The organism is Acidovorax sp. A1169, from assembly GCF_030704685.1.
Classification (GTDB): domain Bacteria; phylum Pseudomonadota; class Gammaproteobacteria; order Burkholderiales; family Burkholderiaceae_C; genus Acidovorax.
On the sequence record NZ_JAUZDX010000007.1, the window covers coordinates 166832 to 277524 of the forward strand.

Here is a 110693-nt window from a genome sequence, read left to right on the forward strand (position 1 = left end):
TTGCGGCTGCCCACCAGCACGGCCGGGAACGGCAGGGGCTGGCGCGCAATGGGCGACCAACCCGGCAGATAGCCTGCGATGTCCTCCCGCTCCACATCGCCCGGCGCCACCAGCAGCGCACCCTTCACGCGGTGCGTGTGGGACGAGTGCGCAGACCACCAGGCGGTGAGGATGCAGCCCAGGCTGTGCGCCACCAGCACCACGGGGCCGGGGGCATCGACGACGGTTTCTTCGAGCCGCGCCGTCCAGTCGCCGCGCAGCGGGCGCATCCAGTCGTGCTGCTCCACGCGCGCAAAGCCATGCTGCGCCTCCCAGCGGCTTTGCCAGTGGGCGGGGCCGGAGCTCTGCCAGCCGGGCAGCACAAGGACGGTATCGGGGGTCGAATTCATACTATGAATTTGATAGCAAACGATAGATGTTCGATCAGACAACGGCGGGCTTCTTGCCCAGCGCCTTCATGCTCTGCACACGCTCGACCATCTCTTGTGCGAACTCGATGAAGGCCTGGCTGCCCTTGGCCAGCGGGTCGAACACCACACCGGGCAGGCCGTAGCTCGGGGCCTCGGCCAAGCGCACGTTGCGCGGGATCACGGTGTTGAACACCTTGTCGCCGAAGTGGTCCTTGAGCTGTTCGCTCACCTGTTGCTGCAGGGTGATGCGCGGATCGAACATCACGCGCAGCAGGCCGATGATCTGCAGGTCGGCATTGAGGTTGGCATGCACCTGCTTGATGGTGTTGACCAGGTCGGTCAAGCCTTCGAGCGCGAAGTACTCGCACTGCATGGGCACGACCACGCCATGGGCCGAGCACAGGCCGTTCAAGGTGAGCATGGACAGCGAGGGTGGGCAGTCGATGAGCACGAAGTCGTAGTCCGCATCCACTTCGGCCAGCGCGGCCTTGAGGCGTTTTTCGCGATGCTCCAGTGCCACCAGCTCGACCTCGGCACCGGCCAGTTCGCGGTTGGCGCCCAGCACGTGGTAGCCGCATTTCTCGGAGAGCACCGCCGCCTCTCGCACCGAGGCGGATTCGAGCAGCACGTCGTACACCGTGAGGTCGAGCTTGCGCTTGTCCAGGTTCGAACCCATGGTGGCATTGCCCTGCGGGTCCAGGTCCACCATCAGCACGCGCTGGCCGATCTTCGCCAGGCCGGCCGCCAGGTTGACGGTGGTGGTGGTCTTGCCGACGCCACCCTTCTGGTTCGCAATGCAAAAAATCTGGGCCATGGGGTGGATGCCTTGTTTACTTCGAAATGGCCAGCTTGATGCCGAAGCCGATCAGGAACACGCCGGCGACTTTTTCGAGCACGCGGCCGATGGTGGGGTTGGCGCGCATGCGCTCTGCCAGATGGTGGGTGAGCAGCACGGCAATGAGGCCGTAGACAAAGGTCAGGGCCGCCACGGTGGCCGCCATCACGCCGAAGGTGAGCAGGCCCTGGTGGTGGGCCGGGTCGACGAACAGTGGGAAGAACGCCATGTAGAACACGATGGCCTTGGGGTTGAGCAAGGTGATCAGCGCAGCCTGCTTGAAGTAGTGGCGCGGCTCGATGTTCAGGATGGGCTGGGCACCGGGCTTGGCCGTGAGCATCTTGAAACCCAGCCAGGCCAGGTAGGCGGCGCCGAGCCACTGCACGGCATGGAAGGCGGTGGGGTAGGTGGACAGCAGGGCAGCCACGCCGGCCACCGCCATCCACATCAGCACCTGGTCGCCAGCGATCACGCCCATGGTGGCGGCCAGGCCGCCGCGGATACCGCCCTTGCTGGTGGAGGTGATCAAGGCCAGATTGCCCGGGCCGGGGATCGCCAGGAACAGCACGATGGCGGCCACGAAGGCGCCGTAATCCGCAATGCCAAACATGAGAACCCCCAGGGAAAGACGAGCCGCGAGCGGGCGAATACTGCGGCTGCAACAAACGACCAGCGAGCGGCGAGTTTACGCGACCCGTGCGCGCAGCCCCGCCCTTTTTACCAACAGCGGGTCACGCCGGGCGCATCCAGACGATGCAACGCTCGGCCTCCAGGCCCGGCACGGCGAGTGGTTCCACGTGAAACACCTGCACGCTGGCGGGCAAGGCGGCGATCTCCTCTGCGGGGTGCTTGCCCTTCATGGCCAGCCAGACGCTGTGCGCGCCCAGTGCCTGGCGCGACCAGGTGGTGAAATCCACCAGCGAGGCGAAGGCCCGGCTGGTCACCACGTCGAAGGGGCCGTCCAGGCTCTCGACCCGGGCATGCACACCACGCAGGTTGGGCAGCTTGAGCGATACCGCCACCTGCTGGATGAAGGCGGCCTTCTTGGCCACCGTGTCCACGCAGCTCACATCCACTTCAGGGCAGCAGACGGCGATCACCACGCCCGGCAGGCCGGCACCGGCACCCACGTCGAGCAGGCGGGCACCCTGCCCTGGCGGCAAGGCCGCCTGCGCGAGGGCGCGGCGCAGCGGTGGCACCGCCGCCAGGCTGTCCAGCAGGTGGTGGGTCAGCATCTCCTTGGGGTCGCGCACAGCCGTGAGGTTGTAGACCTTGGTCCATTTCTGGATCAGGTCCAGGTAACTCAGCAGGGCATCGGCCTGCGCATCGGTGAGCTGTACGCCCAGTTGCTCGGCGGCCGACAGCAGCGTGGGGCGGAAGGCCGCCGTGGTGGCGGAAGGGGTGTTCATGACCATCTCTCGGTATCCGTTGTTCGTAGGCAGTGCCCTGGGCAGTGGCGCTTTCACACGGTGGTTTCACGTGGAACCACCGCGCCACGCCTGCCATCAGGAGCCGGCGCTGTTCCAGCAGTTGGCTGGCTGGTCCTTGGTCTGCACCCAGTAGCGGGTGCCTTGGCCCAGGGTCGTATTCGTGGTGCGCATGCCCTGCAGGCCGCCGCTGTTCAGGCCATCCAGCACATCGGCCATGCGCCAGCCGCTGCCCAACTCCTTTTCGCACCGGGCCGAAGCCAGGGCTGCGGAGGTCAGGATCGCGCCCATGACGGGTTGGGTGGGTGCCAGCATGCCGCCGGTCCAACCGGCATAGATGGCATCTGCGGCCCCTGCAGGTCTGGCGGCCGTGCCAGGCTGGATGCACAGCACGGGCAGTACCACGCGGCACGAGGTGTCGCCCTGCTGGTGGTTACAAGGGTGGTCGTCCTTCAGGGGCCGGTCCGTCGCGCGGGGCTCCCCTGCACAGCCCAGGCGGGCGATCTCGGCAGGCACCATGGCATCGTCCGCCACCACCGCAAAGGTGAGACCGTGGCCGATACCCGAGTTGGCAGCCGCTGGCGCCGCAGCCGTGGGCACCGCCCCGGAAGCCACCACCTGTGCCGGGCGAGCAGGAACAGGGGCACCGCCCGACAGCACCGCACCTTCCTTGCCGGCTTGCGCCTCGGCACGTTTGTCGCGCTCGTGCTTCATCCACAGGGGGATGGCCAGCAGCAGCACCAGTACCGCCACCACGGCCATGGCGCGCACCATCAACAGGTCGCCCCGCTGGCGCGCGCGTGCCACCACCCTGCCCTTGCCGTCTCCCAAGCCCACGGGCCGCTCAGTGCGCTGTGGTTTCTGCATGGGCACGTGCGCCAGCAATACCACGGAAGGCACCCTTCTTGAGGTGCACCATGAGCAGCGAAATCGTCGCAGGCGTGATGCCCGAGATGCGCGAGGCCAGGCCCAGCGTTTCGGGGCGGTGGCGGGTCAGGATCTGGCGTGCCTCGATGGAGAGAGCCGACACCTGCAGGTAGTCCAGGTCGTCCGGCAGCTTGAGGTTCTCGTAGTGGGCGGCACGCTCCACTTCGTCCTTCTGGCGGTCGATGTAGCCGGAATACTTGGCGGCAATCTCCAATTGCTCGATCACCGGCTCCGCCAACGAACCCAGTGTTTCACGTGAAACCTCGGTGGATGCGTACTTGCCACCGTCCATGCCCACCAGTGCAGCGTAGCCCACATCGGGTCGACGCAACAACTCGAACAGGTTGTACTCGTGCTCGATACTCTTGCCCAGCACCCGCTCGGATTCGGCTGCAGGCAAGCTGCGTGGGTTCACCCAGGTGGCCTTGAGGCGTTCTGTTTCACGTGAAACAGCGTCGCGCTTGCGGCTGAAAGCGTCCCAGCGGGCATCGTCTACCAGGCCCAGCTTGCGGCCCATCTCAGTCAGGCGCAGGTCGGCATTGTCCTCGCGCAGCTGCAGGCGGAACTCGGCCCGGCTGGTGAACATGCGGTAGGGCTCGTTCACCCCCTTGGTGATCAGGTCGTCCACCAGCACGCCCAGGTAAGCCTCGTCGCGGCCCGGCAGCCAGGGTGCATCGCCCCGGCACTGCAACGCCGCATTGACGCCAGCGAACAGTCCCTGGGCCGCCGCCTCTTCGTAGCCCGTGGTGCCGTTGATCTGGCCTGCGAAGAACAGGCCCTCGATCTGGCGGGTCTCGAAGCTGCTCTTGAGCGAGCGCGGGTCGAAGTAGTCGTACTCGATGGCATAGCCCGGGCGCAGGATGTGCGCGTTCTCCAGCCCCGGCATGCTGCGCACCAGTTGGTACTGGATGTCGAACGGCAGGCTGGTGCTGATGCCGTTGGGGTAGAACTCGTGCGTGGTCAGGCCTTCGGGCTCCAGAAAGATCTGGTGGCTGTCTTTGTCGGCAAAGCGGTTGATCTTGTCTTCCACGCTCGGGCAGTAACGCGGGCCCACGCCCTCGATCTTGCCGGTGAACATGGGGCTGCGGTCAAAGCCGCTGCGGATGATCTCGTGCGTGCGCTCGTTGGTGTGCGTCACCCAGCACGGCATCTGGCGCGGGTGCATAGCCGCATTGCCCATGAAGCTGAACACCGGCACCGTGCCCTCGTTCACGCCGCCCGGCATGCCGTCGCCGGGCTGCTCCGCGCACTTGGAAAAGTCGATGCTGCGCCCATCCAGGCGCGGCGGCGTACCGGTCTTCAGGCGCCCCTGGGGCAGCTTGAGTTCCTTGAGGCGCGCCGACAGCGACACGGCCGGTGGGTCCCCTGCCCGGCCGGCGGCATAGTTGTTCAGGCCCACATGGATCTTGCCGTCGAGGAAGGTGCCTGCCGTGAGCACCACCGTGCGCGAACGGAAGCGGATGCCCACCTGCGTGACCGCGCCCACCACCCGGTCGCCCTCCATCATCAGGTCGTCCACCGCCTGCTGGAACAGCCACAGGTTGGGCTGGTTCTCCAGCATGCGGCGGATGGCGGCCTTGTACAGAATGCGGTCGGCCTGCGCGCGGGTGGCACGCACAGCCGGGCCCTTGGAGCTGTTGAGGATACGGAACTGGATACCGCCCTCGTCCGTGGCCAGTGCCATAGCGCCGCCCAGGGCATCGACCTCCTTGACCAGGTGGCCCTTGCCGATGCCACCGATGCTGGGGTTGCAGCTCATCTGCCCCAGCGTCTCGATGTTGTGCGTGAGCAGCAGCGTCTTGCTGCCCATGCGGGCGGCCGCCAGCGCGGCCTCGGTGCCGGCATGGCCACCGCCGACGACGATCACATCAAATTCCTGGGGGTACAACATGGGAGCGCTCCGGGGCCTGTGGGGCCCGATAATCAAAAATCCCGGTACGACGCATGGAGGCGGGCCCCGCCTGGGCCTGCCGTGCATACCGGCCCCGCCCGGGCGCAGGGGTGCAAACCTGCACCCTGCCCCGGCGGGCAACCCGGGATTTTCCCACTTTGCGCCCACCGTGTCTGCCCACAGCCCTCTGACCCACTTTCTCACCCGACTGGTGGGCGATCCGCCCGTACCGGTGGCAGCGTGGTGGGCGAGTTCCCGGCCTGTCGACTTCGACAAGGGCCAGCCCCTGCTGCGCGCTGGAGAACCGTGGCACCACCTGTGGTGGGTGGAGCGCGGCGCCCTGCGCCTGTACCTCGTGGACCGAGACGGAGCGGAAGCCAACAAGAACTTCTTTCTCGACGGCGCGCTGTTCTGGCCGATCACGCCCAGCCTGCGACAACAGCCAGCAATGTTCCACGTGGAACCCTTGGAGGACAGCCGGGTGTGGGCACTGCCCATGCCCGAACCGGGCGTGGCCGCCCCCAGCGATGGCTGGGCGCCCTGGGCAGCACTCGAGCACCGGGTTCTGTGCGCCCTGCTCGACGGCAAGATGCAGCGCGAGCAGGAGTTCCTGCAACTGGGGGCGCGCGAGCGCTATGCCCGGCTGCTGGCCCAGCACCCCGACTGGCCCGCGCGCATCGCCCTGCGGCACCTGGCCTCGTACCTCGGTGTCACCGATGTCACGCTCTCGCGCGTGCGCAGCGAGATGGGCCTTATCAAAAGTTAAGGCGACAAGCCATCGCCGTGTGCACAGTGGGCTCCATGCCTCCCCATACCCACCCTTCCCACCTCCACTCCGCCATCACCGTGGCTCCCCACTTCCTGGCGGTCGTCTGGCTCGGCCTCATGGCCGGTTTCTTCGGCACCTACAGCGGCAATGTGAACCTGGCCATGTTGCAGATGGATGGCGCGACCTACGCCACCGTGCAGTCGGCCCTGAACCGCAACGTGCGCCACAGCCTGTTCTTTGCGCTGTTCTTCGGCCCGCCCGTCTGGTGTGCTCTGGCCCTGGTCACCGGCTCGGCTCGGCGCCGCGAAGCCTGGTGGCCCGCGCTGGCCGCCGTGCTGCTGGCCTATCTGCTGGGCATCGTCTTCTTCACGCAGCAGGTGAACCTGCCGCTCAATGCGACCACCGAGGCCTGGAACCCGCAGGTGCTGCCTGCCGACTGGGCCCAGGTGCGCGCGCGCTGGAACGCGGCCAACCTCTGGCGCGCCCTGCTCAGCCTGGCGGCCTTCGTGGCGGCCCTGGCCACGCTGGTGTGGCGGCTGGCGCCGCCGCGCGCGGACGGCTCGCCAGGTGGATAGCCCCGCGCTTGCAGGAATCCTGCCCTTGCCCTGTGCTCCAATCCAGCCATGCACAAGAACTCGCTCCTCGTCTTCGCCGGCAGCACGCGCCAGCAATCGTTCAACCGGCGCCTGGCCCAGGCCACGGCCGCCATTGCCCGCGATGCGGGTGCCGAGGTCACGCTGCTGGAGCTGTCGGACTTCGACATCCCCATGTACAACGCCGACCTCGAAGCCCAGGGCACGCCGCCCGACGTGGTGCGGCTCAAGCAGATACTGTGGGAGCACCCCGCCTGGATCATTTGCTCGCCCGAGTACAACGGCAGCTACACGGCCCTGCTCAAGAACACCATCGACTGGGCATCGAGCCCCGTGGGCGGCAACCCGGAATGGCAGGACGGCACCAAACCCTTCCGCGGCAAGGTGGTGGGCATGCTCAGCGCCTCTAACGGCGGCCTGGGTGGCCTGCGCTCGCAAAGCCACCTGGCACCGCTGCTGATCAACCTGGAATGCTGGCTCGCGCCCAAGGCCTTTGCCCTGGGCCAGGCCAGCACGGCTTTCGACGAGGTCGGTGCCCTGGTGCAACCGGCCCACCGCGAGCGCGTGCGTGCCGTGGTCGACCAGGTGCTGTGGGCCTCCGCCCGCCTGAATGCCGTCTAAGCTATCAAAACAATAGCAACTGCGATGCAGTGCCGATCCGGCTGCGGCGCCTGCTGCACCGCACCGTCCATCAGCTCCCCGATCCCCGGCATGCCCGAGGGCAAGCCGGCGGGCGTGCGCTGCGTCCAGCTCGGGGATGACGCGCGCTGCCTCATTTTTGGGCACCCTGCACGCCCTGCCGTCTGCAGCGGCCTGCAGCCCTCGGCCGAGATGTGCGCCGACAGCACAACAGCGGCCATGGCCTTCCTGACCCGGCTCGAAGACCTCACCCGCCCCTCGGCCTGATCAGTCTTCCTCTTCGTCGTCCTTGTCCGCCTCGGGAGGCAGGTCCAGCGCCACCCGGGTCTCGAACTTGGAGCAGTTCATCGCGAAGGTGCTTTTGAAGTTGCGCACGTTGTTGTTCGACGAAAGCACCTCGCGCGTGAATGCGTGGTAACGCTCCATCGACGCCGAGTTGATGATCAGCAGGAAGTCGAACTCGCCCGACACCTCGTAGCAGGCCATCACATCGTCCTGCGCCGCCATCTTGGCCTCGAAGTTGCGCAGCAGTGCATCGTTCTGCTTGTCCAGCTCCACCGACACGAACACCGTGAGCGGGCGCCCCACGCGCTGGCGGTTCACCACCCCCACCTGGCCCAGCAAAACGCCGGCTGCGCGCAGGATGGCAATGCGCCGCTGGCAGGTGGCAGGCGAGCTGTTGACCTTGCGCGCCATCACACGCAAAGGCTGCGAGGCGTCTTCCTGCAGCAGGTTGAGGATCTGGATGTCCAGGCGGTCGAGGTTCATGGCTTGTTCACGGTAGCAACGAATGATGGGACAAACACATCACTTTTCGCTTCATTTTGAGACACTGGACTGATTGAACGCTTGATCGCGGTGAATTTGACCGGGCAGGTCGCCCAACAATGCGTGGGAACCGTCCGACAAATGAGACCGCATTGCCACGGCACCCACCGCCGCCTATTTCGCCAAGCATGTGCTGCTGCAGGGCGGCGTGGGGGGCCTGGCCGCTGGCGTCGTCGGCCATTTCTGGGAGCGCGATGGCGCCATCGCCTGCCGGCCCGCCCGCGCCACAGGCAGCGTGGATTCGGTGATGGCGGGCCTGGCCAGCGGCGCGGTCGGCGACATGCCCATTCTGAGCGGCGACTCGGGTGCCGCCGCCCCCGGCGTCTACCAAGCCATCACAGGCCACAGCCCGGCCAGCGTGCTGCAGGCGCAGTCCTTCTGGATGGCACGCCCGTTGCACGGATGACAATAAATGAACCCACGACCCCAGGACCCCCCGATGACCCCTTCCGCCCTTGATTTCGACGCACCCGAAGTGCGCCGCCTGCGCGACGACCTGGCACTGGCCTTGCGCGCTGCGGCCCACCACGGCCTGTCCGAAGGCGTGTGCAACCATTTCAGCGTCGAGCTGCCCGACCGCTCCGGCCGCTTCCTGCTCAATCCGCGCGGCCTGATGTGGAGCGAAGTCCAGGCCGCTGACATCGTGCTCATCGATGAACAGGGCCAGCGCCTGGCCGGACGCCACGAGGTGGAACCCACCGCCATGTTCATCCATGCCGCGATCCACCGCATCTGCAAGAAGGCCTGCGTGCTGCACACCCACATGCCCTATGCCACGGCGCTCACGCTCACCACCGACCGCTGCCTGGACACCACGCTGTCGCAGAACGCCATGCGCTTCCATGGCCGCACCGCAGCGGACGCGCACTACAACGGCTTCGCGCTCGACGTGCGCGAGGGCGAACGCATCGCCGGCGTGCTGCAGGCGGCGGACATCGGCTTCCTCGGCAACCACGGCGTGGTCGTCTGCGGCGACCGCATCGACTACGCCTACGATGACCTGTACTACCTGGAGCGCGCTTGCATGGCCCAGGTGCTCGCCCAGTCCACCGGCCGCCCCCTGGCCCCGGCCAGCGCCGCGTTGGCGCAGCACGTGGGCGAGCAGTCGATGGGCGAACGCCTGCAGTCCGCGCTGTTCTTCGAGGCGCTGCGCAGGACGCTTTGAGCATTTTTGCGGGTCCGGGCTGTCACACAGCGGACCCCTGGCACGTCTGGTTATCGACCAGACTACGCTTGGAGACGCGCCATGACCACCACCCTGCCCCCGGCCTACCGGGCCGATGACACCTTCACCGCCCTGCGCCCGCGCCTGTTCGGCATCGCCTACCGCATGCTCGGCGTGCGCGCCGATGCCGAGGACGTGCTGCAGGATGCCTGGCTGCGCTGGAGCCACGCGGACACCAGCACCCTGCAGTCGGCCGAGGCCTGGCTGGTCACCGTGGTCACGCGCCTGTCCATCGACCGGCTGCGCACCGCCAAGGCCGAGCGCGAGGCCTATGTGGGCTGGTGGCTGCCCGAACCCCTGGTCGAGTCGCTCGACGAGCGCACGCCCGAAGCTGCAGCGGAGCTGGCGGGCGAGCTCTCGGTCGCCTTCCTGTACGTGCTCGAACGCCTGGGCCCCGAGGAACGCGCCGCCTTCCTGCTGCGCCAGGTGTTCGACTACGACTACCCCGAGATCGCCGCCCAGCTGGGCAAGACCGAGGCCGCCTGCCGGCAGATGGTGCACCGCGCCAGCGAGCGCGTGCAGCAGGCGCGCACCCGCTTCGAGGTGCCGCGGGGCGTGCACCACCAGTTGCTTGAGCGCTTCATCGCCGCCGCCCACAGCGGCCAGCGCGATGCCATAGAGGCCCTGCTGTCCGAAGACGCCATGCTCATCGGCGACGGCGGTGGCAAGGTGCAGTCCTTCCCGCACCCGCTGGTGGGCGCCTTCCGCATCGCCAACCTGTTCTGGGCCCAGTGGCGGCGCATGGCCGAACAGGTGGTCTACCGGCCGGTGCTGATCAATGGCGAGCCAGGCCTGCTGCGCTACATCGGCGGCCGGCTCGAATCGGCCCAGGCCATCGTCACCGATGGCGAGCGAATCGTCGCCATCTACGCGATCCGCAACCCGGACAAGCTGCAGGGAATCCCGCTCGCATTGGCCTGAAGAATTTTTCCGGCCGGGCTGTCACAACGCGCTTGTCCGGCCCGTCTTGAAGGGTATGGAGGGCCGCAAAAACGATGCAAAGCCTTCCACGAAGCATGTTCATCCCTTCATCATCAACGAGGAGTTTTTCACCATGTCCCAGCACACCGCCCGCCTGCCCTACCACCAGCTCGCAAACAGGGCCTTCATGGGCCTCGTGAACCTGTCCGAAACCGTCAAGAAGGGCAGCATCGGCGCCCGTCTGGCCGAACTCGTCTTCCTGCGCGTCTCGCAGATCAACGGCTGCGCCTACTGCATGGACATGCACTGGAGCTACCTGGTCAAGGACGGCATGGACCCACGCCACCTCAACGCCGTGGCCGGCTGGCGCGAGGCGCCCTTCTTCAGCGAGCGCGAGCGCGCCGCCTTGCGCTGGGCCGAGATCATCACCGCCACGCCCCACAGCGATGCCAGCGACGATGAGTTCGCCCTGCTCAAGGCGCAGTTCAACGATACCGAGATCGCCGAGCTGGGCTTTGCCATCGGCGTCATCAACGCCTGGAACCTGATCAACGCAGGCATGCGCGCCCCCATCCCGGCCCAGGCCGGCTGAACGCGCGCGTTTTCCCGCCCTGAACCCAGGTCGGCGACAATACGGGGCCGGCCGGTGTGGTGCGGCCCGGATCCTGATGCGCGCCCTGCCTCGGACCCCAGCGAGCCCCCTGGCGCAAAGGACCGGCATGCCGATCGCCCCGCAGGAGCTGGTGGCCCAACTGGACCCCCTGGTCTCCGATCCCCGCCGGCTGGCCGCAGTCCACAGCATCGCGCTGCTGGACAGCCCTGCCGAGGAGACCTTCGACGCCATGAGCCGCCTGGCCGTGAGCCTGGTGGGCGCCCCCGCGAGCTTCCTGTCCATCGTCGACGCCGAACGCGACTTCTACAAGAGCGCGCACGGCTTTCCCGAGACACTGGCCTCGGCACGGGAAATCCATGGCCGAACCTTCTGCCACTATGCCATTGCCAGCACCGACCCGCTGGTGATCGAGGACACTTATGCCGACCCCCTCTGGCGTGCCGTGCCCACGGTCGAGAGCCTGGGTGTGCGCGCCTACGTGGGCGTGCCGCTCATCGTCCATGGCCAGCCCATCGGCAGCTTCTGCGTCATCGACAACCATCCGCGCAGCTGGACCGAGACCGAGATCGAGACCCTGGTGCAACTCGCCAAGGCCGCCGCGCGCGAGATCCAGCTGCGCAGCGCGCTCAAGGAGTCCGAGGCCAATGCCGAACGCGCCCATGCACTGGCCAAGGCCAACGAAGAGTTGCTGGCCGTGGTGGCGCACGACCTGCGCTCGCCGCTGCAGGTGATGGGCCTGAACACCACGGTGCTCGCCCGCGCAGGCCATGCCCCCTCGCTGCCGGCGATCCGCCGCATCGAAGGCGCCATCACCTCCATGAAACGCCTGGTGGACGACCTGCTCTCCACCCATGCCGTGGACAGCCGCGAGCGCACCCTGTGCGAGACCATTGCGCCGGCCCGGCTGCTGGCCGATGCGGCAGACGCCATGGGCATGGTGGCCGAGCGCGCCGGCATCCACCTGCACCTGGTGCCCGGGCAGTCCGGCGAGGTCTTCGTGGACTACGCCCAGCTGCTGCGCGTGCTGTGCAACCTGATCGGCAACTGCGTCAAGTACTGCCCGGCGGGCAGCACCGTCTCCCTCAGCGCGACCGAGACCGCCGACAGCATCGTCATCCGCGTCACCGACGACGGCCCCGGCATGGGCGAGGCCGAGCAATCCTGCGCCTTCGAGCGCGGCTGGCAGGGCAGCGCCGGCGTGGCCGGCCAGGACGGCGCAGGCCTGGGCCTGTGGATCGTGCGCACCCTGGTCGAGCAGAACCAGGGCCGCGTCGCGCTGCACAGCGCACCCGGCCAGGGCACCGAGGTCGCCGTGCGCCTGCCGCGCCACCGCAGCTGAGCCCGCCTGCGCTAGTGCGGCCGAAGCATCTGTTGCGACATCTGCTGAGACAGCGCCGCAGCGCTACCCGCCGCCAACGTGAGACCCAGCGCACCGTGCCCCAAGTTCAGGTACACATTGCTGTTGCGCCAGCGCCCGACGATGGGCACCGAGGTCGGTGTCGCAGGCCGCAGGCCCGCCCACACCACCGGGTCGTCGAGTGCGCACAGGCCCGGGTAGGTCTGTGCCACCGCGTCCACCATCGCCTGCACGCGCGCGGGCGCCACCGACAGGCCCGTGGCCCCCACCTCGGCCATCGCCGCCACGCGCAGGCGCCCGCCCAGTGGCGCGAACACCGTCTTGCGCGCGAGGTCCGTCACGCTGGCACGCGGCCGGTGCACACCCGCGCGGAACGGCACCGTGATGCTGTAGCCCTTGATGGGCTCGATCGGCAGGCGCAGGCCCAGCGCGGTTGCCAGGGCCGGTGCACGCGGGCCGCAGGCCAGCACGAAGGCGTCGGCCGCGATGTCGCCGGCACCGGTCTGCAAAGCCACCACGCGCGTACCCTCGCGCACGAATCCCTGCGCCTGCACACCCAAGTGACAGCGTGCCGCCCATGCGTCGCACGCTGGCCGCCAGGTCCAGGCACAGGCGGTGCGGGTCTCCCACACATTCGTCGTGCGTCCACACGCCGCCGGCGAACTGCAGTGCCATGGCGCCGCGCAGCGCGGGCTCCCTGTCCAGGCATTCCCGCATGCCCAGCACCTCCTGCCGGCAGCCCATGCCGGCCTGCAGGCGCACCTGGCGCTCCTGCTGGCGCAGCGATGCGGCCGTGGGGCACAGCACCAGCTTGCCGTTCTCGGCAAAGCCGAAGTCCCAGCGCTCGTCCTGCATCCACTGCGCCAGGGTGGCGCGGCTGGCCTGCGCCAGCTGCAGCAGCTGCGCCGTGCAGGCACGCAGGAACTGCAGCCCCCAGGCCCACTGCCGCCAGTCCCAGCGTGGATGAAAGCGCACGGCCGACCCGCGCGCAAGCAGCAGCCCCGGCAGCGCCGGCAGCGTGGCCGGCGAGGCAAAGGGCTCCACGTAGCTGTAGCTCAGCTGAGCGCCGTTGGCGTAGCTCGTGGCCAGGCCCGGCGCGTGCGCGGCATCGATCAACTGCACCTCGCAGCCCTGGCGCGCGAGCTGGTAGGCGGTAGCGCATCCGATGATGCCCGCGCCGATGACACAGACCTTCATCGCCGCAGCTCCCCACCATGGAGCACGCGCTCAACCGCCAGCTGCGCCACCGCCACGTCGGCCAGGCCGATGCCCACCGACTTGAAGACGGTGATGGCCGGGCCGGCCGGACGCCAGGGTGCCTCGCCGGCATAGAGTTCGGGCAGGTCCACGAAGGGTGCATGGCTGCTGCGCCCCTGCCACAGCACGATCTCGCCGGCCTCGGCCAGGCTCTGCGGCTTCCACTCCACGATGATGCGGCCCGCCCGATCCATGGCGGTGTCATCCAGCTCGCGCCCCTTGGGCGTGCTGGTGCCGATGGCCGAGACGAAGGCGCCCGGTGCCAGCCATGCACCGTCGAACACCGGCGTGGCCGAGCGCGTCGCGGTGACCACGATGTCGGCGCCGCGCACCGCCGCTTCGGGCGTGGTGAAGGCCACGCGGCTGCCCGTGCGCGCGGCCAGGGCCTGGACCCAGACCGCATCACCGGCCGGGTCCACCAGCGCGATTTCCTCGAAATCGAACCACCCGCACAGGGCATCGGCTTGCGCCCGCCCCTGCAGCCCGGTGCCGAACAGCGCCAGCTTGCGCGGGCGCAGTGCCGCGGCCTTGGACGCCACCAGCGTGGTGATGGCCGCCGTGCGCAGCCGTGTGAGCTCGTTGCCGTCGAGCACGGCCAGCGGTTGATTGCTTTGTAGGTCGAACAGCACGATGGAGAAGCTGAACTGCCCACGCACCGTGGGGTAGACCTTGACCCCGGCAACGGCCCGGTCAGCCCAGACGGCACCCATGGTGCTCAGCCGCAGGTCACGGCAGTCGGTGCGCTGGCGCCGGTGCACCGCCGCGCCGCCAGCGGCCAGGCTGGCGAAGGCCTCGCCGAGCACCGCGGCAACGCAGCGGTAGTCGAGGGCCTCGGCCACCTGCCGATCGCTGATGAAGGGAATGCTGCTGCTCATGGAAACACCTCAGGAAGGGAAAGAACGAAAAAAGGGATTCAGGGAATGCCGTACTTGTTGGGGTAGCGGATGTTTTCGCGCATGTGCGCGCTCATCGGTATGCGCAGCGTGGCCGTGTCGAACCACTTGCGGTACAGCGCCGCCAGCTCGCCCGAGTGCATGAGGCCCAGCACCGTGCGGTCCACGATCTCGCGCAGCGGCGCGTCGTCCTTGGGCAGCATGAAGGCGTAGGGCTCCACCGTGAGGTGCCGGCCGGTCACGTGCAGGCTGTCGCGCACGGGCGATGCGGCGATCAGCCCATACAGCAGCACGTCGTCCTGCGCAAAGGCATCCACCAGGCCCTGCTCCACCAGGCGCACGCCCTCGGCGTCGGTGGCCACCACGGTCACGGCGATCTCCTGCTCGCGCTGCGCGCGCTGCACCGTCTCCTGAGCGGTCGTGCCGTTACTCACCGCGATGCGCCGCCGCCACAGGCTGGGCTCGCCGTCGAGCTGCACCGACTGGCGTGCCAGGAAGCGCACGCCCGTGGTGAACAGCGTGTGCGAGAAGTCCACCTCCTTTTGCCGGCCCACGGTGTTGGTGTTGCCCCCGCACTCGATGTCGATGCTGCCGGCCTTGAGCAGCGGAATGCGCTGCGCCGCCTCCAGCGGCCGAAAGTCCACGCGCAGATCGGGGCGGGCGAGCGCCTTGCGGATGCCGTCCACCACCTTGCGGCACACGTCGATCGAATAGCCCACCGTGTTGCCGGCCGCATCGCGGAAGGCGAAGGTGCCGGGCGTGGGGATGTAGCCCACATGCACCGTACCGCTGCGCGCGATGCGCGCCAGCGCCCCGTCCCTGCCCTGCGCCTGGCACGCCAGGCCCAGCAAGGACAGGGCAGCGAAAACCGCCAGGGACTTCAACAGCAGGGTGATAGGCATGGATCGCTCCTTCGGGAAAAAGCCGCCCCCCGCCGTGCACAGGGCGCGGACGACAGGCAAAGGGACGGGAGAGGCGCCGAGCTAACTCAGCCCCGGCGGTACGGCCAGGTGCCAGTGCGTGGCACGCTCGAAGGCATGGCCCACGCGCAAGGCCGTGGCCTCATCGAACGGCCGGCCGATGAGCTGCAACGACACAGGCAGCCCCAAGCCCGTGAAGCCCGCTGGCACGGCCACCGCGCACAGGTCCAGCAGGTTCACGAAGCGGCCGAAGCGTGACAGCGGCGTGGTCAGTTCGTCCACCTCGGTGAGCGGTATCGCGGCGATGGCATTGGTCGGAAAGGCGCATACCTCCACGCCATCCATCGCCGCCAGCATGTCGGCCTTGGCCCGCTCGCGCGCCTTGAGCAGATGGAGGTACTGGGCCGCACCGATGTCGCGCCCGAGCAGGATGCGCCGGCGCACATGCGGGTCGAACTCCAGCCCCTCCTGCTCGAACAGATCGCCCAGGTTCGCATAGCCCTCGGCACTCATCAGGCTGCCGGCCACGCGCATGGATTCAGCGCAGCTTTGCGGCAGCGCCCGCTCCACGCGCTGCATGCCCAGGCCTTCGAGCACCTGCACCGCCGTGTCGTAGGCGGCCAGCACCTCGGCGTCCACGTCCACGCGCTCGGCCTCGGGCAGCGTCCAAACCCGCATGCCGGCCACGCCGCGCGCTGCATCGAGCTGCGGCAGCACCGCGCGTGCAGGCACCGGCAGCGACACGGCATCACGCGGGTCGGCGCCCGAGAGCACGTCGAGCAAAATGGCGCTGTCGCGCACCGTGCGCGTGAGCGGGCCCACCGTGTCGTGCGTGGGGCACAGCTCGATCAGCCCATGGCGGCTGATCAGCCCGCGCGTGGTCTTCAGGCCCACCACCCCGCACAGGCCCGCCGGTATGCGCACCGAGCCGCCTGTGTCGGTGCCGATGCTGGCCGAGCAAAGCCCGGCCGCCAGCGCCACGGCCGAGCCGCTGCTGCTGCCGCCGGGCGTGCGATGGGTGCCAAGGTCCCAGGGGTTCCAGGGCGTGCCCATCGCGGCATTCGTACCCCAGCCGCCAAAAGCGAACTCCACCGTGTGCGTCTTGCCGATGACCACCGCGCCGGCCGCGCGCAGGCGCTCCACCACCGCAGCACTGATCGCCGAGGTGCGCGGCGGCCGCGCCCTGGAGCCGGCCGCGATGGGCTTGCCGTGCACCTCGAACAGGTCCTTCACGGCCACCGTCACGCCGTGCAGCGGCCCCAGGCGCACGCCGGCGCGCGCCATCTGGTCCAGGCCGCGCGCACTGGCACGGGCCTCGTCGGCATACACGTCGGTGAAAGCGTGCAGCTGCCCGTCGTGGCGCGCAATGCGTGCCAGCTGCGCCTCCAGCAGCGCCTCGCTGGACAGCTCTCCGCGCTGGATGGCGCTGGCCAGCTGTTCCAGCGGCGCATAGGTCATGGATGTCATGGGGTCCTTCGGGGTGTTCATGCCGCGCCCACCGTACGGCGCCCATGAGCCAGGCGGCGTTCCAGCAGCCGCGAGAGCATGGACAAGGGAAAGGCGATGGCGAAATACAGCAGCCCCACCAGGATGAAGATGTGCAGCGGCAGGAAGTACTCGCTGGACATGGCCTTGGCCGTGAGCATCAGCTCGTTGGTGGCGATCAGCGCGCACAGCGAGCTGTCCTTGAGCAGCGCGACGTAGCTGTTGAGCAGCGGCGGCAGCATCACCCGCAGGGCTTGCGGCAGCGTGACGTGCAGGAACACCTGGCGCGGCGTGAGCCCCGCGGCCAGCCCCGCCTCGCGCTGCCCGCTGTGCACGGATTTCAGGCCGCCGCGCAGCACCTCGGCCACGTAGGCCGAGCCGTGCACCCCCAGGCCAATGGCCCCCGCCCAGTAGCCCGACAGCGTGATGCCGGCCGCCGGCAGCGCGAAGTAGATGGCCAGCAGCAACGCCAGCAGCGGCACCGCACGCAGCAGCTGGATGAAGCCGTTGGCCCCGTGGCGCAGCAGCGCCACGTCGCTGCGCAGCATCCACACCAGCAAGGCGCCCAGCAACAGCGCAATGGCGAAACCGATGGCCGAGAGCTCGGCCGTGACGCACGCCGCCTGCGCCAGGCGCGGCCACCATTCGGCCAGGTACTCGGCATAGGTCGCAAGAAAAGCGTTCATCGCGCACCCCCTGCCGTGCGGCGTTCCAGCCGCGCAAAGGCCCAGCTGATGGGCAGCACCATGGCTGCATACAGCAGCATGGCGGTCAGGTAGATCAGCGGCGTCTCGAAGGTCGAGGTGACCAGGTTGCGCGCGTAGAACATGACCTCGGGCGCCGCGATGGCCGAGGCGATGGACGTGTCCTTGACCAGCTGGCTCGCGTAGTTGCCCAGCGAGGGCAAGGTCACACGCAGCATCTGCGGCAGCAGCACGCTGCGCAGCGCCTGGGCCGGGGTCAGCCCCACGGCCAGCGCAGCCTCGCGCTGGCCGGCATGCAGGCAGCGCAGACCGGCCGCGAACACCTCGCACAGAACCGCCGCGCCCACCAGGCCCAGGCCGATCACTGCGGCCGTGAGCGGCGACAGCCGCACGCCCACCGAGGCCAGCCCGAAGTACAGCACGAACAGGTGCGCCAGCGCCGGCACGTTGCGCATCCATTCCACATAGGCCGCAATGGTCAGCTGCAGCAGGCGCTGGCGCACGAAGACCACCGCCAACGCCAGCAGCAGGCCCAGGCTGGCTGCCAGCAGGCCGGCGCCCAGGGCCACCTGCGCCGCCGTGAGTGCGCCGCGCGCCAGCGTGGAGACGATGAGGGTGAGGGTGTCGATGCCCGGCATGCTCATGCCCCCAGCCCGGCCTCGGCACCCACCTGGCCCAGGAAGCTGCGCGTGCGCTCCATGCGCGGCTGATTGATCACCTGCGCGGCGGGACCCTCCTCCACGATGTGCCCGCCGTCCATGAAGATCACGCGGTCGGCCACGTCGCGCGCGAAGCGGATCTCGTGCGTCACCAGAATCATCGAGCGGCCCTCCTCGGCCAGCTCGCGGATGACGCCCAGCACCTCGCCCACCAGCTCCGGGTCGAGCGCCGAGGTGGGCTCGTCGAACAGGATCAGCCGGGGTTTCTGCGCCAGTGTGCGCGCAATGGCCACGCGCTGCTGCTGCCCGCCCGAGAGCTGCTCGGGGTAGGCGTCGGCCTTGTGGCGCAGGTGCACCTTGTCCAGCATCTCCTCGGCCAGCGCATGGGCCTCGTCGCGCCGCATGCCCGCGGCCTTGATGGACGCCAGCGCCACGTTGTCGCGCACGGTGAGGTGCGGCCACAGGTAGAACAGCTGGAACACCATGCCGATCTCGCGGCGCTGCGGCGCCATCTCGGTGTCGGTCATGAAGCGCCAGCCGCCCTTGCGGTCGGGCACCTGGCCGATGCGCTTCGATTCGAGCAGCACCTCGCCGGCCTGCGGCTTTTCCAGGAAGTTCAGGCAGCGCAGGCAGGTCGACTTGCCCGAGCCGCTGGGCCCGATCAGCGACAGCGTCTCACCCTTTTGCAGGTCGAAGGAAATGCCCTTGAGCACCTCGGCCGGGCCGTAGCTCTTCCCGAGGCCGCTGACTTGAAGCAGGGGATGGTTCACATGGTTCTCCAGACAAAACTGCGGGTGCCGCGGCACGGTCCTTGCAGCCGCACCCCTCGATACCCAATGCCTCCATGCTAGGAATACCGACCCTCTGTTCATTGCAGGCGGTCGCCGCTATATTGAACGTATGCGACATGCAGGGAAAACCCGATGCCCCGACCCAAAGCCCCCCCCGATGCCCTCTCTGACGAGATTGGTGCAGCCACGCACCAGGCCAGTGCACAGAACGCAGGCGACATTGGTGCACTGATCGGCCGGCTCGACGCCTCACCGCAGACGGCGGCCACGCGCAAGCGGCCCGCCAGCGCATCGGCCACCGAGCTGCGCGTGGGCATCCTGCTGTGGCCGCAGTTCCCGCTGCTGTCGCTGGCCGGGCTGTGCGATGGCCTGCGCCACGCGGCCGACGTGGGTGACCAGAGCCGGCAGATACGCTGCTCGTGGACCATCCTCGGCGTGCCGGGGCAATCGGTGCAGGCCAGCTGCGGCGTGGCCGTTCCGGTGCAGGAGTCGCTCTCGTCCGAATGCGACTACGACTACATCGCCGTCATCGGCGGGCTGCTGCCCGCCATCCCCACCGCGAGCCCGCGCTACCAGGCCTTCCTGCACTTCGCTGCCTCGCTGGGCAAGCCGCTGATCGGCATCTGCACGGGCACCTTCGCACTCGCGCAGGCGGGCCTCATGGCTGGGCGCCGGGCCTGCGTGCACCCCTACCATGTGGAGGACTGGAAGGCCGCCTTCCCGGCCCTCAGCTACAGCACGGACTGCCATTACGTGTTCGACGGCGACCGCATCAGCTGCGCGGGCGGCATCTCCATCGTGGAGCTCACGGCCGAGCTGGTGCGCCTGCATTGCGGGCCCGACCGCGCGGCCAAGGTCATCCACCAGATGACAGTGAACCCGGCCGCCAGCAGCACCCACGTGGCGCGCCGCCATGCCCTGGGCTATGGCACGGCCGACCACGACAAGCTGCGCCAGGCCATCGTGCTGATGGAAAAAAACATCGGCACGCCGCTGGAGATCGCGGTCATCGCGCGGCTGGTGGATTCGAGCAGCCGCCAGCTCGAACGCGTCTTCCTGGCCGAAACGCGCACCACCCCCTCGGAGTTCTACCGCAACGCGCGGCTCAAGTACGCGCGCTGGATGCTCACCAGCACCGACCTGCCCATCATCACCATTGCCTACGAGTGCGGCTTCTCGGACGCATCGCACTTCATCCGGCACTTCCAGCAGCTGTACGGCATGCCCCCGGGGCGCATGCGCAAGGCGCTTCAGGCCGGAACCGTGGAGGCCTGAAGCTGCGGCTGCGCGCGCACCGGCGCGGCGCGCTGCAGGGGGCCACCGTCGCCAGCGGTGCCTTCTTCGCCATGAAAGCGCGCCACCACCGCCACCAGCCGGCCCGACTGGGCGTGCAGCGCCTCCGACGCGCCACGCGCCTGCCCCACCAGCGCCGCGTTGTGCTGCGTGAACTGGTCGATGCGCGAAAGCACCTCGGTGAGCTGGCGCACGCCTGCATGCTGCTCGGTGCTGGCGGTCTGCACGGCGGCCATGAGCGCGGCGAAGGCGTTGACCGCCCCGATCACGCCGGCCGTCTGCGCGCTTGCGCGCTCCACCATGGCGCGGCAGGCGGCGATCTGTTCGTTCGACTGCGCGATGAGCTGGCGGATCTCCCGCGCCGACGTGGCCGAATGCAGCGCCAGGCTGCGCACCTCGCTGGCCACCACCGCGAAGCCTCGGCCCTGCCCGCCCGCGCGCGCCGCCTCCACCGCCGCGTTGAGCGCCAGGATGTTGGTCTGGAAGGCGATGCCATCGATCACCGCCGTGGTTTCGGCGATGCGCGCGCCGTGGCCAGCCACGGCCAGCATGCTCTGCATGGCGCCGTCGACGATGGCCTGGCCCTCGTGCGCCACGCTGCGCGCCGAAGTGGCCAGGGAGTGCGCATCGCGCACCGACTGCTGCGTGTGTCCCATGGTCGCGGCGAACTGCTCCAGCGCCGCGGCCGCCTGCTGCAGCTCGGCCGACTGCATCTCGGTGCGCTGCGACAGGTTGCCCGCCTCGTCGACCAGGCTGCGGCTTTGCAGCGCCACGTCCGCCGAGGCGCTGCGTACCTGCTGCACCGTGTCGGCCAGGCCCGCCACCATGGCGCGCAATGAGGCGATCACCGATCCCTCGGGGGCCACGGCACCCTGCAGGGGTACGGTCAGTTCGCCGCCAGCCACCCGGGCCATGGCCTGCGCCACCGCCGCGGGCTCCGCTCCCAGGCGGCGCGTGAGCGTGCGCACCAGCACCACCGCCACAGCGCAGCCCACCAGCAGCACCAGCGCGAGCGAGACCGCCATGCGCACCAGCATGGCATGCAGCGCGTCGATGGAGGCGGCCGCCGACTGCTCCACCTGCCGCGCCTGGCCCTCGCGCAGCTGCGCCAGTGCCTGCAGATAGGTCGCTTGCGACTGGCGCAGCGCCCCGGTGAGCATGCCGCGCGCCGGGCCGCGCGCACCGCCTTGCAGATGCGCCAGGAACTGGTCGCGGTCCTGCCGGAAGCGCGTGGCCGCCTGGCCCATGCGCGCCAGCAACTCGCGTGCGGCCGGCTCCGCCACGGCAGCCTGCAGCGCGTCCATGTGCCGGTCGATGCGCTGCTGCGCGGCGTCGATGCGTTCGATCTCGGCCAGCAGGTCCTCCTGCATCTCCACCAGCACCGCATCGCGCAGCGCACGCGACACGGCGCCCACCTCCAGCGACACCTCGTAGGCCGCGCTCCACATCGGCAGGCGCTCGCTGGTGATCGATGCGAACTGCGCATTCGCGGCCAGCCCCGCATGCAACGCAAGCGCCATCGCCATGGCCAGCAGCGCGCCGATGGCGGAAAAGCCCAGGATCAACAACGCGCGAATCGACAGCCCGCGCCCGGCCCGTTCAAGAAGTGCCATGGTGGAGAAGGATGAAAAAAGAAAGAAAAGAGGGGTGAACGAACAAGCCGCATGCGTGCGCAGGGCAGGCATGCGGCTCTTCGGCGATGCAGGCGTTCAGGAGATCACTTGCAGGAAGGCAGCTTCCAGTCGGCCGGGCGGTCCACCCCGGCGCGCGCGTTCTGGCCCACGGGGAGGTACCAGACGTCCTGCACCAGGCCGTAGGTCTTGCCGATCTTGCGCAGGTCGCAGGTCTGCCAGAGCTTGGCGATCTCGGTGTTGACCGCCTTGACCAGCTCGGGGTTGTCCTTGTTCAGGCCGAACACCACCTGGCCCAGGCCGGTGAGCAGCGGGTAGTCTGGCGAGGCATCGCTGAACGCATTGAACTTCACCTTCCACTGCGGGTTCTGCGAGATCGCGTACTGCATCACCGGCGGGTCGCCGATCACCGCGTCGATGCGGCCTGCCAGCAAGTCGCGCACGGCCGCGTCCGAGGTGTCGTACAGCGCCAGCTGCAGGCCGCTGATCTTGCGCAGCTCGGGGATGAACGAGAAGCCGGTGATGGTGCCGACCTTCTTGCCCTCCAGGTCCTTCAACTTGCTCCAGTCGGTCTTGTCCGACTGGGTGATGCCGTTCTTGAAGTAGTGGATGGGATCGCTCAGCGCCATGATCTTGGAGCGTTGCTCCGTCCAACCCATGGTGCCGGCCATCACGTCCACGCGCTTCGATTGCACCGAGGCGATGGTGCCCGACCACTCCATCAGCGCCGGCTTGACCTTGAGCTGCAGCGCCTGGGCGATGCGCTGCAGGATCTCGCCGTCGTAGCCGACCATCTTGCCGTCCTGGTAGCCCGTGCCCGGCATATCGCCCGAGAAGGCGATGGTGAAGCCCCCCTTGTCCACGGTCTCCAGGGCATGGGCCGACAGCCCCAGGGCAGACAGCCAGGTGGCGGCCGCGAACGAGGCCAGCAGCCTCGCGATTTTCAATGTTGGCATGGTGGTGATCTCCAGAAGTCCGGTGGTGGTTCCCTCCCATCGGGCGATGGGGTAAATCGACTGTAGGGACGCCTGCCGCGCGGCGATTGGAGGTGCGCACGGCGAAATGGAATGCCCGCGACATTGCGGGAATGCCCCAGGAAACAGGTCCGTTGTGTAGCCTGTCGGACAGTCCAAGGGCTGCAGGCGGCCTACAGTGGGCCTTCCGATACCCACAACTCCAGGAGACACCACCCCATGATCGCCATCCCCTCCCTGCAAGAAAGCGTCAGCCCCGAAGAATGGCAGCTGCGCTGCGACCTGGCCGCCTGCTACCGCCTGGTGGCGCTGTACGGCTGGAGCGACCTGGTGTTCACCCACATCAGCGCCAAGCTGCCCGAGTCGGTGTCGGGCCCCGAGCACCAGTTCCTGATCAACCCCTACGGCCTGATGTTCGACGAGATCACCGCGTCGAGCCTGATCAAGGTGGACATGCAGTGCAACAAGCTACACGACTCGCCCTTCCCGGTGAACCCGGCCGGCTTCGTGATCCACAGCGCCGTGCACGAGGCCCGGGCCGATGCGCAGTGCGTGCTGCACACCCACACGCGCGCCGGCGTGGCCGTGAGCGCGCAGAAATGCGGCGTGCTGCCCATCAGCCAGCAGAGCACCTTCGTGCTGGCTTCGCTGGCCTACCACGGCTACGAGGGCGTGGCCTTTCGCGATGAGGAAAAGCCGCGACTGCAGGCCGACCTGGGCGAGGCCAACTTCCTCATGCTGCGCAACCACGGCCTGCTCACCGTGGGCAAGTCGATTGCCGACGCCTTCCTGTCGATGTACACCTTCGAGAACACCTGCCGCATCCAGATCGACGCCCAGGCCGGCGGCGAGCTCAACCCGGTGGACCCGCAGATCGTGAGCGGCGTGGCCCAGGCCATGCGCGTGCAGACCGGCGGCCTGGGCGGCGCCTTCGTCTGGCCGTCACTGTTGCGCAAGGCACAGCGCGACGCACCTGGTTACGACAGCTGACACTTGCCCCGGGCAATCCGGGCGGCTTTACCGCCCGGGTCATGCAAAAAGCCGGGTCAGCGCATAGGATCGGGGGTTCCCGCCGTATCCAACCCAGAGGACCCACAATGAAACTCTACTACTCTCCTGGCGCCTGCTCCCTGTCCCCACACATCGCACTGCATGAAGCGGGCCTGGCGTTCACGCCTGTGCTGGCCAGCACCAAGAGCCACAAGCTGCAGGACGGCACCGACTACTACACCATCAACCCGTTGGGCTACGTGCCCCTGCTCGAGCTGGACGATGGCACGCGCCTGCGCGAAGGCCCGGCCATCCTGCAGTACATCGCCGACCAGGTGCCCCTGAAGATGCTGGCACCCCAGAACGGCTCGCTGCAGCGCTACCGCCTGCAGGAATGGCTGACCTTCATCGGCACCGAGATCCACAAGGGTTTCAGCCCCCTGTTCAACCCCGCCACGCCCGAGGAATACAAGACCATCGCACGCGAGAAGCTGCTGCAGCGCCTGCAGTGGGTGGACAGCCAGCTGGCCGACAAGCAGTACGTGATGGGCGATCAGTTCACCGTGGCCGACGGCTACCTGTTCACCGTGACCAACTGGGCCAAGCCGACCAACCTGGACATCTCGGCCTTCACCCACCTGGCCGCCTACCGCGAGCGCGTGGCCGCACGCCCTGCCGTGCAGGAAGCCATGAAGGCCGAAGGCCTGCTCAAGTAAGCAGCGCCGCGCGGCAGGGAGGCTGCGGGTGCGTCATGCAGCCAGCGGCTTCTGCCGCGAGGCCACCAGCGCACCCACCCACAGCGCACAGGCCGAGAACACCAGCCCGCGCGCCAGGCCGCCGGGGCCATCGGCGATCCAGCCCACCACCGTGGGCCCGACGATCTGGCCGGCCGCGAAGACGATGGTGAAGGCGCTGATGCCGCTGGCCCACAGCGCCTGCGGCAGGTTGTGCCGCACCAGGGCCGTGGTGGAGGCCACCACCGACAGGAACACTGCCCCGAACATGAGGCCCGAGGCCAGCACCACCGGCCAGGCCGAAGTCAGCGCCGGCAGCACCGTGGCCACGCCCAGCAGGCCGTTGAGCAGGGCCAGCGCTTGCCCGCCACGGCTGCGGTCCAGCAGGCCCGCCCAGATGCGCGAGGACAGCACCACCGCCAGCCCCAGCAGCGCATAGAACCAGGTCACCGCCGTGCCGCTGGCGCCCTGCTCGCGCAGCAGCGCCACCACGAAGGTCATGTAGCCGATGTAGCCCACGCCGAACAGGCCATAGCCGAGCAGCGCCGGTGCAAAGGGCGCCCAGCGCATGCCACTGGTTGCAGGCTGCGCGGACGCTACGACAGCCGGTGCCGCCAGGGCCTGCAGCGCCCGCGCCGGCCACAGCAGCACCACCGTGGCTGCCACGCAGGCCAGTGCCAGCGCCCACCAGGCCCAGGCCCAGGGGTGCGGGCCCGGAGCCGCAGCCAGCACGGCCGGCACCAGCACCGCCGACAGGCTGATGCCCCAGCCCGTGCCGCCGTAGTACAGGCCCAGCAGCAGGCCGCTGCGCCCCGGCTGCTGCGCACCCAGCCGCGCCGCGAGCAGGCCGCCGCAGACGAAGACCAGCGCGCTCGCCACACCGGCCAGCAGGCGCTGCACCAGCAGCGGCACGGCGTCCACGAAAAAGCCGCACAGCCCCATGAACACCGTGGCCAGCACGGACCCCGCCACGAGCAAGGTGCCGGGTGAAAAGCGGCGCAGCAACATCGGCGTGGCCAGGGCGCCCAGCAGGTAGCCCAGCGCGTTCACGGTGTTCATGGCCCCGGCCAGCGTGTAGGACCAGGAGAGGTCCTCGCGCATCGGCGGCAGCAGCAGCGCGTAGGCAAAGCGCGTGATGCCCAGCGAGACGGCCGCCCCCATCGACAGAGCCACCGCCAGCCACAGGCCGTTGCGCAGCAGGGCGGAGGAAGGCACGGGAACGTCATGGCTCATGGCGGCCATTGTGCAGGGCCAGGGCCCGTGGCGCTGTCGCCGGCGGTTCCCCGCGCGAAGCCTCCCGAGCCTTGCGGTAACACAAATCCCTTGCCCTGTGTTGCGCCAGCCCACTGCAGCCTTTGCCGAATGCGAATACGCTTGTCCGTTATTTCCGGTCCTTGCGACCTCCGCACGAACGAAAGCTCCGCTCCATGTCCACAGCCTCTCTTTTCGATCCCATCCAGGTCGGTGACCTGCATTTGGCCAACCGCATCGCCATGGCACCGCTCACGCGCAACCGCGCACCCAACGCCGTGCCGGCCGAGATCACCGCCACCTATTACGCGCAGCGCGCCAGCGCCGGCCTGCTGATCACCGAGGCCACGGCCATCAGCCACCAGGGCCAGGGCTACGCCGACGTGCCCGGCCTGTACGGCACCGAGCAGCTCGATGCCTGGAAGAAGGTCACCACCGCCGTGCACGAGGCCGGCGGCAAGATCGTGACCCAGCTGTGGCACGTGGGCCGCATCTCGCACAACGACCTGCAGCCCGATGGCGGCGCACCCGTGGCACCCTCGGCCCTCATCGCCAAGGCCAAGACCTACCTGATCGACCGCGAGACCGGCAAGGGCAGCTTCGCCCCCACCTCGCAGCCGCGCGCGCTCGATGCCTCGGAGCTGCCCGGCATCGTGCACACCTACGCGGCCGCCGCCCGCAACGCGGTGGAGACCGCCGGCTTCGACGGCGTGGAGATCCACGGCGCCAACGGCTACCTGCTCGACCAGTTCCTCAAGACCGGTGCCAACCAGCGCACCGACGACTACGGCGGCAGCATCGAGAACCGCGCCCGCCTGCTGCTCGAAGCCACGCGCGCCGCCGTGGACGCCGTGGGTGGCGGCAAGGTCGGCATTCGCCTGTCGCCCGTCACGCCTGCCAACGACATCGTGGACGAAGACCCGCAGCCCCTGTTCGACTACGTGATCCGCCAACTCGCCCAGCTGCGCCTGGCCTACATCCACGTGATCGAAGGCGCCACCGGCGGCCCGCGCGAACTGCCCGACCGCCCCTTCGACTACGCCGCCCTCAAGACGGCCTACCGCGAAGCCGGCGGCAAGGGCGCCTGGATGGTCAACAACGCCTACGACGCCGGCCTGGCCGAGAAGGTGGTGGCTGACGGCACGGCCGACATCGTGGCCTTCGGCAAGCTCTACATCGCCAACCCCGACCTGGTCGAGCGCCTGCGCACCAAGGCCCCGCTCAACGCCTGGGACCAGAGCACCTTCTACGGCGGTGGCGAAAAGGGCTATACCGACTACCCAACGCTGGCCGAAGCAACAGCGAAGTAATTGGCTCAGGGCCTAACCTAGTCCGATGGGGTTGGGGGCCCGCATCACGATGCGGGTGAACAAGCGGTCATAGGCCCCGTCGCGGGCCGAGCCCTGCACCAGGGGATTGGCGTTGGTGGCAAACGCAGCGTCCACCGCCGCCCAGTCCTGCGCATCCAGGTGCGCCTGCGCTGCGGGCAGCACCACGGTCTCTTCGATCCGCATGTGCTCCAGGTAGAAGGCCACATAGCGCTGCAGGGCCTCCTCGAACGCGCTGCGCCGCGTGTCCCCCAAAAGCTCCCAGGCCAGCAGCAGGTGCTGCAGCTCGCGCACCGCAGCTTCGCCGCCCGCGTGCTCTCGCTCGAGCTGCGCGATGGCTGCCGCCGCCTCGGGCGCACGCTCGGCCACGCGCGGAAACAGCCACTGCGTTTCCTTGGGGTGGTGCTGGCGCTCGGGAAACTCGTCGATGTAGAACAGCATCGCGCGCATCACGTCGAAGAACGCGGCCGGCGCGTCGGCCGGCCCCCGGTCCAGCATCAGTTGCAGCGAGCGCAGCACCGCTGCCAGCGAGGCGTGTTCGTCGCGAATGGTCCGCACACTGGCATGGGGCATGGCTTTGCTCCTGAAGATTACATTGCTCCAAGGGTGCCATGCCAGTGTCCGGACCGACCTGACGCAGGTCAATGAAAGCCCCATGAAAAAAGCCCCGCTCGCCGAAGCGTGCGGGGCCTTGCCTTGGGGCCGAAGACGGCGTGGCGTCAGCGAGCCAGCAACTGGCGCGAGCCCGTTGGTGCACGCAGCGATGCATGCTGCTGGGGCTGGGCCACGGGGCCGCCGCTGTGGCCGCCATGGCCGCTGTGGGCCATCGACTCGTCGAGCTGGAACTGCTGCACCACTTCCGACAGGCGCGCCGCCTGCTCGCGCAGCGACTCGGCCGCTGCGGCAGACTCTTCCACCAGCGCAGCGTTCTGCTGCGTCATGCGGTCGATCTCGCCCACCGACTGGTTCACCTGGCCGATGCCGGCCGACTGCTCGGTCGCCGCAGCGGTGATCTCTCCGATGATGTCGCCCACGCGTTGCACGCTGGCCACGATCTCCTTCATGGCCGTGCCCGCGTCTTCCACATGGCGCACACCGCCGTCCACGGCGGTCACGCTGTTGCTGATCAGCGCCTTGATGTCGCTGGCCGCGGCGGCCGAACGCTGGGCCAGGCTGCGCACTTCGCTGGCCACCACGGCAAAGCCGCGGCCCTGCTCACCCGCACGGGCAGCTTCCACCGCGGCGTTCAGCGCCAGGATGTTGGTCTGGAACGCGATCGAGTCGATCAGGCCGATGATGTCGCCGATCTTGCGGCTCGATGCCGAGATCTCCTGCATGCTGGCCACGGCCTGCTGCACCACCGAGCCGCCACGCGTGGCGGTGCTTGAGGCCGATGCCGCCAGCTGATTGGCCATCTGCGAGGACGATGCCGTCTGCTGCACGGTGGAGGTCAGTTGCGACAGCGAGGCCACGGCCTCCTGCGCGTTGCTGGCCGTCTGCTCGGTGCGCTGCGACAGGTCCTGGTTGCCCGTGGCGATCTCCTGGCTGGCCGTGGCGATGTTGCCGCTGGCGTCGCGCACCTGCGCCACCAGAGAACCCAGGCCCTGCTGCATGTCGCGCAGCGCACGCTGCAGGTCGGCCACTTCATCCTTGCCGTCGGCCACGATGGGCTGCGACAGGTCACCCCCGGCAATCGCCTGTGCCATGCGGCGCGCAGCGGCCAGCGGGTTGCAGATGGACTGCATGTTCAGCAGCGTGAGCGGCACCACCACCACCACCGTGATCAGCACGGCCAGCGCGAACAGCAACTTGGTCTGCGCCGTGACGCTGCTCTGCTGCTCCACGGCCTTGGCCACATCGGCGCGCAGCACCTCATCGAGCTGCACCATGAGCTTGTCGGCCTGGTCGAACTCGGCCACGGCCTTGCCGCTCATGCGGTTGGCGATGGTGGCCGTGTCGTAGCCACCCGCCTCCAGCTGGCGCGCCACATGGGCGAACTGCTCGCGGTAGCTGTCCAGGCGCTTGATGATGTCGCGTACCACGGGGTTGTCGCTGTCCTCGGGTCCGTCGAGGAACTTGGTGGCGATCTTCTTGGCCTTCTCCTGGCTGGCCAGCCACTTGGCCTGTGCCACCTTCACGACCTCGGGCTTCTCGTAGCCGATGATCATGTCCTTCTCGAGCTGGCGGATGGTGCCCATCTCGCCGCGCAGCTCGGCCATGTACCCCACTTCGACGAAGGAGTTGGCCATGAAGTCCTCGCTGAGATCGGCGATGCGGAACATGCCCAGCATGCCGGCCCCCCCCAGAAGCCCCAGCAGACCCAGCACCACACCAATGGCCCCCAGCATGCGGAATCGAATGGTGAACTGCCGCATGAGCGCGAAAAGATTCATGATCTGTCGTCCTTCAATATTTGTACCTGTGCCGGACTGCAGGGAATCTCTGCCAAGCAGATCATCCCCCACCCCCGTGTCCGCCGGTATGCAACAAAACGTTGCAGTTTGCCAGACAACGGTGACCACGCGCCATACGTGTTTATCACATGCGCCAACGTTTCAACAGCAGGGCATTCGCCATCACGCTTACAGAACTGAGCGCCATGGCCGCCCCCGCCACCACCGGGCTCAGGTAACCGAGCGCGGCCAAGGGGATGCCGGCCACGTTGTACGCAAAGGCCCAGAACAGGTTCTGGCGAATCTTCATCACCGTGCGGTGCGATATGTCCAGCGCGGCAGCCACCAGCAACGGGTCGCCACGCATCAGCGTGATGCCCGCCGCATGCATGGCCACATCGGTGCCATTGCCCATGGCCATGCCCACGTCGGCAGCGGCCAGGGCCGGCGCATCGTTCACGCCATCGCCCACCATGGCCACCACATGGCCGCCCTGTTGCAATGCGGCCACACGCAGGGCCTTGTCACCGGGCAGCACCTCGGCCATCACCTCGCCCGCCTCGGGGTCCAGGCCCAAACGGTGCGCCATGGCCTCGGCCGCCCCCAGGTTGTCGCCCGACACCATCACCGTGCGAATGCCCCGGGCCTTGAGCGCAGCCAGCGCCTCGCGCGCACCCAGCTTGGGCTCGTCGCCAAAGGCCAGCAATGCGCGCAATGCCAGGCCCTGTACCATACGCTCGGCCACTGCCGACACCGTGGCGCCCTCGGTCTGCAATGCCTGCGCGCGCACAGCCAACGCGCCCATGTCCACGCCCAGTTCCTGCATCCAGCGCAGGCTGCCCACCAAGTAGCTGGCGCCCTGCACCACACCCTCGGTACCCCGGCCCGGCACGGCGCGCACGGCACCGGGGGACTGCAGGGCCAGTTTCCGCTCCTGGGCCGCACGCACCACGGCGCGCGCCAGGGGGTGTTCGCTGCCGCTCTGCACGGCGGCCACTGCCGCCAGCACGGCGCCTTCGTCCACGCCGGCCACCACCTCGAAGGCCGTGAGCCGGGGCTGCCCCACCGTCAGCGTGCCGGTCTTGTCGAAGGCCACCGTGTCCACCAGGTGCGCGCGCTCCAGCGCCTGCGCATCCTTGATCAAAATGCCGTTCTTCGCAGCCACCCCCGTGCCCGCCATGATGGCGGCCGGCGTCGCCAGGCCCAGCGCACAGGGGCATGCGATCACCAGCACCGCCACGGCATGGATCAGCGCCGCCTCCATGCCGGCACCGGCCCACAGCCAGCCCAGCAGGGTGGCCAGGGCAATGGCCAGCACCACCGGCACGAATACGGCCGAGACCTTGTCCACCAGGCGCTGCAGCGGCGCCTTGGCGGCCTGCGCGTCCTCCACCAGGCGGATGATGTGCGACAGCACCGTCTCGGCGCCCACGGCCGTCACCGCCATCACGATGCGCCCGTCACCATTGATCGAGCCGCCCGTGAGCGGCGCGCCCACGTCGCGCGCCACGGGCAGGGGTTCACCGGTCAGCATGGACTCGTCCACCTGGGTGTGGCCTTCGTGCACCGTGCCGTCCACCGGGATGCGCTCGCCCGGGCGCACCACCAGCCGGTCGCCCACCAGCACTTCGGCCACGGGCACGTCCACCTCGCCGGCCTTGCCCAGCAGGTGCACCACGTCGGGCCGCAGCGCGTGCAGCGCACGGATGGCGGTGGTGGTCTGGCGCTTGGCCCGTGCCTCCAGCCACTTGCCCAGCAGCACCAGCGTGACCACCACGGCCGAAGCCTCGAAGTACAGGTGCGGCGCATGGCCAGCGTGGGCCGTGGCCCACAGCCACACCGACAGGCCCCAGCCCGCGCTGGTGCCCAGCGCCACCAGCAGGTCCATGTTGCCCGTCAGCGCCTTCAGCGCATGCCAGCCGGCCTTGTAAAAGCGCGCACCCAGGATGAACTGCACCGGCGTGGCCAGTGCGAACTGCAGCCAGGCGGGCAGCATCCAGTCCTGGCCGAAAAGGTCACCCAGCATGGGCAGCACCAGCGGTGCCGACAGCGCCAGGCCCACGCCCACGGGCAGAAAGCCAGCCCAGGGCGACAGGTCTTCGGCTGCATCGGCCTGGTCCTTCGCCAGCGGCTCGTAGCCCGCATTGCGCACGGCGCGACGCAGTTGCGCCTCCAACGCAGCGGCATCGCTGCCGGCGGGCGCCGCCATGCCGATGCGAGCGGACTCCGTGGCCAGGTTGACGGAGGCATCCTGCACCCCCGGCACCTTGCGCAGCGCACGTTCCACGCGGCCCACGCAGCTGGCGCAGGTCATGCCGCCGATGCCCAGGTCGAACTGTTGCAAGGGCTCAAGGGCCCGGTCAGGGGTGGTGTCGTTGGTCATGGGGGGTACCTTACAGCTTGCCATGGTGTCAAGGTCAAGCCCTTGCCCCAGATCAAGTCGGCGCCTTGTCCGATACGGCGGCGTGGCCGCCGGTGGTCGAATTTTGTGCATGACAAGCCCCACACCCCCACGGGCGCGCACCGGCCAGGCCCCCGAGCCGCTGGACCGCGCCGCATTCCGCGAACGCTTCCTGCTCGACTACCAGGACCCGCGCTTTGCCGACGAGGCCGGCGACGCACTGGACCGCATCGAGGCCATCGCCTGGCGCAACTACGACGACAACCGCAAGGCGCCGCGCACACGCAAGGCCGGGCCCGGCTATGCCGACCCGGACTACGACCTGTCGGTCGACTGGCTGGAGGCCAAGGAGCGCATCGACGCAGCGCGTGCGCGCTGGGCCGACCCGGCCAGCCCCTCGCGCGTGCTGCTGGTCTGCGGCTCGGCACGCAACGACGGCACCTGCCCCGGCGAGATCTCCAAGAGCTGGCGCATGCTGAACATGGCGCGCGACGTGCTGGCCGCCGAGCACATCGAGGTCGACCTGCTCGACCTGAGCCGCGTCACCTCCGACTACGGGCGCCACATCCACCCCTGCAAGGGCTGCGTCTCCACGGCCATGCCGCTGTGCCACTTTCCGTGCAGCTGCTACCCCAACCATGCCATGCGCCAGACGGGCGACTGGATGAACGAGATCTACGAACGCTGGACCGCCGCGCACGGCGTGATGATCATCACCCCCGTGTACTGGTACCAGGCGCCGAGCCCGCTCAAGCTCATGATCGACCGCCTGGTCTGCGCCGACGGCGGCAACCCCGACCCCACCAGCACCCACGGCAAAAAGTCCGCCGAGGCCAAGGCGCTGGAGCTGGCAGGCTGGGGCTACCCCAAGCACCTGGAGGGCCGCGCCTACGCCCTGGCCGTGCATGGCGATGTGGCCGGCATCGAGATGACGCGCCGCGGCCTGTCGGACTGGCTCGACTGGATGGGCTTCATCGACGCCGGCCCCGCCGCACGCCTGGACCGCTACATCGGCTACTACGAAAGCTATGCCCAGAGCCACGAGGTGCTGGACCGCGACAGCGCCATGCAGGCCGAGATCCGCGGCGCCGCCCAGGCCCTGGCGGTGGCGGTGGGCGAGCTGCGCGCGGGCACTCTCTCGCGCCCCGATGCCGGCGTACGCCGCGCCCGGCCGAAGTAGGCAGTCCCTCTTCAAGGTTTTGCAGCAGGGCTTGACCTTGCCACCATGTGAAGGTTTACGCTCCAGGCTGTTCAATGCAATCAGCCAATCAGCAAGGAGTCTTCACATGCAGCCATCCACCACCACCAGCCATGAATTCCAGGTCCAGGGCATGACCTGCGGCCATTGCGAGCGCGCCGTGACCCAGGCCGTGCAGAGCGTGGACCCAGCCGCCAACGTGCGCATCGACCGTGCCAGCGGCAGCGTGCATGTGGAGCACAGCAGCGCCGACCGCGCAGCGCTGGCCGCGGCCATCGCCGAAGAAGGCTACGCCGTCGCGGCATGAGCAAGACCGACTGGCCCGTGCCCATCGGCGAGGCCGCGCGCCGCGCCGGGGTTTCGGCGCGCATGGTGCGCCACTACGAATCGCTGGGCCTGGTGGCCGGCGTGGCGCGCACCGACAGCGGCTACCGCCAGTACACCGCGGCCGACGTGCATGGCCTGCGCTTCATCCGCCGCGCACGCGACCTGGGCTTTTCGATGGACGAGATCGCCGGCCTGCTCGCCCTGTGGCAGGACCGCAGCCGCGCCAGCAGCCAGGTCAAGCGCATCGCCCAGGCCCACATCGAGGACCTGAACGAGCGCATCGCCGCCATGCAGGCCATGCAGCGCAGCCTGCAGACGCTGGTGTCGTGCTGCCATGGGGATGACCGGCCGGATTGCCCGATCCTCGACGACATGGCGGGGGAGCCAGCTCCCCACAAACATTAAGCGCGTTTGTGCGGCGCCGCTGCAGCCGGCGCCGCCCTGCGCACCCGCTTGGCAGGCGCCTTGGCCACCACCGCCCCATCGGCACGCCGCAGCACCCCCTGGCACAGCGTTGCTATGCACTGCTCGGCCACCTGCTCGGCCGTGTACTCGCCGCCGGGCTGGTACCAGCGACCGATCCAGCTGAGCGCCCCGGCGATCACGAAGGCTGTCATCTTCGGGTCGCAAGGCTGCAGCGAGCCCTCCTGCACACCCTCGGCCACCAGGCGGCGGAACTCCCGGTCGATGGCGGATTTGTGGCGGCGCAGTTCGGCGCGGCTCTCGGGAGGCAGTTGCTCGTCGCCCACGCGGATCAGGCATTTGCCGAAGTCCATGGTCACGATGCGCGCATACACCTGCATGCAGGTCATGAGCTGGTCGATGGCCTTGCCGCCCGCCGCGCGCGAGGCGTCTATGCCCTCGAGCATCATTTCCAGGCCCTTGCTCACGCACTGCAGCAGGATCTCGTCCTTGTTCTTCACGTAGTAGTACAGCGTGGGCTTGGTCACGTTCAGCCGCGCGGCGATGTCGTCGAGCGAGGTGGCGTGAAAGCCGCGTTCGTTGAACAGCTGCGCGGCTGCCTGCAGCACGGCATTGCGCTTGGCCTCGCGCTGCTGTTCGCGGTGGGACGCGGGCGCCCAGGGCGACGCAGGCGGGCGGTCCGCACTGCGGGGGGGCGACACGGTGGGGCTGGGCATGGCGGGCTGGTTCCTCGGGAAAGTACGGATGCTGGTTTGGCGCCGGGCCTTCCAGAATCTACTCGTGAGTAAACAGTTTACGCACAAGTAGAAAATTTCTGCAGGCCCGCAGGCATTTTCTGGTCAGCACAAACCCGCATTAGAAAGCCAATGGAGACACACCCACCCGGCAATCCCCCCGCCAGCGCGCCGCCCCTGCTGCAGGTCGATGGCGTCACGCTGGCCTTCGGCGGGGTCAAGGCGCTCACCAGCGTGGGCTTTGGCGTGCAGGCTGGCTCCATCACCGCCGTCATCGGGCCCAACGGTGCGGGCAAGACCTCGCTGTTCAACACCATCTCGGGCTTCTACCGCCCGGGCAGCGGCGCCATCCGCTTCAAGGGCCAGGACATCACGCGCGTGCCGGCCCCGCAGCGCGCCCGCCTGGGCCTGGGGCGGAGCTTTCAGAACATCGCACTGTTTCGCGGCATGACGGTGCTCGACAACATCAAGCTCGGGCGCCATGCGCACCTCAAGACCAACGTGCTCGACGCGCTGCTGTACATCGGCCGCGCACGGCGCGAAGAGGCCGCCCTGCGCGCCGACATCGAGGAGCGCATCATCGACTTCCTGGAGATCGACCACATCCGCCACGCGCCGGTCTCGGCCCTGCCCTACGGCCTGCAAAAGCGCGTGGAGATGGCCCGCGCCCTGGCCATGCAGCCCGAGATCCTGATGCTCGACGAGCCCGTGGCCGGCATGAACCGCGAGGAGACCGAGGACATGGCGCGCTTCATCCTCGACGTGCGGGCCGAATGGGGCGTCACCGTGCTCATGGTCGAGCACGACATGGGCATGGTCATGGACCTGTCGGACCACGTGGTGGTGCTGAACTTCGGCCAGGTCATCGCCCAGGGCACGCCGGGTGAGGTGCAGGCCAACCCCGAGGTCGTTCGCGCCTACCTGGGCTCGGGTGACGTAGGCGACCTGCGGGCCCGGCTGCATGCCGGCGCTGCGACGCCGCTGCAAGGGGTCGCATGATGGATTGGGCCTACCTGTTCGAAATCAGCCTCACCGGCATCTCCGGTGGCGGCCTGTACGCGCTGGCGGCACTGGCCTTCGTGATGGTCTACAAGGCCACGCGCGTGGTGAACATCGCCATCGGCGAGATGCTCATGGTCGGCGCCTACCTGTTCTTCACCTTTGCGGCCACCTTCGCGCTGCCGCTGTGGCTGGCCATCCCCGCGGCGGTGCTAGGCTCGGGCCTCTTGGGCGCGGTGATCGAGCGCACCATGATCCGACCGCTGCTGGGCGAGCCACCGATCTCCGTCTTCATGGTCACCGTGGGCCTCGCCTCGGTGCTCGTAGGCCTGGTGGAGATGATCTGGACGGCCGACCAGCGCCGCCTGCCCGAGTTCATGCCGACCAAGCCGATCATGATCGGCGAGGCCTTCCTCGCGCCCAAGGTGTTCTGGGGTGCGGTGATCGCGGTGGTCTTCATCGCGGCCGTGCTGCTGGTGTTCCGCTTCTGGCGCGGCGGCGTGGCCCTGCGCGCCACGGCCAGCGACCAGGCCGCCGCCTACTCGGTGGGCATCAACGTGCCGCGCGTGTTCTCGCTGGCCTGGGTGGTCTCGGCCATGATCGCCGCAGTCTCCGGGATCATCGTCGGCTCCATCGGCGGCATCTCGTCAAGCATGGGCGTGTTTGGCCTGTCGGTGCTGGTGGTGGTCATCGTCGGCGGGCTCGACAGCGTGCTCGGCGCCCTCATCGGCGGCCTGCTCATCGGCCTCATCGAGGCCCTGGCCGGCGCCTACCTGGGCGGCGAATACAAGCTCCTGGCCACTTTCATCGTGCTGGTCGCGATGCTTCTCGTTCGCCCGTACGGCCTGTTCGGCACGCACGAAATCGAACGCCTATAAGGTACGCCATGCGCATCGGAACCCTCAAGGAATCCTACGTTGCAGACGCAGCGCTGTTCGACTCGCGCACGCAGAAGGTCTGGCTCGCCGTGGCCGCCGCGCTGCTGCTGCTCTTCCCCTTCATGGCCAGCGACTACTGGCTCTACCTGGCCTGCCTGGTCAGCATCAACGTCGCCAGCGCCACGGGGCTCAACATCCTCACGGGCTACACGGGTCTCGTGAGCCTGGGGCAGGCGGCCTTCATGGGCCTGGGGGCCTACACCGTGGCCGTGCTGGAGACGCGCGTGGGCACGCCCTTCCTCGTGAACCTGCTGGCCGGCGGCTTGGTGGCCATGCTGGGCGGCATCGTCGTGGGCATCCCCTCGCTGCGCGTCAAGGGCCTGTACCTGGCCATCGCCACCATCGCCGCATCGTTCATCGCGCACTTCATCTTCGCCAACTGGAAGTTCACGGGCGGCACCGGGGGACTGAGCGTGCCGCCCGCCAAGCTGTTCGGCCTTCCGCTCGATACCTCGTTCCGCCTGTACTGGGTGATCGTGCCCGTCACCGTGCTCATGCTGCTGGGCGCAGCCAACCTGTTTCGCACGCGCGTGGGCCGCGCCTTCATCGCCATCCGCGACCGCGACATCTCGGCCGAGGTGCTGGGCATACCGCTGCTGCGCTACAAGCTGCTGTCGTTCGGGCTGTCCTCGTTCTATGCGGGCGTGGCCGGTGGCCTGTGGGCCTACTTCTTTCGCGTGGTCACACCCGAGAGCTTTCCGCTGCTCATGTCCATCTTCTTCCTGGCCGCCATCATCGTTGGCGGCATGGGCTCCATCCTGGGCGGCATCCTGGGCGCAGTGTTCATGACCATGGTGCCCGAACTGCTCAAGCTGGTCGTCAACCTGCTGCCCGGCGGCAACGAGCTCACGGTGTTTCTTTCGCCCGTGCGCACCGTCATCTTCGGGCTGCTGATCATCGGCTTCCTCGTCTTCGAGCCCCATGGCCTGGCCGAAGTGTGGCGGCGCATCCGCCGTTTCTTCCATCTCTGGCCTTTCAGAAACTAAACCACCAGGAGACACGCATGCACAAGACCCCCACCTCCCCACGCCGCCGCTCGCTGCTCGCCGCCGCAGGCGCCGCCGCGCTGGCACACCCTCTGTCGGTGCTCGCGCAATCGGGCGAAGACATCGTCATCGGCGGCTCCATCCCGCTCACCGGCGTGTTCGCGTTTGCGGGTGTGGGCATCAACGCCGGCATCGGCGACTACGTGAAGATGGTCAACGACGCGGGTGGCATCAAGGGCCGCAAGCTCAAGTACGTGCCCGAGGACACGGGCTACAAGGTCGACGTCTCGGTGGCGGCCTACAAGAAGATCACCAGCCAGAACAAGGTGAATCTCTACTACGGCGACTCCACCGGCTTTGCCAAGACCATCAACCCCGAGCTCGACCGCGCGGGCAGCACGCTGATGGCCGGCGCGTCCTTCGCGTCCGAACTCAACGACCCCGCCAAGTACCCCCACCAGTTCCTCGTGGGCCCCGACTACACGGAGATGTTCGGCATCCTGCTCAAGCACATCGCCAAGGAAAAGCCCGGTGCCAAGGTGGCCTTCGTGTACTCGGACTCCGAATTCGGCCGCGACCCCATCGACAAGAGCGAGGCCGCTGCCAAGGCGCTGGGCCTGTCCGTGCCCGTCAAGATCATGACGCCCGCCGGCAGCGTGGACGTGTCGGGCGAGGTCATCAAGCTGCGCCGCGCCGCGCCCGACTACACCATCTTCCACGGCTACATCCTGGCCCCCATCCCCGAGTTCATCACCCAGGGCAAGCAGCAGGGCATGACCAGCAAGTGGATGGGCACCTTCTGGACCATGGACAGCTCCACCGTGATGAAGATGGGCGAGGCCGCCGACGGCTTCATGGGCGTGATGCCCTACCGCTACTACTACGACACCGAGAAGGCGCCCATGCTGGAGAAGATCCGCGCGCTGCGCCCCGAGTACCAGAGCACGGCCTACATCCAGGGCTTCCTCGCCGCCATGCTGTTCACCGAATCGGCCAAACGCTGCCTGGATGCAGGCAAACCGCTCGACGGCAAGAACCTCAAGGCTGCGCTCAACAGCATCAAGGACTTCGACACCGGCGGCCTGATCGGCGTGCCGATCACCATCAGCGGCAACTCCATCCCTGTGGGCCGCGTGTACCGCGCGGACATGAAGGCACAAAAAATGGTCGCCGCTTCCGACTGGATCAAGCTCTGACCTTGCCCGCCATGACCCAGCCCGCCGCGACGGACCACGTCCTCGAAGTCAACAACATCGAGGTCATCTACAACAAGGTGGTGCAGGCCCTGCGCGGCCTGTCGCTGTCCGTGCCGCGCGGGCAGATCGTGGCGCTGCTGGGCAGCAACGGCGCGGGCAAGTCCACCACGCTCAAGGCGGTGTCGGGCCTGCTGGCGCTGGAGGATGGTGAAGTGCAGGGCGGCAGCATCCGCTTCAACGGCCAGCCCACGGCCCACCTGGCGCCGCAGCAACTGGTGCGCAACGGGCTCTCCCACGTCATGGAGGGCCGCCGCGTATTCGAGGACCTCACCGTGGAGGAGAACCTCGTGGCCGCCACCTATGCACTCACGGGCCGCAAGGATGCGAAGCCCGATTTCGACAGCGTCTACAGCTACTTCCCGCGCCTGCACGAGCGCCGCAAGGGCCTGGCCGGCTACCTCTCGGGTGGCGAGCAGCAGATGCTGGCCATCGGCCGCGCGCTGATCGCCCAGCCCCAGCTGATCCTGCTTGACGAACCCTCGCTGGGCCTGTCGCCGAAGCTGGTGGAAGACATCTTCACCATCATCGCGCGCATCAATGCCGAGCGCGGCACCTCCATGCTGCTGGTCGAGCAGAACGCCACCGTGGCGCTGGCCGTGGCGCACCAAGGCTACATCATGGAGAACGGCAAGATCGTGATCGACGGCACGGCCGAGCGCCTGGCCAGCGACCCCGACGTGCGCGAGTTCTACCTCGGCATGGGTGGCGGTGGCGAAGCGAAGAGCTTCAAGGACATCAAGCACTACAAGCGCCGCAAAAGATGGCTGTCATGAACCTCCCCGAACTCACCCTGCCCCAGATGCTGCGCGAGCGCGCGCGCACCGAGCCGGGCCGCGTGGCCATCCGGCAAAAGGACTTCGGCATCTGGAAGCCCTTCACCTGGGCCCGCTACTACCAGCGCGCCTGCCACTTCGGCCTGGGGCTGCGCGCGCTCGGGCTGCCGGCGGGCGGCCATGTGGGCGTGATCTCGGAGAACCGCACGGAGTGGGTGCTGTGCCAGATGGGCGCGGGCCTGGTCGGTGCGGTCACGGTGGGCGTCTACCCCACCAGCCCCACCAACGAGGTGGCCTATGTGGTCGGCCATGCCGACATCGAGATCATGGTCTGCGAAGACCAGGAGCAGACCGACAAGCTGCTCGCCGCCCTGCCCGATCTGCCGCGCCTGAAAAAGATCATCGTCATGGAGACCAAGGGCCTGCGCAGCTTCGCACCCGAGGTGCGCGCGCTGATCGCCACCTTCGCCGAGGTCGAGGCACTGGGCGCCGCCTCGGGGTCGCAGGCGCCGGTGGACGAGGCACTCGCGCGCCAGACGCTCGACGACGTGGGCCTGATGATCTACACCTCGGGCTCCACCGGCAAGCCCAAGGGCGCGATGATCAGCTACCGCAACATCCGCGGCGTGGTGCCCGGCATCGTCGATCGGCTGCAGCTCGATGCGGACACCACGCACCTGTCCTACCTGCCGCTGTGCCACGTGGCCGAGCAGATGCTCACCAGCTTCGTGCCGGTGTACATCGGCTCACAGGTGAACTTCGGCGAGTCCATCCGCACCGTGCAAGAGGACCTGCGCGAGGTAGCGCCCACCATGTTCCTCGGCGTGCCGCGCATCTGGGAGAAGATGCACGCCGCCATCCACATCAAGCTGCAGGAGACCGGGGGCCTGCGCCGCCGGCTGTTCCACCGTGCCATGGCCGCCTGCCAGACCCTGGCCGAGAAACCGCGCAGCACCTGGAGCCTGGGCGAGCGCCTGGCCTTCGCCGCCAGCTACTGGCTGGTGTTCCGCGCGCTGCAGAACTTCATCGGCCTGCGCGAGGCGCGCGTGGCGCTCACCGGGGCCGCACCCATCCCGCCCGATGTGGTGCGCTTCTTTCGCGTGCTCGGCCTGCCGCTGGTGGAGGTCTATGGCCTGACCGAATCCACCGGCATGGTCACGGGCCACCGGCTGGACCAGGTGGTGGTCGGCACCGTGGGCGTCCCCATCCTGGGCGTGGAGCACCGCATTGCCGACAACGGCGAGCTGCAGCTGCGCGGCGACATGGTGTTCGCGGGCTACTACAAGAACCCCGAGGCCACGGCCACGAGCATCGTCGACGGCTGGCTGCACACTGGCGACGTGGTGCGTGAAGAGCGCGGCCAGTTGAAGATCGTGGACCGGCTCAAGGACATCATGATCACTGCGGGTGGCAAGAACCTCACGCCGTCCGAGATCGAGAACACCATGAAGGGCAGCCCCTTCATCAAGGAATGCATCATCGTCGCCGAGGGCCGCAAGTTCGTGGGTGCGCTGGTGATGATCGACTACGAGACCGTGGGCAAGTGGGCCGAGGCCCGGCGCCTGGCGTTCACGCATTTCCGCTCGCTGGTGGAGGCACCCGAGGTGCGCGAACTCATCGACACCGAGATCCGCCGCGGCAACGAGCGCCTGGCCCAGGTCTCGCAGATCCGCCAGTTCCACCTGCTCACCAAGGAGCTGGACCACGACGACGGCGAGGTCACCGCAACCATGAAGGTGCGCCGCTCCAGCATCTACAAGACCTACGCCGCGGAGATCGAAGCGCTGTACCGCTGAGGAACCGACATGACCGACGACACCGAGGCTGCGCCTCCTCCCCTGCTGCACGAGCGCCAGGGCGCCATCGCCACGCTGTGCTTCAACCGGCCCGCTGCGCTCAACGCCATCGACGTGCCCATGGCCCAGGCCTTCCTGGCCGCCGTGCAGGCCATTGCGGCAGACGCCAGCGTGCGTGCCGTGGTGCTGCGTGGCAACGGCAAGGGCTTCATGGCCGGCGGCGATCTGGCCACCCTGCGCGCCGACCCGGTGCAGGGTGCGATGGACCTGCTAGAACCGCTGCACGCCGGCCTGGCCCTGCTGGCGCAGATCGATGCGCCCGTGATCGCCCAGGTACACGGCGTGGCCGCGGGCGCCGGCCTGTCGATGCTGCTGCAGGCCGACTATGTGCTCATGGCCGAGGGCACGCGATTGAACCTGGCCTACATCAACCTGGGCACCAGTTGCGACGTGGGCGCCTCGTGGGCCCTGCCGCGCATGGTGGGCCTGCGCCAGGCGCTGGAGATCGCGCTGCTCGGCGATGCCTTCACGGCCGAGGACGCGCTGCGCCTGGACCTGGTCAACCGCGTGGTGCCCATGGCCGAACTCGATGCCGCCACCACCGCCCTGGCCGCGCGCCTGGCCGCGGGCCCCACGGTGGCCTATGGCGCAATGAAACGCCTCATGCGCCAGTCGCTGGAGCGCAGCCTGCCCGAGCAACTGGCGGCCGAGCAACAGGCCTTCGCCCACTGCGCCGCCACCGGCGACTTCCGCGAGGGCATCGAGGCGTTCTACGCACGCCGGCCCGCCCAGTTCAACGGGCGCTGAATTCCCTCTCTTCTCCTTCGACACATTCCCTATGAGCAGCCTCCAAGACGTCTACGTCCTCTCCACCGCGCGCACCGCCATCGGCACCTTTGGCGGCAGCCTCAAGGACGTGCCCAACACCGAGCTGGCAACCACCGCCGTGAAGGCCGCCATCGCGCGCAGCGGCCTACCGGCCGATGCCATCGGCCATGTGGTGATGGGGAACGTGATCCCCACCGACACCAAGGACGCTTACCTGGCGCGCGTGGCCGCCATCGACGCCGGCTGCCCCATCGAGACACCGGCCTTCAACGTCAACCGCCTGTGCGGCTCGGGCCTGCAGGCCATCATCTCGGCAGCCCAGGCCATCGGCTATGGCGACTGCGACATCGCCATCGGCGGCGGTAGCGAATCCATGAGCCGCGGCCCCTACTTCGACACCGCAGCGCGCTACGGCGCGCGCATGGGCGACGCCAAGAGCATCGACTACATGCTGGGCATCCTGCACGACCCCTGGCAGAAGATGCACATGGGCATCACCGCCGAGAACGTGGCCGAGCGCTACCGCATCGGCCGCGAGGCACAGGATCAGTTGGCCGTGCAGAGCCAGCAGCGCGCGGCGCATGCCATCGCGGCCGGCTACTTCCGCGAGCAGATCGTGCCTGTGGAGATCACCACGCGCAAGGGCACGGTGGTCTTCGATACCGACGAGCATGTGCGCGCCAACACCACCCTGGAGGTGCTGGCCGGCATGAAGCCCGCATTCAAGAAGGATGGCCTGGTCACCGCCGGCAATGCCTCGGGCATCAACGACGGCGCAGCCGCCGTGGTACTGGCCTCGGGCGCGCGCGTGTCGGCCCTGGGCCTCAAGCCCCTGGCCCGCCTGGTCGGCTACGCCCATGCGGGCGTGGAGCCGGCCTACATGGGCATTGGCCCGGTGCCCGCCACACAGAAGGTCCTGCAGCGCACCGGCCTCACGGTGCAGGACATGGACGTGATCGAGGCCAACGAGGCCTTCGCCGCCCAGGCCTGCGCCGTGATCCAGGAGCTGGGCCTGGACCCGTCCAAGGTCAACCCCAACGGCTCGGGCATTTCGCTCGGCCACCCGGTGGGCGCCACGGGCGCCATCATCACCACCAAAGCCATTGCCGAGCTGCACCGCACGGGCGGCCGCTATGCGCTGGTCACCATGTGCATCGGCGGCGGCCAGGGCATCGCAGCGATCTTCGAACGGGTGTGATCCGCCCCGCCGCCTGCTGCCGGGCGCATTGCTGAACGCCGCGCAGCAATGCATGGCCATTGGCCATCAATCAGCGCCGCCATGTTTCTACGCTTGGAGACTTCTTCCTCCTTGCGGAAAAACATCCCGTGCTGCCTTTCATCGTTGTCTCGTCCCCTACCCGCTGGGGTACACCATGACCTGGGTCGCCCTGGGTCTCTTCGCCGGTCTGGTGCTGGGCAGCTACGACTTTCTCACCAAGCTCGCGCTGCGCGACAAGGGCGTGCTCGAAGTGGTGCTGCTGTCCTCCGTGCTGGGCGCGCTCGTGTGGGCGCTGTTCTTGCTCGCGCCACCTGCGGCATCGCAGGCGCTGCAGCCCTGGGGCCTCTCTCCGGCACCCCTGTCCTGGCGCGAACAGGCCTTGGTGCTTCCCAAGTCGCTGATGATGGTCGTCACCTGGGTGCTGTCGTACTACGCAGTCAAGGCTCTGCCGCTGTCGATCTCGGCCGGCGTGCGCGCGTCGGGCCCGCTGTGGACGGCGGCGGGCGCCATCGTGCTGCTCGGCGAGCAGCTCACCGGGTGGCAGTGGCTGGGCCTGGCGGTGTCCATGCTGTCCTACCATCTGTTCGCGCGCATCGGCAGCCGCGAGGGCATCCGCTTTCACCGCGACGGCTAGGTGCTGTGCATGCTGGCGGCCGTGCAGGCCTGGTCGGCGCTGCAGCGTGGCCTGATCGCACTGGCCCTGCTGCCCTGGGTGGGGCGCAGCGTTTCGCTGCGCGGCCTGTTCACGCGCCACTGGGCCGTGCCCGCGGTCGCGCTGGCCTATCTGGCGGCAGAATATCTCTACCTCGCTGCTGTGCAGACCGAGGGGGCCATGATCTCGGTGATCGCCGTGCTGCGCCGCAGCAACCTGGTCATGGTGTTCGCGCTCGGTGCCCTGTTCCTGCGGGAGCGCTTCATTGCCCAGAAGTCGCTGGCCATCGCCGGCGTGCTGGCCGGCATCGTGCTCACGCTGGCGGGCTGACCGGCGCCAGGCTGCGGATCCAGGCCATCACCTGCTGTCCCTGCGGCGTGATGGCCATGCGCTCCGAGGCGAGCAGGTAGTACGACTGCTGCGCGGGCAGAGCCACCTCGCCCAGGCGCACCAGCGCACCGCTGGCCAGCAGGTCCTGCACCAGCGAGCGCCGGCCCAGCGCAATGCCCTGCAGGCCCAGCGCCGCATCGAGCACGAAGCCCGTGTCCGTGAACGCCATGCCCTGCTGGCGCGATGCCGGCACGCGGATACCCGCCTTGTCCAGCCAGGGCTTCCAGGCCTGGCGCGTGTGCGCGAGCAGCACCGCCTTGCGGAACGCGGCCGTGCCGGCCGGCACGCCCAGGCGCTCCAGGTAGGCCGGCGCCGCCACCGGGAACCACTCGTCGCCCATGAGTTTTTCGCAGTGGTAGGCGGCCGGTCGGGTACGCGCAAAGCGCACGGCAATGTCGGCATCGCCCCGGTCCACATCCACCGTGTCGATAGAGGGGTGGATCTCCACGCCCCACCCCGGCGGCTGTGCACCCAGGCGCGACAGGGCCAGCACCAGGCGCCAGCGCGCGAACGAGGGCAAGGCGCTGATGCGCACCACCGGCAATTGCCCAGGATCGCCTGCGCCGAAGATCTGCTGCAGCTGGTGCAGCGGCTCCTTGAGTTGCTGGTGCAGGTGCGCCCCCTCGGCCGTGGGCGCCACGGCGCGCGTGCTGCGCACGAACAGCGGCTGCGCGAGCAACCGCTCCAGTTCGCGGATGCGGTGGCTCACCGTGCTGTGCGACAGGTGCAACTCCTCGGCTGCCTTGCTGAAGCTGCACAGCCGCGCCACCGCATCGAAGGCCAGGATCAGGTGGATGGGCGGAATGGCTTTCATAGACCGCAGGGAATGTCCATGCCCGTCACCGCCGCGCCCATCCCGCTCAGAACGGCGCCGAATCCGGGTCGGTGTCCGCCGGTGCCGTCGCCGGCCCGGTGATGGCGCGCCCCGCCACGTCCTTGCCGCGCGGTGGCACGGGTGCAGCGGCCGCCAGGACCGGGCCCGAAGGGCCACTGCTCGCGGGAATGGCCTGCGCAGCGCTGGCCCCGATGCCATCGGACTCGCCGCCCAGCGCCTCGATCAGGTCGGGGATCAGCTTGGACAGTTCGCCCGTGGCAATCGCCACGTCGGTGTCGAAGCCACCGTCATCGGCCTTGGTGCCTTCGAACACGGTGTCCAGGAAGGACACCTTCTTGATCTGCAGCCCCTCGGTCAGCATCAGCGAGACGCGATCGTCCCAGGTCAGCGCCAGCTTGGTGGGCAGCTTGCCGGCAGCGATGTGCGCCTGCACCTCTTCGATGTCCAGCGGGTGGCGCGAATAGCGCACCACGGCCTTGGACTCGTCGGCGCTTTTCAGCTCGCATTCGCGGTCCACGGTGAAGCCCACGGGCGGCTCCTGCGTGCTCAGCCAGTGCGACATGGCCACCTGCGGGCTGGTCTCGGTGTACAGCAGCGAGACCGACAGGCCCGGCAGGTATTCGACCAGCAGCGACACCACTTCGTCGGCATGGCCCTGGCTGGAAGTGTCGAACACGATGGTGCGTGCTTCCCTGTCGATCCACACCCACATCGAGCCCTGCTTGGTGAAGGCCATGGGCAGCAGGTCGAGCTTGGCCTCCTCCTTGAGCTCCTTGCTCTCCTTCTTGCCGGGCTTGCGCCCGGTTTCCTTCTCGATGCGCTCGGCCTTTTCCTTCACACGGCGGTTGAGCACCGAGCCTGGGAGCACCTTGGACTCGACCATGAAGCGCAGGATCCACTGCCCTCCTACCGACTCGACCATGGCGCCATGCTCATCGCCGCGTGGCGGCACCCAGCCCAGCGACTTTTCCTGCGTGGCACCGCACTCCATGAAGGGGGCATTGGCCAGCGCCTCTTCCACCTGCGTCAATTCCACCTGCCATTGCGGAGCAATGCGGTACACGATCATGTTCTTGAACACGAAAAACCCTCTGGTTGCCGGACGAAGCTGTCCACCGGTGCCATGCACGCCTGCGGCGCTGGCACGGAACCCTCCATTGTCGGTGGTCGGCGCCCCCTGCGCAGCGGGCCGCAGCGCAAGACAGGGAAAATCCCGGCGCCTGCTCCGCTTTTGATAGCTGCAACCTCCCACAGGCAAAGACGATCTTCTTGTCACAACTTTACACTGGGACAAACAACGTGCATGCGGGCGATACATGGCAGGCAGACACTGCAGTCAACCGCTGGAACCACCGTTCCGGGGCCCTTCCTCCCTCTGAAAGGACTCTCACCATGGCTTTCCTGTCCCGCCACACCGTTGCCGCCGCCCTACTCGCCGCCCTGGCCCTGCCGGCGCTGGCCCAGCCCACCCCTGCCAACCCGCCTGCCGTGGGTGCGGCAGCCGCCCCCGATGCCCGCAAGGGCCCGGGCGAACACCGTGAACGCCACCAGGCCCACAAGGCCCAGCGCGCCGCCGCGCTCAAGGAGCAGCTCAAGCTGACCCCCAACCAGGAGCCGGCCTGGAACAGCTACATGGCCTCCATGCAGCAGGGTGACGGCCATGCCCGCCTGGACCGCAAGGACATGCACAAGCTCACCACCCCCGAGCGCATCGACCACATGCGGGCCCTGCGCGCCCAACACGCGGCCGAATCAGACCGCCGCGGCGAAGCCACCAAGGCCTTCTACGCGTTGCTGACGCCCGAGCAGCAAAAGACCTTCGATGCCCGCACCCACCGCATGGGCCCGCGCGGTGGACATGGCAAGCACGGCCACCACGGCCACGGCGACAAGCCCGCCGGTGCTGCAGCAGCGCCAGCAGCGCAGAAGTAAGTAAGCAAGCGCCAGGCGCACCCCCCCAGGGGCCCGAACGGGCCCCTTTCCTTTGTGCGCCCAGCATGGGCGCACTCTTGGAGGTGCAAGTCCTCCCGTAAGTTGATCACGACGAACGAAGTGAAGCGCAACTGCATGAGGGTGACCGAGTGTGGGGAGGAAGCGTGGATCGAAGCTGCGAGCCGATGAACAAGAACCGTATAGAAGGCGCTGCCAAGCAGGGCGAGCGGGCAAAGAACCGCGAAGCTCTTGTGATCAAGGCGAAGTGGCGTAAATGTGGCGGTTGTGCAGCGAAGGAGTGCTCCAACGCCGGCCTGAAAAAACCCAACCCGGGCGAGAACTTTGCGCAGCTGCGCTACGGGTACCACTTCTGAGCCGGCCACCAGCCCGGCACCTTGCCCCCAAGGCCCGCCACCCCTGCGGGCTTTTTTGTACCCAGGCCCCGATCCATCTGTGGATAACCATGGGTACGGTTACCGAACAACCCATTGGTTATCCACAGAACTTCGGACTGGACGAAAGTTGTTGTCATCCGACCGCAAAGTTCAACCCCGTCCTGCCACAGGGTTTGAAGCCACGCAAGTGCGCGCCAGCATTGGGAAAAATGGGCTTGTCCACAAAACAGCCCCTGCTCTACTACTACTGCTATTGATTTATAGAGCTATTAAAGAATAACAAGCAAAACCCGATGCAGGGCCCGTCGACCGACCTGGAGCCTGTTCTACCCACAGGGCAACGCACCTGGCACCCCGAGGGAAGAAAGAGCTGCCCGTGCCCTTCACAGCCGCAGAGGGCCCCTTCCTTGCACACGGCAGGCCCAAGGGCAGCTGCAAGGGCCAGGTTGGCTTGCGGAGGCACGCCTGGCTGAACAGGAGGCCGCGCAGGGTCCGGCAAGCCATCGCCAGGCTGCAGGCGACCCTGAAGGGGTGCAAGGAGCCGCTCCCCCGGGAGAAAAGCCCGCCTGCGCAGTGACTTCTCCACTTATCTGCCGGTCCTTGTGCATAACTTTGGGGGAATTGCTGGCACAACTGCCCGGTTGTCCACAGCGAAAGGCGATTCCCGGTTGTTGTCCCCGTTGGCGCGACAGCAGGAACCGCGTGCGGCACACAGGGTTCAGCGCCACGCAAGTGCTTGCCAGGACAGGGAAAAATGTACTTGTCCACAAAAAATGCCGCGCTCTACTACTACGACTATGTATTTATAAAGACTATAAGAAGAAGACAGGGAACAACATCCCTCGCCCCGCATGCGCCTTTCTGCCCAAGCCACGCGCCTCCCATGCAGGGAGAACACGGTGCGCTGGCGAAAAAAAACCGCAGGGGGTGCTGCGGCCGGGTTCAGGAGAAATGCGCCGTGGTCTGCGCAAATGGGGCCGCCGGAGCGCCACCATGCTGCCCTTTACGGGGGCGGACTGCGCAGGAAGGCCTCCAGCGCGTCCACAGGGAGGGGTCGGCTGAAGAGGTAGCCCTGGTAGAGCTGGCAGCCTGCGCGGGCCAGCAGCTCGCGCTGCTCGGCGGTTTCCACGCCTTCGGCGATGACTTCCAGGCCCAGGCTGCGCGACAGGCCGATGATGGTGTCCACGATGGCGGCGTCGTTCGGGTCGGTGAGCAGGTCGCGCACGAAGCTCTGGTCGATCTTGAGCTGGTCCAGCGGCATGCGCTTCAGGTAGCTCAGGCTCGAATAGCCGGTGCCGAAGTCGTCCAGCGAGAAACCCACCCCGTAGGAGCGCAGCGCCGCCATGGTGGCGATGGTGGTTTCCATGTCTTCCACCAGCAGGCTCTCGGTCAGCTCCAGCTTGAGCAGGCCCGAGGGCGCCCCCGTGATGGCCAGCACCCGGGCCACGTCGTCGACGAAGCTCGCATGCCGGAACTGGCGTGAGCTCACGTTGACGGCCACGGTCAGGTGGCTCAGGGCCGGGTCGTCCTGCCAGCTCGCCAGGAGCTTGCACGCGGTGTGCAGCACCCAGCGGCCCAGCGGCAGGATCAGGCCGGTTTCCTCGGCCAGCGGGATGAACTGCGCCGGCGAGACCATGCCGCGCTGGGGGTGGGCCCAGCGCAGCAGCGCCTCCACCCCCACCACCAGACCCGACTGGCGCACCTGGGGCTGGAAGTGCAGCAGAAACTCATCCTGCGCCAGGGCCGAGCGCAGGTCGGTCTCCAGCGAGGCGCGCTCGGTCACCACGGCCTGCATCTGCGGGTCGAAAAAGCGCAGCGTGTTGCGGCCCGCCGTCTTGGCCTGGTACATGGCCAGGTCGGCCTGCTTGAGCAGCTCGCCCACGCTGGTCTGCTCGCTGGTGAAAGGGGCCACGCCGATGCTCGGCGTGCTGCGGTACTGGTAGCCCGCCAGGGCATAGGGCATGGCCAGCGTGGCCAGGATCTTCTCGCCCACCGAGCGCGCATGCAGCACCAGCTCGTCGGGCCGGACGCTCAGCTCCTCGAGCATCACTACGAACTCGTCGCCGCCCAGGCGGGCCACGGTGTCCACGGCGCGCACGCAGGTGTTCAGGCGCTGCGCCACCTGCTGCAGCAGCATGTCGCCCTGGTCATGGCCCAGGGTGTCGTTCAGGGTCTTGAAGTTGTCCAGGTCGATGAACAGCAGCGCCCCGCCCTGCTGGTGCCGCCGGGCACTGGCCAGCGCCTGGTGCATGCGGTCCATCAGCAGCATGCGGTTGGGCAGCCCGGTGAGGGGGTCGTAGAACGCCAGGCGCTGGATCTCGCGTTCGGTGGCCTTGCGCTGGCGGATGTCGGTGTTGATGGCCAGGATGGAATGCGGCTGGCCGTTGTCGCCGCGCACCAGGGTCCATCGGCCCTCCACATCGATGGAACTGCCATCGCGGTGCTGCTGCACGATCTCGCCGGTCCACTCCCCATGCTCCAGCGTGGCCTGGGTGGCCCGGCGAAAGTGCGTGGGGTCTTCGTACAGCAGGGTCTCGATCGACTGGCCCAGCACCTGCAGCTTCGACCAGCCATACAGGCGCTCGGCACTCAGGTTCCAGAAGATGATGCGGTGCTCCAGGTCGCGCACGATGATCGCGTCCTGCGCCTTGTCCAGCAGCGAGGCCTGGTGGCGGATGCGTGCGTCCGCCACCTGGCGCTCGATCTCGGCCGAGGCGCGCGCCGCAAAGATCTGCAGCGTGGAGATGACGAAATTCGGGTCGGCGATGGCATTGCGGAACAGCACGAACACCAGGCCCACCACCTCGCCGTCGGCGTTGCACAGCTGCTGTCCGGCGTAACCCCGGGCCTGCACCATGCGCAGCACGGGCGCATCCGGGTACAGCTGCTGCACCCCGTCGGTCACCACGAACTGGCGCTGGTCCAGCAGCTGCAGGCTGGGCGTACCTTCCAGCGCGTAGTCGGTGGGCGCGAGGAACTGGCCGTCGAGCACGGCCGCCAGCGTGCTCACGCGCGGTGGCTGGTCATGGTACTGCGGCAGCAGACGCACCACGCAGCCGCCCTGTGCATCCAGGGCCTCGGCCATGTTGCGCACCAGCTGCTCGAAGAATTCCGTGCCCGTGCTGGCCGATACGGCCGCCGCGACCTTGAGCACCGAGGCCTGCAGCCGCTGCTGCGCCTTCTGGGTGCGCAGGCTGTTGATGCCAAAGGCCAGGTCATTGGCCAGTTCCTGCAGCAACCCGGTCTCTTCGGTGCTGATCTGCAGGACATCGGGTGCGTACAGGTACAGCAGGCCGAAGGTGCGGTCGCGGTCGCGCAGCGGCAGGCAGATCACGGCGTGAAAACCGTGGTCCAGCATGCGCTCGGTCCAGTCCACGAAGTGGCTTTCCTGGCGGATGTCCTGCACGATCACGGGTTTTCCCGAGCGCACGGCGCGGCCCGCCGGGCCGCGTCCGTAGGCGTCGTCTTCCGACCAGCTCAGGTGCAGCGCTTCCAGGTAGTGGTTGTTGTAGCCCGCATGGGCCACCGGTTCGATGGACTTGCGCTCATCGTCGCGCGCAAAACCCACCCAGCCCATGCGGTAGCCGCCAATGTCCACCGCTATCTGGCAGATGGCCTGCAGCAAGGTGGCCTCGGAGGTGGCGCGCACCAGGGTCTCGTTGCAGGCGCTCAGCAGGCGCTGGGCCCGGCCCATGCGGGCCAGTTCGGCCTCGTTGCGCACGCGCTCGGTCACGTCGGAGGCCAGGACCTGGCGCGCCCCCACGCCGTTGAAATCGGTGTTGCCCGCCGTGATCTCCATGTCGATCAGGCTGCCGTCCTTGCGCACATGGCGGCGCACCTTGGGCAGGCTGCGCTGCTGCGGGTCGATGGCGCGCAGCCGGCGCTCGGCAGTTGCGCGGTGCTGCGCGGGCCACAGGTCCTGCATGTGCATGCGCAGCAGTTCCTTTTCGCTGTAGCCGTAGTGGTGCACCATGGCATGGTTCACGGCCAGCAGGCGCAGGCTGCCCCGGTCGTACACCCACATGGGCTGAGGGTGTTCGTCGAACAGCATGCGGTACTGCAGCTCCGAGGCATGCAGCTGCCCCGCCACGTGGCGCAGCTGCACCATGGCGCCGAGCGATTCGGCCAGGATCTCCAGGTGCGCCACGTCGCGCCGCGAAAAGGCATTGACCCGGTCCGACGTGACCGTGAGCGAGCCCACCACCACGTCCCCTGCGCGCAGCGGCGCAGCCATCACGGAGCGCACGCCACGGCGGTGGACCATGGACAGCATGTCCCAGCCCTCGCCGTCGGTGTCGTTGCAGAGCACCGTGCGGCCTTGCTGGAGCGAGGGCCAGAGAATGCATTCATCCACCGCCAGCAGGTGGCCCTCGGGCCGCACCATGTCACCGGCCGAGGCCTTGGCCGCCAGGTGCCGGCCCTCGAGCAATTCCACCATGGCGCCGCGGGCGCCGGTCTGGCGCTTCACCGCCTCGGCCACCATGTGCAGCACGTCGGCCAGCGGCATGTCCAGCGAGGAGATGCGCTGCTGCAGGTGCAACAGCTCGGCATGGTTGCGGGTGTCGCGCTGGGCTTCGAGTTCGACCGCTTTCTGCGCGCTGTGGTCGGCCATGCCGCCGACCATGCGCACGGCGCGCCCGCTGCTGTCGCGGATCAGGAAGCCGCGGTCGAGCACCCAGGCATAACTGCCGTCCTGGCGGCGAAAGCGGTAGGCGTCCGACCAGTGGCTGTCGGTTCCGTCGATGGCCGCGTGGATGCCTTTGAGCACCGCTTCGCTGTCCTCGGGATGCAGCCGCAGCGTCCAGGAGGTGCTGTCCGGCGGCAACTGGTCGAGCGGCACGCCGAACAGGCTCTGCATGCCCTCGTTCCACCACATGGCGTCGGTGGTGAGGTTCCAGTCCCAGATCGCATCGGCCGTGGCGCGCGAGACGAGCTGGAAGCGTTCTTCGCTGCGCTGCAGCGCCAGGTCGGCCTGGTGGCGCGCCGAGATGTCCTGGAAGGCCCCCTGGATGCGCACGACCCGGCCCTGCGCATCCCGCACCGCCTGGCCGGCGGTGCGCACCCAACAATGCCGGTCCCCCGGCATGACGACTTCGGCCTCCAGGTCGAAGGGGGTACCGTGCCGCAGGCAGGCCCTGAACGCATTGCGCAAGGCGCTGCGGTACGGTGGCGTGTAGAGGTCCAGGATCTGGCCCACGGCACCCACCCGCCGGTTCAGCCCGTAAGTGGCAGCAATCTCTTGCGACCAGCTCAGCCGCATGCTGGGCAGCTCCACGATCCAGCCGCCCACCTGTGCGATGCGGCCGGCCACGCGCAGCGTTTCTGCCTGCTCCACCAGCTCGTCGTGCATGCGGTCGCGCTGCTCCACCAACTGTGCCAGCAGGCGCTGCTGGCGGCGCAGCTCCAGCTGCACCATGGCCTGCTCGGCCAGCACCGTGAGGCCATCGAGCTGCTCGGCCTCCAGGCGGCGTGCACGGGTGTCCAGCACCGCCAGCGTACCCAGGGCAAAGCCTTCGCCATTGACCAGCGGAACACAGGCGTAAAAGCGGATATGCGGGCTGCCGGTCACCAGCGGGTTGTGCGAGAACACCGGGTGCGCGCTGGCATCGTCCACCACCACCGGGTCCTTGCTGCCGTTCAGTGCGTGGGCGCAGAAGGCAACCGCGCGGTCGGTCTCCTGGAACGGGATGCCCACGGCCGCCTTGAACCACTGGCGCTCGCTGTCCACGAAATTGACCACCGCCATCGGTGTCCGGCAGATGCGTGACGCCAGAACGGCCAGCTTGTTGAAGGCGTCCTCGGACGGCGTGTCCAGGATGGCATAGGACTGCAGTGCATGGAGCCGCGCAGCCTCAGCGGTGGCGTGCTCTGGATGCTGCATGGTCAGTCGCGCAAGGTGCCGCTCGGGCCGTGCGTGTCCGGGCGTCGGTGACACGTTCTTGCGGGGAGCGGTATAGCCAGCATGGAAAGAGGAGCCCGGACCGGAGTCGATGGTGAAAAAGGGAGGCAAAAGTTGCAGCAAAACACACCCCGTCTGTGTCGGGGGGCCAGATGACCGTTTCTAGACGCAAACCGTGGTTGCTGCAACCTTAAAAAAGCAATCCTACACCGGGAAGCGCCTGCACCCTGTCGGCCCTAACCCGCACTGCGGGCGGTGTGGCAGTCGCGCATGCAACCTTCGTGCAGGGCGAGGCTTGCTAGCCTTGCCGCCATGCAGATTTCCGAACTCGCCCGCCGCACCTCGGTCTCGGTACATGCCCTGCGGCACTACGAAAGCGAGGGCCTGCTGCATCCCGGGCGCCGTGCCAACGGCTACCGCGACTATGCCGAGGGCACCGAGCGCGAGGTGGTCTTCATCGCCATGTCGCGCCAGCTGGGCTTTGCGCTGCCGCGCATTGCCGAGCACCTGGCGGACTTTCGCAGCGGCCGTCTCACCATCACCGCCATGGTGCAGGCCCTGCACCAGCGGGCGCAGGAGCTCGCGGACCAGGCGGCCCTGCTGCAGGCCCAGCGCCAGACGGTGCTGGACCACATCGCCTGGCTGCAAGCCAGGGAACCTGCCGCCAAGACCCCCAACCCGGCGCCGCCCCCCTGGCCGCGCGTGCGCAAGCGCCCGCTGGCCCCGGCCAGTTCCCTCAGCCCCCGTGTCTTCAGGAGAAAACCATGACCCCACACGCCCCTGATTCTTCCGCGCTGCTCCAGGCCCATGTGCTGGCCATGCCGATTGCGCAAACCCTGGGCCTGCGCTTCACCCGCGTGGCCCACGGCCAGGTGGAGCTGGAGATGCCCGTGCAGGAATCCCTGTGTTTCCGCCCAGGGCAGCTGCAGGCCACCGCCATCTTCGCGCTGGCCGATTTCGCCGCCGTCACGGCCGCGGGCAGCACCCTGCCGGCCGGCTGGACGAATGCCACCGTGGATGCGCACGTGAAGCTGCTGGCCCCGGCCCGTGGCACCTGCCTGCGCGCCAGGGGCCGCGTGGTGGACGCGGGCCGTACGCTCACCGTCTGCGCGGCGGATGTCTATGCCGTCGCAGAGTCGGGTGACGAAACGCTGTGCGCCACGCTGCTGGCCACTGCGCGCAATGTGGAGGGTGCGCCGGCGCGCCCTGCGCGTGAAGCCCTGTCCTGAATCAGTCCTTGCGTGCGCGGCGTGCACGCACGGCCTGTGCCAGGCCTTCGAGCACCGGCACGGTCTGCGCCAGGCTGATGCAGGCGTCCGTCACCGAGACGCCGTGCGCCAGCGGCTGGCCGGGAACGATGTCCTGGCGGCCTTCCTGCAGATGGCTTTCGACCATCAGGCCGGTGATGCGGGTGTCGCCTGCGGCGATCTGGCGTGCCACGTCCTCGGCCACCGTGATCTGGCGCTGGTGCTGCTTGCTGCTGTTGGCGTGCGAGACGTCGATCATCACCTGTGGCCGCAGGCCGGCCGATTGCAGCATGGCGCAGGCCGCATCCACGTCGGCCGCACTGTAGTTGGGCTGCTTGCCGCCGCGCAGGATCACGTGGCAGTCGTTGTTGCCGCGCGTCTCGAAGATCGCGGCCTGGCCCATCTTGGTCATGCCCATGAAGGCGTGTGCGGCGCTGGCGGCCTGGATGGCGTCGCTCGCCACCTTCACTCCGCCGTCGGTACCGTTCTTGAAGCCCACCGGGCACGACAGGCCGCTGGCCAGCTGCCGGTGGCTCTGGCTTTCCGTGGTGCGGGCGCCGATCGCGCCCCAGCTCACCAGGTCGCTGATGAACTGCGGGCTCAAAAGGTCCAGGAACTCCGTGCCCACCGGCAGGCCCAGCGCCAGCACGTCGAGCAGCAGCGCACGCGCCATCTCCAGCCCCTCGTTGATGGCAAAGCTGCCATCGAGGTGCGGGTCGTTGATGTAGCCCTTCCAGCCCACGGTGGTGCGCGGCTTCTCGAAGTACACGCGCATCACCACCAACAGGTCGTCCGCAAGCGCATCGGCCTGTGCCTTGAGCGCCCGTGCGTATTCCATGGCCTGGCCGTGGTCGTGGATGGAGCACGGCCCCACCACCACCACCAGCCGGTCGTCGTGCCCGTGCAGCACACGCGAGATCGCGGCACGGCTGGTTTCCACCAGCGTCTGCGCGGCCTCTGGCGCGGGCTGCCACTCCTGCAACAGGGCCGGGGTGATCAGCGGGCGCACGGCCTTGATGCGGGTGTCGTCGATGCGGGTCGTGTCGTGGGTGGACAGCGCGGTGGTCGCGGGGGCGGTGTGTACGTGGAGGGTCATGGGCGCCATTTTCGCCTTGGATGCCGGAGGCTTTGCGCCAGGGTGCTGTCCTACAGCCTTTCACCCACGCCGCAGGTATACCTATAGCCAGTCCCACCCCCGTTCCCAGGAGTTTCCATGGCCATCCAGAATGCCCTTGCCAGTGTCGCTGTCAGCAGCCTGCCCGACGCGGTGCAATGGTATGGCACCTTGTTCGAACGCGGACCCGATTCGCAGCCCATACCCGAACTGGCGGAATGGACCCTGCCGCAGGGCGGCTGGCTGCAGGTCTACCAACTGCCCAAGCGCGCCGGCCGCTGCTCGGTCACGCTGGCGGTGGACGACATCGACGAACAGGGCGAACAACTGGACCGCATGGGGGTGGACACCGCCCAGCGCTCGAACAGCAAGAAGGTGCGCGCCATCCTGGTGACTGACCCGGACGGCAACCAGCTGGCCTTTGCCCAGGCCCTGGGCGGTCAGCGTCTGGCGAGTTGATCAAGGCCGGCGGAAAGCGGGCCTTTGCCCGGCCCAATGCTTGGCGCTGAGGTGGTCCAGGCGCACCGTGCCGCCCGTGGAGGGCGCATGCACAAAGCGCCCCTCCCCCACATAGATGCCCGCATGGTTGGGCTGGCGCCCGGTGCCGAACACCACCAGATCACCCGCACGCAGCTCGCCACCCTCGATCGGGTAACCCCACGAATTGAGCGCGGCCACGGTGCGCGGCGGCGGCGTACCGACCTGGTTGCGGTAGACATAGCCGATCAGCCCGCTGCAGTCGAAGCCCGAATCCGGCGTGTTGCCGCCATAGCGGTAGGGCGTGCCCACCAGGCCCAGCGCATGGATGGCAATGCCGTGCGCCTGGTCCGGGCTCAGCGGCGGCGTCGTGCGGGTCGAGGCGGACGGGAACGAGGACGATGAGGAGGACGATGGGGGCGGCCGGGAGGTGCCGCAGCCTGCGATCAGCAGCGCAGCGGACACCAGGGCCAGACAGGAAAGAACACGCATGGATCGCAAGCGTACCGCACCCTGTGCGCGGGGGTGAATGCCCCGCCGTGGCAACCGCCTTTTGTGAAGGCATCGCCACTGTGCTCCCCGTCTTCCTTTACAAAGTTGCGGTCGCTGCCCGGGCGCCTTCGCGGCGCTCGGCGAGCCGGTTGGCCACGCTCACGATGGCCTGCACCGAGGCGGTCACGATGTTGTGGCTGGTGCCCGCGCCGAAGGTGGAGCCGGCCACGCCTTCGAGTGCCGCCTCCACGATGGCAAGGGCCTGGGCGTTGGCGCCCGTGCCCGTGGCGCGTTCCTCGTAGTGGTCCACGCGCAGCGGCAGGCCGAGCGCATCCACCGTCGCGGCGATCGGACCATTGCCCTGGCCTTGCAGGGTCTGGCGCACGCCATCGATGCTCACGTCGAGCTCGATGCCCTGACCATCGTCGGCCAGCCTGTGGCCATGGCAGACGATGGCCGCATCGGGGCCGCTGGCCAGGTAGGTGGACTGGAACAGCTTCCACAGCGCATCGCCGGTCATCTCGCCCTCGCTGGCATCGGTCTGGCGTTGCACCACGGCGCTGAACTCCACCTGCATGCGCCGCGGCATCACCACGCCATGCTCGCGTTCGAGCAAAAAGGCGATGCCGCCCTTCCCCGACTGGCTGTTCACGCGGATCACACTGTCGTAGGTGCGGCCGAGGTCTTCCGGGTCGATGGGCAGGTAGGGCACTTCCCACAGGCCGTTCGGGTCCTGCGCGGCAAAGCCCTTCTTGATCGCGTCCTGGTGCGAGCCCGAGAACGCGGTGAACACCAGGTCGCCCGCATAGGGGTGGCGCGGGTGCACGGGCAGTGCCGTGCATTCCTCGGCCACGCGCGCCACGGCGGTGATGTCCGAAAAATCCAGCCCCGGGTGCACGCCCTGGGTGTACATGTTGAGCGCCAGGGTCACGATGTCCACGTTGCCGCAGCGCTCGCCGTTGCCAAAGAGGCAGCCCTCCACGCGGTCGGCGCCGGCCATCATGGCCAGCTCGGCCGCGGCCACGCCCGTGCCGCGGTCGTTGTGCGGGTGCACCGAGAGCACCACGTGCTCGCGCGGCGCCAGGCGCCGGTGCATCCACTCGATCTGGTCGGCGAACACGTTGGGCGAGGCGTTCTCCACCGTGGTCGGCAGGTTGATGATGATGCGCCGCTCTGGGCCCACGCCCCAGGCGTGGATGGCCGTCTGGCAGGCGCGCAGCGAGACTTCGAGCTCGGTGGCGCTGAAGGTCTCGGGCGAGTACTGCAGCGTCCACTGCGTCTCGGGCTGGGCATCGGTCAGGCGCTTGAGGTGCGAAACGTGCTGGTCGATGAATTCCATCACCTGCGTCACGTTCATGCCGAACACTATGCGCCGCCAGGCGGGTGCCGTGGCGTTGTACAGGTGCACGATGGCGCGCGGCGCGCCGCGCACGGCTTCCACGGTGCGCTCGATCAGGTCGGCGCGCGACTGGGTCATGACCATGAGGGTCACGTCCTGGGGTACCAGGTCCTCGTCGATGAGGCGGCGCACGAAGTCGAAGTCGGTCTGCGAGGCGGCCGGAAAGCCCACCTCGATCTCCTTGAAGCCGATGCGCACGAGTTCCTGGAACAGGCGCATCTTGCGCTCGCCGTTCATAGGCTCGAAGAGGGCCTGGTTGCCGTCGCGCAGGTCGGTGGACAACCAGATCGGCGCCTGGGTGATGGAACGCGAGGGCCAGGTGCGGTCGGTGAGCGCGACGGGGGCGATGGGCTGGTACTTGGTGGCGGGCTTGGCAATCATGAGAGGCTCCACGAACGCTGTGCGGTCGCCATCGAAAGGCGCTCCCTGCACAGCAGGTCAAACGAATGAAAAAACGTGTGACATCCCCTGCAGCCCTTTGCGTGGAAGCAAAGGCTGGTTCGCGGGCCGGGGTCAGGGGGAAATCAGGTGTTGCGCGATGTGGCGGCAACGATGGCGAACGCAGGCAGACCCCGGCCAGGCACTAGGCCTAGCGATAGGGTGGATAGGAGCATCATGCTGCGTTGCATAGCGGCAAATCCTAGCACAGAGAAGGCCGCATGGCGAGCCCGGGACCATGCAGGGGGTCTTTGGGGACCGGCGCTTCTAGAATTGCGCCAGCCTTCCTTCTTCCCTCCCACAACCCCCATCGCCGGAGACCCTATGCCCTACATGCTGCTCATCATGGAACCCCCAGGCCAGCGCGCCGAGCGTGGGCTCGCCAACGGGCAGGAGGTCTATGCGCGCATGCAGCGCTTCGGCGCCGGGCTGCAGGCCCGGGGCCTGCTGCTGGCCGGCGAATCGCTGGCCAACGAAACGCAGGGCGTGCGCCTGCAGGTGCGCGAGGGCCAGCCCCGCCTGGTCGATGGCCCGTTTGCCGAGACCAAGGAAATGATCGGCGGGTTCTTCCTGATCGACTGCGCCACGCGCGACGAGGCCCTGGCCATTGCGCGCGAATGCCCGGCCGCCGAGTGGGCCACCATTGAGGTGCGCGCCGTCGCCCCCTGCTACGACGGCGCGGTGGAGTGAGCCGCAGGCCCTGCGGTCAGTCCTCGCCCTTCTCCTTGGCCTGGGCCGCGTAGACCAGGCCGATGCGCCGGTACATCCAGCGCCAGGCGAACACGTAGAGCATCACCACCAGGCAGGCCGCGCCCAGCCCTGGACGGAACGGCGTGGAGAACAAAAACCGCCAGGCCCAGTACAGCTCCGAAAAGCCCATCAGCGCAAAGGTGCCCAGGCCCACCCACGGGCCCTCGGCGCGCCAGGCCCCCACGGACACGAAGGCATGGCTGACCAGCGCTGCCAGCCCCAGCACCAGGTTGGTCACCATGGCCAGGAAGGGCCGCACCTCGAACCAGCCCGCCAGGCCCTTGAGCGTGGGGGTGTCGTCGGACTTGGCGCCCAGCATGGTCTTCAGGATGAAGGCCGTGAAGAGGCCCTTCTGCTGCAGCCGGCCCGAGGCCGTCTGCTGGCTGCTCACCACCGAATCGACGAGCTTGCGCGTCAGCCAGTCGCCGGCCGATGACGAACTGCTGCCCGGGTCGTCTTCGCCCTCTTCGGGCGGCAGCTGCTTGATGGCATCCGGCACCTGCTTGCGCAGGGCCTCGGGCACATGCTCTATGGCATTGCTGCTGCGCCGCACGGCATGGGCGCACACGGTGAGCGTGCGCCAGGCTTCGGGCACGTATTCCAGGCGCCAGCCGCCGTCCTTCACGTGTTCGATGCAGGCCTCCTCGCCCAGCATGTCCGGCGGAATCTGCTTGAACTGCTTGACGCCCTGGCGCAGTGCCGCGGCGAAGCGCGCCGGCGTCATCAGCCGGCGCGGCACGAAGCGCACCGTGTCCTCGTCGGCCGCCAGGGCCGCGTCTACCATGGCATCGGTGATGCGCTCGCGCGGAATGTCCGCCAGCGTGCGCGGGTGCGACTGCAGTTGCGCCACCAGTGCTGCGTCGTCGGCCGCCCCGGCCTGGCCTTGTGCCAGGGCCTGCAGCCAGCGCGTGTCTTCGGTGTCGTCCCATTGCGCGCTGTAAGGCGAGTGGATGGAGAGCACGGTCGATGCCTCCAGCGCGGCCTCCTGCTCCCGGCCCAGGGCCCGGTACGCGCTGGCCAGAACGTAGTGTGCGTGCTGCTCGTAGCGCATTTGCGGGCGGCCGAGTTGCGCATCGGCAATCGCGCCCTCGTAGTCGCCGGCCCAGAGCTTCACCCAGGCGCGGTAGCCTTGCCAGTGGCTGCCCTCGCGCTGCTCGCCGTCCTTGCGCGAGCGCTCCAGGTCGTCTTCGATCAACTGCGTGGTCACCGCCAGGCGCAGGGCCTCGGGCACGTGCAGGAACACGTCCGAGCGGTCCTTGAGCGCAGCCACGCACACTGGCACGCTGCGCAGCGGCTCGGGCATCTTCTCGAGCGACAGGCCGTTGACGCGCGCCGACACCAGGCACAACTCGGCGGTGATGAGCGCGGGCGGAATCTCCTCGATCAGGCAACCATAGTCGTGCCGCACGGCGAGGGCGGCCAGCTCCGGTGTGATCTTCGCCTTGTCGATGTAGCTGATGTTGTAGATGTCGGCCTTGAGCGCCGCTTTCTCCACCTCATCGGTACGCAGCCAGTGCGCCAGGTCGCGCAGCGGCGCCTTGGCGCGCACGGCCTTGAGCGCCAGTTCCGGCGTTAGCAGGCATCCCCACAGGTCACACAGGCTGTTGTGGTCCCAGGTCTTGGGCATGCGGCTGTTGCGCTCGTCGCGCCAGTCCCACTCGTGGCGGCCGGCATAGAGCGCGCGCGCCAGCGCCAGGCCCTCGGCGGTCATGCACTCGGGCGGTAGGTTCGCGGCCTGGTCCACGCCCCGGCGGATCAGGGCCTGCAGCCGCTCGGGCGTCTGGAGTCGGCCGGGCACCCAGGCCAGCGCCTCCACGTCGCTGGCCAATGCCGCGTCCACCATCGCATCGTCGAGCCAGGGTGCGGGCACATGGGCAATCGCATAGCGGTCGCTGGCCACGGCCTGCAGCCATTCCTCGCGCGTCTGGGGCTTGGGGCGCTCCGCAGGCTCCAGGCTGGTGTCTTCTCCGGGTCCATCGTTCTGGCCTTCTGCGGCCTCCTGCGGCGTCACGCTGCGGCGGGCGCGGCGTGCCGTCTCCAGCGCGTCCAGGCTGGGTGCCACCATCAGCCACAGCTCAGACCAGGTGTCGCCATCGCCCGAGTCCGAATGCTTGTACAGCGTGAGCCACTGCTCGCGCGATTCGCGCAGCACACCGCTGTCGCCTCGCAGTGCCTGCGCCAGCGGCACGGCCCAGGCCTGGGTGCGCTCGCCCAAGCGGTTCCAGGGCACGGCGTGTTCGGGGTCGGGGTCCGGCGTTCCGTAGCGCGTGGCCAGGGTCTGGACCATCGCCTCGCGGATCCGGTTCACGGCCTGGTCGAGGTCGCTTGCCAGGTAGTCGTAGTGGCCGTTGTGCTCTTCGCTGGTGTAGGTGCGGGCCACGCGGCGCACCACCACCGCGCGGTTCGCCTGCACGGTGTCTTCGTCTTCATCGTCCTCTTCGTCTTCCCCATCGTCGTCGTCCGAGGGGGATTCATGCTCCAGCGTCTCGCCGGCGGCCAGCCGGTGCAGCCGGGCTTCGGCTTCGGCCAGCAAGGCCTCCGCCAGGGGGGCGATGCCTTCCACGGTGTCGATGGCTTCGAGGTGCTCGGTGGGGGCAGGCTCGAAGAAGGGCCGGGGCGGCCGGCAGTTTTCCTGCGCACCACTGCGCCACAGGGTGTTGCCGTCGGCACCGAGCAGCGTGGCGCGCACGCCGTCGTACGCTGCGCGCCAGACCACGGACGCTTCCCTGTCGATCCAGGCCACCTGGCCCTCGCGCGTGAGAAAGGGCACCAGGGGCGTGTCAGCCTGCTCGCCCACCAGCCAGCCGTCGCCATCGGTCAGCGGTTCAAGCAGTGATTCGTCCACGGTGAACACCCGGCCATCGGTATGCAGTAGGCCCCAGGTGGCCGCCTTGTCCTCCTTGCGGCGCTGGGCCGTACGCACCACCGCAAAGCCGCCTTCTGGACGGAAGTGGCTGCCCCAGGCCAGCGGCGGGGTGGGCAGCTGCGTGCCGTCAGCGCGCAGGAAGGCGGTGCCGTTGTAGGTGTTGGCCACCAGGCCGCAGGCCATGTGCCGCGAGAGGTGGCGTTCGCCCTTGACCACCACGCGCCCCCTGGCATCCAGGTAGCCGTGCCCGTTGTCCCAGGAGTTGGGCTCGTCGTAGTAGGCCAGTCCTTCGCTGTTGAAGGCGTCGATGCTGGGGTAGCGCGGCTCCAGCACCCACTGGCCGCGTGTGTCGATCAGGCCGTAGCTGTCGCCGTCCAGCGAGGCCGGGGTCACGGGCAGTTCACCGAAGGGCTGCGCGAACTTGAAACGTGGCTCGATCACCCAGCGGCCATCGCGGTCCACGAAGCCCTGGCCGCGCTGGTTCTGGCCCTTCTTCCAGAGCACGGCGCGGGCCAGGCCGCCGGCGCCGAACAGGCTCAGGTCATGAAAACTCTCCGCGCAGGTGAAGCGGCCTTCGCGGTCGATGCTGCGCCAGGCGTTTTCGCCCACCTGCACGGCGCACAGCCCGTCGCGGAACGGCCGCGTGTCCTCGAAGCTCGGGGGTACCACCACCTTGCCCGCCAGGTTCATGAAGCCCCAGCGCCCGTCCTGCTGGAAGCGCGCCATGCCGTCCTCGGAGTAGTTGCGGGCATTTTCCAGCGTGGGCGGCACGCGCCAGCGGCCTTCGGCATCGATGTAGCCCCAGTGGCCGTCATCAGCCTTGGCGGCGGCGATCCAGCCGCCCTGCCCGTCGGCGTTGAAGCGAAACAGCGTCTGCAGACCTTCGGCCGGGACGATGGCCCGGCCCGGGTGCACGATGGCGCGGGTGTAGCGGGTGCCGTCGGGCGATAGCGGGATGCTGGCAACCCAGGGTGCGGCAGCGGTGGTGTTGTTGTTCATGGTTTCCGGTTCCTCCGTGCAGGATCGTAAGGGCGGGCCATGGACCTCCCGGGCAGTGACCCCACGCGCCGGGGAAAGCCGGGCATTTGTCACGCTTTGTGCCCACAGCCGCGTGGCTGCTGTGGGTTCACATGTATCAATCTGTCAGTGGTCTGGTAGGCCGAAGCGCACCCGGCGCACCCTTTCGGGTGATGGCGCTGATGGTCAGCTCGGGCAGGCGGGTCTGCACGGGGATGGCGCGGAACCCGGCGGCCAAGGGCTGAGCGCTGCGGTCCCCCCGCAATCAGCCCACGCCGGCCCCAGCATGGGCTGCACTCATTGGTGCGCGCACAGTTTTCTTAGTAGAAACCCTCGATTTGCAGAACCCACGTCGATTTCATGGCTGCCCGTCCGTCGTGGACGATGAGCGCAGGGAATTTCCATCCCCCTGCACAGCGACTTCCACACACAGGAGATCTGCCATGCGATTCATGATTCTGGTCAAGGCCAGCCCCGAGAGCGAAGCCGGCGTGCTGCCCGGTGAGGAGATGCTGGCCACCATGGGCGCCTACCACGAGGAGCTGTCGCGGGCGGGCGTGCTGCTCGATGGCGTGGGCCTCAAGGCCAGTGCCCAGGGCTGGCGCGTGCGCTATGGCAGCAGCGGCAAGCGCACCGTGGTCGACGGGCCCTTCACCGAGACCAAGGAGCTGATCGCCGGCTACACGCTGATCCAGGTGCGCTCGCGCGACGAGGCCATGGAATGGGCGCGCCGTTTTCCCAACCCGCGTGGCGAGGGGCTCGACGCCGAGATCGAAGTGCGCCCGGTCTTCGAGCTCGATGACTTTGCACCGGGCGAAGGCGTCCAGCGCTTTCGCGACATTGAAGGCGCGCGCGGCTGACCCCGATTTCCCACTACCACTCCAGGATTCACCATGATCAAGACCATTGCTTTCGTCGTGCTGGTCGCCCTTGCCCTGCTGCTGGCCTATGCGGCCACCCGCCCCGATACGTTCCGCGTGGAGCGCAGTCGCGTGATCGAGGCCCCGCCCGAGCGCGTGTTCGGCCTGATCCAGGACCTGCGCCGCTTCAACACCTGGAACCCCTACGAGCGCAAGGACCCGGCCGCCAAGGGCGAGTACAGCACCGCCACCTTCGGCCCCGGCGCGCGCTATGCCTGGCAGGGCGACAAGGTGGGCACAGGCAGCATGGAGATCACCGAGGCCACGGCGCCCTCCCACGTGGGCATGAAGCTCGACTTCGTCGCCCCGTTCGAGGCCCACAACCGCGTGGACTTCACGCTCCAGCCCGAGGGTGGCAGCGCCCAGGCCACCCGCGTCACGTGGGCCATGCACGGCCCCGTGCCCTACCTGGCCAAGCTCATGCACCTGTTCTTCAACATGGACCGCATGGTCGGTAAGGACTTCGAGGACGGCCTGGGCTTCCTCGCGGCCGAGGCCGCCAAGTGATCCTGCCCGGCTTTCGCATCACCCCCTGTTTTCCCCGACCCTTATCCCTTATCGTTCCACCACCTTTGGAGACTGCCATGCAACACCAGATGATCTTCGTCAACCTGCCCATCCAGGACATGGGCCGCTCGCAGGCCTTTTTCCGCGCGCTGGGCTACGACTTCAATCCGCAGTTCACCAGCGAGCAGGGCGCCTGCCTGGTGCTGGGCGAGAACCTCTTCGTGATGCTGCTCGTCGAGTCTTTCTACAAGACCTTCACCGACAAGGCCGTGGCCGATGCGAGGAAGACCTCCGAGGTGCTGGTCTGCCTGTCGGCCCAGAGCCGCGAAGAGATCGACACCCTGGTCGCCAAGGCCGTGGCCGCCGGTGCCACCTCGCCGCGCCCGCCGCAGGACCATGGCTTCATGTACGCCCATGGCTTCGACGACCTCGATGGCCACACCTGGGAGTTCGCCTACATGGTCGATGCCAGCAAGGCCCTGGGCTGAGAACGGCCCATGAGCGTCCCCAGCCCTGATGCCCTGCACCGCACCATCGAATCGGTATGGCGCATCGAGGCCGCCCGCATCATTGCCCGCGTGGCGCGCATGACACGCGACGTGGGCCGGGCCGAAGAGCTGGCGCAGGACGCGCTGGTCTCCGCCCTGGAGCACTGGCCCGCCACCGGTCTGCCTGACAACCCTGCTGCCTGGCTCATGACCACCGCCCGCAACCGCGCCCTGGACCACCTGCGCCAGCAGGCCATGCAGGCGCGCGAGCACGAGGCCCTGGGGCATGACATGGAAGCGCTGGAGGCCCAGTACACCCCGGATTTTGTCGATGCCCTCGACGCGGCGCGCCAGGACGATATCGGCGACGACCTGCTTCGCCTGATCTTCACCGCCTGCCACCCCGTGCTGTCGACCGAGGCGCGCGTGGCCCTCACGCTGCGGCTGCTGGGCGGCCTGTCCACCGTGGAGATCGCGCGCGCCTTCCTGGTGCCCGAGGCCACGCTGGCCCAGCGCATCGTGCGCGCCAAGCGCAGCCTCACGGCCGCGCACGTGCCCTTCGAGGTGCCCGGCGCGGCCGAGCGCGCGCCGCGCCTGGCCTCGGTGCTCGAAGTGATCTACCTGGTCTTCAATGAAGGCTACGCCGCCACCGCGGGCGACGACTGGATGCGCCCGGCCCTGTGCGACGAGGCCTTGCGCCTGGTGCGCGTGCTCGCCGGCCTCACGCCCGACGAGCCCGAGGTGCAGGGGCTGGTGGCGCTGCTGGAGATCCAGGCCTCGCGCCTGCCTGCGCGCACCGATGCCGAGGGCCGCCCCGTGCTGCTCCTGGACCAGGACCGCGCACGCTGGGACCCCCTGCTGGTGCGCCGCGGCCTGGCCGCGCTCGACCGGGCCGAGCAACTGGCCCGCGCCGGCCACCCCTGGGGGCCCTACGCGCTGCAGGGCGCCATCGCGGCCTGCCATGCGCGTGCGCGCCGCGCCGAAGACACCGACTGGCAGCACATCGTGGCACTGTACGACGCGCTGCTGCAGGTTGCGCCCTCGCCCGTCGTGGCGCTGAACCGCGCCGTGGCCGTGGGCATGGCCGATGGCCCCGCCGCCGCTCTGGTGCTGGTCGATGCACTGGGCGCCGACCCCGCCCTGCGCGACTACCACTGGCTGCCCAGCGTGCGCGGCGACCTGCTGGCCAAGCTGGGCCGCAATGGCGAGGCGCGTGCGCAGTTCGAGCTGGCCGCCAGCCTCACGCGCAATGCGCAGGAACACGCCCTGCTGCGGGCCCGCGCGGCTGATTGCGGCGCGTGACAGGACGGGAGTGACAGGGTGTGGCTTTTGCCGTAACGTGCGGCCCTCCACGGAGTGATCGCCATGCATTTCCCGTCCACGCCCCCATTCCCGCTCGAAGGCGGTTGCGACTGCCACCACGTGCGCTACCGCATGGAAACGGCACCCCTGTTCGTGCACTGCTGCCACTGCCGCTGGTGCCAGCGCGAGAGCGGGGCTTCCTTCGCGCTGAACGCCATGATCGAGGCTGACCGCATCCGCCTGCTGGGCGGCCCGCCGGTGCTGGTCGACACCCCTTCGGAAAGCGGCCTGGGCCAGAAGATCGCGCGCTGCCCGCACTGCCATGTGGCCGTGTGGAGCCACTACGCGGGCGCGGGCCCGCTGGTGTCCTTCGTGCGCGTGGGCACGCTCGATGCGCCCGACCATCTGCCGCCGGACATCCACATCTTCACCCTCGCCAAGCAGCCCTGGGTGGTGCTGCCGCAAGGCGCGGCTGTGGTTCCCGAATACTATGAACGCGAAGCGCATTGGCCGCCCCAGAGCCTGGCGCGCCGCCAGGTGCTGTTGCCCAAGATCGCGGCCTACCGGGCTGCGATGGGCTTCGAGCCGTCGTGAACGCCGGCCAGGGTCAGCCCGGCAGCGGCGACGGGCTCCTGCGCTTCTTGCGCGGCAGGCCCCGCAGGGAGGGGTGCACGGAAGGTTTGGGTGGCGCACCCAATGCCGCGCGCGCCAGGGCATCGGCCTCGCCATTGCGATGGCGGGGAATCCACTGCAGCTGTACTTCACCGAAGCTCTCGAGCAGGATGCGCGCAGCGGCGTACAGCGGCTCCAGGCGTTCAATGCATGGCCTGGCAAGCCCGCCGAGTTGCTCCACCAGAATGCTGCTGTCGCTGTAGACCTGCAATGCGCGGGCGCCGTGGGCCCGCGCCTCGTTCAAGGCCATCACCAGTGCGCCCAGTTCGGCCTCGTTGTTGCATCCCGTGGCATGCGTGGCCTGCGACAGCGTGTGGCGCGTGCCATCGGGCGCTACCAGCAGCGCGCCCAGGCCCATGCGGCCCGGGTTGGGAATGGCGCTGCCATCGCAGTGGATGACCCAGGGCGCTGTCCCGTCCATGGAGCCGATGGAAGACGGTTCACTCAGGCTGGCGGTAGAAGGCTTCCACCGTGCCCTTGAGCTTGATCATCAGCGGCTGGCCCTTGCGGTCCAGCGTCTTGCCGGCGGGCACCTTCACCCAGCCTTCGCTGACGCAGTACTCCTGCACATCGGTGCGGTCCTTGCCATTGAAGCGGATGCCGATGTCGTGCTCGAAAACGGCCGCGACATGGTGCGGGCTGCGCGGGTCGACGGACAGGTGGTCGGGCAACGGTTGGGCTTGGGTGGTATCGGTCATGGGAAAAATGGTGTGAATCGGTTCAAGAAGGCAACCGCGCATTTTCGGCGATTCGCCGCATGCCCGTGCCAGCAAACAAGGGTTGCGGGCAGGGAGATCGGTCAGCAGGTCAGCGGGACCACAGGCTTGCCATGCTGTGCGAGCAGCTTGCCGATACCGGGCTTGGCGCAGCGCTGCAGCGCCATCAGCAGCGCATGGCCGGGCTCGGCCACGCCCCAGCGCTGGCGCAGGTCGTGCTGCATGCGCGCCAGCAGCTCGGCAGCCATCTCGGCATCGGCCAGGGCCCGGTGGGCCTGGCCCGTGCGCGGCAGGCCGTGGTAGTTCACCAGCGTGCCCAGTTTGTGGCTCGGCGCCTGCGGGTACAGGCGGCGCGAGAGCAGCACCGTGCAGGCGAACGGGTGCGGCGCGGCCACGCCCGCCAGCGCCAGTTCGGCCTGCCAGAACTTGCTGTCGAACGCGGCGTTGTGCGCCACCATGGGCGCGTCGCCCACGAAGCGGGCGGCCTCCTGCATCACGCCGGCGGCCTCGGGCGCGGCGTTCACCATGGCATTGGTGATGCCCGTGAGCTGGGTGATGAAGGCAGGGATCCAGGCGCCGGTCTTCATCAGGCTTTGGAAGCGGTCCACCACGCGACCGCCCTCCAGCAGCACGATGGCCACCTCGGTCGCGCGAGCGCCCTGGCCGGGCGAAATGCCCGTGGTTTCAAAGTCGATGACGGCGATGGGATGCATGGCGGGTCGGGTGGCGGGCGGCAGTGCCTCAGGGGCCGTCATTGTGCGCGGCGGCGAGTTCGGCCGCCGACAGCACCACCGGTACCGCCACGGGCGCACCGGTCTTGGCGTCGAAGAACGGCGATTTGCGGTAGGTGCCCGTGAGCAGCGCTTTGGCAACGAGGCCCAGCATGCGCGCAATGCCCGCCAGCTCGCCCGAGCTGCCGAAACCGGGCGCGCCCAGTGCACTCTTGACCTGGGTGCGCATGGTCACCGGGCCGAAGCTGGCGTCCAGCGATGCGCCACGCAGGCTGGTGTGGACCAGGCCGGTGAACCCCATGCGTCGGTCGGCCATGGTGTTGCCGATGGGCGTGTTGCAGCACGCGGCATACCAGCGCAGCATGCCCTTGTCCGTCAGGCGCAGGCAGGCCAGCGACTCCTGGCCCTGGGTGAAGGTGACGTTCGCTGCAGGCACCTGGATGACCTCGGAACCGCCGAACGCGTCCAGCACGTCGGCCTGTGCCCCCAGGTGGCGCGCAAACGCCCGGCAGTCTCGGCAGTAGCAGACGCAGCGGGTCGCGGGCGCGGTGGGCTGGACGAGCCCGCGGACCTGGCCGCAGCGGCATTGGAGGGGATGGCTGGAGGGCATGGATGGGGAGTCCTGAAGATGCGGGTGGGGTCGCGTGGGCCTGCAGGATAAACCGAACCCGGTGGCATCCGAACCTGTGGGTGCTCGTGGGCAACGCGAACCCAGGACACGCTTTTCGAGCTTGGGGTGGATGCGGTGCGGACCCCAGCCGCGGGGCTAAGCCGTGTAGGTGTAGTCCACCGGCACGGTGCGTTCGTACACCGTCTGGCTGGCGGCATTCTTCATCACCAGCCGCAGGCTGCCCAGCTGGCCCGGGTCGATCACGGTGAAGTGCCTGGGCACGACCCCCGTACCCGCCTGCCTGCCCGTGGTGCCCTCGTAGGTCATGTTGGCCTGCGTCTCAGGGATGGCCCAGATGTCCAGGCCCTCCTCGGTGTTGATCGCATAGGCGATGTCCACGCCGATGCGGGTGCCGGCCTTCACCACGGCCGGCGACGGGATGGACAGGGTGATGCCGGTGATCTCCGACCCCTTGCCGTCGTTCATCCACTCTTCGTCGACCTCGGTCTGCTCGTAGGTGAAGTCCACCGCCAGCGCCTGGTTGAAGACTTCCACGAAGTCCTGGTTCTTGGCCACGATGAACAGCTCGCGCACGCTGCCCGCTTGCGTCAGGTGCACCGAACGGCTGATCCGGCCCGTGCCGGGCTCCATGCGGTCGTGCGAACCCTCGTAGACCGAGTCGTAGGTGGCGTCGAGGATCTTCACCCAGACATACAGCGGCTCGCGGGGCGCCGAGTAACGGTAGTCCAGCGTCGCGGTGATGGGGGTGTTGGCCTGCAGCACACAGCCCGAGGGCGGGTCAATGCGCACTCCGGTGATCTTCAGGTCGGTGCGGGTGTTGTCCTGGCGCCTGGCGCGCCGCACAAAGTAGACGACCAGCCCGATGGCCACCAGTCCCGCGATGGTGATGTAGACGTTTTCCACGGTGAATTTCCCTCCAGGTACCGCACCTTGCTGTTGGAATGAATAGGACGGTGCGTGGTGCCCCGGGGGCAAATTATGGTGGCGCGTGGCCGGGGGTCAACAGCGGGGGTGTGCGAGGAAGAAGCGCAGCATCTCCTCGGTGGCCGACACGCCCCGGGGATCGGTATGGCTGCCGCGCGCATCGCCGCCGGCCCAGGCGTGGCCGCCACCGTGCAGCACCCAGTGCTCTGCCAGCGTGGCGCCGCCGCTCTGGTACAGGGTGCGCGTATAGCCCTGGCCGTGGGCCGACCGGCCGGTGGTCACCGCAGGGCGTACCTCGCTCTCGGCGGCGTCCAGCGCCGCCTCCACCAGTTGCTCGCCATTGCGGGCATGCACGGTGGCATCGGCGTCGCCATGGAAGACGATCAGGGGCAGCGCCGTGCCCAGCTGGATGACGGGGGGCGTGGTCGTCGCGAACGGGCTGGTGCTGGCGGCCTTGGCGCCGGTCTTCATCGCCGAGAGCGCCGCCATCACGTTCTGCGCCGCGCCAGCCGACAGGCCCGAATGCACGCCCACGGCGGCAAACAGGTCGGGGTATTCGCGCGCCAGCAGGGCCGCCATGGCGCCACCGGCCGAGAGGCCCGCCACATAGACGCGGTTACCGTCCACCGGGTGGCGTGCCATCACCTCGCGCACCATGGCCACCAGCGTGGCCGGCTCGCCGCCGCCGCGCCGCTGGTCCTGTGGCCGGAACCAGTTCCAGCAGGCCTTGGGGTTGGCACTGCCGGACTGGGCGGGATAGAGCACCAGGGCATGGGCTGCTGCCGCCGCGCCGTTCATGCCCGTGCCGGTGGCGAAGTCCTCGGGGTCCTGGGTGCAGCCATGCAGCATGAGCACCAGGGGCATGGGGGCACCGGTGTCGGCTCCGGGCGGCACATACAGGTAGTAATGGTCCTGCGGGGCGCCAGCCAGCGCAAAGGCCATCCGGGTGAAGCTGCCGGGCGCCTGCGCGCCAGCGGTCCGGGCGCTCGCGGGGCCCGTGGCCGGGGAGGGCTGGCTGCGGGCAGGCGTGTCGTCCGGCAGGTCGATCACCACGGCGTCTTCGACATCGGCCTGCGCAAAGCCATTGCGCCAGCCTGTACCGGCTGGGCTGGACGCGGGCATTGCTGCCCGGCCTTCGCGCAAGGTGCCGGTGGCACCGGCATGGGGCGCTGTGGCGCTTGCCGCGCCCGCGGTGGCGGGTATTCCGCCCAGGGCCTGCTGGATGGCGCGGGTGGCATCGGCCAACTGGCCTTTGCGCACCAGGTCGGTGGCGTTGCCGAGGAGTTGCTTGAGATTGTGGTTCCAGTCCATGGGAAGGTCCTTGGGTGAGCTGGTAGGGCGTGCGCCGTTCATGGCACGGCCGCCCCTGGGCGGCTGGTGCCGTCGGTTTTTGTCTCGGAATGCCGCCGCTCGAAAGGGCCGGTCTGGAATGGAAGATGAAAGAAATCGCCGTTGTGGTGCGCTGGGCACCCGCCACGGTAGGCGCTTGTCTCAGCCGATGCGGCCCGCCAGTGCCGCCTTCACTGCCGGGCTGGCGTGGAAAGCCCCCAGCACGGTGACCGAGGCGATCGTCGCCTGCGCCAGCGCGGGCGGCACGTCGTCCTCGATGCTGGCCAGGCCCAGCACGCGGATCTCCAGCCTCTGGCCTGCGGCCTGCACGGCCTCCAGGTCGGTGCGGCCAAAGCGCTGCAGTCCCAGCACGAGCATCTTGCGTGCCACCACCTGGCGCACCTCATCGTTCTGGGTGCTCAGCTGGTTGCGGATGGCGGTGCGGATGAAATCCGTGCGGTTGGCGTAGAAGCCCTCCGATACAAGCAGATCGATGTGCCCCAGGTCCACATAGCCGAGGTTGATGGTGATCTTTTCCGAATCGGGGACCTTGCTGCGCAAGGCCAGGGTAGTGTTGGAAGTGGGGGTCATAGTGCCTCTTGGCCGTCGTTTGACATCCGTATGGATGGTATATGGATGGTTCTTCGGCGTTTTCAAGGGCCGGCCATCAAAAAGAAAGAGCCCAAGGGCCCTTTCTGGTGCGTGGCGGCCGTGCGCGGCGTCAGCCCGCGCCGCGGCTCCCACCACCGCTGCTGCTGCCAGCCCCGCCCTGGCGCGATTGCCCCTGGTTGCCGCTGCCCAGGTGGGTATCGCGGTCACCACGGCTCTCTGGCGTGCGGCGGCCCTGGTTGATCTGCGTGGTCTTGTCGCCTGCGCTGTTGTGGGCGTTGGCCACCTTGCCGCTGCCGTCGCTGGCGGCATTCAGGTCGTCGTCGGTCTGGTTTTCCTTGCTGCTCATGGCAATCTCCTGTGGTGCGGAAGTGAACGGTGCGCCCCAAGGCGGGCGCACCAGCGATATGCGCGGCGCTGTCTCAGGACAGCGTCAGTTCCTTGTGCTCGCCCAGGTCACGTGGCTGCTCGCCGGTGATGGCGGCCTTGGCCATCTTGTACAGCTGCACCATCTTGCTTTCCTTGACGTCCCAGTACTCGGCATGGCCGACGCGCACTGCCAGCAGCGCCAGGTTGGGGTCGGTGTGGCCCGCAGGAAACCAGGCCTTGGCCATGGGCGACCAAAGGGCTTCCTTCTTCGCCATGTCTTCCACGAAAGTGGCCTGGCCCGACAGGGATACATAGCTGTCATCGCCAGGGTCGGCATACGACACGTTCACCTGGCCATCGGTCAGCAGGCGGCCATAGAGCTCGCCATTGCGCGGAATGAAGAAGTACAGGAGCGACTGCTCGTCGATGCTGCGGTTCTGCGTGGTCAGCGGGTGCGCGTGCAGCATGCCATTGGCATGGCGGTGCGTGAGCATGCCGAACTTGATGTCCTTGATCAGCTTCCACAGCGTCTCGCGGGCAGGGGTGTCGTGTTCCATGGGGGTGCCTCCGGCAGATGGTGAATGGGTAAAAATTCACTGTAGGCGGCATGGAGCGTGGCGGGCGTCGTCCCCCGGCCCGGCTTGGGGAGGGCATTGTCTGACAGCAGCGCCTCGCATTGCTCCGCCTCAGCCGGAATCGATCACGCCTTCTTCAGGAACTCCGACTTCAGCAACAGGCTGCCCAGGTCCGTCTTGCAGTCGACGTTGTGGCCATCGGCACCGTCGATCAGGCGGATGCCCTTGATCTTGGTGCCCTTCTTGAGGGTGGATGATGAGCCCTTGACCTTGAGGTCCTTCACCAGGATGACCGCGTCGCCGTCGGCCAGCGGATTGCCATGGGCATCGCGCACGGTGCCGTCGCCCCCGGCCTCGTCGGCCTCTGCCGCCTCGGCCACCATGGGCCATTCAAAACTGCAGTCGGGGCAGGCATAGCTGCCGTTGCCATCGGGGTAGGTGTTCTCCAGGCCGCATTGGGGGCAGGCGGGGATGGCGCGGGTCATGGAAGGCTTTCTTTCTTTTATGGAGAGAGGGTCGGAGCCGCATGGCGGCAAAGGGGGGCGCTGCTCAGCGCGGTTTGCGCTGCTCCAGCGCAAACGGCGGCAGCCCCTTGAGCAGGCGCTGCCCGTACGAGGTGTTCATGAGCCGCTTGTCGTAGCAGTACACATGCGCCTGGTCTTCCTCGGTGCGGATGGCGCGGCCCACCCACTGGGCCAGACGGATCGCGGTGGCAGGAACCACGAGCTCGCTGAAAGGGTCGCGCCCCACGGCGCGCAGCCATTCCGCGCGGGCCTCGCCCACCGGATCGTCGGGCGGGGCGAAAGGCAGCTTGGTGATGAACACCGACTCGCACAGCCGGCCCGGCAGGTCCAGCCCCTCGCCGAAGGACTGCATGCCGAAGATGACCGAGGGTTGCCCCTCGGCCACGCGCTCGCGGTGGCGCTTGAGCAGTTGCGTGCGCGGCAGCGCGTTCTGCACCAGCACCACGCTGCGCATGGCGGTGGGCAGGGCCTCCACGGCCTGGCGCATCTGCTCGCGCGAGGTGAACAGCACCAACGCGCCGTATTCCACATTGGCGATGTCGTACAGCAGCGCGTCCACCATCTCCGCCGTGAAGGCGGCTGCGTTCTTGGGGTCGGCGTGCGTCTCGGCCGCTATCAGCGTGCCCTGGGCGGCGTAGTTGAAGGGGCTCGGCACCTCCAGCGTGGTGGCGGCCGCATCGCCATGCAGGCCCGACTCGCGCATGAAGAACTCGAAGTGCCCGCAGCTGGTGAGCGTGGCCGAGGTCAGCACCGCCCCGCGCACCGCGTTCCACAGGTGGTTGCGCAGCGTGGTGCCGGGCAATATGGGGCTGGCATGCGCCTTGACCACGATGAAGTCGCCCTCCACCTCCAGCGTGAACCACTTGGCCGCCGGCACCGCGCCCTCGGGTGCATCCTGCAGCAGCAGCTGGGCGGTGGCGTGCAGCTCTTCCAGCCGGGGCGCCAGCATGCCGATCTGCGCGTACAGGGTGGACAGGCGCCGCGCCTCGTCGGGCTTGTCGCGCATCTCGGCGCGCAGGGACTTGGAAATGGCGCGCAGCGCTTCGAGAAAACCATCGGCGCTGGCAGCCAGCAGGCCCAGCGGCGCGATCAGCTGCTCGGGCAGCACACCGCGCGGCACGCGCACGCGGGCCGGGCCCCAGGCGTCCTTCTGGCTCTTGAGGGCCGGGCCGTAAACGTCCATCACGATGCGCGCCAGGTCCTGCAGCGTCTGGCGCAACTGGCCCGAGTGCTTGGGGATGTCGGCGATTTCTTCCACCTCCAGCAGCGCGCCGATGCGCAGTCCGCGGCTGGCCAGGCGCTCGATCCAGGTCACGCGGCTCAGGTCCATGCTGCAGGCGAACTGGTCGAGGGCCGTTGCGGGCAGGTGGTGGGCCTCGTCCAGCACCAGCAGGCAGTTGTCCAGCTCGGGCAGCACGCGCGCGCCCAGGGACGACAGCAGCAGGTCATGGTTGGCCACGATCACCTGGGCGCCGATCAGCTCCTTGCGCTTGTCATAGTAGGTGCACTGGCTGAACGCGGGGCAGTGCTTGCCGGTGCACGAGGCCCCCTCGGCCGCCACGGCGCTCCACACCTCGGGCTCGGGTGGCGTGTCCAGGCTGTCACGGTCGCCGTCCCATCCGCCCTTGCCCAGGGTCTGCGACATGGCCGAGTAGAACTGGATGCGTGCCTCGGTCTCCTGGCGCGGGCGCTTGGCGCGGGCCGCAGCCTCTTCCTCGGCAAACAGGTCGTCGTCCATCGCCTCCTCGGCCTCGCCGGTGCCGGCCAGGCGGTCGAGCTTGAGCTTGCAGACGTAGCGCCCCCGTCCTTTGGCCAGCGCAAACTTGAAGGGCTGGGGTAGCAGCAAGGCCAGTGCTGGCAGGTCCTTGTTGACCAATTGCTCCTGCAGCGCCACCGTGGCGGTGGATATCAGCACCCGGGTGCCCCGCGACAGCGCCATGGCAATGGCGGGCGCGCAGTAGGCCAGCGACTTGCCCACGCCCGTGCCGGCCTGGATCACGGCGATGGAACGGGTGGGCGCAGCCTCGCCCGCTTCCTCGTCCACCTTGCCCAGCGTGGCCTGGCTGAAGGTCTGTGCCACCTGCTCGGCCATGCGCCGCTGCCCACCCCGGCTGCGGAACCCCGGGGTGGCCTGCACCACCGCATCGAACGACTGCAGGGCCGCTTGGGCCCACTCGGTTGAAGACATAAGGACGAGAGTGTGGCACATGGTTGGGCATACAGTGTTTTGGGGGTGGTGCGTCCTGTCGCGCGCATGGGATGTGGGCCTACACCGCAGGCTGCAGGGCATGCCTACGATGGACGACGACAACCATTGCGCCCCCGCGGCGCCCAGGAGAACCCCATGTCCACCATCGCCGACCGCCAGAAGAACGAACCCTCGGTGGACACCACCAAACGCCAGACGGCCAGCACCCCGACCAGCGGCGATGCCGATGCGCAGAACGCCCCCCAGGAAGAAAGCCCCAAGCTGCCCCATGAGCGCGACCAGTCGGTGGACATGACCCACGGCAAGCCCGACGCACAGGTGCAGCAGGCCTACCGCGATGTGCAGCGTGGCCTGCAGGACACGGACCGCGGCCCCCCAGCCGACAAGGCCTACCAGAAGCAGAAGTAACCGGGCCCCCCCCAAGCAGCGCCATGCTGGTGGTGTGTGCGCCAGAACAACACCCAAAAACGCCTGCCGTGAGCGGGTGCCTGGGCGCGCCAATCAAGGGTTGCCAGCGCAACCCATTCCCCTATACTGAAAAGCACTGAAACGGCCCCCCCGCGCGAAAGCCGGGTCCGCAAAGTCACCGGTCTACCGGCCCTGAGAACGTGTTATCTACCTGTTCCCGGGCCCATGACAGCGGGACTGCCACGTTTGATCAGGGTTGCTCAGGGGAGCTGCCGTCTCAGGGTCGTCGTATCCACCACCGAGAGGCCGCCCCAGCGATGCAACACCGCCCAGGTCCCGCGCTCGCCGTTTCTGCTCCTGATCTTCCTGCTTCGAGCGCGGGCCGGGCCATCCATGGCCGCCTTCACGGGCGCCATCCTGCACATGGGGCTTGATATGGGCGACGGGCTTGTCATCGGTACCCAGGACATTGCGCAGAAGGACCAGCTGGTGTTGCGCGCCCTGGTTCGGCTGCTCGAAGGCGGGGTGAACATCCGGGCGCGGTTCAGCGAGCAACTGGCCGAGTGCAACGTGGTCTTCGTTCCGGGCCACTGGCCCTACCGCTTCCATGCCCCGTGCATCACCGTGCGCGTGATCGACCCCGAGGACGTGGGGGCGGCGCTGGAAACCACCGCCGATCTCACGGTGGCCACTCCCTTGCGCATGACCAATGTCATCGCCGTCCTGCAGTCGGCCACCCAGCGCGTGCACGGTGTGTCGCAGTTCGACCCGGTCAAGGGCCAGCGCGCGCTGTTCGAGCTGCTGGGCGAGCGCACCCGCACGGCCGAGCGCCGCCGCGCCGTGGTGCCCATGAGCGCCGGCCAGCAGATCGTGTTCGACTTCGTGCAGCAGCTGGTGCACACCTCCATGCCCATGGAGGTGCTGCTCTCGGGTGCCTACACCCTGGGCGAGCCGCACCGCGTCAGCCCGGTGGAGGAAGAGCTCATCCGCTCCGTGCCCGCCCACAGCCTGCGCCACCTGCTGTGGGGCCTGGCCATGCGGCTGGCCCAGACGGGTGCCAGCGCCCCAGCGCGCTCCGGCCACTACCGGCTTTCGCGCTGGCCCGATGCGGTGGGCCTCACCGCCGCAGGCCATCCTCGCCTGGCGGCGCTGCTCACCAGCCAGGCGCTGAGCTACGAGCAGGCCTGCGCCAGGAGCGGCGTGCCCGAGGCCACCGTGCGCTGGTTCCTCGAAGCCTGCCTGGCGCTGGGGCTGGCGGTGGACGAGGGCAGCTCCGGTGCTGCATCTGCCCCCGCCCGGTCCCCGGCGGCGCCAGCCGCCGCAGGCGCCGCGAAGCCTCCAGACCCACCGGCCGCAGCCACCCCGCCGGGATGGCTCGGCAACCTGCGTGAACGGCTCAAGCTATGGTGATGCCCTCCCCTGCACCCGCCGTGTCCGCGGGCACCTCGCGCGATCTCAAGATCGTCTTCACGGGGCCCATGGGCGCCGGCAAGACCACCGCGATCCGCGCCATCAGCGATGGCGAGGTTCTCTCCACCGACGTACCCATCACCGGCGGTGCCGAGCTCTCCATGCCCGGCAAGACCATGACCACCGTGGGGCTCGACTACGGCGAATGCCGCCTGGGCGACCAGTGGGTGCTCAAGCTCTTCGGCACGCCCGGGCAGGAGCGCTTTCGCTTCATGTGGGACATCCTGGGCGCCGGTGCCTTCGGCCTGATCGTGCTGGCCGACAACTCGCAGCCCGACCCCGTGGGCGAGGTGGCGCGCTACCTCAAGGCCTTCGCCCCGCACGTGCCGGGGCGGCGCACCGTGGTCGGCGTTGGCCGGCTCGACACGCACCCCTCGCCCGGCATCGTGGACTACTGCGAGCAGCTGGGCGCCCTCGGATACAACCCCCCCGTGCTCGAGGTGGACGTGCGGCGCGATGCCGACGTGCGCCTCTTGCTGTCGGTTCTGGTGAGCATGGCGGAGATCGAACATGAGTAGCAGCATTGGCAGCACCCCAGGATTTTCGTCCGCTGGCACGGCGCTGCGCTTGGTCACCATCGCCCAGCTGGCCCAATTGCTGGGCGAACTTCAGCGCGGCACGCCCGGCATCCTGAGCGCCACCCTGGCCAGTGCCGACGGCTTCACCGTGGCCTCCACCCTCTCCGACAGCCAGGACGCCGACCGGCTCTCGGCCATGTCCGGCTCGCTCAGTGCGCTGGCCGGCGCCATGACGCGCGAGGCCGGGCACAGTGCACCCGAGCGGCTGATCCTTGAGTCGGGCAGCGGCCACATCGTCTCGATGAACGTCCCCGTGCCCTCGGGCGACCTGGTGCTCACCGTGGTCACCAACGAATCGTCGCTGCTGGGCAAGCTGCTCTGGAGCTGCCGCAACACGGCGGACCAGGTGGTTTCCGCCTGCGCTGCCACGCCGCAACCGGGCAGCGCCCCGTCTTTGTAGTTCCGTTCCCTGTTCCACTACCATCGGAGACCACGCCATGGCATTCACCCCCAAAGAACTCCTGAACCAGCTCATGCAGACCGAGGGCGCCATGTGCGCCGCGCTGGTGGACTACAACAGCGGCATGCTGCTCGAATCGGTGGGCACGGGCCTGGACCTGGAGCTGGCCGCCGCCGGCAACACCGAGGTCGTGCGCGCCAAGATGAAGACCATGAAGTCGCTGGGCCTGGCGGGCAGCATCGAGGACATCCTGATCACGCTGACCCAGCAGTACCACATCATTCGCCCGGTGGAAAAGCACGACGGCCTGTTCATCTACTACGTGCTCGACCGCAGCCGCGCCAACCTGGCCATGGCCCGCCGCAAGGTGCTCGAAGCCGAGGCGCAGACCAACATCTGACGGTCAGCTGCTGGCGCCCGGCGCGAACCAGCGCGGCACCAGCGGCAGGGCTTCTTTCAGCGAACCCAGCACGGCCACGCAGGCCTGCGCCACCTCGGGCGCTGGCTGCAGCAGGTCCGGCACCACCACCAGCCCCATGCCCGCAGCCAGGGCGGCACAGCCACCGTTGTGGCTGTCCTCGAAGGCCAGGCACTGCGCCGGCTCCACGCCAAGGCGCGCGGCAGCCAGTGCATACAGGGCCGGGTCGGGCTTGCCGCGCAGCACCTCATTGCCACCGGCTACGGCCGCGAAGTGCTGCAGCACGCCCACGCGCGCGAGGCGCTGCGCGATTTCGTCGGTGCGCGACGACGAGGCCACCGCGCACGGAATGCCTGCGGCCTGCAACTGCGCGAGCAGCGATGCCGCACCGGGCTTGAGCGGAAAGAGCAGCTCTCGGCCCTCCCCTTCCTCCAGCGCCGCCCGCACGGCCAGTAGGGCCTGCTCGAACGGCACCACCCCGCCCAGGTGCATCTGCAAAATGGCATCGGAATCCTGCGCCGCCTTGCCCACTACCTGCAGATAGTCGGGCTCGCGCAGCACCACGCCCAGTGTCAGCGCCGCCTCGGTCCAGGCGCGCATGGTGGCGCGCTCCGAATCGATGAGCAGGCCATCCATGTCGAAGATGGCGGCGGTGAAGGGCGGGCGAAGTGTCTGCATCGAAATATGATGCCTGCAAAAAAACCAATACTTGAGGGAACATGGAATACACGACGCGATTCACGCTGGTCTGCAAGAACGACACCGATGCCGATGCGCTGCACGCGGTTTTCAGCACCCCTGACGGCGCCGCGCTCGAAGCGGCCATCAAGGCCTTCTGCGCCGCCCGCAAGATCACCATCCACCCCACGGACCACCTGGGCTTCGACCACTATGAGCGCTCGGGCCGGGTGATCGATGCGGCCTTCACCTCAGGCTCCACCGACGTCGGGGATTTCATCGGTCCCCTGTCCAAGGTCTGCCACGCGCTGCATGCGGAGCTGGTGGACGACGAGGTCGCGCGCAAGCTCGAATACGGCTTCATCGACGGCAAGAAGAAGCCGCCCGCAGACGTGGTGGCGTTGATGAAGACCCTGGCCCCGACCGCGCAGCTGGGCCGCGTGGGCCGGGCCATCGAGGCCGCCGAGCGCGAGCTGAACTACCCGACCTATGCCTTCATCCGCGCCATCGGTTTGTCCAAGAATGTCGCCGCTGTCCAGGCCTTGCTGGAAAAGGGCGCCGATCCCAACAGCAAGCTCTCCTCCGGCTACTCGTGCCTGAGCAAGGCCATCAGCAACAAGAGCGTGAAAATCGTCCAGCTCATGTTGGAACACGGCGCCAATCCCAATCTCGCCCACAAGGGCGCGCTCCATCTGTAAGAAGCCTGTCGCTACTCCTCCCCGAAGATCGTGGACCTGTTGCTCAAGCACGGCGCCGATCCCAACGCCTCCCGCAACGACTATTACCACCATGCCATCGAAATGGCGGTTTCCAACCATCTGCCCCAAGCGGTGAAGTCACTCATGGCGCATGGCGCCAAAACTTCGGGCATGCGCAATATGCGCAATCTCCTGGACCTCAATGCCGAAAATTTTGACAACAAAAGCGGCCAGCTTCTGGCAAAGATCGAGATCTTCAAGCTGCTGGCGCAGGACCCGGCGCTCCAGGCAGAACTGCTCGGCAACCGGGACCACCTGGTCGGCCTGTTGAGGAAGGGTTTCGAGACGCTGTACAAGGAGCCTGGGGATCAGGCGGACTTTGACAGTGTCCTGGCCTACATGGCGGCCGTCGCATAGGGCCTGTCGACGGGCTCCTCTACCCCCGCTGCTGCAGTGCCTTCTCGATGCGGTTGCGCTGCACCGTGGTCTTGGGCACCTTGAAGGGGAACCAGCTGCGCACGTCCTCCTCCACGCCGATGCCGTGCATGTAGTTGTAGATGGCCTTCTTGAGCGCGCCGCCCAGTGCGTCGTGGTCCACGCCCGTAGGGTCGTGAAAGCCGATGTCGTTCTTGGCAAAGCTCACCGGCGGCAGGGGCTCCAGCGTCACGCCGTACTCCTCGGGCGCCTTGCCCACGGGCGAGTGCACGGTGCAGGCAAAGCGGTGGAAGAACCCGCTCTGGATGCAGCCGTTGGCGAACAGCTGGCGCACGTATTCGAGCGCGTCCACCGTGTCCTGCACCGTCTGCGTCGGAAAGCCGTACATCAGGTAGGCATGCACGAGGATGCCCGCGTCGGTGAAGGCCCGCGTGACGCGCGCTACCTGGTCCACCGAGACGCCCTTCTTCATCAGGTCCAGCAGCCGGTCCGACGCCACTTCGAGCCCGCCCGAGACGGCGATGCAGCCGCTGTCGGCCAGCAGCTCTGCCAGTTCGGGCGTGAAGGTCTTCTCGAAGCGGATGTTGCCCCACCACGAGATGCCGGCGTTGCGCTCGATCAGCTCGGTGGCCAGGGTCTTGAGGGCCTTGGGCGGCGCCGCCTCGTCCACGAAGTGGAAACCCGTCTGCCCTGTCTCGCGCACGATGGCTTCGATGCGGTCGGCCAGCACGCTGGCCGAGGCGCCCTCGTAGCGGCTGATGTAATCGAGGCTCACGTCGCAGAAGCTGCACTTCTTCCAGTAGCAGCCGTGCGCCACGGTGAGCTTGTTCCAGCGCCCGTCGCTCCACAGCCGGTGCATGGGGTTGAGCATGTCCAGCAGCGACAAGTACTTGTCCAGCGGCAGCCCGTCCCAGGTGGGCGTACCCACCTCGGCAAAGGCGATGTCCGCCTCCTGCATGTTGATGTAGCGCACCGCGCCGCTCTCGGCATCGCGCACGAAGGTGCGAACCAGGCGCTGGCGCCCGCGCTGGCCCTGTATGTGCTCCAGCAGCGCCAACAGCGGGCGTTCGCCCGCGTCCAGCGACACGTAGTCGAAGTAGTCGAACACGCGCGGCTCGGTCAGGTCGCGCAGCTCGGTGTTCACGAAGCCGCCGCCCAGCACGGTGACGATGTGCGGGTGCGCCGCCTTGATCGCCTGCGCAATGCGAAACGCCGCGTACACCGCCCCGGGGAAGGGCACCGACAGCAGCACCACCGTGGGTGCATGGCGCTCCACTGCGGCCAGGGCCAGCGTGCGCAGGGTCTCGTCCACCAGGTTCAGCGGCCCGGCCAGGGCGGCAGCCAGCGGCTCGAAGGTGGGCTGGCTGCCCGCCAGCGACTCGGCATAGCGCACGAACTCGAAGCGCGGGTCTACCGCATCGCGCAGCACGTCGGCCAGGTCGTTCAAATACAAGGTGGCCAGGTGCTTGGCCCGGTCGTGCAGGCCCAGGGCGCCGAAGGCCCAGCCCAGCGGGTCGCCGCCCTCGTCGTCCACGTACACGTCGAGCGTGGCGAAGCGCGGCCCCTCGGGCAGGAAGTTGCGGCCCACGATGCGGTGCGCCAGCGTGGTGTCGCGCCCCTGCAAAAAGGCGATGGTCGGCGCGATGGTCGCCAGGTAGCGGTCGCGCTGCGCCGCAAAGGCCTGCACCGCCGGGCTGTGCTTCTTGGCCGGCAGCGCAGCCACCTTGGCCGCCACGGCGCGCAGGCCATCGGGCGACAGCAACTGCAGCACCAGGGCCAGCGCCAGGTCTTCCTGCACCGCCGTGATCTCGCGCGAGCGCAGAAAGCCCGTGAGGTAGGCCGTCGACGGGTAGGGCGTGTTCAGTTGCGTCATCGGCGGGATGACGGACAGGACGCGAAGCGGTGGGGCAGACATGGTGGGGGCGGCCAGGGCGATGCAGTGCCGCCTCGTGGGGAATCGTGGAAGAAGTGCCCGATTATCCCGCCAGGCCCTTAACCCTTGCCAGAGGGGGCGTCTGCCTCCCTCTGGTGGTTACAGCGGCTGGGGCGGCACCACCGCCGCATCCGGCGTGCCCGCCAGGTAGTTGTTCTTCACGCGCACATAGTGCTCGGCCGAATAACGCAGGTAGGCGATCTCTTGGTCCGTCAGCGCACGCTGGCGCACGGCGGGCCGGCCGATATACAGGTAGCCGCTCTCCAGCACCTTGCCGGGCGACACCAGGCTCCCGGCGCCCAGCATCACGCGATCGCCGATCACGGCATCGTCCATGACGATCGAGCCCATGCCGATCAAACACTCGTCGCCGATGCGGCAGCCGTGCAGGATCACCGCATGGCCGATGGTCACATGGCTGCCGATTATGAGTGGCGAGCCCTCGGGCTTGCTGGCATTGCGGTGCGAGACATGGCCCATGCTCAGGTCCTGCACGTTCGTCGCCTCGCCCACCACGATGCGGTTCACGTCGCCGCGCAGCACGGCGTTGCACCACACGGAGGCATCCTTGCCGAGGGTGACGTCGCCGATCACCTGGGCGGATTCGTGCACGAAGACGCCGGTGCCGAGCACCGGGGCGGTATCGAGGTAGGGAGCGAGGGGCATGGGGTTCGTGAGGGCTCAGGATGCAAAGCGCCGAGCGTAGTGCAAATCCGATGGCCCCCGCCCCAGGGCTATGGTTGTCCGATGGCGTAGAACCCCAGGAACATGTCCACCGCATCTTCCAGCACCTGCTGGCGCAGCGCGGGTGCCAGCGGCGGCTGGCCCATGGCCAGCTGGGGCCAGAAGGCGAAGGACTTGACCATGCCATGCAGCTGGTGGGCCGCGTATTGGGCGTCGACTCCGGTGCGCAGGCGGCCGTCCTGCTGGGCGGCGCGCAGCCACTGCGGCAGGCCCTCCTCCTTCTCGGACAGGCGGTCCACCAGGGAGCGGGCGCGCTCGGGAGTGTGCATCAGTTCGGCCATGGCCACGCGCGAGAGGTCGATGAAGCTTGCGTCGTTGAGCAACTGCATCTTCTGCTCCAGCACGGCCAGTAGTTGCGCGCGCAGGGGCTGCCCTGCGTCGTAGCGGATCTCGGGCAGCGAGTGGCCGCGCTCCCACAGCTGGCCCAGGATGGCCTCGAACAGCTCGTCCTTGCTCGGGAAGTGGTTGTACACGGTGCGCTTGGAGACATCCGCCGCCGCGGCCACGCGGTCCATGCTGGTGCCGGCAAAGCCATGCTCGCGGAACTCCGCGATGGCGGCCTGCACGATGGCCTCGCGCTTGCGGTCGGTCAGGCGGGTGGGGGCGGCAGGGGGGACTATCGGGTGCATAGGACAAATTTTACACCGGGCAGTTTACTTTTTTAAAAACAACACTACACTGTGCAGTGCACTTTTTCGAAAAGGCAATCCCATGTTCCGCCGCGTGCCCCGAATCCTCCTCATCCTCACCGCAATCACCGCCATGGCCTACAGCATCCTTTCCTGTGCCACCCTGCCCTCCGCGTCGTACGAGCAGTCGCCCCAGTACGTGGACGGCAAGTTCCGCAACGTGGCCCCGCGCCAGGCCCCCGGCTTCTTCAAGACGGTGGCCATCTTCTGGCGCTTTGCCACCGACAAGCCGGCCAACACCGTGCCCGCCAAGCCCATCGAGGTCAAGCCGCTCACCCGCGCCGACGTGCTGGCCGCACCCGACCAGAGCCTGTGGCGCCTGGGCCATTCGACCATGCTGCTCAAGCTCGACGGCAAGTTCTGGCTCACCGACCCGGTGTTTTCCGAGCGCGCCTCGCCCTTCCAGTTCCTGGGTCCCAAGCGCTTTCACGCACCGCCGCTCACCATCGACGAGCTGCCGCCCATCACCGGCGTGGTGCTCTCGCACGACCACTACGACCACCTGGACTTCGACGCCATCCAGAAGCTGGCGCCCAAGGTCGAGCATTTCCTCACCCCCCTGGGCGTGGGCGACCGTCTCATCGCCTGGGGCGTGCCGGCCGCCAAGGTGCAGCAGTTCGACTGGTGGCAGGGCACCAGCGTGGGCGGCGTGAAGTTCGTCGCCACCCCGGCCCAGCACTTCTCGGGCCGAACGCTGTCGGACGGCAACCGCACGCTGTGGGCCTCGTGGGTCATCATGGCCGGCGACACGCGCATCTTCTTCAGCGGCGACACCGGCTACTTCGACGGCTTCAAGGCCATTGGCGAGCGCTACGGTCCGTTCGACCTGACCATGGTCGAAACCGGCGCCTACGACGCCCAGTGGCCCGACGTGCACATGCAGCCCGAAGAAAGCCTGCAGGCCCACCGCGATGTGAAGGGCCGCCACATGATGCCCATCCACAACGGCACCTTCGACCTGGCCCTGCACCCCTGGCACGAGCCCTTCGAGCGCATCACCACGCTGGCCGCTGCGAGCCAGGTGCCCCTGGTGGCGCCGGTGATGGGCGAGCGGCTGGACATCCGTAGCCCTGCCCTGTCGCAAAGCTGGTGGCGCAGCGCGGAGTGATCAGGCGCCTGGCAGGCGCTGGGCGAGCTTGCCCACGATGCGGGCTGCTGACTTGATCTCCGGCACATCAAAGCCCGCGTAGCCAAACAGCCAGCCGCGCCGCTGCGACTCCATCGCATAGCGCGACAGCGGCGCCAGCATCACCCCCGCCGCCTGGGCCTGGCGGCACAGGGCCTCGTCGTCGCTGCCCGGCTCGCGCTCCAGCAGCAGATGCATGCCCCGGTCGCTGGCGGCCAGCTGCAACGCGCCGTCGCTGGCATCGGCCAGCGCGTCGCGCAGCACCTGCTGGCGTGCCTGGTACAGCTCACGCATCTGGCGCAGGTGGCGCAGCAGGTGCCCCTCGGCAATGAACTGCGCCAGCACCGCCTGCGCATCGCCGGGCGCATGCCGGTCGGTGATGGCGCGCGCCATGGCAAACGGCTGCACCAGCGCCGGCGGCGCAACGATGAAGCCCAGGCGCAGGCCCGGGTGCAGCGTCTTGGAGAAGGTGCCCACGTACAGCACCCGCTCCGACCCCGGCAGGCTGCACAGCGCCGGCACGCGCTGCGCGCCGTACTGGAACTCGCCGTCGTAGTCGTCCTCCACCACCCAGGCATCGTGCGTGCGCGCCCACTGCAGCAGCGCCTGGCGCCGCGCCAGGCCCATGCGCCCGCCCGTGGGGTACTGGTGCGTGGGCGTCACCACCGCCATGTGCGCGCCGGGCCAGCGCTCCGTGGCCTCGGCAATGCAGGCGCCCTCGCCATCCATGGCCATGGGCCGGGCCCGCACGCCGTGGCCCAGCAGCGCCGCGCGTATGCCGGGGTAGCCAGGGTCTTCCACCAGCACCTCGTCGAGCACGTCCAGCAGCAGCCGCGCGATCAGGTCGATGGCCTGCTGCGAGCCCGAGCACACCACCACCTGGGCCGCATCGCAGCGGATGCCGCGCGAGGCCCACAGCCACTGCGCCACCGCCTCGCGCAGCTGCGGGTCACCGGCCGGGTCCAGGTACTGCGCGCGTGCCGCGCGCTGGCCGGGGCCGGCCTGGCGCGCCAGGCGGTCCCACACCGCATACGGAAACGTGTCCACCTCCGGCGCCCCCATGCGAAAGGCCCGCGCCACCGCCACCGGCGGGTTCCAGCGCGCCGCCGTGTCGGCGATCAGCTGGCCCCGGCGCGACAGGCCGCGCGGCGGCGCCACCAGCTGCTGCGTGCGGGCAGTGGCGCCCCCGGCCGCCTGCGAGACATAGGTGCCATCGCCCACGCGCGGCTCCACATAGCCCTCGGCCTGCAGGCGCTGCACGGCCCACAGCACCGTGTTGCGCGACACGCCCAGCGCCACCGCATGCTCGCGCGAGGGCGGCAGCCGCGTACCCGCGCGCAGACTGCCCTGCTCGATGGCGCCGCGCAGGCGCTCGTAGACCTGCTGGCGCAGCGTGGCGGTGCTGGCAGTCGGATTGGCTCTGGCAATCGGCATGAATTGGCCCCCTGGATGTGGTAACACGGCCATAAACTGAGGAACCATTGTAGGCACCACCCCCGAGAAAGCACCCCCATGGCAGAGCACTACGCCACCATCACCTGGCAACGCGGCAGCGACGATTTCCTCGACAAGCGCTACCACCGCGCCCACACCTGGCAGTTCGACGGCGGCGCCACCGTGGCCGCATCGTCCTCGCCCCATGTCGTGCCCCTGCCCTACTCAGACGCCGCCGCGGTCGACCCCGAGGAGGCCTATGTCGCTGCGCTGTCCAGCTGCCACATGCTGTGGTTCATGGACTTCGCCAGCCGCGCGGGCTACCGGCTCGACAGCTACAGCGACGCCGCCGTGGGCACCATGGCCAAGAATGATGCGGGCCAGCTCGTCGTGACCCATGTGCAGCTCAAGCCGGTCACCCGCTTCGATGCGGCCCACGCACCCAGCGCCGAGCAGCTCGACGACTTGCACCACAAGGCCCACACTTCGTGCTTCCTGGCCAACTCGGTAAAGACGCAGATCGACTGTGCGCCCGTGCTGCAGCTGAGCGAAGGGGGCTGAGCCATGGCCAATGCCAACCGCCAGTTCCGCGTGGCCGATGCTGCCGTGCTGCAGTCCCTGGTGCGTGCCCAGCCCCTGGCCACGCTGGTCATCACGCACGAAGGCGCGCTGCATGCCAACCACGTGCCGCTGTACCTCGACCCCACGCGCGGCGAGCACGGCACGCTGGTCGGCCATGTGGCGCGCGCCAACAGCGTATGGCCGCTGCTGCCGCAGACGGCGGTGGCCATCTTCCACGGGCCGCAGGCCTACATCTCGCCCACCTGGTACCCCTCCAAGGCCATCGACGGCAAGCAGGTGCCCACCTGGAACTACGCCACCGTGCACGCCCACGGCACGCTCACCGCGCTCAAGGACGACCCGGCCACCCTGCGCTCCATCCTGCACACGCTGAGCGAGGCGCACGAAGCGCACCGCGCCGAGCCCTGGCGCCTGGACGACGCACCGCCCGCCTACATCGAGCAGATGATGCGCGCCATCGTCGGCATCGAGCTCGCGGTGGAGCGCTGGGAGGGCGTGTGGAAGGTCAGCCAGAACCGCACCGACACCGACCGCGCCGGCGTGGTGGCCGGCCTGACGGCCGAGGGCACGCCTGCGGCGCTGGCCATGGCCGCGTTGGTGCAGCAGGGCGCGCCCGCATAGCCTGCTGAATCAGGCGTCGAGCATTTCCACGCGCAGCGTGGTCACCGGCCCGGCCACCGACGGGTGCGCCGCCAGCGCATGCACGGCCATGTCCACCGTGGCCTGGGCCACCGTGTCGGTCAGCACCAGCACCTGGGCGCCACTGCCGGGGGGCAGCGCCTTGTCTGCCGCCAGCGCCACCTGCGCCACCGGCACCTGCTGCGCGGCCAGCCAGGCGCCCACGGCCCCGATGTCCTGCGCCGCATGCACGGGCACGCGCAGGTAGTGGCGCGTGTGTACGGCGGCGCGCGGCAGCACGGCCAGTTTGTCGTTGACCGCATGCGCATGGAACCCCAAGTGCGGCACGCGCTGCGCCGCGTTCGTGCCATCGAGCCGGGCCACGTCCACCAGGTCGGCGATCACGGCCGATGCCGTCTGCTCCGAGCCGGCGCCCGCGCCGTAGTACATCGTCACCCCGGCCGCATCGCCCTTGACCATGATGCCGTTCATCGAGCCATTCACATGCGCCATCAGGTGCGTGGTGGGCACCAGTGCGGGCTGCACGCGCAGCTCCACTCCAGCATCACCTTGCCTGCGCGCCACGCCCAGCAGCTTGATGCGATAGCCCAGCTGCTCCGCACAGGCCACGTCCAGCCCCTGCAGCGCGGTGATGCCCTCCACCTGCGCATCGGCAAAGTGCACCGGCATGCCGAAGGCATTGGCCGCCAGCAGCGTGATCTTGTGCGCCGCATCCACCCCCTCGATGTCGAAGGCCGGGTCCGCCTCGGCATAGCCCAGGGCCTGCGCCTGCTCAAGCGCCTGTGCAAACCCCAGGCCCTCGTCGCGCATCTTGCTCAGGATGAAATTGGTGGTGCCGTTGATGATGCCCGCCACCCACTCGATGCGGTTGGCCGTGAGGCCCTCGCGCAGCGCCTTGATGATGGGGATGCTGACGGCCACCGCGCCCTCGTAGGCCAGCGCCACGCCGTGCTGGCGCGCGGCGGCGAAGAGCTCGTTGCCATGCACCGCCAGCAGCGCCTTGTTGGCCGTCACCACATGCTTGCCCGCCGCCATGGCCGCCAGCAGCCACTCGCGCGCCGGGCCGGTGCCGCCTGCGGCCTCCACCACCACGTCCACCTCGGGGTGGGTGGCGACCTGCATCGGGTCGTTGGTCAGCGCCACGCCGGTGCCCACCACGCTGGCTGCGCGCGCCAGGTTGCGCGCTGCGACCACCACCACCTCGATGCCGCGTCCCGCGCGCCCGGCAATGGTGGCCTGGTTGCGCGCCAGCACGCGAAAGGTGCCCGCGCCCACCGTGCCAATGCCGATCAGGCCCACGCGCAGCGGGCGGGTGGCAGCAGGCATGGCCATAGTGCTGGCAATGTGGTCGTGCTGCTGGGGCGCTAGGGACTGGACGGGATCGCGGTACATAAGGCTTCCTTCTCCGGGTTGCTGGCTGCCAGGCAGCCAAAAAACAAACGAACAAAACAAAAAACCCAGCTGCCAGAGCTGGGTTTCATTCGTTCATTCCGGGGAGGAGGGGAGAGCGATCACCAGGTGGCTGCCGAAACGGCCACCTGCGCGTGCTCAGGTGGCCGCGGGGGTAATGGTGGTAATCATTCGTGCACCCATCGCCCGCGTGAACGCAGGCAGCATCATGGCCATGCCCATGGGGGCAGCGGCAGCACGTGCGGTGTGGATGGAGGTGTACGACATGGTTGCCAGTGTAGCGGATTGGGCGTGGGGGGCGTCAAGGGGTTGTTGCATGGCCCGTGGTTCGCACCATCCGTATCGCATCGAACGGGCAGCGCACCGCACACAGCGCGCACCCTGTGCAGCCCGGCTCGTCGTGCAGCATGGAGCGCTTGGGCCCCCAGCTGTGCGGCCCCTGCACCTGCAGCGACAGCACGTGCGGCGGGCACACGCCGATGCACCAGCCGCAGCCGGTGCAGCGGTCGGTATCGATGGCGGGCAGGGCCTTGCGTGGGGCTGTGCTCATGCGGGCAGTGTGCCCCCGCAACGTGCGCCCCACAAGCCACGCGTCAGTGCAGTGTTTTATGCTGGAAGGCAATGATAAAAAGGATGGATTTTTGGTTCTGGCGAGGCGCAAACCACACCGATACCGAGTGATATCGCGAGGATTTGCAACGCGGCCAGGGCCGAAAAGACGCCTTTTATTTGCCAGACAGCATGAAACACTGCACTAAAGTGCCCCCATGAATGCCGATACCGCCAACGATTCCATCACCCGCCACCTCCTCATCACCGGCCATGTGCAGGGGGTCGGCTACCGCTGGTCCATGACCCAGGCAGCCAAGCGCCTGGGCGTGCAGGGCTGGGTGCGCAACCGCAGCGATGGCCGGGTGGAGGCCTGTGCCTGGGGCACCCCGCAGGCGGTGCAGGCCCTCGTCGACTGGGCGCACCAGGGGCCGGCGCAGGCACAGGTGGACCGCGTGGTGGTGGGCAATGTGCCCGATGGCGGTGAGCCACCGCAGGGCTTCACACAGCGCGCAACCCTTTAGCCGGTCTTTGCGGCCAGCTGCCTGATCAACTCCATCGCCCCCGCCGGCGCCCGTTCCTTCGCGCCGTTGATGAAGTACACGAACACATCGCGCGGCCGCTCGCCACCCGTCCAGGTGCGCACGCCCTGGGCCCACTGCGCAATCACCTCGGGCGTATAGCCGGTGGGCACGTCGGCCTGGCTGCGCATCAGCCGCAAGTAGGCAAAATCGGCCGCCCCATCGGCGATGGCCGGGAATTTTTCGGAATCGGTATGCACCGGCACGCACCCATACCGGCGCGCCAGTTCGATGAAGGCCGGTGTGGCAAAGCTCTCGTGCCGCACGTCCAGCACATGGCGCAACGTGCGCCCATCCACCGCCTTGGGCAGCAGCGCCAGAAAGGCCTCGAAATCCCCCGGCTCGAACTGCTTGGTGGGCATGAACTGCCAGACGATGGGGCCGAGCTTGTCCTTGAGTTCGGAGATGCCGCTGTCGACAAAGCGGCTGATCGAATCGCCCGCCTCGGCCAGCACGCGCCGGTTGGTCGCAAAGCGGTTGGCCTTGAGCGAGAACATGAACCCATCGGGCGTCTCGCCATGCCACTTGGCAAAAGTGGGCGGCTTGAAGGTGCTGTAGTAGGTGCCGTTGACCTCGATGGCCGTGAGCTGGCGGCTGGCGTAGTGCAGCTCCTTGGCGTGCGGCAGGCCCGCCGGGTAGAAGTTGTCGCGCCAGGGCTCGAAGGTCCAGCCGCCGATGCCAATGCGGATGTGGCTGTTGCTGCTGCTGGTGTCTGTCATGGCGTTCCCTGTCACGAGTCTATCCACGGAAAGGGCACTGTACCAGCGCGGCCCGGCGGCAGCGCTATGCCGGCAACTCCACCCGTGCCTCCAGCCCCTCGCCCCCGTCGTCGCGCGGCGCCAGCACCAGGCGCCCGCCCAGCGCCTGGGCCAGCTCGTTCGCAATGGCCAGGCCCAGGCCCGTGCCGCCGGTGCCGCGGTTGCGCGAATCCTCCAGCCGCACATAGGGCTGCAGCACGGTGGCCAGGTCCGCCTGCGGTATGCCCGGGCCGCGGTCCAGCACGCGCACGCACCAGGGGCCCTGTGTTCCGGCTTCCACCGCCAGCTCGGCACTTCCCGCAAATTTGAGCGCGTTGTCCACCAGGTTGCACAGCAGACGGCGCAGCGCCTGCGGGCGCGTGTCGCAGATGCCGCCTGCCGCGTGCAGCACGCGCACCGGCATGCCCGCGTCGGCGTAGTCCATGGCCAGGCTTTCCACCAGCGCGCGCAGGTCCACGCGCTGCAGGGGCTCGCGCACGGCCTGTGGGGATCGCGCGTAGGCAATGCCCTCCTCCACCAGCGACTGCATCTCGGCAAGGTCGGCGTGCAGCTTGTCGCGCAGGGGCGCGTCGTCCAGCAGGTCGGCGCGCAGCCGCAGGCGCGTGATGGGCGTCTGCAGGTCGTGCGATACCGCCGCCAGGATCTGCATGCGCTCCTGCAGGTGCGCCTGTATGCGCTGCTGCATGCGGTTGAAGGCGGCAGCGGCGCGCACCACCTCGCGCGGGCCGTCCTCGGCCAGGGGCGCCGCCGCCTGCGCGGCGCCCAGGGCATCGGCGGCGTCGGCCAGCACGTTCAAGGGGCGGGTGGCCGCGCGCACGGCCCAGGCGCACAGGCCCACCAGCACCACCAGCTGCAGCGCCAGTGCCGCCAGCACCCAGGGCGATACCTGCAGCCGGGGCTCGTCCATGTCCACCGCCAGCGGCGTGCCGTCGGCCAGGCGCAGCTGCAGCCGCAGCTCGGTGCCCGGCACGCCGGGGTCCACCACCTGCACCGGGCGGCCGGGCGGTAGCGCCTCTGCCACGGCGCCTGCCACCAGCAGCGCCAGGGCCGACTGGCTGGCGGGCACCGGCAGCGGCTCGGCCAGCACAAAGCGGTAATTGCGCCGCGCCAGGCGCGCCAGCCACTGGCCGCGCTCGGCGGCAGGCAACCGCTCCAGCACCGCCACCGAGCTGGCCACGTCGCTTGCCAGGTAGCCCACCATGGCGTTGCGCATGCTCATGCTGCGCTCGGTCACCGCCAGCATGAAGGTCAGCGCATGCGCCAGCGCCAGACCCAGGGCCAGCACCAGCAAAATGCGCCCGAACAGAGAGCCCGGCCACCAGCGCTTCATGCGCTTCCCGCCCCTGCCTGCGCGGCTTGCACCGCAGCGCAGAACACATAGCCCTCGTTGCGCACCGTCTTGATGTAGCGCGAGCCACGCACGCCGTCGCCCAAACGCTGGCGCACGCGGCTCACCAGCAGGTCGATGGAGCGGTCGAACACCTCGGCATCGCGCCCCTGCGTCAGCTGCAGCAACTGGTCGCGCGTCAGCACGCGCTGCGGGTGGTCCAGCAGCACGCGCAGCAGCCGGTACTCCGCACCCGACAGGGCCACCACCGCGCCGCTCGCGTCCAGCAGGTGGCGCGCCGTGGTGTCCAGCCGCCAGTCGCCAAACGCCAGCTCGCGCGCCGGCTCGGTGACTGCCAGGTTGGGCGGCAGCATGCGCGTGCGCCGCAGCACCGCGTGGATGCGCGCCAGCAGCTCACGCGCGGCAAAGGGCTTGGTCACGTAGTCGTCGGCCCCCAGCTCCAGGCCCAGGATGCGGTCTGCCTCGTCGCTGCGCGCCGTCAGCATGATGATGGGCAGCGCCGGCGCGCCGGGGCTGCGCAGCTCGCGGCACAGAGCAATTCCGTCGGTGCCGGGCAGCATCAGGTCCAGCACCAGCAGGTCGATGCGGGTGCCCGCCAGCACCGCGCGCATCTGCCGCCCATCGGCCGCCACGGTCACCTGCAGGCCCTGCTTGCGCAGGTACTGGGCCGCCAGCTCGCGGATGCCGGCATCGTCATCGACGATCAGTACGTGGTCTTCAGGCTGCTGCTGCATGGGGTCGATTCTCCGGGCAATGCGGGCGCGCCCGCAGCGGGTTTGTATCCCAACTTGTCGGCACGCAGCCGTGACACCTGCGCACACCAAAAGCCCCCGCCAGGACAAACGCCCGATACCTGGGCTGGCTTCAATGCAGTCTTCCTGAACTTCACCACGAGGGCTCCTCCATGACACCGCAGTCTGCCACCGCCTTCCACCTGCTGGCCGCACTCACCCTGTACGCCGCACTGCCACCCGCCGGTGCCCAGCAGGCCGGCACCGAAGCCCGGGCCCCGCTGGGCCGCTGGGTCACCGAAAGCGGCAACCTCGAAGTCGAGGTCGCCCCTTGCAGCAGCGGCAGCGCCACCCTGTGCGGCAAGGTCGTCAAGGTCATGGCCAACCGCTCCATGGCCGGCCCAGGGCAGGCCGGCGAGTTTGCCGACAAGCGCCCGGCCCTGGGCATGACCCTGCTCTCGGGCTTCAAGCCAAGCGGCGCCAACGAACACATAGGCGAAATCTACAACCGCGAAAACGCCAAGACCTACAGCGCCACGCTCACCCCCGCCGGCACCGACCAACTGCGCGTGCACGCCTACGTGGGCATCGCGCTGTTCGGCAAGACGCAGGTCTGGCGCCGGCCTACGCCAGCACCCACCGCAGGCGCTGGGGCCCTGCCATGACCGTGCCCTGGCCCGCCTGAGCCGCGCCCCTCTTTCCTCATCCCCCTTGCCCAACCCCTTTTTTCCAGGAGATATCCACCATGCACCCTCCCCGCCGCGCCCTGTCGCTTGCCGTCGCCACGGCCCTTCTCGCCCTGGCCCAGGCCAGCCACGCGCAACCTGCGTTGCCGCCACCCGACGCTACCGACCCCATCGCGCTCAAGCTCATGCAGGGCTTTCCGCCCCCGCCCGACAAACAGGTGCGGCTGGCCAACATCCTCAAGTACCCCAACGCCCGCTGGGCCCTGCACCACCTTCGCGAGCTGGGCCCCACCGCCAACATTGCGCGCGGCCCAGGCCCCGGGAGCGAACTGCAGGCTGCGCCGCGCGAGCTCGACGGCCTGCCCTTCCTCGACGACAAGGGCGCCAAGACCACGCTGGCCAATTGGCAAAAGTCCACCTACACCGACGGCCTGCTGGTCATCCACCAGGGCCGCGTGGTGTACGAGCGCCACTACGTCGGCAACCAGCCGCACGTGCCCCACGTGCTGTGGTCCATGAGCAAGTCGCTCACCGGCCTGCTGGCCACCGAGCTGATCCAGCAGGGGCTGATCGACCCCGCCGCCCCCGTCACCCGCTACCTGCCCGAACTGGCCGGCAGCGCCTGGGCCGATGCCACCGTGCAGCAGACGCTGGACATGACCACCGGCGTGCTGTACGCCGAAGACTTTGCCAACCCCGCTTCGGGCATCTTCCAGTACCTCATCGCCGCCGGCCTGGTGCCCGCGCCGCCCAACTACCCGGGTGCCAAGGCGCTGTTCGACTACCTGCCCACCGTGCAGAAAGAGGGCGAGCACGGTAAGGGCTTCAACTACAAGACGGTGGACACCGAGGTCATCGGCTGGATCCTGCAGCGCGTGACCGGCAAGAGCTTTGCCACCCTGATGTCCGAGCGCATCTGGGCCCCCATCGGCGCCGAGCAGGACGCCTATGTCTTCGCCGACCCCAACGGCACCCAGTCCACCAGCGTGGGCGTCAACGCCACGCTGCGTGACCTGGGCCGCTTGGGCGAAACGCTGCGCCAGAACGGCCACTTCAACGGCAAGCAGGTGATCTCCGCCGCCACCGTGGCCGAGCTGCGCAAGGGCGCCGACCCCGAGAAGTTCAAGGCCGCCGGCCAGACCATGCGCGCCGGCTACTCGTACCACAACCACTGGTGGCTGCCCCACGATACCGATGGCACTTTCGAGGCCAAGGGCCTGATGGGCCAGCACATCCACATCAACCCGGCCGCGCAGCTGGTGGTGGTCAAGCTCTCGTCGCACCCCGTGCCCAACACCGCCTTCACGCACAACTATGACCGCTTGGCCTTTGCCGCGTTGGCCGGTGCTCTGCGCTGAGCGCTGACCCATGCGCAGCCCCGCATGGCCGGGGCTGCGCTTGTCCACAAGAAGACACCGCTCAAGGAGACCTCCCCCATGCACCCCCAACCCTGGCTGGCCAGCTACGGCACCATCCCCGCCCACATCAACGCCGACGCGCACCGCTCCGTCGTGCACCTGCTCGACGTGGCCATGCTGCGCTACGCCCACCACCCGGCATTTACCTGCCTGGGGCAGACGCTGACCTATGCCGACGTGGACCACCTCTCGCGTGCGTTCGCAGCCTACCTGCAGAACGTGCTGCAGGTGCGCAAGGGCGACCGCATCGCCGAGATGTGCCCCAACCTCCTGGCCTTCCCCATCGTGCTGCTGGGCATTGCCCGGGCCGGCGGTGTGCAGGTCAACGTGAACCCCCTGTACACCCCGCGCGAGCTGGAGCACCAGCTGCACGATGCCGGCGCCAAGGTCCTGGTCATCTATGCCGGCGCCACCGCCACCCTGGCCGCCATCCAGGGCCGGGTGGACCTGCACAGAGTCATCACGGTGGCGCCTGGCGACGGCACCCCCGCCGCACTACCCGGCCCGCCGGTGGATGCTGGCCTGGCGCTGCCCACCACCGCGCTGGGCAAGGCCCTGGCACAGGGCGCTGGCCTGGCCTTCAAGCCAGTGCGGCTGGCGGGCGATGACCTGCTCTTTCTGCAGTACACCGGCGGCACCACGGGCCTGTCCAAGGGGGCCATGCTCACGCACCGCAACCTGGTGGCCAACGTGGAGCAGTTCAAGGCTTTCATGCCCGACGACCTGCGCCCCGGGCTGGAGTCCATCGTCACGGCCATACCGCTGTACCACATCTTCGCGCTGATGGTGAACCTGGTCACCTACTTCTCGGTGGGCGCGCACAACTGGCTGGTGCCCAACCCGCGCGACCTCGACGCCCTGATCGGCGTGATGAAGGCCGCGCACCCCAGCGTGTTCATGGGCGTCAACACCTTGTACGCAGGCTTGGCCGCGCATCCGCGCACGCAGGAGATCGATTTTTCCAACCTGCGGCTGGCGGGCGGCGGGGGCTCCGCCATCATCGCCTCGGTATCCGCCCGGTGGCAGGCCCTCACGGGCCAGTTCATCCGCGAAGGTTATGGCCTCAGCGAGACCAGCCCCGTCGTCACCTTCAACCCCGCCTACGTCAGCGAGTTCACCGGCACCACCGGCCTGCCCCTGCCGTCAACCGACGTGCAACTGCTCGACGACAACGACCAGCCAGTGCCCGTGGGCGAAGCAGGAGAAGTGTGTGTGAAAGGCCCGCAGGTCATGTCCGGCTACTGGCAAAAGCCCGAGGCCAATGCCGCCGCCTTCACGGCGGACGGGTACTTTCGCACGGGGGATGTGGGGCAAATGGACGAGCGCGGGTTCCTGAAGATCGTGGACCGCAAGAAAGACATGGTGCTCGTCTCGGGCTTCAACGTCTTCCCCAACGAGGTCGAGGCCGTGGCCACCGCCTGCCCCGGCGTGCTCGAATGTGCCTGCATCGGCGTGCCTGACGACAAGACCGGCGAGGCCCTGCGCCTATACGTGGTGCGCATACCCGAGGTGCGCGTCAGCACACAGGACATTGCCGAGCACTGCCGCCGGGAGCTCACCCCCTACAAGGTGCCCCGGCAGATCGTCTTTGTCGATGCCTTGCCCAAGTCCAGCGTGGGCAAGATCCTGCGGCGCGAGCTGCGCGATGGCGTGGCCCAGCCCGCCCGCGCCCAGCTGCACCGCGTCACGGCAGTAGTCAGTGGACTAACGTCGCCGTCAGCGTGATCTCCGGCACCGCGGCCAGCGCCTTCGACAGCGGGCAGTTGGCCTTGGCCTCGGCCGCCAGCTTCTGAAAGGCCGCCTCGTCCATGCCCGGCACCTTGGCCTTGAGGGTGAGCGCAATGCGGTCGATGACGAAACCATCGCCCTCCTTGGTCAGCCGCACTGCCGCCGTGGTGTCGATCACCTCAGTGGCAATGCCCGCCTTTTCAGCCGCAAAGGCAAACGCCATGGTGAAGCACGAGGCATGCGCCGCACCCACGATCTCCTCGGGGTTGGTGCCCTTGCGGTCATCGCCAAACCGGCTGCCAAAGCCATAGGGGTGCTTGTCGAGCGCGCCGGTCTCGGTGCTCACCTGGCCCTGGCCGGTCTTGCCCGCACCTTCCCAATGAACGCTGGCTTTCTTTTCAGACATGGTTTGGCTCCTGTAAATGCAAAGGGACTATGGGACCACGCGAGCGCCCCCGCTGGGGTCGGATGCCACTGGCAATGCGGGTGCGCATCGTCCTACAGGCGCGCCCAGCGCGCAATGAAAAAAGGGCCCTTGTGGGCCCTTCGATGGATTCATTGTGGACTGCCCTGGTCTATCAGGGCGCGCTCAGCACCTGCTGGCGCTTGGTCTCGTACTCACCCGAGGTGATCAGGTTGGCATCGCGCATCTGCTTGAGCCACTGCAGGCGCGACTCTTTCTTGCTGGCGGGCATGGGCGCGGCGGCAACTGTCGTTGCTGCGGGTGCGGGCTGGGCCGGGTTCACCACCGCCACCGTGGCGGCGGCGGGCACGTTTTGCGCTGCGGGGGCTGCTGCTGGTGCTGGCGGGGCAACACGGCCCACTGGCTTGGAGTCGGACGCGAAAGGCATCGACATCGCGGCGGTTGCCGTGGGTGACGCAGGCCTTGGCCCAGGCGCTGGCGCTGCTGCTGCGGGCGCTGCGGCGCGGGCCACCGGCTTGGAGTCGGGCACGAACGGCATCGACACCGTGTTGGTGGCCGCAACCGGTGCAGCGGTGGGCGCCGCAGAGGTGACAACCGGCGTGGTGGAGGTCGAGGAGGCGGCGGTCTTCGGTGCAGTGGCCAGCGCTTCAGCCAGCGGCGCTGCGGCAGGCACCATGTGCAATATGATGGCCTCCACACATTCCTGCACCGTCAGGGCGCTTTCCCGTCGCATGATCGCTGCCTTGTTGGCCCACAGCTCGTCGTACGTTGGCGCGTCGCCAAAGCCTGTTTCACGCCGGCAGCCTCCCTCGGCAATTTGGGCCTGGGTTTCCACGTCGATCAAGCGTGCCCTGGCGCTGTAGCCGACCCGGTAGCGGCTCATGGCGGAGGGAAAGTAGCCTGCGCCCCACCCGGTGGTCTCCACATCCAGCACGAACTTCGCCTTGCCCTTTCCAGCACTGGCAAGCTTTTGCGGGTCATTGGACGTCGTTGGCATCGCTGGCGCTACCTGGCGCGTGCCCTGGTGTGCCTGGAGCACGCGCAGCAAGCCTGCAGAAATGGCATCTGCCGGGTCTTCCACCTCGTTCTCGGCAATGAGCCTGTTGCCGGTACTCTGGGCAATCAGCGCGCCGATCAAGCCCCCAATGGCCATGTTGCCTGGCGAGGTCATCATGAAGCTGGGTTTCTCCCGACTGGTGGCGGCTACGGTCTGGTTCTTCAGCCGTTCCGAGTGCTTGGTTTCGATTGCTTGCGGTTTGACCGTGGCGCAGCCAATCAAGGTCAGAGCAGCGGCGCACAAGGCCACGGGGCGGAGGTACTTCGTCAACAGGACAAGCATGGTTGGATCGCTGGTGGGTTGAAAATCGTGGTCGCCATGGGCAGCCTGGTAGTTCAGGGTGCGGCGAGAACCTGCTGGCGCTTGGCTTCGTACTCGCTGGTCGAGATGAGCTTGGCGTCATGCATCTGCTTGAGCCACTGCAGGCGCGTTTCTTTCTTGCCTGCTGGCGCGGCTGCAGCTGCGACCGGTATGGTTGTTGCGGTCACCGGCGGGGGTGCGCTGGTCGCAGCCACGGGGGCCGGGGCAGGTGCCTTTGGCGCTACAACTGCTGGGGCGGGCGCTAGGGGTGCGGGGCCAGCCGCTGGCTGTGGCGCCGTGGCGTTGCCTGTTGCAACCGGAACCGGGCCCACCGCTGCGGCAGCGGGTGTGGCTGCAGGTGGTGCGAGGGGGGCTGCCGGCGCCGCAGGGGGGTGCCGGCCTGCGGGCGCCTGGGTTGCCTCCCTCGTTGGCACATGGCCGGCCGCCTCGGGCTTGTTTTTGCCGCTGATGATGGCGGCCACCTCGGGCGCCAGCGACATGAGCGCGCGGTGCAGCTCGGGCCCTGCATTGGCCACATCGGCGGCCAGGTTGTCGTACCGCGCGTACTCGAACCGGTTGTCCTTCTTGAGCTGCACGGCCTGCCAGCCGATGAACTTGCGGGTGCGGCCCTCGAAAAGCGCCAGCCCTACGCCCACCTGCCGTGCGTAGTTGTTCAGCGGCCCTGGCGCCGCATACGAGGCGGTGGGCACTACCTGCACCAGCAAATCGGCATCCACAGGGGGGCTCTTGGCAAACGGGCCCACGCTGAGTGCCTTGCCCTCCTCGTCCTTCGCCGGCCAGAACAGCCTGGGCATGTGGTTGCGGGTCTGGCCCATGATGCGGACCTGCACTCCCCGGGCTTCCAGAGAGTGGGTCAAGGCCTGCATAAAGTCCTTGCGGAGGTCGATGCCGGGCGTGACCTTCTGGACAAGACCAGGAAACTCGACGGCCTTGAGCTGAGTTTCCTTGGCGCTCGATTCGATCATCGCCCCGATGAGCAGTGCCACGCCCATGCTTGCCAGATTGGCGCCGGGGGTGGACGACGGCGGCATCGAATTGAGCTGGTGCGTGGCCGACACTGCCGCGGCGGCCACGTAGTTCTCCACCTCTGCCTGGCCGGCGCCGAGTTCTGCAACGCCGGGCACGGCCTCCGCATCGCGCCGGATAACGAACAGATGGTCGAAGCTGGATGAGAAATACCACTCCGGCAGCGAGGACCACACCATGCCGATGTTGGCGGCCGGCTTGATGTCGGGAATGTCGGCAATTAGCACCGTCTGAGGTGGCTTCAGCTTTGCCTGGTCTATCGTGGGCACGGCCACGCAACCTGCCAGCAGCGCAAGACTGGCCGCGCCTGCGCATTGAAGAACCAACCGCTTCATGTTTCCCCTCAGCTCTTGTGTTGTGGGCGTGCCTACTGTCAAGCGGCCACGCCTTTGCTTTTTCAACTGCCTGGCCAGCGCCACGGGCCGCTGGTCAAAGCTGGTACGGTGCCCTCTCATGCAACCGCGCCTGCCCGCGCACTCTAGCACCGCGTTGCAACTGCTTACAGCCAAGAAGTGCAAAACCGACCGGTACGCCAGCGCAATGTGAGGTTGCTGCAACACCCGTCTTTTGGGTGATTGATGGAAAAGGGTGATTTGCTCAGCAGCCGCTTATTTGCGCCAGCCACCGCCCCGGCGCCATGCCCACCTGGCCCTTGAAGCGCCGCGTCAGGTGGCTTTGGTCGGCAAAGCCGCAGGCCGCCGCCACATCGGCCACCGCATTGCCCTGCCGCAGCGCAGCCTGTGCTTGGCGAATGCGCACCATGTTCAGGTAGGCGTGCGGCGCCATGCCATAGGCGGCGGTGAAGGCACGCGTCAGGTGCGCGCGCGACAGGCCCGCCTGCGTGGCCAGGGCCTGCACCGTCACGTCGTCGGCAAAGTGGGCATGGAGGTACTCACGCACCAGGGCCATGCGCTGGCGGCCTGCGTCCAGGCTCTGCGCCCAGTCCACCCGCACCTCGCCATGGCGGCCCAGCAGCGCCTGCACGGCGGCGGCCGTGCGCTCCTCGCCGTGCAGCGACTCCTGCCGCTCGGCCACCGCCGCCACGGCCCGCTGCAGCAGCAGTGCGCCCTGCGGGTCGTGCACCACGGGTGCCTTGAAATAGTGGGCCGCACCGGCGGGGCTGCCCGCCGCCCGGTCTGCCACCAGGGCATGTACCAGCGCGGCATCCACGTACAGGATCGAATAGCCAAACCCCGCATCCGTGCCCCGACTGCCGTCGTGCGGCTCATCGGGGTTGAACAAGATCACATCGCCCGCCAGGCTGGCGTGGCGCGCGCCCCGGCATTCAAAAGTCTGCACGCCCGAGCGCGTGACGCCTATCGAATACGTCTCATGGCTGTGCCGCTCGAACCGGTGCTGCGTGAAATGCGCGTTGAGCAGCGTGACCCCGCCCGACGCCAGCGGCCGCATCTCGGCCCAGTCGCGCTGGCTGGTGCCAGGCTGCAGGGTGTTGGGGGCCGCTGTAGAGGGGGAAGCTGCGGCGCTAGCGTTGTTCCCGGCGTGCATGCAACAAATGTACAAGACCGCCCCACGCCGGCTGGAGACACTGCTGACAACCCGCCACGCGGCAATGCCAACCACCCAAGCCCACCTACATGCCCGATACCCAGACTGCCCCCACCCCCGTCCCCGCCATCGACCTGGCCCACAAGCTCACCCAGTTCACCGGCCACTGGGCCCCGCGCACCGTGGCCGAGTTCAACGGCCACGACATCATGGTCGCCAAGATCCAGGGCGAGTACCAGTGGCACAGCCACCCCGACACCGACGACTTCTTCCTCGTGCTGCAGGGCACGGTAGAGATCGACCTGCCCCATGGCGCCCTGGTCACCCTGCACCCCGGCCAGCTCTACGTGGTGCCAAAGGGGGTGGAACACCGGCCGCGCGCCAGCAGCGAAGCGCATATTTTGCTGATCGAATCCACCGGCACGCCCAACAGCGGCGATGCAGCCACGGCCGCGCCGCGCAGGGTGTTGTAAGCCCTGTCTCTTGCAGCTTGGCGCCGCTTTCAGTGACAAAGCCCTGGGGGCCCAAGCCAGCAGCCAGGCAGTCGAGCGGATGCGGCCTTGGCCTGCGTCAGGGGCAGTCCCTGTCGCCGCATTGGGCCGTTGACCTACGCCAAGGCAACGGGGCCGCATGGATCATGAAAGTCCACCCCACCAAGAGCGGCTGTCGGCCGCTCACAACCAGGAGACGAACATGACCCATCCCCAAAACATGAACACCCCCGACATGAATCCCGATCCCATCACCGGCGCACCCGGTGCCCACCCCGTCGGCACCGGCATCGGCGCTGCGGGCGGTGCTGTCACTGGCGCTGCCGTTGGCTCCGTCGGCGGCCCCATCGGTACCGCCGTGGGTGCAGTGGTCGGCGCAGTCGTCGGCGGCCTGGCTGGCAAGGGCGCGGCAGAAGCCGTCAACCCCACGGCCGAAGACGCCTACTGGCGCGACGCCCACGGCCGCGAGCCCTACTACTCCGACGCCTACACCTACGACGACTACGCGCCTGCCTATCGCACTGGCTACCAGAGCGTGATCGACGGTCATGGCAGCTGGCAAGACGCCCGCGCCGACCTGCACCAGCGTTGGGAGTCAGACCGTGCGACCAGCCGCCTGGACTGGAAGGACGCTGAGCCCGCAGCCAAGGCCGCGTGGGAGCGCGCCGACCGGATCTGGAAGCAGACCAAGCAAGAGTAAGAAGAGGCACGCGCTGCGGTTGGCAGCTATGCCAACCGCAGCCATCGTGCACAGTGCGCGTGGGTGAGTCGACTCAGGGGCTGATCAGCCGATCACATCCACAATGTTGCCGCTGGCATCCTTGATGGTCGTCTTCTCCACCTGCCACTGCACCCCCGGCAGCAGCGGCAGCACATAGGTGCCCGCGCGCGGCTGCAGCGTCTGCGCCAGTTGCTGCACCGTGGCATCGGTCAGGTGCAGCACGGCGCCCTCGTCGTTGGCCAGCCACTCCACCGCGTTCTCGGTTTCAGCTGGCTGCAACAGCAGTTGCCACTCGTGCCCCGCAACGCGCAGCGTGCGGCCAAACGGCAGGCGCAGCGGCAGCAGGGCCACCAGCTCCTCCACTTGGCGGGCACCGAGGGTCACCTGCGTCAGCGGCTTGCGCAGCAGGCGCTTTACCTGCTTAAGGCCCAGCACATCGGTGAACAAGAATCCGCTCGACGAGCCATCCTGCCGCGAGCCTTCGTCCACCTGCTGCTTGACCGCCGGGTGGGCCAGCAGCGAGGCGCGGCCCAGGTCCGTCACCCACAGCGGCATGTGCGGCAGCAACACATCCAGCAGATTGCGCGTGCGCCACTGCTTGGCCGCGCGCTCTTCGTCCAGCGTCAGGCCCACCACCTGCAAAAAGGCGACGGATCCATTGGCCGTGGCCAGCGGCTCGGCCAGCTCCGGGTCGGTGGCAAAACCCATGGAGCAGATCTGCGTGGCCTGCCCCAGCGCAATGGGGCCGTTGGCCGTCATCCAATCCCCGTCTTTGAACACGTTACCGCTCTGAAATACATAGCGCGCCAGGTTCTGCAAAAAACTCAGCGCCCACATCGGGGGCTCTGCATCGGCCGCGGTGTCGGGCGCTATCGCAAGCCGGAAGGTCAGCTCGAAGCCATAGCCGCTTACCTCGGGGTCGTCCGACCCCTTGGCATACAGCTCGGTGAACCCATAGGTCACAAAGTGCCAGTGCGGCACCGGGTCCGTGCGCCGCCATGCGCTGATGCCGTCCAGCGGGTCTGGCCCGCCCAGCATGTACTTGATGATCGTGCCAAAGTGCTTGGGCTCCTGGCCGGGGTAGAGCTGGTCCAGGCGGGCGGTGATGGCGTCCCAGCCGGGGGAGGAGGCGTCGGAGTCGTCGATTGTGGTTGAGGTCATGTCTTTTGGAAGTCAGGGCCGCGCCGCGGATCAATGGCGGAGTTCATTGTGGCGGCTGAGCGAGCCTGCGTGGAATTTGCTTGTGTGACAAATTCTCGGTACGGCACACCGTAAGAGTTCCCCGCCTTCACCCCGTACGATGCCAATTTGCCATCCGAGGCCACGGGGCTTGGCAATCAGGACTGGGTGCGTCGCCAGTAATACGGGAGAATTGCTGACGTGTTTCCCGCCGACTTTCCGAAAGCGCGGGAATCCAAGAATCCCACGGCCGGCAGTAGATTGGGGGAGAGCTGTCGACCGGAAGAAAAACGAGGGTGGAGATGCAGCAAACAATTCGCTCGAATTTCGACGTACTGAGGCTATACGAGCGGCAGCTATGGAGTTTGGGTGCCTTGGCAGAGCGGTATTTCGCTGAGGACCCCAACACCAGCCTGCTCAAGCTCCGCCAGTTTGCTGAATTGATGGCCCAATCATTGGCGGCCCGGGGTGGTTTGTATGCATCCCAGGACGAAAGCCAATATGACTTGCTTCGCCGCTTGCAAGGCGAATCGCTCTTGCCGCGCGAAATCAAGCAGGTATTCGATCAGATCCGGATAGCGGGAAACGCCGCGAATCATGATCTTGACGGCGATCACTCCAAAGCCTTGACCGCCCTCAAACTCGCTTGGCAATTGGGCTTGTGGTTTCACCGCACATTCAAGCAGCCTGACTACAAGGCAGGCCCGTTTGTTCCACCAACGCCGCCCGTCGATGAATCGCAGGAGTTGAAACACGAACTTGCGTCCTTGCGGCAAGCTGTATCTGAGTACCAGGCCAAACATGAGCAAACCGCGTCCGCTCTGCTGGCTGCACAAACCCAACTAAACACGCTGGGTGAAGAAAGCGCTTTCTGGGAACAGATTGCTACGGAGACAGACCAGGCCAAGGCCAAACTTGAAGCACAGCTGGCTGACTTACAGGCGCATGCCCAGAAGGCCCCCACGGAAACGCTGGCCGAATTCGTCCTCTCGGCAAGCAAGGCTGCCAGTCTGGTGGAACTCGACGAAAGCGCAACGCGCCGCATCATCGACGAGCAATTGCAGCAGGCAGGGTGGGAGGCCGATTCAGAAGTCTTGCGGTACAGCAAGGGAGCGCGCCCTACCAAAGGGCGAAACCTGGCAATTGCCGAATGGCCTTGCGACGGTTATTCAGCGGACTACTTGCTGTTCCAGGGCCTGATGCCATTGGCGGTTGTGGAGGCCAAGCGTGGCAGCAAAGACGTGTCTGCCGATCTGCAGCAAAGCAAGCGCTACAGCCGCACCTTCACCCCTTCCTCCGAGACACACCTCCATGCCCAAAATTGGGGCGCGCAATTGGAGTTCCGGATTCCGTTTGTGTTTGCCACCAATGGCCGACCTTACTTGCGCCAACTGGCTACCAAGAGCGGTATCTGGTTCTGCGATCTCCGAGATTCCAAGAGCCGAAGTACAGCGCTGGATGGCTGGTATACGCCGGACGGCCTGCATGCCTTGCTGAAACAGGACGAGGGCAAGGCTCATGCGGACCTGGACAACACGCCGTTCAACTATGGTTTTCCGCTGCGCTACTACCAGCAGGCAGCCATTCGCGCGACCGAAACAGCCATCGCTGATGGGCAGCGTGACATCCTATTGGCGATGGCAACGGGCACTGGCAAAACCAAGACCTGTGTTGCGCTCATTTACCGGCTGCTGAAAGCTCAGCGGTTCCGCCGCATCTTGTTCTTGGTAGACCGCTCGGCACTGGGCGAGCAAGCAGCAAACTCCTTCAAAGACACGCGCATGGAGCGGCTGCAAACGTTTGCAGATGCGTTTGGCATCAAGGAGCTTGAGCACCAGTCGCCCGATGCGGACACGGCGGTGCACATTGCCACCGTGCAGGGCATGATGCACCGCGTCTTGTTCCCGGCGGAAGGCGTGGCACCGCCCACGGTGGATCAATACGACTGTATCGTCATCGACGAATGCCACCGTGGCTACACGCTTGATCGTGAGATGTCCGATACCGAGCTCAGCTTCCGCGGGTTTGACGACTACATATCCAAGTACCGTCGTGTGCTGGACTATTTTGATGCCGTCAAGATCGGCTTGACCGCCACGCCCGCATTGCACACCACGCAGATCTTCGGTCTCCCGGTGTACAGCTACAGCTACCGCGAAGCCGTCGTGGATGGCTTTTTGGTTGACTACGAGCCACCCATCCAGATCCGTACCCAACTGTCTGAAAACGGCATGACCTGGAAGGTTGGCGAGGAGGTCAAGAGGTATGACGCTCAGCGCAACCAGATTGATCTGTTCCAAACGCCCGATGAGATCAAGCTGAAGATCGATGACTTCAATCGCAAGGTCATCACGCGGCCCTTCAACGAAGCCGTGTGCGGCTACCTGGCGCAAGAGATCGACCCCACTGGCCGACGCAAGACGTTGATTTTTTGCGTCAGCAGCGACCATGCGGATCTTGTGGTGGACGTGCTCAAGAAAGCCTTGGAGGACCAATATGGTGAGGTGGAAGATGACGCCGTCATCAAGATCACCGGCAATGCAGACAAGCCTTTGGAGTTGATTCGCCGATACAAGAATGAACGCCTGCCCAACGTGGCCGTCACAGTGGATTTGCTGACCACCGGCATTGACGTGCCAGAAATCTGCAATCTGGTCTTCCTGCGGCAGGTCAACAGCCGCATTCTGTTCGACCAGATGCTGGGCCGCGCCACCCGGTTGTGTGATTTTGACGGCGAGGCCAAAGACTTCTTCCGGGTTTTTGATGCTGTGAGGATCTTTGAAGCGATCAGCGACATGACCAACATGAAGCCTGTGGTGGTCAACCCCAACATCACGTTCAAACAACTTGAGCGTGAATTCAACGAGGTGCAGTCAGACGAAGCACGTGAGCTGCTACGCGACCAATTCCTCGCCAAGCTGCAAGTCAAGAAGCGTCACCTCAAAGGCAAAGACGCGCAAGACTTTGAAACCAAGGTTGGCATGACGCCAGATGCCTTCATCAAGAAGCTCAAAGCACTCAGCCTGCCTGAAGTGGCTGCTTGGTTCACCCAGAACCCAGACCTGGGCGAAATCCTGGACCGCAAGGCCGTCGGCCAGGCTCAACCGATCTACGTGTCTGATCACCCAGATGCTTTCTTGCGAGCTGACCGTGGCTACGGCAACGCCAGCAAGCCAGAAGACTATCTGAACGAGTTCAAGAAGTTCATCAGCAGCAAAAGCAACGAGCTGCCAGCCCTGATGGCCGTGCTGACCAAGCCGCGAGACCTGACCCGCAAACAGCTCAAGGAACTGATGTTGGCCTTGGACCAAGCAGGCTTCAGCGAAGCCCGCCTGGCCACCGCCTGGCGAGAAATGAGCAATCAGGACATCGCAGCCCGCATCGTCGGCTACATTCGCCAAGCTGCGTTGGGTGACGCCTTGCTGCCCTATAGCGAGCGGGTGGACCACGCTTTGCAAGCGCTGTTGGCCAATCCGCCGGGTGGCAAGCCCTGGACTGAACCGCAGCGCAATTGGCTTAGGCGCATTGCGGCACAGACCAAGGTCAACCTTCTTGTTGACCGCGAGGCGTTGGACGACCCTGACCTGCTTTTTAAGCGGGAAGGTGGCGGGTTCAACCGCCTCGATAAACTTTTCAACGGACAGCTCCAACCGGTGCTGGACGCCTTTAACGACGCACTCTGGACGCCCCCTGCCCAAAGTGCTTGATGCATTTGTAGTTAGTACTTCTCCATGGCCAAATCCCCGCAAGTCGCCCATGACATTGGCGCCAAACTCTGGTCGCTATGCCATGTGCTGCGTGACGACGGTGTCACTTACCACCAGTACCTGAGCGAACTGACCTACCTGCTCTTTCTCAAGATGATGAAAGAGACGGGCCAGGAAGACCGGCTGACGGTCTGGATTCGGCCCAAGAAGGGCGAGCCAGCCGTCGAGCAGCCTGGCACCCGCTGGGATGACCTGCTGAATGCCTCCGCCCCCGAGCGGCTCGACCTCTACAAAGAAATGCTGCTGGGATACGGCTTGCACGGCCATGACTCTGTGCAGCAGATCTACGCGAACGCCAATACCTTTATAACCAAACCGGCCACGCTTAGTAAACTGGTGACCGATATCGACGCGCTCGACTGGTACAGCGTACAACGCGATGACCTGGGCGATCTGTACGAAGACCTGTTGGAGCGCAACGCCACCGAAAAGAAAAGCGGCGCAGGCCAATACTTCACCCCCCGCCATTTGATCGACAGCATCGTTGCCGTGATGAAGCCGCAGCTGAGCGATGTGATCCAAGACCCTGCGGCAGGTACTTGTGGGTTCCCCATCGCGGCCAACAACTACCTGCGTCAGCACAACGACTTTGACAGCCTGGATGAAGAGGCCCAACGCCGCTACCGGCACTCCACCTTCTATTGCATGGAGTTGGTGCAAGACACCCACCGTTTGGCGCTGATGAACATGCTTCTGCATGGCATTGAAGGCGGCGTGCAGTACGGCGACACCCTGGGCGACGAAGGCACACAAATGCCCCATGCCACATTGATCCTGTCCAACCCCCCCTTCGGCACCAAGAAGGGGGGCGGGCTGCCCACTCGTAAGGATCTGACCTACGAGACCAGCAACAAGCAATTCGCCTTCTTGCAGCACATCTACCGCAACCTTGCCCCGGGCGGCCGTGCAGCCGTGGTGCTGCCCGACAACGTGCTGTTTGATAGCAATGTGGGCACCAGCATCCGGCACGACCTGATGGACAAGTGCAACCTGCACACCATTTTGCGCCTGCCCACCGGCATTTTTTACGCCCAGAGCGTGAAGACCAATGTGCTGTTCTTCACCAAAGGCGAGAAGACCGACAAGGGCAACACCAAAGAGGTGTGGGTGTACGACATGCGGGCCAACATGCCGCAGTTCGGCAAGCGTACGCCCTTCACACGCGATTACTTCCGCACCCCGCCTGATGCTCCGGCCGAGGTGCCACGCGACAAGTTTGAAGACGTCTTTGGAGCCGACCCTCAAGGTGGCCCAAACGCGCTGACCCAACGCGTTGATGCGGGCGAAGCAGGCCGCTGGCGCAAGTTCACGCGCCAGCAAATTGCAGACCGTGGCGACAACCTTGACTTGGCCTGGCTAAAAGACGACAGCGCCGACACCGCCCAGCAGCAACGCGAAGAGCCGGCCGTGCTGGCACGCTTGGCCATGCGCGAGATGAATGCCGCCCTAATGGAGCTGCGAGCCTTGGTAGAGGCCCTGGGCGAAGACCCCGATGCAGAGCTTGACGATCTGCTGGTGGACGACGCCGAGCCCGGCGATGCCGAAGCAAAGGCATCTGCATGAGCATGAGCATGAGCCTGTTGCCAGCCACGCAGGCCGGCGACCTGCACGCCGAACTGCGCACCATAATTGCCAGCAGCCGCCAGCGCTTGGCTGGCGCCGTCAACGCAGAATTGACGCGCCTGTACTGGACGGTGGGCCAACGCCTGAGCACCGAGGTGCTGGGTGGTGAGCGCGCCAGCTACGGCGCACAATTGATGGACCGATTGGGGCAGCAGCTTTCGCAAGAGTTTGGCCGTAGCTTTGAAGCCCGCAACCTGCGCCGCATGCCGCGGTTTTCCCAGGCGTTTCCCGACGATGAGAGGTTGACAAGGAAAGCATTTTTGTTGGAGAAAGACGACGATGAATGAGTTGCCCGCAGAATGGACAGTAGCTCAGCTGTCAGAAATCAGCGCGGACGCGGCTCAATACGTACCCACTGCCGAAGAGACCTTTACCTACATCGACATAGGCTCCATTGACCGTGAAGCCAAATCGATCTCTGCGCCTCAGGTATTGCGAGGCAAAGATGCTCCGAGTCGGGCGCGCAAGAAGTTGATCAAGGGAGATACCCTGGTTTCGATGACTCGGCCGAACCTTAATGCGGTGGCATTGGTGCCTCCTGAGCTTGATGGCCAAATTGCGTCGACAGGATTTGATGTGTTGCGCCCGCTCAACGGGATAGATCCGCGTTGGCTGGGCTATCTTATGCGATCCGAGGCTTTCGTCACTGCCATGTCGAAATTGGTCCAAGGGGCCTTGTACCCTGCAATTCGAACGAAGGATGTGCGTGGTTACGTTGCGCCTGTTGCGCCGTCGGCAGAACAAACTCGCATCGCCGACCAAGTTGACACCTTGCTTGCTCGCACCAAGGCTTGCAACGATCACCTGGATGCCATTCCGGTACTACTCAAGCGGTTTCGGCAGGCGGTGCTCAATGCTGCGGCCACTGGCGTGCTTTTGGCGCACGAAGCCAGCGGCGAGCTCACTTCCGCATGGCGGACCTGCACAGTTGGTGACGCATTGATTGGAAAGCCCCGAAATGGCTATTCGCCTAAGTCGGTGGACTTCGAGACCCCCGTGAAATCGCTAACGCTGTCGGCGACCACCACCGGGCGCTTCAACCCGAGGCACTCTAAGTACATCGATGAGCAAATCCCCAATGATTCACATCTGTGGCTAGAAGCGGGAGACTT

General features: G+C 67.7%; 109 protein-coding genes, 3 pseudogenes and 1 riboswitch (1 of these 113 cut by a window edge). Of the genes and pseudogenes, 57 read left to right on the top strand and 55 right to left on the bottom strand.

Translation table 11 applies throughout. The annotated features are described in order from the left end of the window. The 6 genes from QYL93_RS14060 to mnmG all read right to left on the bottom strand — a co-directional run. Nucleotides 1-389: the 5' portion of an alpha/beta hydrolase gene (locus tag QYL93_RS14060; protein ID WP_305744207.1), read on the bottom strand. Its footprint begins 178 nt before the window's first position; the window shows 389 of its 567 coding nt (coding positions 1-389); it begins with the start codon at nt 387-389; its stop codon lies beyond the left edge, outside the window. A gap of 34 nt (nt 390-423) precedes the next feature. Beyond that, the gene (locus QYL93_RS14065) at nt 424-1224 is read right to left on the bottom strand and encodes a ParA family protein (protein ID WP_057200392.1); all 801 of its coding nucleotides are present in this window, start codon (nt 1222-1224) and stop codon (nt 424-426) included. A 16-nt stretch (nt 1225-1240) separates the two neighbouring features. Further along, nucleotides 1241-1855, bottom strand: coding sequence for a LysE family transporter (locus QYL93_RS14070; RefSeq protein ID WP_305744208.1), 615 nt, complete (start codon nt 1853-1855; stop codon nt 1241-1243). Nucleotides 1856-1976: 121 nt separating this feature from the next. Next, a complete protein-coding gene (rsmG, locus tag QYL93_RS14075) occupies nt 1977-2654 on the bottom strand; it encodes a 16S rRNA (guanine(527)-N(7))-methyltransferase RsmG (protein ID WP_305744209.1) in 678 nt (225 codons plus the stop codon). A gap of 96 nt (nt 2655-2750) precedes the next feature. Further along, the gene (locus QYL93_RS14080) at nt 2751-3539 is read right to left on the bottom strand and encodes a hypothetical protein (RefSeq protein ID WP_305744210.1); all 789 of its coding nucleotides are present in this window, start codon (nt 3537-3539) and stop codon (nt 2751-2753) included. Next, nucleotides 3517-5490 (bottom strand): tRNA uridine-5-carboxymethylaminomethyl(34) synthesis enzyme MnmG, encoded by a 1974-nt coding sequence (gene mnmG, locus QYL93_RS14085; RefSeq protein ID WP_305744211.1) that lies wholly within the window; start codon nt 5488-5490, stop codon nt 3517-3519. The genes QYL93_RS14080 and mnmG overlap by 23 nt, the downstream gene beginning before the upstream one ends. A gap of 169 nt (nt 5491-5659) precedes the next feature. Between mnmG and QYL93_RS14090 the strand changes: the two genes are divergently transcribed. The 4 genes from QYL93_RS14090 (at nt 5660) to QYL93_RS14105 (ending at nt 7758) form a co-directional block, all read left to right on the top strand. After that, complete coding sequence (locus tag QYL93_RS14090) at nt 5660-6256, top strand: Crp/Fnr family transcriptional regulator (protein WP_305744212.1); 597 nt, start codon at nt 5660-5662, stop codon at nt 6254-6256. A gap of 80 nt (nt 6257-6336) precedes the next feature. Then, entirely contained in the window at nt 6337-6834 is a 498-nt protein-coding gene (locus QYL93_RS14095) for a DUF1772 domain-containing protein (RefSeq protein WP_305744213.1), read from the top strand. A gap of 48 nt (nt 6835-6882) precedes the next feature. Beyond that, nucleotides 6883-7473 (top strand): NADPH-dependent FMN reductase, encoded by a 591-nt coding sequence (locus QYL93_RS14100; RefSeq protein ID WP_305744214.1) that lies wholly within the window; start codon nt 6883-6885, stop codon nt 7471-7473. Between the two features lie 24 nt (nt 7474-7497). Next, nucleotides 7498-7758 (top strand): YkgJ family cysteine cluster protein, encoded by a 261-nt coding sequence (locus tag QYL93_RS14105; RefSeq protein ID WP_305744215.1) that lies wholly within the window; start codon nt 7498-7500, stop codon nt 7756-7758. On the opposite strand, the gene QYL93_RS14110 is transcribed toward QYL93_RS14105, so the two are convergent. Continuing rightward, a complete protein-coding gene (locus QYL93_RS14110; RefSeq protein WP_305744216.1) occupies nt 7759-8259 on the bottom strand; it encodes an Lrp/AsnC family transcriptional regulator in 501 nt (166 codons plus the stop codon). 190 nt (nt 8260-8449) lie between these two features. Between QYL93_RS14110 and QYL93_RS14115 the strand changes: the two genes are divergently transcribed. The 5 genes from QYL93_RS14115 (at nt 8450) to QYL93_RS14135 (ending at nt 12417) form a co-directional block, all read left to right on the top strand. Then, nucleotides 8450-8725, top strand: a complete 276-nt coding sequence (locus tag QYL93_RS14115; protein WP_370876975.1) for a hypothetical protein — start codon at nt 8450-8452, stop codon at nt 8723-8725. A gap of 33 nt (nt 8726-8758) precedes the next feature. After that, a complete protein-coding gene (locus tag QYL93_RS14120; RefSeq protein ID WP_305744217.1) occupies nt 8759-9484 on the top strand; it encodes an aldolase in 726 nt (241 codons plus the stop codon). Between the two features lie 81 nt (nt 9485-9565). Next, nucleotides 9566-10465 (top strand): RNA polymerase sigma-70 factor, encoded by a 900-nt coding sequence (locus QYL93_RS14125; RefSeq protein WP_305744218.1) that lies wholly within the window; start codon nt 9566-9568, stop codon nt 10463-10465. Between the two features lie 133 nt (nt 10466-10598). After that, nucleotides 10599-11057 (top strand): carboxymuconolactone decarboxylase family protein, encoded by a 459-nt coding sequence (locus tag QYL93_RS14130; protein ID WP_305744219.1) that lies wholly within the window; start codon nt 10599-10601, stop codon nt 11055-11057. Nucleotides 11058-11184: 127 nt separating this feature from the next. Beyond that, on the top strand, nt 11185-12417 hold the full coding sequence (locus tag QYL93_RS14135) for a GAF domain-containing sensor histidine kinase (protein ID WP_305744220.1): 1233 nt from the start codon (nt 11185-11187) through the stop codon (nt 12415-12417). Between the two features lie 11 nt (nt 12418-12428). Here the strand turns inward: QYL93_RS14135 and QYL93_RS31950 are convergent. From QYL93_RS31950 to QYL93_RS14175, 7 genes and pseudogenes are all read right to left on the bottom strand, one after another. After that, nucleotides 12429-13632 (bottom strand): annotated as a pseudogene (locus QYL93_RS31950) (FAD-dependent oxidoreductase). Next, complete coding sequence (locus QYL93_RS14150; RefSeq protein ID WP_305744222.1) at nt 13629-14567, bottom strand: ornithine cyclodeaminase family protein; 939 nt, start codon at nt 14565-14567, stop codon at nt 13629-13631. Before QYL93_RS14150 ends, QYL93_RS31950 begins: the two are co-directional and overlap by 4 nt. 38 nt (nt 14568-14605) lie before the next feature. After that, a complete protein-coding gene (locus tag QYL93_RS14155) occupies nt 14606-15487 on the bottom strand; it encodes an amino acid ABC transporter substrate-binding protein (protein WP_305744223.1) in 882 nt (293 codons plus the stop codon). A gap of 81 nt (nt 15488-15568) precedes the next feature. Beyond that, nucleotides 15569-16972 (bottom strand): amidase, encoded by a 1404-nt coding sequence (locus tag QYL93_RS14160; RefSeq protein ID WP_305744224.1) that lies wholly within the window; start codon nt 16970-16972, stop codon nt 15569-15571. 17 nt (nt 16973-16989) lie between these two features. After that, a complete protein-coding gene (locus QYL93_RS14165; RefSeq protein ID WP_305744225.1) occupies nt 16990-17676 on the bottom strand; it encodes an amino acid ABC transporter permease in 687 nt (228 codons plus the stop codon). Next, complete coding sequence (locus QYL93_RS14170; RefSeq protein WP_305744226.1) at nt 17673-18338, bottom strand: amino acid ABC transporter permease; 666 nt, start codon at nt 18336-18338, stop codon at nt 17673-17675. Before QYL93_RS14170 ends, QYL93_RS14165 begins: the two co-directional genes overlap by 4 nt. Then, nucleotides 18335-19123, bottom strand: coding sequence for an amino acid ABC transporter ATP-binding protein (locus QYL93_RS14175; protein WP_305744227.1), 789 nt, complete (start codon nt 19121-19123; stop codon nt 18335-18337). Before QYL93_RS14175 ends, QYL93_RS14170 begins: the two co-directional genes overlap by 4 nt. A 153-nt stretch (nt 19124-19276) precedes the next feature. On the opposite strand from QYL93_RS14175, the gene QYL93_RS14180 reads away from it, so the two are divergent. Continuing rightward, nucleotides 19277-20419 carry a GlxA family transcriptional regulator gene (locus QYL93_RS14180; RefSeq protein WP_305744228.1) on the top strand — a complete coding sequence of 381 codons (1143 nt, stop codon included), beginning with the start codon at nt 19277-19279 and terminating at the stop codon, nt 20417-20419. Here QYL93_RS14180 and QYL93_RS14185 read toward each other — a convergent pair. Beyond that, nucleotides 20395-22050 (bottom strand): methyl-accepting chemotaxis protein, encoded by a 1656-nt coding sequence (locus QYL93_RS14185; protein ID WP_305744229.1) that lies wholly within the window; start codon nt 22048-22050, stop codon nt 20395-20397. The two genes, QYL93_RS14180 and QYL93_RS14185, sit on opposite strands and share 25 nt — an antisense overlap. 104 nt (nt 22051-22154) lie before the next feature. Then, nucleotides 22155-23024, bottom strand: coding sequence for an ABC transporter substrate-binding protein (locus QYL93_RS14190; RefSeq protein ID WP_305744230.1), 870 nt, complete (start codon nt 23022-23024; stop codon nt 22155-22157). 237 nt (nt 23025-23261) lie between these two features. On the opposite strand from QYL93_RS14190, the gene QYL93_RS14195 reads away from it, so the two are divergent. Both QYL93_RS14195 and gstA read left to right on the top strand, forming a co-directional pair. Beyond that, nucleotides 23262-24032, top strand: coding sequence for a class II aldolase/adducin family protein (locus QYL93_RS14195; RefSeq protein WP_145694163.1), 771 nt, complete (start codon nt 23262-23264; stop codon nt 24030-24032). 107 nt (nt 24033-24139) lie between these two features. Continuing rightward, complete coding sequence (gene gstA / locus QYL93_RS14200) at nt 24140-24748, top strand: glutathione transferase GstA (protein ID WP_305744231.1); 609 nt, start codon at nt 24140-24142, stop codon at nt 24746-24748. Nucleotides 24749-24781: 33 nt separating this feature from the next. Here the strand turns inward: gstA and QYL93_RS14205 are convergent, their stop codons facing one another. Further along, nucleotides 24782-25999: a YbfB/YjiJ family MFS transporter gene (locus QYL93_RS14205; RefSeq protein ID WP_305744232.1), complete on the bottom strand. Its 1218-nt coding sequence runs from the start codon at nt 25997-25999 to the stop codon at nt 24782-24784. Between the two features lie 194 nt (nt 26000-26193). On the opposite strand from QYL93_RS14205, the gene QYL93_RS14210 reads away from it, so the two are divergent. Next, nucleotides 26194-27327 carry an alkene reductase gene (locus QYL93_RS14210; protein WP_305744233.1) on the top strand — a complete coding sequence of 378 codons (1134 nt, stop codon included), beginning with the start codon at nt 26194-26196 and terminating at the stop codon, nt 27325-27327. A gap of 12 nt (nt 27328-27339) precedes the next feature. Here the strand turns inward: QYL93_RS14210 and QYL93_RS14215 are convergent, their stop codons facing one another. The 3 genes from QYL93_RS14215 to QYL93_RS14225 all read right to left on the bottom strand — a co-directional run bounded on the left by QYL93_RS14215 (nt 27340) and on the right by QYL93_RS14225 (nt 32121). Then, nucleotides 27340-27918: a hemerythrin domain-containing protein gene (locus QYL93_RS14215; RefSeq protein ID WP_305744234.1), complete on the bottom strand. Its 579-nt coding sequence runs from the start codon at nt 27916-27918 to the stop codon at nt 27340-27342. A 146-nt stretch (nt 27919-28064) separates the two neighbouring features. Further along, the gene (locus QYL93_RS14220; protein WP_305744235.1) at nt 28065-29738 is read right to left on the bottom strand and encodes a methyl-accepting chemotaxis protein; all 1674 of its coding nucleotides are present in this window, start codon (nt 29736-29738) and stop codon (nt 28065-28067) included. A 145-nt stretch (nt 29739-29883) separates the two neighbouring features. After that, entirely contained in the window at nt 29884-32121 is a 2238-nt protein-coding gene (locus QYL93_RS14225) for a cation-translocating P-type ATPase (protein WP_305744236.1), read from the bottom strand. 109 nt (nt 32122-32230) lie between these two features. Between QYL93_RS14225 and QYL93_RS14230 the strand changes: the two genes are divergently transcribed. From QYL93_RS14230 to cueR, 3 genes are all read left to right on the top strand, one after another. Further along, a complete protein-coding gene (locus QYL93_RS14230) occupies nt 32231-33319 on the top strand; it encodes a flavodoxin family protein (RefSeq protein WP_305744237.1) in 1089 nt (362 codons plus the stop codon). 106 nt (nt 33320-33425) lie between these two features. Next, entirely contained in the window at nt 33426-33644 is a 219-nt protein-coding gene (locus tag QYL93_RS14235; RefSeq protein WP_305744238.1) for a heavy-metal-associated domain-containing protein, read from the top strand. Then, nucleotides 33641-34069, top strand: a complete 429-nt coding sequence (gene cueR, locus QYL93_RS14240; RefSeq protein WP_305744239.1) for a Cu(I)-responsive transcriptional regulator — start codon at nt 33641-33643, stop codon at nt 34067-34069. The genes QYL93_RS14235 and cueR overlap by 4 nt, the downstream gene beginning before the upstream one ends. On the opposite strand, the gene QYL93_RS14245 is transcribed toward cueR, so the two are convergent. After that, nucleotides 34066-34803 carry a TetR/AcrR family transcriptional regulator gene (locus tag QYL93_RS14245; protein WP_305744240.1) on the bottom strand — a complete coding sequence of 246 codons (738 nt, stop codon included), beginning with the start codon at nt 34801-34803 and terminating at the stop codon, nt 34066-34068. The genes cueR and QYL93_RS14245 overlap by 4 nt on opposite strands. Before the next feature lie 150 nt (nt 34804-34953). Here QYL93_RS14245 and QYL93_RS14250 point away from each other — a divergent pair, with 150 nt between their 5' ends. From QYL93_RS14250 to QYL93_RS14295, 10 genes are all read left to right on the top strand, one after another. Then, on the top strand, nt 34954-35820 hold the full coding sequence (locus QYL93_RS14250) for an ABC transporter ATP-binding protein (protein ID WP_305744241.1): 867 nt from the start codon (nt 34954-34956) through the stop codon (nt 35818-35820). Continuing rightward, complete coding sequence (locus QYL93_RS14255) at nt 35817-36698, top strand: branched-chain amino acid ABC transporter permease (protein ID WP_305744242.1); 882 nt, start codon at nt 35817-35819, stop codon at nt 36696-36698. The genes QYL93_RS14250 and QYL93_RS14255 overlap by 4 nt, the downstream gene beginning before the upstream one ends. An 8-nt stretch (nt 36699-36706) precedes the next feature. After that, entirely contained in the window at nt 36707-37744 is a 1038-nt protein-coding gene (locus QYL93_RS14260; protein WP_305744243.1) for a branched-chain amino acid ABC transporter permease, read from the top strand. Between the two features lie 17 nt (nt 37745-37761). Continuing rightward, nucleotides 37762-38940 carry an ABC transporter substrate-binding protein gene (locus tag QYL93_RS14265; RefSeq protein WP_305744244.1) on the top strand — a complete coding sequence of 393 codons (1179 nt, stop codon included), beginning with the start codon at nt 37762-37764 and terminating at the stop codon, nt 38938-38940. Between the two features lie 11 nt (nt 38941-38951). After that, complete coding sequence (locus tag QYL93_RS14270; RefSeq protein ID WP_305744245.1) at nt 38952-39773, top strand: ABC transporter ATP-binding protein; 822 nt, start codon at nt 38952-38954, stop codon at nt 39771-39773. After that, nucleotides 39770-41569, top strand: coding sequence for a long-chain fatty acid--CoA ligase (locus QYL93_RS14275; RefSeq protein ID WP_305744246.1), 1800 nt, complete (start codon nt 39770-39772; stop codon nt 41567-41569). The genes QYL93_RS14270 and QYL93_RS14275 overlap by 4 nt, the downstream gene beginning before the upstream one ends. A gap of 9 nt (nt 41570-41578) precedes the next feature. Then, nucleotides 41579-42376: an enoyl-CoA hydratase/isomerase family protein gene (locus QYL93_RS14280; RefSeq protein WP_305744247.1), complete on the top strand. Its 798-nt coding sequence runs from the start codon at nt 41579-41581 to the stop codon at nt 42374-42376. A gap of 31 nt (nt 42377-42407) precedes the next feature. Beyond that, nucleotides 42408-43595, top strand: coding sequence for an acetyl-CoA C-acyltransferase family protein (locus tag QYL93_RS14285; protein WP_305744248.1), 1188 nt, complete (start codon nt 42408-42410; stop codon nt 43593-43595). 175 nt (nt 43596-43770) lie between these two features. Next, entirely contained in the window at nt 43771-44250 is a 480-nt protein-coding gene (locus QYL93_RS14290; protein ID WP_305744249.1) for an EamA family transporter, read from the top strand. A 9-nt stretch (nt 44251-44259) separates the two neighbouring features. Beyond that, nucleotides 44260-44598, top strand: a complete 339-nt coding sequence (locus tag QYL93_RS14295; RefSeq protein ID WP_305744250.1) for a hypothetical protein — start codon at nt 44260-44262, stop codon at nt 44596-44598. On the opposite strand, the gene QYL93_RS14300 is transcribed toward QYL93_RS14295, so the two are convergent. Both QYL93_RS14300 and QYL93_RS14305 read right to left on the bottom strand, forming a co-directional pair. After that, nucleotides 44582-45472 carry a LysR substrate-binding domain-containing protein gene (locus QYL93_RS14300; RefSeq protein WP_305744251.1) on the bottom strand — a complete coding sequence of 297 codons (891 nt, stop codon included), beginning with the start codon at nt 45470-45472 and terminating at the stop codon, nt 44582-44584. The two genes, QYL93_RS14295 and QYL93_RS14300, sit on opposite strands and share 17 nt — an antisense overlap. Before the next feature lie 46 nt (nt 45473-45518). Next, a complete protein-coding gene (locus QYL93_RS14305; RefSeq protein ID WP_305744252.1) occupies nt 45519-46574 on the bottom strand; it encodes a recombination-associated protein RdgC in 1056 nt (351 codons plus the stop codon). Nucleotides 46575-46885: 311 nt separating this feature from the next. On the opposite strand from QYL93_RS14305, the gene QYL93_RS14310 reads away from it, so the two are divergent. Then, nucleotides 46886-47425, top strand: coding sequence for a Spy/CpxP family protein refolding chaperone (locus tag QYL93_RS14310; protein ID WP_305744253.1), 540 nt, complete (start codon nt 46886-46888; stop codon nt 47423-47425). Nucleotides 47426-47610: 185 nt separating this feature from the next. Beyond that, complete coding sequence (locus QYL93_RS14315) at nt 47611-47799, top strand: acyloxyacyl hydrolase (RefSeq protein ID WP_305744254.1); 189 nt, start codon at nt 47611-47613, stop codon at nt 47797-47799. A 1024-nt stretch (nt 47800-48823) separates the two neighbouring features. Here the strand turns inward: QYL93_RS14315 and QYL93_RS14320 are convergent. Further along, on the bottom strand, nt 48824-53701 hold the full coding sequence (locus tag QYL93_RS14320; RefSeq protein ID WP_305744255.1) for an EAL domain-containing protein: 4878 nt from the start codon (nt 53699-53701) through the stop codon (nt 48824-48826). Nucleotides 53702-54031: 330 nt separating this feature from the next. On the opposite strand from QYL93_RS14320, the gene QYL93_RS14325 reads away from it, so the two are divergent. Together QYL93_RS14325 and QYL93_RS14330 are read left to right on the top strand one after the other, a co-directional pair. After that, nucleotides 54032-54487 (top strand): MerR family DNA-binding transcriptional regulator, encoded by a 456-nt coding sequence (locus tag QYL93_RS14325; RefSeq protein ID WP_305744256.1) that lies wholly within the window; start codon nt 54032-54034, stop codon nt 54485-54487. Continuing rightward, nucleotides 54484-54948 (top strand): PaaI family thioesterase, encoded by a 465-nt coding sequence (locus QYL93_RS14330; RefSeq protein WP_305744257.1) that lies wholly within the window; start codon nt 54484-54486, stop codon nt 54946-54948. The genes QYL93_RS14325 and QYL93_RS14330 overlap by 4 nt, the downstream gene beginning before the upstream one ends. Before the next feature lies 1 nt (nt 54949). On the opposite strand, the gene QYL93_RS14335 is transcribed toward QYL93_RS14330, so the two are convergent. Next, nucleotides 54950-56062, bottom strand: coding sequence for a 3-deoxy-7-phosphoheptulonate synthase (locus tag QYL93_RS14335; protein WP_370876976.1), 1113 nt, complete (start codon nt 56060-56062; stop codon nt 54950-54952). 117 nt (nt 56063-56179) lie between these two features. Here QYL93_RS14335 and QYL93_RS14340 point away from each other — a divergent pair, with 117 nt between their 5' ends. Beyond that, complete coding sequence (locus tag QYL93_RS14340; protein ID WP_305744259.1) at nt 56180-56539, top strand: VOC family protein; 360 nt, start codon at nt 56180-56182, stop codon at nt 56537-56539. Here QYL93_RS14340 and QYL93_RS14345 read toward each other — a convergent pair whose 3' ends face one another. Both QYL93_RS14345 and leuA read right to left on the bottom strand, forming a co-directional pair. Continuing rightward, nucleotides 56540-57049, bottom strand: a complete 510-nt coding sequence (locus tag QYL93_RS14345; RefSeq protein WP_305744260.1) for a C40 family peptidase — start codon at nt 57047-57049, stop codon at nt 56540-56542. Between the two features lie 97 nt (nt 57050-57146). Next, nucleotides 57147-58829 (bottom strand): 2-isopropylmalate synthase, encoded by a 1683-nt coding sequence (gene leuA / locus QYL93_RS14350; protein WP_305744261.1) that lies wholly within the window; start codon nt 58827-58829, stop codon nt 57147-57149. A 381-nt stretch (nt 58830-59210) separates the two neighbouring features. Between leuA and QYL93_RS14355 the strand changes: the two genes are divergently transcribed. After that, nucleotides 59211-59576 carry a YciI family protein gene (locus QYL93_RS14355; protein ID WP_305744262.1) on the top strand — a complete coding sequence of 122 codons (366 nt, stop codon included), beginning with the start codon at nt 59211-59213 and terminating at the stop codon, nt 59574-59576. Between the two features lie 16 nt (nt 59577-59592). On the opposite strand, the gene QYL93_RS14360 is transcribed toward QYL93_RS14355, so the two are convergent. Beyond that, nucleotides 59593-63501 carry a WG repeat-containing protein gene (locus QYL93_RS14360; protein WP_305744263.1) on the bottom strand — a complete coding sequence of 1303 codons (3909 nt, stop codon included), beginning with the start codon at nt 63499-63501 and terminating at the stop codon, nt 59593-59595. 461 nt (nt 63502-63962) lie between these two features. On the opposite strand from QYL93_RS14360, the gene QYL93_RS14365 reads away from it, so the two are divergent. From QYL93_RS14365 to QYL93_RS14385, 5 genes are all read left to right on the top strand, one after another. Next, nucleotides 63963-64379: a YciI family protein gene (locus QYL93_RS14365; protein WP_305744264.1), complete on the top strand. Its 417-nt coding sequence runs from the start codon at nt 63963-63965 to the stop codon at nt 64377-64379. 33 nt (nt 64380-64412) lie between these two features. After that, the gene (locus tag QYL93_RS14370; protein ID WP_305744265.1) at nt 64413-64946 is read left to right on the top strand and encodes an SRPBCC family protein; all 534 of its coding nucleotides are present in this window, start codon (nt 64413-64415) and stop codon (nt 64944-64946) included. 77 nt (nt 64947-65023) lie between these two features. Next, nucleotides 65024-65434 (top strand): VOC family protein, encoded by a 411-nt coding sequence (locus QYL93_RS14375; protein WP_305744266.1) that lies wholly within the window; start codon nt 65024-65026, stop codon nt 65432-65434. 9 nt (nt 65435-65443) lie between these two features. Beyond that, nucleotides 65444-66736, top strand: a complete 1293-nt coding sequence (locus QYL93_RS14380) for an RNA polymerase sigma factor (RefSeq protein WP_305744267.1) — start codon at nt 65444-65446, stop codon at nt 66734-66736. Between the two features lie 63 nt (nt 66737-66799). After that, nucleotides 66800-67330 (top strand): GFA family protein, encoded by a 531-nt coding sequence (locus QYL93_RS14385; RefSeq protein WP_305744268.1) that lies wholly within the window; start codon nt 66800-66802, stop codon nt 67328-67330. 13 nt (nt 67331-67343) lie between these two features. Here the strand turns inward: QYL93_RS14385 and QYL93_RS14390 are convergent, their stop codons facing one another. The 11 genes from QYL93_RS14390 to dinG all read right to left on the bottom strand — a co-directional run bounded on the left by QYL93_RS14390 (nt 67344) and on the right by dinG (nt 76004). Continuing rightward, a complete protein-coding gene (locus QYL93_RS14390; protein ID WP_305744269.1) occupies nt 67344-67829 on the bottom strand; it encodes a ribonuclease HI family protein in 486 nt (161 codons plus the stop codon). Between the two features lie 19 nt (nt 67830-67848). Next, a complete protein-coding gene (locus QYL93_RS14395; RefSeq protein WP_305744270.1) occupies nt 67849-68106 on the bottom strand; it encodes a DUF3297 family protein in 258 nt (85 codons plus the stop codon). A 101-nt stretch (nt 68107-68207) separates the two neighbouring features. Beyond that, complete coding sequence (locus QYL93_RS14400; RefSeq protein ID WP_305744271.1) at nt 68208-68837, bottom strand: PolC-type DNA polymerase III; 630 nt, start codon at nt 68835-68837, stop codon at nt 68208-68210. 28 nt (nt 68838-68865) lie between these two features. Continuing rightward, on the bottom strand, nt 68866-69465 hold the full coding sequence (locus QYL93_RS14405) for a DUF6151 family protein (RefSeq protein ID WP_305744272.1): 600 nt from the start codon (nt 69463-69465) through the stop codon (nt 68866-68868). A gap of 156 nt (nt 69466-69621) precedes the next feature. After that, nucleotides 69622-70389, bottom strand: coding sequence for a hypothetical protein (locus QYL93_RS14410; protein ID WP_305744273.1), 768 nt, complete (start codon nt 70387-70389; stop codon nt 69622-69624). A 96-nt stretch (nt 70390-70485) separates the two neighbouring features. Next, the gene (locus QYL93_RS14415) at nt 70486-71721 is read right to left on the bottom strand and encodes a PHB depolymerase family esterase (RefSeq protein ID WP_305744274.1); all 1236 of its coding nucleotides are present in this window, start codon (nt 71719-71721) and stop codon (nt 70486-70488) included. Between the two features lie 180 nt (nt 71722-71901). Further along, nucleotides 71902-72330, bottom strand: a complete 429-nt coding sequence (locus tag QYL93_RS14420; protein ID WP_305744275.1) for a CopG family transcriptional regulator — start codon at nt 72328-72330, stop codon at nt 71902-71904. Nucleotides 72331-72460: 130 nt separating this feature from the next. Next, nucleotides 72461-72697 (bottom strand): hypothetical protein, encoded by a 237-nt coding sequence (locus QYL93_RS14425; protein ID WP_305744276.1) that lies wholly within the window; start codon nt 72695-72697, stop codon nt 72461-72463. A 73-nt stretch (nt 72698-72770) separates the two neighbouring features. Then, nucleotides 72771-73274, bottom strand: coding sequence for a pyridoxamine 5'-phosphate oxidase family protein (locus QYL93_RS14430; protein ID WP_305744277.1), 504 nt, complete (start codon nt 73272-73274; stop codon nt 72771-72773). A gap of 143 nt (nt 73275-73417) precedes the next feature. Continuing rightward, on the bottom strand, nt 73418-73777 hold the full coding sequence (locus QYL93_RS14435; RefSeq protein WP_305744278.1) for a zinc ribbon domain-containing protein YjdM: 360 nt from the start codon (nt 73775-73777) through the stop codon (nt 73418-73420). 64 nt (nt 73778-73841) lie between these two features. Next, the gene (gene dinG, locus QYL93_RS14440; protein WP_305744279.1) at nt 73842-76004 is read right to left on the bottom strand and encodes an ATP-dependent DNA helicase DinG; all 2163 of its coding nucleotides are present in this window, start codon (nt 76002-76004) and stop codon (nt 73842-73844) included. 156 nt (nt 76005-76160) lie between these two features. Between dinG and QYL93_RS14445 the strand changes: the two genes are divergently transcribed. The 5 genes from QYL93_RS14445 (at nt 76161) to QYL93_RS14465 (ending at nt 79281) form a co-directional block, all read left to right on the top strand. Next, nucleotides 76161-76433, top strand: coding sequence for a hypothetical protein (locus QYL93_RS14445; protein WP_305744280.1), 273 nt, complete (start codon nt 76161-76163; stop codon nt 76431-76433). A 133-nt stretch (nt 76434-76566) separates the two neighbouring features. Then, nucleotides 76567-76678, top strand: a riboswitch (cyclic di-GMP riboswitch). Nucleotides 76679-76826: 148 nt separating this feature from the next. Then, the gene (locus tag QYL93_RS14450; RefSeq protein ID WP_305744281.1) at nt 76827-77843 is read left to right on the top strand and encodes a hypothetical protein; all 1017 of its coding nucleotides are present in this window, start codon (nt 76827-76829) and stop codon (nt 77841-77843) included. Next, nucleotides 77843-78421, top strand: coding sequence for an ATP/GTP-binding protein (locus tag QYL93_RS14455; RefSeq protein ID WP_305744282.1), 579 nt, complete (start codon nt 77843-77845; stop codon nt 78419-78421). Before QYL93_RS14450 ends, QYL93_RS14455 begins: the two co-directional genes overlap by 1 nt. Then, entirely contained in the window at nt 78414-78881 is a 468-nt protein-coding gene (locus tag QYL93_RS14460) for a roadblock/LC7 domain-containing protein (RefSeq protein ID WP_305744283.1), read from the top strand. Before QYL93_RS14455 ends, QYL93_RS14460 begins: the two co-directional genes overlap by 8 nt. Nucleotides 78882-78918: 37 nt before the next feature. Beyond that, on the top strand, nt 78919-79281 hold the full coding sequence (locus tag QYL93_RS14465; RefSeq protein ID WP_057200462.1) for a hypothetical protein: 363 nt from the start codon (nt 78919-78921) through the stop codon (nt 79279-79281). Between the two features lie 3 nt (nt 79282-79284). Here the strand turns inward: QYL93_RS14465 and QYL93_RS14470 are convergent, their stop codons facing one another. Then, entirely contained in the window at nt 79285-79977 is a 693-nt protein-coding gene (locus QYL93_RS14470) for an HAD family phosphatase (protein ID WP_305744284.1), read from the bottom strand. A gap of 41 nt (nt 79978-80018) precedes the next feature. Between QYL93_RS14470 and QYL93_RS14475 the strand changes: the two genes are divergently transcribed. After that, nucleotides 80019-80675, top strand: coding sequence for an ankyrin repeat domain-containing protein (locus QYL93_RS14475; RefSeq protein ID WP_305744285.1), 657 nt, complete (start codon nt 80019-80021; stop codon nt 80673-80675). Between the two features lie 9 nt (nt 80676-80684). Continuing rightward, nucleotides 80685-81092: pseudogene (locus QYL93_RS14480) on the top strand (hypothetical protein); the annotation flags it as partial. A 19-nt stretch (nt 81093-81111) separates the two neighbouring features. On the opposite strand, the gene QYL93_RS14485 reads toward QYL93_RS14480, so the two are convergent. The 3 genes from QYL93_RS14485 to QYL93_RS14495 all read right to left on the bottom strand — a co-directional run bounded on the left by QYL93_RS14485 (nt 81112) and on the right by QYL93_RS14495 (nt 84416). Next, nucleotides 81112-83025: a radical SAM protein gene (locus tag QYL93_RS14485; RefSeq protein ID WP_305744286.1), complete on the bottom strand. Its 1914-nt coding sequence runs from the start codon at nt 83023-83025 to the stop codon at nt 81112-81114. 117 nt (nt 83026-83142) lie between these two features. Then, nucleotides 83143-83709, bottom strand: coding sequence for a gamma carbonic anhydrase family protein (locus QYL93_RS14490; protein ID WP_305744287.1), 567 nt, complete (start codon nt 83707-83709; stop codon nt 83143-83145). Between the two features lie 68 nt (nt 83710-83777). Beyond that, nucleotides 83778-84416, bottom strand: coding sequence for a TetR/AcrR family transcriptional regulator (locus QYL93_RS14495; RefSeq protein ID WP_305744288.1), 639 nt, complete (start codon nt 84414-84416; stop codon nt 83778-83780). A 133-nt stretch (nt 84417-84549) separates the two neighbouring features. On the opposite strand from QYL93_RS14495, the gene QYL93_RS14500 reads away from it, so the two are divergent. Beyond that, nucleotides 84550-85584, top strand: coding sequence for an MBL fold metallo-hydrolase (locus QYL93_RS14500; RefSeq protein ID WP_305744320.1), 1035 nt, complete (start codon nt 84550-84552; stop codon nt 85582-85584). On the opposite strand, the gene QYL93_RS14505 is transcribed toward QYL93_RS14500, so the two are convergent. Beyond that, the gene (locus tag QYL93_RS14505) at nt 85585-87036 is read right to left on the bottom strand and encodes a PLP-dependent aminotransferase family protein (RefSeq protein WP_305744289.1); all 1452 of its coding nucleotides are present in this window, start codon (nt 87034-87036) and stop codon (nt 85585-85587) included. Between the two features lie 78 nt (nt 87037-87114). Between QYL93_RS14505 and QYL93_RS14510 the strand changes: the two genes are divergently transcribed. After that, nucleotides 87115-87597 (top strand): OsmC family protein, encoded by a 483-nt coding sequence (locus QYL93_RS14510; protein ID WP_305744290.1) that lies wholly within the window; start codon nt 87115-87117, stop codon nt 87595-87597. Between the two features lie 3 nt (nt 87598-87600). Further along, nucleotides 87601-88239: an FMN-binding negative transcriptional regulator gene (locus QYL93_RS14515; RefSeq protein ID WP_305744291.1), complete on the top strand. Its 639-nt coding sequence runs from the start codon at nt 87601-87603 to the stop codon at nt 88237-88239. Nucleotides 88240-88248: 9 nt separating this feature from the next. Here the strand turns inward: QYL93_RS14515 and QYL93_RS14520 are convergent, their stop codons facing one another. From QYL93_RS14520 to QYL93_RS14530, 3 genes are all read right to left on the bottom strand, one after another. Beyond that, nucleotides 88249-89649 carry a homoserine dehydrogenase gene (locus QYL93_RS14520; RefSeq protein ID WP_305744292.1) on the bottom strand — a complete coding sequence of 467 codons (1401 nt, stop codon included), beginning with the start codon at nt 89647-89649 and terminating at the stop codon, nt 88249-88251. 156 nt (nt 89650-89805) lie between these two features. Further along, on the bottom strand, nt 89806-89934 hold the full coding sequence (locus QYL93_RS14525; protein WP_305744293.1) for a hypothetical protein: 129 nt from the start codon (nt 89932-89934) through the stop codon (nt 89806-89808). Between the two features lie 34 nt (nt 89935-89968). Then, nucleotides 89969-90217 (bottom strand): ATP-binding protein, encoded by a 249-nt coding sequence (locus QYL93_RS14530; protein WP_305744294.1) that lies wholly within the window; start codon nt 90215-90217, stop codon nt 89969-89971. A gap of 217 nt (nt 90218-90434) precedes the next feature. On the opposite strand from QYL93_RS14530, the gene QYL93_RS14535 reads away from it, so the two are divergent. Further along, the gene (locus tag QYL93_RS14535; protein WP_305744295.1) at nt 90435-90740 is read left to right on the top strand and encodes an acylphosphatase; all 306 of its coding nucleotides are present in this window, start codon (nt 90435-90437) and stop codon (nt 90738-90740) included. Here the strand turns inward: QYL93_RS14535 and QYL93_RS14540 are convergent. The 3 genes from QYL93_RS14540 to QYL93_RS14550 all read right to left on the bottom strand — a co-directional run bounded on the left by QYL93_RS14540 (nt 90737) and on the right by QYL93_RS14550 (nt 93637). Further along, nucleotides 90737-91516 carry a DUF72 domain-containing protein gene (locus QYL93_RS14540; protein WP_305744296.1) on the bottom strand — a complete coding sequence of 260 codons (780 nt, stop codon included), beginning with the start codon at nt 91514-91516 and terminating at the stop codon, nt 90737-90739. The two genes, QYL93_RS14535 and QYL93_RS14540, sit on opposite strands and share 4 nt — an antisense overlap. A 64-nt stretch (nt 91517-91580) precedes the next feature. After that, nucleotides 91581-92885 carry a HAMP domain-containing sensor histidine kinase gene (locus QYL93_RS14545; RefSeq protein ID WP_305744297.1) on the bottom strand — a complete coding sequence of 435 codons (1305 nt, stop codon included), beginning with the start codon at nt 92883-92885 and terminating at the stop codon, nt 91581-91583. After that, nucleotides 92882-93637 (bottom strand): response regulator, encoded by a 756-nt coding sequence (locus QYL93_RS14550; RefSeq protein ID WP_305744298.1) that lies wholly within the window; start codon nt 93635-93637, stop codon nt 92882-92884. The genes QYL93_RS14545 and QYL93_RS14550 overlap by 4 nt, the downstream gene beginning before the upstream one ends. Before the next feature lie 170 nt (nt 93638-93807). On the opposite strand from QYL93_RS14550, the gene QYL93_RS14555 reads away from it, so the two are divergent. The 3 genes from QYL93_RS14555 (at nt 93808) to QYL93_RS14565 (ending at nt 97463) form a co-directional block, all read left to right on the top strand. Further along, nucleotides 93808-94299 (top strand): DUF2147 domain-containing protein, encoded by a 492-nt coding sequence (locus tag QYL93_RS14555; RefSeq protein WP_305744299.1) that lies wholly within the window; start codon nt 93808-93810, stop codon nt 94297-94299. 80 nt (nt 94300-94379) lie between these two features. Continuing rightward, on the top strand, nt 94380-95678 hold the full coding sequence (locus QYL93_RS14560) for a serine hydrolase (RefSeq protein WP_305744300.1): 1299 nt from the start codon (nt 94380-94382) through the stop codon (nt 95676-95678). Between the two features lie 78 nt (nt 95679-95756). Continuing rightward, a complete protein-coding gene (locus QYL93_RS14565) occupies nt 95757-97463 on the top strand; it encodes an AMP-binding protein (protein WP_305744301.1) in 1707 nt (568 codons plus the stop codon). On the opposite strand, the gene QYL93_RS14570 is transcribed toward QYL93_RS14565, so the two are convergent. The 4 genes from QYL93_RS14570 to QYL93_RS14585 form a co-directional block, all read right to left on the bottom strand. Beyond that, a complete protein-coding gene (locus QYL93_RS14570; protein WP_305744302.1) occupies nt 97435-97872 on the bottom strand; it encodes an OsmC family protein in 438 nt (145 codons plus the stop codon). The two genes, QYL93_RS14565 and QYL93_RS14570, sit on opposite strands and share 29 nt — an antisense overlap. Before the next feature lie 172 nt (nt 97873-98044). After that, nucleotides 98045-99064: a hypothetical protein gene (locus QYL93_RS14575; protein ID WP_305744303.1), complete on the bottom strand. Its 1020-nt coding sequence runs from the start codon at nt 99062-99064 to the stop codon at nt 98045-98047. 218 nt (nt 99065-99282) lie between these two features. After that, nucleotides 99283-100563, bottom strand: coding sequence for a hypothetical protein (locus QYL93_RS14580; RefSeq protein ID WP_305744304.1), 1281 nt, complete (start codon nt 100561-100563; stop codon nt 99283-99285). 328 nt (nt 100564-100891) lie between these two features. Continuing rightward, nucleotides 100892-101800: an AraC family transcriptional regulator gene (locus tag QYL93_RS14585; RefSeq protein WP_305744305.1), complete on the bottom strand. Its 909-nt coding sequence runs from the start codon at nt 101798-101800 to the stop codon at nt 100892-100894. Between the two features lie 89 nt (nt 101801-101889). Between QYL93_RS14585 and QYL93_RS14590 the strand changes: the two genes are divergently transcribed. Beyond that, on the top strand, nt 101890-102273 hold the full coding sequence (locus QYL93_RS14590) for a cupin domain-containing protein (RefSeq protein WP_305744306.1): 384 nt from the start codon (nt 101890-101892) through the stop codon (nt 102271-102273). Nucleotides 102274-102511: 238 nt separating this feature from the next. Continuing rightward, a pseudogene (locus tag QYL93_RS31955) lies at nt 102512-102818 on the top strand (glycine zipper domain-containing protein); the annotation flags it as partial. 257 nt (nt 102819-103075) lie between these two features. Here the strand turns inward: QYL93_RS31955 and QYL93_RS14600 are convergent. Then, on the bottom strand, nt 103076-104173 hold the full coding sequence (locus QYL93_RS14600; protein WP_305744308.1) for a suppressor of fused domain protein: 1098 nt from the start codon (nt 104171-104173) through the stop codon (nt 103076-103078). Nucleotides 104174-104493: 320 nt separating this feature from the next. On the opposite strand from QYL93_RS14600, the gene hsdR reads away from it, so the two are divergent. From hsdR to QYL93_RS14620, 4 genes are all read left to right on the top strand, one after another. Further along, a complete protein-coding gene (gene hsdR / locus QYL93_RS14605; RefSeq protein ID WP_305744309.1) occupies nt 104494-107898 on the top strand; it encodes a type I restriction-modification system endonuclease in 3405 nt (1134 codons plus the stop codon). Nucleotides 107899-107922: 24 nt separating this feature from the next. Continuing rightward, nucleotides 107923-109521 carry an N-6 DNA methylase gene (locus tag QYL93_RS14610; protein WP_305744310.1) on the top strand — a complete coding sequence of 533 codons (1599 nt, stop codon included), beginning with the start codon at nt 107923-107925 and terminating at the stop codon, nt 109519-109521. Next, nucleotides 109518-109868, top strand: coding sequence for a DUF1016 N-terminal domain-containing protein (locus QYL93_RS14615; RefSeq protein WP_305744311.1), 351 nt, complete (start codon nt 109518-109520; stop codon nt 109866-109868). The genes QYL93_RS14610 and QYL93_RS14615 overlap by 4 nt, the downstream gene beginning before the upstream one ends. After that, the coding region (locus QYL93_RS14620) for a hypothetical protein (RefSeq protein ID WP_305744312.1) at nt 109861-110693 on the top strand (833 nt) is incomplete at its 3' end. The genes QYL93_RS14615 and QYL93_RS14620, both read left to right, overlap by 8 nt.

Bases quoted from the DNA above. Each gene is read 5' to 3' on its own strand.
- QYL93_RS14300 (WP_305744251.1), bottom strand. From the start codon at position 45,472: ATGAAAGCCATTCCGCCCATCCACCTGATCCTGGCCTTCGATGCGGTG.
- QYL93_RS14505 (WP_305744289.1), bottom strand. From the start codon at position 87,036: ATGCCGATTGCCAGAGCCAATCCGACTGCCAGCACCGCCACGCTGCGC.
- QYL93_RS14065 (WP_057200392.1), bottom strand. From the start codon at position 1,224: ATGGCCCAGATTTTTTGCATTGCGAACCAGAAGGGTGGCGTCGGCAAG.
- QYL93_RS14335 (WP_370876976.1), bottom strand. From the start codon at position 56,062: ATGACCCTCCACGTACACACCGCCCCCGCGACCACCGCGCTGTCCACC.
- QYL93_RS14265 (WP_305744244.1), top strand. From the start codon at position 37,762: ATGCACAAGACCCCCACCTCCCCACGCCGCCGCTCGCTGCTCGCCGCC.
- QYL93_RS14570 (WP_305744302.1), bottom strand. From the start codon at position 97,872: ATGTCTGAAAAGAAAGCCAGCGTTCATTGGGAAGGTGCGGGCAAGACC.
- QYL93_RS14380 (WP_305744267.1), top strand. From the start codon at position 65,444: ATGAGCGTCCCCAGCCCTGATGCCCTGCACCGCACCATCGAATCGGTA.
- QYL93_RS14100 (WP_305744214.1), top strand. From the start codon at position 6,883: ATGCACAAGAACTCGCTCCTCGTCTTCGCCGGCAGCACGCGCCAGCAA.
- QYL93_RS14495 (WP_305744288.1), bottom strand. From the start codon at position 84,416: ATGCACCCGATAGTCCCCCCTGCCGCCCCCACCCGCCTGACCGACCGC.
- QYL93_RS14180 (WP_305744228.1), top strand. From the start codon at position 19,277: ATGCCCCGACCCAAAGCCCCCCCCGATGCCCTCTCTGACGAGATTGGT.
- QYL93_RS14405 (WP_305744272.1), bottom strand. From the start codon at position 69,465: ATGCCCTCCAGCCATCCCCTCCAATGCCGCTGCGGCCAGGTCCGCGGG.
- QYL93_RS14550 (WP_305744298.1), bottom strand. From the start codon at position 93,637: ATGCAGCAGCAGCCTGAAGACCACGTACTGATCGTCGATGACGATGCC.
- QYL93_RS14510 (WP_305744290.1), top strand. From the start codon at position 87,115: ATGGCAGAGCACTACGCCACCATCACCTGGCAACGCGGCAGCGACGAT.
- QYL93_RS14565 (WP_305744301.1), top strand. From the start codon at position 95,757: ATGCACCCCCAACCCTGGCTGGCCAGCTACGGCACCATCCCCGCCCAC.
- QYL93_RS14525 (WP_305744293.1), bottom strand. From the start codon at position 89,934: ATGTCGTACACCTCCATCCACACCGCACGTGCTGCCGCTGCCCCCATG.
- QYL93_RS14245 (WP_305744240.1), bottom strand. From the start codon at position 34,803: ATGCCCAGCCCCACCGTGTCGCCCCCCCGCAGTGCGGACCGCCCGCCT.
- QYL93_RS14575 (WP_305744303.1), bottom strand. From the start codon at position 99,064: ATGATGACCTCGCCAGGCAACATGGCCATTGGGGGCTTGATCGGCGCG.
- QYL93_RS14275 (WP_305744246.1), top strand. From the start codon at position 39,770: ATGAACCTCCCCGAACTCACCCTGCCCCAGATGCTGCGCGAGCGCGCG.
- QYL93_RS14210 (WP_305744233.1), top strand. From the start codon at position 26,194: ATGTCCACAGCCTCTCTTTTCGATCCCATCCAGGTCGGTGACCTGCAT.
- QYL93_RS14285 (WP_305744248.1), top strand. From the start codon at position 42,408: ATGAGCAGCCTCCAAGACGTCTACGTCCTCTCCACCGCGCGCACCGCC.
- QYL93_RS14125 (WP_305744218.1), top strand. From the start codon at position 9,566: ATGACCACCACCCTGCCCCCGGCCTACCGGGCCGATGACACCTTCACC.
- QYL93_RS14345 (WP_305744260.1), bottom strand. From the start codon at position 57,049: ATGCGTGTTCTTTCCTGTCTGGCCCTGGTGTCCGCTGCGCTGCTGATC.
- mnmG (WP_305744211.1), bottom strand. From the start codon at position 5,490: ATGTTGTACCCCCAGGAATTTGATGTGATCGTCGTCGGCGGTGGCCAT.
- QYL93_RS14490 (WP_305744287.1), bottom strand. From the start codon at position 83,709: ATGCCCCTCGCTCCCTACCTCGATACCGCCCCGGTGCTCGGCACCGGC.
- QYL93_RS14370 (WP_305744265.1), top strand. From the start codon at position 64,413: ATGATCAAGACCATTGCTTTCGTCGTGCTGGTCGCCCTTGCCCTGCTG.
- QYL93_RS14165 (WP_305744225.1), bottom strand. From the start codon at position 17,676: ATGAACGCTTTTCTTGCGACCTATGCCGAGTACCTGGCCGAATGGTGG.
- QYL93_RS14270 (WP_305744245.1), top strand. From the start codon at position 38,952: ATGACCCAGCCCGCCGCGACGGACCACGTCCTCGAAGTCAACAACATC.
- QYL93_RS14610 (WP_305744310.1), top strand. From the start codon at position 107,923: ATGGCCAAATCCCCGCAAGTCGCCCATGACATTGGCGCCAAACTCTGG.
- QYL93_RS14560 (WP_305744300.1), top strand. From the start codon at position 94,380: ATGCACCCTCCCCGCCGCGCCCTGTCGCTTGCCGTCGCCACGGCCCTT.
- QYL93_RS14260 (WP_305744243.1), top strand. From the start codon at position 36,707: ATGCGCATCGGAACCCTCAAGGAATCCTACGTTGCAGACGCAGCGCTG.
- QYL93_RS14310 (WP_305744253.1), top strand. From the start codon at position 46,886: ATGGCTTTCCTGTCCCGCCACACCGTTGCCGCCGCCCTACTCGCCGCC.
- QYL93_RS14280 (WP_305744247.1), top strand. From the start codon at position 41,579: ATGACCGACGACACCGAGGCTGCGCCTCCTCCCCTGCTGCACGAGCGC.
- QYL93_RS14155 (WP_305744223.1), bottom strand. From the start codon at position 15,487: ATGCCTATCACCCTGCTGTTGAAGTCCCTGGCGGTTTTCGCTGCCCTG.
- QYL93_RS14395 (WP_305744270.1), bottom strand. From the start codon at position 68,106: ATGACCGATACCACCCAAGCCCAACCGTTGCCCGACCACCTGTCCGTC.
- QYL93_RS14355 (WP_305744262.1), top strand. From the start codon at position 59,211: ATGCCCTACATGCTGCTCATCATGGAACCCCCAGGCCAGCGCGCCGAG.
- rsmG (WP_305744209.1), bottom strand. From the start codon at position 2,654: ATGAACACCCCTTCCGCCACCACGGCGGCCTTCCGCCCCACGCTGCTG.
- QYL93_RS14520 (WP_305744292.1), bottom strand. From the start codon at position 89,649: ATGTACCGCGATCCCGTCCAGTCCCTAGCGCCCCAGCAGCACGACCAC.
- QYL93_RS14430 (WP_305744277.1), bottom strand. From the start codon at position 73,274: ATGGAACACGACACCCCTGCCCGCGAGACGCTGTGGAAGCTGATCAAG.
- QYL93_RS14340 (WP_305744259.1), top strand. From the start codon at position 56,180: ATGGCCATCCAGAATGCCCTTGCCAGTGTCGCTGTCAGCAGCCTGCCC.
- QYL93_RS14590 (WP_305744306.1), top strand. From the start codon at position 101,890: ATGCCCGATACCCAGACTGCCCCCACCCCCGTCCCCGCCATCGACCTG.
- QYL93_RS14415 (WP_305744274.1), bottom strand. From the start codon at position 71,721: ATGGACTGGAACCACAATCTCAAGCAACTCCTCGGCAACGCCACCGAC.
- QYL93_RS14185 (WP_305744229.1), bottom strand. From the start codon at position 22,050: ATGGCACTTCTTGAACGGGCCGGGCGCGGGCTGTCGATTCGCGCGTTG.
- QYL93_RS14110 (WP_305744216.1), bottom strand. From the start codon at position 8,259: ATGAACCTCGACCGCCTGGACATCCAGATCCTCAACCTGCTGCAGGAA.
- QYL93_RS14255 (WP_305744242.1), top strand. From the start codon at position 35,817: ATGATGGATTGGGCCTACCTGTTCGAAATCAGCCTCACCGGCATCTCC.
- QYL93_RS14135 (WP_305744220.1), top strand. From the start codon at position 11,185: ATGCCGATCGCCCCGCAGGAGCTGGTGGCCCAACTGGACCCCCTGGTC.
- QYL93_RS14225 (WP_305744236.1), bottom strand. From the start codon at position 32,121: ATGACCAACGACACCACCCCTGACCGGGCCCTTGAGCCCTTGCAACAG.
- QYL93_RS14475 (WP_305744285.1), top strand. From the start codon at position 80,019: ATGGAATACACGACGCGATTCACGCTGGTCTGCAAGAACGACACCGAT.
- QYL93_RS14215 (WP_305744234.1), bottom strand. From the start codon at position 27,918: ATGCCCCATGCCAGTGTGCGGACCATTCGCGACGAACACGCCTCGCTG.
- QYL93_RS14455 (WP_305744282.1), top strand. From the start codon at position 77,843: ATGCCCTCCCCTGCACCCGCCGTGTCCGCGGGCACCTCGCGCGATCTC.
- QYL93_RS14615 (WP_305744311.1), top strand. From the start codon at position 109,518: ATGAGCATGAGCATGAGCCTGTTGCCAGCCACGCAGGCCGGCGACCTG.
- QYL93_RS14325 (WP_305744256.1), top strand. From the start codon at position 54,032: ATGCAGATTTCCGAACTCGCCCGCCGCACCTCGGTCTCGGTACATGCC.
- QYL93_RS14470 (WP_305744284.1), bottom strand. From the start codon at position 79,977: ATGCAGACACTTCGCCCGCCCTTCACCGCCGCCATCTTCGACATGGAT.
- QYL93_RS14450 (WP_305744281.1), top strand. From the start codon at position 76,827: ATGGCCGCCTTCACGGGCGCCATCCTGCACATGGGGCTTGATATGGGC.
- QYL93_RS14365 (WP_305744264.1), top strand. From the start codon at position 63,963: ATGCGATTCATGATTCTGGTCAAGGCCAGCCCCGAGAGCGAAGCCGGC.
- QYL93_RS14465 (WP_057200462.1), top strand. From the start codon at position 78,919: ATGGCATTCACCCCCAAAGAACTCCTGAACCAGCTCATGCAGACCGAG.
- QYL93_RS14250 (WP_305744241.1), top strand. From the start codon at position 34,954: ATGGAGACACACCCACCCGGCAATCCCCCCGCCAGCGCGCCGCCCCTG.
- dinG (WP_305744279.1), bottom strand. From the start codon at position 76,004: ATGTCTTCAACCGAGTGGGCCCAAGCGGCCCTGCAGTCGTTCGATGCG.
- QYL93_RS14420 (WP_305744275.1), bottom strand. From the start codon at position 72,330: ATGACCCCCACTTCCAACACTACCCTGGCCTTGCGCAGCAAGGTCCCC.
- QYL93_RS14205 (WP_305744232.1), bottom strand. From the start codon at position 25,999: ATGAGCCATGACGTTCCCGTGCCTTCCTCCGCCCTGCTGCGCAACGGC.
- QYL93_RS14080 (WP_305744210.1), bottom strand. From the start codon at position 3,539: ATGCAGAAACCACAGCGCACTGAGCGGCCCGTGGGCTTGGGAGACGGC.
- QYL93_RS14220 (WP_305744235.1), bottom strand. From the start codon at position 29,738: ATGAATCTTTTCGCGCTCATGCGGCAGTTCACCATTCGATTCCGCATG.
- QYL93_RS14535 (WP_305744295.1), top strand. From the start codon at position 90,435: ATGAATGCCGATACCGCCAACGATTCCATCACCCGCCACCTCCTCATC.
- QYL93_RS14230 (WP_305744237.1), top strand. From the start codon at position 32,231: ATGACAAGCCCCACACCCCCACGGGCGCGCACCGGCCAGGCCCCCGAG.
- QYL93_RS14195 (WP_145694163.1), top strand. From the start codon at position 23,262: ATGATCGCCATCCCCTCCCTGCAAGAAAGCGTCAGCCCCGAAGAATGG.
- QYL93_RS14070 (WP_305744208.1), bottom strand. From the start codon at position 1,855: ATGTTTGGCATTGCGGATTACGGCGCCTTCGTGGCCGCCATCGTGCTG.
- QYL93_RS14290 (WP_305744249.1), top strand. From the start codon at position 43,771: ATGACCTGGGTCGCCCTGGGTCTCTTCGCCGGTCTGGTGCTGGGCAGC.
- QYL93_RS14460 (WP_305744283.1), top strand. From the start codon at position 78,414: ATGAGTAGCAGCATTGGCAGCACCCCAGGATTTTCGTCCGCTGGCACG.
- leuA (WP_305744261.1), bottom strand. From the start codon at position 58,829: ATGATTGCCAAGCCCGCCACCAAGTACCAGCCCATCGCCCCCGTCGCG.
- gstA (WP_305744231.1), top strand. From the start codon at position 24,140: ATGAAACTCTACTACTCTCCTGGCGCCTGCTCCCTGTCCCCACACATC.
- QYL93_RS14585 (WP_305744305.1), bottom strand. From the start codon at position 101,800: ATGCACGCCGGGAACAACGCTAGCGCCGCAGCTTCCCCCTCTACAGCG.
- QYL93_RS14425 (WP_305744276.1), bottom strand. From the start codon at position 72,697: ATGAGCAGCAAGGAAAACCAGACCGACGACGACCTGAATGCCGCCAGC.
- cueR (WP_305744239.1), top strand. From the start codon at position 33,641: ATGAGCAAGACCGACTGGCCCGTGCCCATCGGCGAGGCCGCGCGCCGC.
- QYL93_RS14390 (WP_305744269.1), bottom strand. From the start codon at position 67,829: ATGGACGGGACAGCGCCCTGGGTCATCCACTGCGATGGCAGCGCCATT.
- QYL93_RS14130 (WP_305744219.1), top strand. From the start codon at position 10,599: ATGTCCCAGCACACCGCCCGCCTGCCCTACCACCAGCTCGCAAACAGG.
- QYL93_RS14330 (WP_305744257.1), top strand. From the start codon at position 54,484: ATGACCCCACACGCCCCTGATTCTTCCGCGCTGCTCCAGGCCCATGTG.
- QYL93_RS14500 (WP_305744320.1), top strand. From the start codon at position 84,550: ATGGCCTACAGCATCCTTTCCTGTGCCACCCTGCCCTCCGCGTCGTAC.
- QYL93_RS14170 (WP_305744226.1), bottom strand. From the start codon at position 18,338: ATGAGCATGCCGGGCATCGACACCCTCACCCTCATCGTCTCCACGCTG.
- QYL93_RS14545 (WP_305744297.1), bottom strand. From the start codon at position 92,885: ATGAAGCGCTGGTGGCCGGGCTCTCTGTTCGGGCGCATTTTGCTGGTG.
- hsdR (WP_305744309.1), top strand. From the start codon at position 104,494: ATGCAGCAAACAATTCGCTCGAATTTCGACGTACTGAGGCTATACGAG.
- QYL93_RS14295 (WP_305744250.1), top strand. From the start codon at position 44,260: ATGCTGGCGGCCGTGCAGGCCTGGTCGGCGCTGCAGCGTGGCCTGATC.
- QYL93_RS14385 (WP_305744268.1), top strand. From the start codon at position 66,800: ATGCATTTCCCGTCCACGCCCCCATTCCCGCTCGAAGGCGGTTGCGAC.
- QYL93_RS14235 (WP_305744238.1), top strand. From the start codon at position 33,426: ATGCAGCCATCCACCACCACCAGCCATGAATTCCAGGTCCAGGGCATG.
- QYL93_RS14555 (WP_305744299.1), top strand. From the start codon at position 93,808: ATGACACCGCAGTCTGCCACCGCCTTCCACCTGCTGGCCGCACTCACC.
- QYL93_RS14360 (WP_305744263.1), bottom strand. From the start codon at position 63,501: ATGAACAACAACACCACCGCTGCCGCACCCTGGGTTGCCAGCATCCCG.
- QYL93_RS14435 (WP_305744278.1), bottom strand. From the start codon at position 73,777: ATGACCCGCGCCATCCCCGCCTGCCCCCAATGCGGCCTGGAGAACACC.
- QYL93_RS14150 (WP_305744222.1), bottom strand. From the start codon at position 14,567: ATGAGCAGCAGCATTCCCTTCATCAGCGATCGGCAGGTGGCCGAGGCC.
- QYL93_RS14120 (WP_305744217.1), top strand. From the start codon at position 8,759: ATGACCCCTTCCGCCCTTGATTTCGACGCACCCGAAGTGCGCCGCCTG.
- QYL93_RS14160 (WP_305744224.1), bottom strand. From the start codon at position 16,972: ATGACATCCATGACCTATGCGCCGCTGGAACAGCTGGCCAGCGCCATC.
- QYL93_RS14515 (WP_305744291.1), top strand. From the start codon at position 87,601: ATGGCCAATGCCAACCGCCAGTTCCGCGTGGCCGATGCTGCCGTGCTG.
- QYL93_RS14530 (WP_305744294.1), bottom strand. From the start codon at position 90,217: ATGAGCACAGCCCCACGCAAGGCCCTGCCCGCCATCGATACCGACCGC.
- QYL93_RS14190 (WP_305744230.1), bottom strand. From the start codon at position 23,024: ATGCCAACATTGAAAATCGCGAGGCTGCTGGCCTCGTTCGCGGCCGCC.
- QYL93_RS14600 (WP_305744308.1), bottom strand. From the start codon at position 104,173: ATGACCTCAACCACAATCGACGACTCCGACGCCTCCTCCCCCGGCTGG.
- QYL93_RS14105 (WP_305744215.1), top strand. From the start codon at position 7,498: ATGCAGTGCCGATCCGGCTGCGGCGCCTGCTGCACCGCACCGTCCATC.
- QYL93_RS14320 (WP_305744255.1), bottom strand. From the start codon at position 53,701: ATGCAGCATCCAGAGCACGCCACCGCTGAGGCTGCGCGGCTCCATGCA.
- QYL93_RS14315 (WP_305744254.1), top strand. From the start codon at position 47,611: ATGAACAAGAACCGTATAGAAGGCGCTGCCAAGCAGGGCGAGCGGGCA.
- QYL93_RS14400 (WP_305744271.1), bottom strand. From the start codon at position 68,837: ATGCATCCCATCGCCGTCATCGACTTTGAAACCACGGGCATTTCGCCC.
- QYL93_RS14375 (WP_305744266.1), top strand. From the start codon at position 65,024: ATGCAACACCAGATGATCTTCGTCAACCTGCCCATCCAGGACATGGGC.
- QYL93_RS14540 (WP_305744296.1), bottom strand. From the start codon at position 91,516: ATGACAGACACCAGCAGCAGCAACAGCCACATCCGCATTGGCATCGGC.
- QYL93_RS14485 (WP_305744286.1), bottom strand. From the start codon at position 83,025: ATGTCTGCCCCACCGCTTCGCGTCCTGTCCGTCATCCCGCCGATGACG.
- QYL93_RS14445 (WP_305744280.1), top strand. From the start codon at position 76,161: ATGTCCACCATCGCCGACCGCCAGAAGAACGAACCCTCGGTGGACACC.